Genomic DNA, 115343 nt, shown 5'->3' on the forward strand with positions numbered 1-115343 from the left:
CTCCCATACTAAGCGTGGCTTCTAGTAAAAATAGCGTTTATGAGTTAAAACATATCACGCGTGCTGAAATAACGTCAACGATTACCTCTTGCCTTCTCCGAAAACTGGAAAAGAAATGGTCAAACGCGTTATAATGGTAGTCATGTTGAAACGGAAAGGAGATTTTATGAAGTTTACCGTTCAATCAACTGCACTTTTTCTTCTCTTTTTTATTTGTTTAAGCGGCTGTTCTGATAACGCCGAGCAGTCAAAAAAGCCGGCCGGCTATTTAGTTCAAGGGCGCATTTTAGAAGTGAAACAGGATGAAATTCTTATTGCAAACGTCATTCCCCGAGATACTGCGCTTGACTATACAACAAAAGAAATACTTGGTTCTAGCGATGTACAGCCTATTTATGTAAAAGTTTCGGATGATCAAACATACAAAAAAGGACAGCTCGTTAAAGCATGGCTCAAAAAAGACAAAAGCGTTCAGTATTCCATTCCGGCAAAAGGCGAAGCTGTTGAAGTCAACATTTTAAAACAGCCGTAGAAAAGCTCCTGTTACGGGAGCTTTCTTCGTGTCAGCTGACGTCCAGTCCGGTTCATTTTATGCTGTTCAAAATCCCACTTTTCTAAAAAGCGCTTTGCTGATATATAACCAGATTCATATAAAAATTCGATTTCTTCTTCCTTTAAGGCAAAATCCGTTGCCGTAATCACACCGGTTGGAATTTGCACCGTTCGTTCTTTTGTCTCCGCGTTCAAATAACGCAAATCATGAGCTTGCAGCATCGTCGTAAACATACTTTTAAATAAATGGACCGGCGTCGGAATAATAGCGGCTGTATCAATTTCTTCTTTTACAAATCGAAAACCAAACGTCGGGAAACGCGGATGCTCCGTATCAAACAGCCAAATCGGAAAATTGCTTAAAAGCGCTCCATCGACAATGTATGACCTCTTGAATCCTTTGGACTTCCAGATGACGGGACGAAAGAAAAAAGGAATAGACGCACTCATCATCACGGCTTGTGAAATCTTCATATCGCTTGGCTGCATTCCGTAGCGAGGCAAGTCGTCAGGCAGCACAAACATCTGTCCGTTCGAAATGTCCGAGGCAATAATTTTCAGCTTATCTGCCGGCAAATCCGCAAACGTTTCAATTCCTTTTTCACGCAGCAGACCATACACCCATTTTTCCAAATAATCATTTTTATAAAAACCTAAATGAACCATCAGTTCAATCAAGTTTCCAATCAGAGGAATTCGGTTAATGATCGTTTTCCCGCGAAACTTAGCATAGTCCATGTTTTGAAGCTCCCTGCGAATTTCACCGCTTTTATAGCCGCTCGCTAAAAGTGCCGCAATTAACGCTCCCGCTGACGTACCTGCTAGACGCTGCCATTCTACATTGCTTTCTTCCATCGCTTCAATCGCACCCGTGAATGCAATTCCTCGAACGCCTCCCCCTTCAAATACAGCATCTGCTTTCACATTTTCCCCTCCAATACCACTCTCTACTTTTTATATACCCTTTTTGTATATTCAAGGTTTCATTACTCCATGCCTTTTATTTTTCAAGCTAAAAGAACGTTTCATTTTCCATTAACATAAGGATATAACAACTAAAACTCTACAAAATAATGACAATATCGTTAATAAGTAATCTTTAAACTCCATTAAATGCTCATTTTTTGTTACTATAGTATATAAGATGAAAACTTAAACTAATTTGACATGTGGATATGTAAAAAGGAGCTAGTTATCAATGAGTGTACCCAACAAATTACGCGACAACGCAATGGTGATGTTAAAAGAGACAAGCCGAACATTTTTTATTCCAATTAGCCACTTGCCGGCAGAATTGCAGGATGCAGTAGGATCTGCTTACTTATGTATGAGGGCAATTGATGAAATTGAAGATCACCCTGAGCTAGAAGCCGGTGTAAAAAGCCGCTTGCTTTACGCCATTAGTGACCTGTTAAAAAAGTCTTTTAGCGAAGACGAATACATGGCATTAGTAGGTCCTTATCAAGCTGATTTACCTGACGTAACGCTTCAGCTCGGCAACTGGATTGCGCTTTGTCCGACTGGAGTTGCAGATCAAGTATTAGATGCAACTTCTATTATGGCCAAAGGAATGGCCGATTGGGTAGAAAAAGACTGGCATATTCAAAATGAAGCGGATTTAGATGACTATACGTTCTACGTAGCTGGTCTAGTAGGTGTGATGCTTAATGACATTTGGAAATGGTATGACGGCACGGAAACAGACAAAGAATTAGCTATTGCGTTTGGACGCGGCTTGCAGTCTGTGAATATCCTGCGTAATACCTCGGAAGATTCAGAGCGTGGAGTCAGCTTCTTTCCTAACAATTGGAGCAGAGAAGATATGTTTGCCTACGCTCGCCGCAATCTTTCACTAGGAAAGAAATATTTAGAAGATGTCAAATCGCTTCCAATCCTTCATTTCTGTAAAATTCCGTTAGCGCTTGCTGATGGAACATTAAACGCCTTGATGAAAGGAAAAGAAAAAATGACGCGTGACGATGTAAATAAAACGGTAAATGAAGTTGTGGATATGTAAAAACAAAAGCACGGAGCCCCTGGGTTCCGTGCTTTTTATATCTCTACCTGCAGACTTTCATATAAAGCGACTATTTCTTCTTGAATAATTGGGTAGTGTTTCAGGGTCGGAACACTTGAAAGCTTTGGCGCTCGTTTTTGCTCAGCTGCTGCAGCTAGCTGAGCAAATGTTTCCTTAAGCTCTCGTTTCTCCGTTTCTGACAGCTCATATCCTTCAAACGACGCAAGAAGCATATAACCTAACTGCTGTGTAGCGACAACCGCAGGCCACAACCCTTCCAGCTTGACGGCCGTTTTAGAATATTCTCCAATCACATTATCGTACAGCGCCCGAAGATTAACGAGTTCCCCTTGAAGCTTATTTCTTTCTCGTTTAATTCTTTCTTCATCTTGTTCGGTGCTTAGCATTTCTAAAAACTGTCCTTCTTTTCGTATCACATCTCCAAGCAAATATGGCAAACGAAGTGAAGAAGCTCGTTTGAAAATTAATACCGTGCCGACCACTCCAATAACAGAACCAATGACAATATCAATCACTCGAGCAGACGTAAAGTAGCTAATCGCTTTATCCGGATGACCGCTTTCAGCAATTAAAAGAGCATTTGGTGTGATAAAGAGCGTGCCGAGCGCGTAGTTTTTGACAATTACAATTTCAATCGTCGACTGAAGCACAAAGACAATGAGCGCAATGACGATTCCCGTTGGTTCAAGCATCAGAATCCCCGTTCCAATTAAAATACCTAAAATGGTTCCGACAGAGCGCTGAATACCTCGCTGAACCGTTGCACGAACGGTTGCTCCAAGCATCACTCCCGCGCACGTAAGCGGAATCCAGTAAGACCTTGGAATATTTGTCGTGTAGGCAACAGCTGCGGCGATGATCATAATAATTCCGTAGCGCAAAGCGTTTTTAAGCACATACGAACGTTTGTGAAAAGCAGCTTTTAACCGTGCTTTTACGCTACCTTGTGAAAATTGAATATACTCTGTTTCTTTTAATTCCTTCATTTGAAGAACGTCGTTTACATCTAATAATAATGTGCGCAGCTCTTCTTTGATGGACAGCTCTTCAATTTCTTCTCGAACGTCTCGAATTTTTTTATGTTTTTTTAACGTGGCCATTTCGGATGCGAACGTTTCAATCACTGCCTGTGCTTTTTTAGAAACAGCTGGATTAAAATCGTTCGCAGCGGCCATCACAAAGATAAACAGCCCTTCGGCTTTTTGATTTAATAAAAACAGACGATGCGCAAACGATGATTTTTTTCGATTAATTTTCGCTTGTTTCATCGCTGTTTCCGCTGCCCGAAGCTCGACAACCGTTTTATGCTGCTCGGCGTGAAACGATTCCGTACCAAGAGACCCGACAAATGAAGCTAGCTGCCTGTACGCTTTCGCCACAGCGGCAGTTTCAGGTCCGCGCGGGTTAATAAGCCAGCCGCTCATGCTAATACACCAAGATAGTATCCCTCCTAAAAAAACGAGTCCTGCGTGCAAAAAAACAGCCTGCAAATTCGACGCTGGAATGCTCGTGCTCACAGCAAATGAAAGGACAAAAAACATGGCAGAAGGTCCTGGAATTTTTAACGCTCCGAAAACATAAACCGATACAGCTCCAATAACACCAAATAAAATGGTTTTCATCCAAGCTACGTCAGCAAATAACGAGCCGAGTGTAAAGCACAGCGTAATGCCCAGCAAAGCTAAAAATAACTTAACGCCGCGCTGCGCGTAAGGCTCATCTTTTGTATACAAATATGTAAAGCCGCCAATGCTTGCAATGAGTCCGTACTGCAAATGATCACACAAAATTCCTATCAAAATCGGCAGGCTTGAAGACAAGCCTGAGCTGATTCCTCTTACCCACGGAGAAGAAGCGTGATTAAAGCGAAAAGCAGCTTTGATTCCCGGCGCTTGTGGAGAAGCCTCAATTTTATGATGAATTTCAGTATGATTATATGTTGGTGACTTTTTGTCATCACTCACCTTGACCTCCTCCTTTCTCTCCATATATCTTTCCTGTTCTTAAAACGAGATAAACCTAAAAAACCGCTGTTCCTATCCGTATTGTGTTTAGGAACAGCGGTTTTTATCCTTATGAGCAGCGTACAGTAAAAACAAAAAGCAGATGAAACGAATGTCTCATCTGCTTTTTACTAACAGCTCTACTGCTTCTTTTACTAAGTTTTCGGTATTCTCGCCTTTTTCAATGCTTTCTCTTACGCATTGTTCAAGATTGGTGCTGACAATAACACCCATCGTGCGATCAATTGCGCTTCTGGCTGCTGAGAGCTGTGTCACAATGTCACGGCAGTCTTTTCCTTGTTCCATCATATTTAAGACACCTTTTAACTGACCTTCAATTCGTTTTAAACGATTTTTAACTTGCTTATCATATTCCATCATACTACTACCTCCGCTCATGCATGATTGCGTTTCTTGCTTTTAAGCTGTACGCAAGAAGTAAATGTATACACAACTTTATACCTGTTAGGGTATGATGTCAAGTAAAGAAAGTTTAACATAAATGTTAATACTTGTTTACACCTTATTTATTGTCCTGTAATCTAAACTTAGCAATCTGAGAGTATAGTTAAGCTGTATAAACGACTTACACTGGAGGTTTGAGATGGCTACATACGGGAAAAAATTAATGGCAAGTCTATTCATTATCATGGCATGTATTTTAGGGTTTATGGGACATGCGGCTTTTTTAGCTCCTGAAAAAACGGAAGCTGAAGTAAACTATGATGCGACGCTTTATTTTCCGTTAGACCGATATCCTGAAACGGGTGATCATATTCGTGACGCGATTGCCGCTGGGCACTCTTCCGTTTGCACAATTGATCGCGACGGTGCTGAAGCGAACCGGGAAGAATCGCTGAAAGGATATCCAACATAAACAGGTTATGACAGTGATGAATGGCCAATGGCTATGTGCGAAGAAGGCGGAGCAGGAGCTGATATTCGCTATATTTCACCTTCTGATAACCGCGGAGCCGGCTCATGGGTTGGAAATCAGTTAGAACAGTACCCAGATGGTACACGCGTACAATTTATCGTTCAATAATAGCTGAACAAGTTTTACTTTGAAGAGGTGAAATCATGAAAACAAAATGGAAAGAACAAGAGCTAACCATGTCTTATCACCAGTTTACGCTATTTCAAAAAGGACAGCCAAAGCCCCATCACGACTGGAGTGATGAAGATATTCAAAAAGGATATGTCGCAGACGATAAAGCTATTTCGTTTGAAGCCGTATCGAACACAAAAGCCATTATTGAAGTGTGGATAAACGAAACTCCAGACGCATCACGGGCTGAAAAGACCACTCGCCTTCCTTTTCACGTCGAAAGCGAGGGGATTGAAATCAAAAGCGTCCTATCTGAAACCTTAAGCTATGACATTCCAAAAGGATATTATTACGTTACATGCCTGACTATTCCTCTTCAAGAAAAAACAAACTCAGGCCTTTATTTAGTGAAGTATTTGCTGCATTTTGAAAGTCAATAAAAAGAAGGAAGCCTACTGTAAGCAGTTCAAGTAGTATAATCATAATTACACAGTAAGTAACTCATAAAAAGAGACTGAACCAAACGTATTTTAAGTGAAGGAAGTCCGAACGATGAATCGTTCGGACTTTTTCATTGAGTTAATTGCGTTATGTTCCAGCCTCTTTTTGCGCAAGATGCTAAAATATCCATCCGTTAAAAACCATACCTAAATTAATAATAAAATGAAAAACTATGGCTGGGTATATGCTTTTCGTCTTTAAAACGACAAATGCATAGAAAAGTCCACCAAAAGAAAAAAGTAAACTCATGATTAAAGGAATTCCTATTGATATGTGCAAAAGACCAAATCCAATACTCGTAATGAAAACAGCATAAAAAGTGGAAAGATTACTTTTTCAATAAGATAACATAATCCCTCTCCAAAGCAATTCTTCTAAAATAGTGTTTATAACGGAGAATACTATACCGTATATGACGAATGATTTTGTATAGCTTATATCTTCAACGAACAGTAACGGTACAAAGATTGTAGCCGAACCAATTAGACCAAACATTAAAAAGTACGATAGCTTAATCGAATGATATGGCATCACTATGAGTTTCTGCCAGTCTGGTAATGATGCAAAAAGAAATACCTTTTGTTTGGACAACAAAATGGAAAGCAATAGTCCACCTATGATAAACAAAAGTAAACTTCTGTTTATCATAATTTTCATCTTTTTAGATAGATCCCATTCAGTAATATAATTGCTTCCTATTTGAAACATACATGTCCCTACTAAAAAGAATAGAAACAGAGAAAGCGTTGCACGATATTTAGAGGTTAAAGCATAGATAAAAAGCAAGCCAATGATGGGCAACATTCCCGCAGCAAATAACTTATAAGAAAAATAAACTTATTATAAGGATGAGTAATACATTTATTCGTAAATATTGAATATAAAACTCCTCATTTCACTGTTCTTCTGATTCGCTTTATGGTAGCTGGACTTTGACCAAACAATTTTTATTTAAGCAATGAAAATAAACTGAATCCATCTATAAAAATAAAAAATAGAGGGTAAAACCTTTGCGATTTCACCCTCTATTTTCCGTACTACTATTTCAGACACTCAAGACACTGACCGTTCTCTGTTTATTTACCGTAGTATTCATAAGTTTCTTTATTTGATATAAACGGGCTGATTTCACCAAGTGAGAACAAGTGCAGCTCATGCATCGCTCTTGTGCATGCTGTATAAAATAAATTTCGCTCGTATTCATCTTGGTAACATTCACTCGATGCATTGTAAATGATGACGGCATCAAATTCAATTCCTTTTGCTAAGTAAGCTGGCAGAACAAGCATGCCTTTTTCAAATGAACTTGTTTCTTTTGTCAGCAGCCTTGCAGACATCGCTTCAGGCAGCGCTTGGAATGCCTGACGACTTTCCTCAGCTGTTTTGGCAATAACAGCAATCGTTTTATAGTTTTGCTGCTTCAATTCATTAATTTTGTGTATAATTGCCTCATGCAGCTTTTGCACGTCGCCTGTAGCCGTCACTGTCGGTTTCGCTCCGTCTCGATTAAACGGCTCGATTAAATGGCCATTTGCCACCATATCCCTTGAAAACTCGACAATTTGGCGTGTTGATCGGTAGCTTCTCGTAAGAGTCAGCGTTTCTGCTTCTTTCTCTTCGTACAGTTCGCTTGAAAGAATGGTCGGTGCGTTCATAGCGTGCGCATAGATCGCTTGATTCAAGTCTCCAAGCAGCGTCATTCTGGCATGCGGAAACAGCTCTTTTAAAAACGCCAGCTGAAACGGTGAATAGTCCTGTGCTTCATCAATAAACAAATAGCGAATGACAGGATTAGCTTTGCGCCCTTCAATTTGATCTTTTATATATAAGTAAGGCGTTACGTCTCCATAAGACAGCTTCATGTTCATGATTCTGTGCACCGTGTTTTTAGCAGTGTCTTCCCATCCCTCTACGTGGGAAAAAAGGTGATTTCTTTCAAACAGCTGCATATAGATACGGCGAATGTCGATAAATTTAAGCTGCTTGATGGCTTGCTTAATAAATTTCATTTTCTTAGCTACAACAGCTTTGGCTAAATACGCTTGTTCCCGGTCGAAATCATCAAATGAGCTTTCCGTATAGCCTTCCTTTTTCTGCAGGTGCTGATAGGCCTCCACGTAATCTTCTTTTTCTAAAAGCTGAATTTCTTCTTGAACCCAATCTTTTTTGCGCTCAAGTTTTTCAAGCTGATTAATGAGTTTAAGCGCCCATTCCGCTACGAGCTGCATCCTGTTAGGTATGGAGATTCCCGTATCAAGTGAATAGAAATAAGACAGCAAACGCCGAGCGGATAAAACAATTTCGCCGCGGAACTTAATGTTTTTAAAAATGATGTCTTTAGTAGAAAGTTCTTCGATATACGCATCTACCTGTTTTTTAAATTCACGGCTTGCCTTGTAGCGAATTTCCTGCATTTTTTGCTTTTTTGCCGCAGCATCTTTTTCCGTTAGCAAATATTCGATTTGAACGAACAAGTCCTCCACTTCAAACTCGTTTCCTAACCGGCCATCGGCATATTGCTGAAACGTTGTTTGTTTCATATTGTCTTCTCCAAGCTCCGGAAGAACGGTTGAGACGTAGCTGTTAAAAAGCGGATTTGGTGAAAACAGCATCATGTTTTCTGCAGTCAGCTGCTTTCGATGATGATAGAGAAGATAAGCCACGCGCTGAAGAGCCGCAGACGTTTTACCGCTCCCTGCTACCCCTTGAACGATCAGCACTTTATTTTTTTCATTTCGAATAATTTGGTTTTGTTCTTTTTGAATTGTCGCTACAATACTTTTCATTTGACTGCTTGCATTATGTCCGAGCACTTCTTGAAGCAGCTCGTCTCGAATGGTAATTCCTGTATCAAACATGCTTTTAATTACGCTATTTTCGATAATAAACTGACGCTTTAGCTTCATCTCGCCTTTAATCGCTTCACCTGGCGTTTCGTACTGCGCTTTTCCCGGTGAATAATCATAATAAAGACTCGAAATAGGCGCACGCCAATCATAAATTAAAAACTCTTCATCTTTTTGATCCATTAAAGAGCCCACGCCCACATAAATAGCTTCCGCTTCTTTTTCACCATTTTCTATAAAATCAAAACGTCCAAAATAAGGGGATTGCGTTAGTTTTTTTAATGTTTTTAATTGATCATACGCTTGTCTATGGGTAATTTCACGTTCAGCTAAAAGTTCTGCCTGCTGCTTAATACTCGTAAATGTCTCAATCACGTCATCCGGCTCATCCATATTAACCGTGACATCGTCCCAAAACGTGCTTCGCAAATCGACAATTTCGCCTTTTACGTTTCCTACGCTTTTTCCTATTTTTTCAGCTTTTTGGCTGATTTCTTCTACTACCCAATCAACTCGCTGCTGTTCTTCTGTTAAATTTTTGTCTTTCACTTATCCACACCCCTTACACACGTTACCCGATAACAAAACTTGTTACCGGGTAAAAGCGATCATTGTTTATTTTTTCAGAGCCTACATACTTCCATACTGAGCTCGTAAATCCCTGCTATGTAACCATATTATGTCTTAATTTCCACTGTTAGTATACTGAAAAATAATGAACTCCACAACAAAAAGGGCTGAGATAGTCTCAAGCCCCTTATCTTTATAAGTCGTTCTTCTACTTATTAGCTATTGCTGTTTCCAAAAAGTTAGTAGATGAATGATGGCTGACACCACTTCTACTCCTTGAAACGCCAGTAAACCTGCTGCTGCCGCTGTAAATAATCCGACTACGGCTTCTTTAAAAATGAATGGCATTGATACCAGCTCCTTTACTTATTTAAAATAAGTAGATTTGTTATCATTCTACTCTTTTTTTCAGAATTTTCAATACCTTTTTATTATCAAAATAAAATAAAAACGCTTTCACTTTATAAAAATAAAGTGAAAGCGTTTTTTAAGCTTCCTTTTCCAATGCGTTCAGCGCAAGCGCATATGCTAATCCTTTTCCTTTTTGCACGACATGCTGCACTTTTCCCATATTGCACGCTTCTTGAGCACTAACAGTCATGCCGTTTGTTAATTTGAGCTGCACAGATTCTTCTGCAATTCGTACGTCGCATGCTAAAGCTAACTCATACCCTCCGCCAAACGTAAAGTTTGTAAGAAGCGCAATCGTTTGTTTGGAGCTGCATGAAATACGCTGAAAAATCGCTCGAGCTGCTACTGCATGAATTGGCTGATAAAGCCTTCCTGTTTCTTCACGTAGGAAAGAGGTTGTTCTATGATCTCCGTTCATTTTATAGTACTCTCCCATAAATACAATAGATCCAACCGAAGCATCGTGCTGCAGCTCATTCATCGTTTCTTGAAGCTCATACATGACTTCACTGTTCAAACGATTGAGCATCGACTGATTCATTCGTACAACCGCCACATGGTTTCTTTTTTCTACTTTGATAAATCTTTTCATCATTCCTCCGCCCTTTCCCCTGTCGTCCTTTATGAATAAAGCGCTTTCAAAATACATCGCTTTTTAATAGAAACGTTATTTTCATAGTTTTATCATACAACAAACTCATAATTATTTCCATTACTTTTTTAATTTTCCGTCAATAATTCCATGAATCATTTCCATGTTTTTATCAAATAAGACGTGCTATAGTATAAACAGCACAAATGCAGCTGAACTCACTGATAAAAGGAGTAATCACTATGAAATACGACTTAACAAAATGGGAGCCTCACGGCTATTCTTGCCCTGTGGAAGCAGCCGTTGATGTAGTCGGAGGCAAATGGAAAAGCGTCATTTTGTATCAATTATCCAAGGAACGCCGGCGCTTTAATGAACTGCGCAGACTCATTCCCGGCGTGACGCAGCGAATGCTCACGCTGCAGCTTCGCGAACTCGAGCGCGACGGAATTATTCACCGCGAAGTCTATAAACAAGTTCCGCCTAAAGTAGAATATTATTTAACACCCTTTGGAGAAACGCTCATCCCTATTATCGAGCTGATGTTTAAATGGGGATATGATTATACGGATAAAATTGCTGAAGCGAGAATTCAAGCAGAAAAAGAGTAAAAAGCACGCAAAGCGTGCTTTTTTTATACATGTTTACGAATCAATAATTCTTTTAACCCGTACACAAACGTGCTTTCAATCGGCTTTAACTCAAATGACGGGCTCCAGTCCATCTGCGGATAGCGGTCAATCAGCTCAGCCAGCATAATTTTTGCTTCTATTCGAGCAAGCGGTGCTCCTAAGCAAAAATGAATGCCTCTTCCAAATGCCATGTGCACATTTGGCTTTCGATCGATTTTAAATACATCCGGGTCTTCAAAGTACTGAGCGTCTCGATGCGCAGATCCCATCCATGGAACGACGTGTTCGCCCGCTTTTAGTTTCTGACCGGCAAGAGTCACATCTTCTTTTACGATTCGGTGAAGAGCCTGAACGGGTGAACGATAGCGAAGAACTTCTTCAATCGCAGAAGGCAAAAGTTCTTTCTCTCGTTTGAGTTGTTCAAAAGAAGCTTTATCTTCCATTAAACAATAAATCGTATTTGAAATTAAATTTGTGGTTGTTTCGTTTCCTGCAATCAGCAACAAAATAGAAAAACCAACAATTTCTTCATCCGTTAGCTGTTTCCCTTCTTCTTTTGCCTGAAGAAGCACGGAGATAATATCATCTCCTGGACGCGTGCGTTTTTCTTCAATGATTCGATAAAAGTAAGTTTCTAGCTCATCATTTGCTTTCATTTTCTCTTGCTGCAGTTTTTCGAGCGTTTCACGTTCGTTATTAGAGGGACCGGCTACGATAATATCCGACCAATCTTTAAACTGACGCTGATCTTCTATCGGCACGCCTAAAATATCGGCAATTACCATAACCGGAAGCGGATAGGACAGATGCTCGACTATATCAATATCTTCAAGATGCTCAACTTCTTGTAATAATTCAGCTGTAATACGCGCAATTTTAGGCTCCCATGCTTTCATCGCTTTAGGCGTAAAAGCTTTATTAACAAGCGCTCTCATTTCAGCATGCTTAGGCGGATCAATATTAATTAGGCTTGTTCCTAGAGCAGTTTGTCTTTGGTTTTGTGGAGGTCTTCGATCAGAAGAAAAGATATTCTTTTGTTCTAGCACTTCTTTGACCCCGTCATAGTGAAAAACATCCCATACCTGCCTTTCTTCATCCCATTGCACAGGCGCGCTGTTTCTCATCTCTTCATACCATGAAAAAGGATTAAAGCGCTCTTCTTTTGTTTGAATCGTATTCACTTGACGGACGATTCCGTTTTCTCTTTCGGTTTTCATGTTAAAACCTCCCCGTATCGTTCAAATAGAATGACTGTGTAGTCATCTATGACCAAATAGTACCATATATACGAATTTTCTTAAAAATGATAGCTGTATATTTTAATAAAAATGAATCCATAGAAGGATATATTTTACAAAAAAGGGTAGGCGCATAGCGCCTACCTTTTTAAGAATAATGTTCTTCTGGTTTTTGTAATCGGTTGTCTAACGCGTACGCTCCGCTTCCTGCTAGAATCATATGAAGTGAAACGACAAAAAGGGCAACCTCAAGCTCATAGCCGCCTGTAAAACCAGCACCGCTTTTCGCTGTAAAAATAGCGCCAATCATCACAATCGCAAACAAGACACCGATTAAACGCGTTTGAAATCCAAGAATCATAGCGGCTCCCCCTACGAATTCAATAACCGCAACCGCATAAGCGAAAAACGCCGGAATGCCCATGCTGTGGAAAAAACCGACCGTATTATCAATACCACTTTGGAATTTGCCAAGACCATGAATAAAAAACGTTAGCCCTAACATAAGACGAAGTAAAAACGTTCCAAGCTGATAGCTTTTCATTTCTTTTCCTCCTTTTTTACTTTTGTCTGCACATGTAACAATTTTAGTTACAACTGTGAACAAATTCAAGGGGTTAGAACAGAAAAACAAGATATCAGCAAATTTTCTTATCTCATTTTAAACGTTTTTTTGGAAGTAAGGCAATACTCCCTGCTCAGTCACGCTGAAGATAAGAGAGAAAAGCAAAAATATGATCGTGAATAATGAGTTCTGCCGTAGGAGAATGGTTCTTTAATGGTAGGTGCTCAGAATATCGAAACCGATTGAATTTATTTACGTCAACATGGTGAACGGCCTGCACATGAAAACCTTCTATTATTGCTTTTACTTGAGCAAAAGGCGGCATCACAAGAGATTCGGCTCCAATTTTTTGCAGGCACTCTCTGCTTATGGCATGAGGAACAGCTGTCATCGAGCTCATTAATAAATCTTTTCTTCCTACCGTCTCATTTAACACGTACTTCCACCCCTGCACAACATGCGTGAGCTTCGCTTCATCTTCACATACGTTTAAAGCTATATCAACACCGCTCGCTACCGCTGAAGCAAACGGATACAACTCTTGAGCTGAAAGAACAAAATCCCCGTCTATAAAGAGGAGAATATCTCCTGTTGCTGCAAGTGCCCCCGCAGCTCTTCCGCAGTCATGCCCTAACCGCTCATCGTAGACGATAGTTTTGACGCCCTGTTCTTTGGCGTACTTCTCTGACTGATCCGTAGAGCCGTTAATCACAACAATAATTTCCAACGGTTCAAGTTTTCTTACTTCTGCAATTACTTGTTTGATTGTTTGTTCTTCGTTGCAGACCGGAATAATAACAGACAGCTGTTTCCCTCCATAAAAAGAAGATAATTTCCCCCAGCCGTGCTCTACAACTGGAATGGGCTGCGAAAGCATATCCACTCGCCTTTTACGATTTGACGACAGCGTATAGTATGTTTGAAGAAGCTGCTGATAAGATTGAATTCGCTCTTTTCTGCGCAGCGGGCGATCAAACGGGCGAAAGCTTCCCTTTCCCTCTGTCTCAATCGTAATATGCGTGCTTACACGATACTGTGTTAAAAACGTCACAAATAAAGAAAGAGGCGGCATCTCCCAGTAGTTCTTTAATACGCTTAGCAGCACGCCGTAAGGTGCTTTTAAATAAGCGTTGGCACGATGAGGCTTTCCGAGTGCATGATGCAGGACCGTACTCCACGTCAGTTCACTGCGATTAAAAGTATTCATCTTTGTTTTTCCCCACTTGTTTAGCACAACATCACTATGTCCAAATAACAGCGCCTGCACAAAACGTTCAATCTCAGAAGCCGAAAGAATAATATCTCCATCTACAAATAAGACGGCATCTCCTTTGGCGACTTTGGCTCCTTCCATTCTTGCTTCATGGGGAGAAAGGCGTTTTTCCACTACTTTTACCATGCACCCTTCTTCTTTTGCTATTTTTACTGAAGCATCGGTACAGCCATTTGCGATTACAATAATCTCAAGCACATCCACTTTCTTAATTTGTTTAAGCACGGTCTTTAGCGTGTCTTCTTCATTGTAAACAGGCAGCACGACAGAAAGAGTTTTCATTAATATCACCCCTAAAAAAAGAACCACTGAATAACTCAGCGGCTTCATTCATTTAAAATACCTCTTGTATCTACAACTTTTTTTGCATTTTTTACGATTGACCAATCCACCTGACTATGGTCAGTTAATACCAGTACAACATCGCTTTTTTCGATTTCCTCTTTTGTGAGCGGGACAGAAAAGTACATTTGCTTATTAAAGACGGCAGAGTCAATATATGGGTCATGATACGTTAATTCATACCCTTTTTCTAAAAGACCTTCACAAACGGTTAGCGCTGGCGATTCACGTATGTCATTTACGTCTTTTTTATACGCAACGCCCACCACGAACACGCGCTTTTCATTTGCGTCAAGCTGCTTTTCAACTCGCTTAATCACTTTATTTGGCATTTCTTCATTAATATGATGAGCCGCTTCAATAAGTTCGCTCGTTAATCCATTTTGCTTTAGTTTCCATAAGAAATAAAGCGGATCAACAGGTATGCAGTGCCCCCCTATTCCGGGACCTGGATAATAAGGAGTAAACCCAAACGGCTTGGTAGATGCCGCTTGTAAGACCTCATAAAAATCTATTCCTAATTCCTCACACAGTTCGTTTGTTTCATTCACCAACGAAATATTGACCAGGCGCTGAATGTTTTCAAACAGCTTGCACATTTCCGCTACTTTCGGAGAAGAAACAGGTACAACCTGCTGGAAAATACTTTCGTAAAATATCTGTATATGATGAAGGCATTCTTTGCTGTAGCCGCTGATCACTTTTGGAATATGCTCAATGTCATACGACTTGTTTGCCGGATCAACTCGCTCTGGAGAATAAGCTAAATAAAAATCTATTCCAGCTTGCAAGTTAGAATCTTTCAAAATAGGTAAAACAATTTCTTCAAGCGTACCTGGGTAGGTAGAGCTTTCATAAATAATCGTTTGTCCTTTTACCATGTATTCTTTTAAGAAAGTAGATGCGCTAATAACTGGTCCTAAATCTGGATTGTGCGTTTCTGTAATTGGGGTTGGCACGGTCACCACTACATAATCGCAGGCTTGAAATGCCAAAATAGCTTTTTTTAATTCATATGCTTGAAAATTTTTCTCGTTTTGAATCACATCATTACTTACGTCTGGAATATAGCTTTTCCCTTGTCTTAGCGCTTCAATTTTCCCCTTGTCAATATCAAGTCCAATCACGGTGTAGTTTTTCTTAGCAAACAAAAGAGCAAGCGGCAGTCCCACATACCCTAGACCAATAACAGCAACTTTTTTATTCATTGTTCAACACCTCAAACAAAAGATCATGTCTTCGTATGTCCGGAAGAAATTCGCCTCTTTCACTGGTTTGGCTGATATAGTACGCCATGGCCTCTACATAATCCCCTAAAATTCGCTGAGTGGATGCTGCTAGACCTTGGACTTTCATATGCTCTTTTCGAATCCGGTTCGTTCGCGCCACATCTACAAAATGAACAGGCTGAACCGTAAAGCCGTATATGATACTTTTTAATTGAAATAAAGGGGGAATAATAAGAGAATCATAGCCCACTTTCTCCATTACATCTCGTTTAATTGCATGCGGAATCGCCGTCGTTGTATTAATCGTTAAATCAGGACGTTTGCAAACAAGATTAAGAAAATATTTCGCAGCACTTACCGAGTGAATAGGATGCACTTCGTCAAGCAGACATTCTAAATTATTAAGCGCTACATCAATTCCTTGATCAGCAGCTTCTAAATACGGACGTAAATTTTCCGCAGAAATAACAATATCTCCATCTATGAACAAGCAAACTTCACCGCTGCTGTACATCGCACCAATTGCTCGAGGTACATTGTGCCCAAGGCGCTGCTTGTAATGAAGAACAGTAGCTCCGGCTTCAATCGCTCGTTTGACCGTTACTTCATCGGCTCCGTTGGCAACCACAATGATTTCCTCTACTCCGGCTTTTCTTACTTCTTTAATCACATTTGCAATCGTCTCTTTTTCTTCACCTGCTGGAATAACAGCACTGTACTTAACTCCTGTTTTCCGTTTTACATTCGGTGTATAAGCGGAAACAACTTCTCGGTTTCGATCACCATCTGTGAGCCCGCCTCTTATTCCTTTTTCTTCGATAAGATGAGCTAACGCTTTAATATGATCTCCAATAATATAGTTAGTGGAAATAGGGAAAGGAGAATTGGTAGGAATGGTTTTGTGGGTAGTTCTAATCTTATTGGTATAAATAACGTCTGAAGAACACGGTGCAACGATTGACATTCCTTTTAAAAGAGCAATCGTATGAGCAAGAGGCGGGTGAGCTAAGTTCTCGTATCCAATTTTAGCTGCTGATGTTTTCTTGATAGCATGGGGAATAGCTGTTAATGCTTGAATGGATAAATCTTCACGCTGCAAGCATAAGTTCAGCATGTATTTCGCAACGGAAACCGGATGCGGACGCACTTTCCGCTTCATAATCCATGAAAGGTTGTTCAACGCTATATCATGACCGGTTTCTATAGCCTTCGTATATTTCATCAGCTCCTCATGAGGAACCGCTATATCTCCGTCCAAAAAAAGCAAAATATCTCCTTTTGCTTTTTTAGCCCCAATGGCCCTTCCAATATTAATACCAAGAGCTTCTTCATAATAAACAACGCGGCATCCTGCACCCTCGGCGATTTCCTTTGTTGTATCACTGGATCCATTTACGACGACAATAATCTCAAACGGCTTCATTTTTTGAACTTCTTTAATGACAGGTAACAAAGAATCAGCTTCGTTACAGGCTGGAATAATCACTGATACTTTCAAACTCACTCAACTCCGCTGAAAATTCGAACATACGTAATGGATACTAATGGAATGGTTACATCTGCAGGCTCGCCATATGAGCTTGATGTACGTACAACAGCCGCTGCGTCCGTAACAGCAAGCAGTGTTCCATTAATAACGTCAATAGCTGTGATGATTTGCACAAATGAACCTACATTTTCTCGTAATGCATCTTGAAACATATTTTTTTCCTCCTTTCGTTTAAGCGCTTTGAATAGTCACAATGCTTGTAAATGGCAGTAATACCGTTGACGTTGGAGACTCTACTAATTCCAAATAATCATCTCCCACAAACGTGACCACACCTTCAAGTGGACCAGCTGTCGTTTCAATCACAACTTCCTGTCCGATATACTGCTCGGCAATTTCTTTAAAAGGTGATTCTTGAGATTCTTTAATAATACTGATCACATATTCTCTAAACGTGTCAGAATAAACAACATCTTCTACTGCTTTTTTTGTGTTTTCCTGAATAAATTCAGCAAATCGATTTGAAAACAAAAGGTGTTTTATCTTTTCCACATAGCGACGGTAACAACAAAAAAACATAAATTTTGTTCCTCCTTTTTATACTGTTATCCCTTCAAATTACCTACAACAATTGACGTAACCTGAGAGATTACTTTATCAATATATACAAGCTGTATCATAAAGGTGACAGAACTTTTATCATATTTCCATACAAATACGCACATGACTAGCCCGTTTTGCATATGATTACTTTCTACTTCCTCCTAGCTACTGAAACCCAAACAAAAAAAGACAAAGCTCCTAAGCTTTGTCTTTTTTTATCTATTAAATGATGAATCAGTTAGCTGCAATACTCTTTGCTCCTATATAGCGCTCTTGCCAATAGCTTGAATTTTTATCGCTAATTGTAACGCCTTTAGAAGACGATGCGTTAATAAACTTTCCGTCTCCAAGATAAATGCCTGCATGAGAGGGGCCTTCTTTGTATGTTTCAAAGAAAACAAGATCTCCTACCTGCGGTTCACTTACATTTTCACCTGCTTTATAGATATCTTCAACCGTTCTTGGAATATCAACGCCTACGCTTTCTTTATATACATACTGAAGATATCCGCTGCAGTCAAATCCTGAAGGTGTAGTGCCGCCCCATTTGTACGGCGTGCCCATTAAGGATTTTGCTTTGCTGATTACTTTATCCGTATTCACTTCTGATTCGCCTTCTACAACGCCGCCTTTACCTAATGCATTGTATGTATTCTCTCCAACAATTCCATCTGCTTCTAGATTATGTTTCTCTTGAAAAGCTATAACCGCTTTTTTTGTTTCATAATTAAAATAACGCGATACTTCGCCTTTTAAAAATCCTTTATCTTTTAACACCGTTTTAACTTGTTCAACATCATCATTTGTCATCCCTTGTTTTAAAACCGTGTCGCCAAACGCAGCATGTCCCATTGCCGGACTTGCAAATAAAGCTCCTCCTACAAGAAGCGCCGATAGCATTTTTTTCATTTCGTTTCCTCCCCGAATCATGTTTTAAGCACCGTACAACCATACCATCTGCGGATAACAATTCAATTAATAGAAGATAACAATTTGATAACAATCTTCTTAAACAGCCTCAACTCTTGGATGTAAAACGCCGAAATATAAAAAGAAGAGAAAAACAACTATTCTAGCAAATAAAGGTGATAAACATGAATTGGTTTAAACGAAACAAAGCGCACGCCGAAGCCGTGGCTATCGAATCCATCACTGTAAAGCTTCATGTATCGGACCCCGTGATAAAAAAGCAGATTAACATGATTTCCTTAACAGCAGAGGATCTCGAACGGATTGCCAGATTTCAAGTTCACGCGCTGAATGCTATCGAAGAGATCGTGAATGATTTTTACAAAGCTATTGGCGAACAGGCCCATTTGGTTGCGATTATCGAAAAGCACAGCAGCGTCCATGCATTAAAACAAACGTTAAAACAACATATCTTAGAAATGTTTGATGGACAAATAGACGATGCTTTTGTGGTCAAACGTCAAAAAATTTCCAAGATGCACGTTAAAATTGGACTTGAGCCAAACTGGTATTTGTGTGCATTTCAAAATTTATTTACGTCACTTCTTTCAGTATGTGAACGTTCGATGGAATCAAAAGAAGAATGTCTGGCTTTTATTGCAAGTATGACAAAGCTTATTAGTCTAGAGCAGCAAATTGTGTTAAAAGCCTATGAGCTTGAATATGACGAGCAGCGCGCTGGACTTCAGACTCAAAAAGAGAAAATTCAGCTTGAAATCTCTCGTACATCCTCTATCCTTTCTTCGCTATCTGAAGAAACGAAGAAATTTATGAATCAAATGCACAATCAGTCCTCTGACGTCGTTTCTTATGCAAACAAAAGCTCTGAACTAGCAGAAGTCATTGAGAAGGAATCCGTTACGAGTCAAGCAAAATTAAAACAAGAACAAAACATGCTGGGAAGCATACAAAAAAATACGTCGCTCATTCAAAACAAAATGAAAACGCTCGAACATACATCACAGCAAATTCATCAAATCGTTTCGATTGTTACTTCTATTGCTGAGCAAACAAATTTATTAGCATTAAACGCTTCGATTGAGTCTGCTCGAGCGGGCGAGCATGGAAAAGGATTTGCAGTAGTGGCACAGGAAGTACGGAAGCTTGCAGAAGAAACGAAGAAATCTATTGCTAATATTTCCACTTTTATCGGAGACATTCAAAAACAAATCGAAAGCGTCTCGACGTTAGGCGGAGAAGTCGCTACATTAACAAAAGATACGGCTGACAATATGAACAACATTACTTCTTTTTTCACGAACGTTCTTAGCATAACAACCGAGAACAAACAGCAAACCGTTCTAACAAAAAAAGAGCTTGAAAAAATAGCGGATGTAATGAAGCAGCTGTCTCTGCGAATTGAGAAGATGGCACATTCCTCAGAAGAACTTGAACGGTTAACTGAAAAAAGTTGATATGCAAAAAAGCCTTCTCAGCTTGCACAAGAAGGCTTTTTTATTTTTTCAAGCTAGCAGCGGGCTCTTGAGAAGAACGTTCGATAAACTGGACAAAATCCTCTCCGTATATGCTTCGAATCAGAGCCGTCAGCTCAACAAAGTCAGGCAGCTCTCCGTAAACATCTCGCAGCGGCATCGCTCCTTGAAACAAAGGGTTTTCAAGAGGGTTATAATCCTCGAGCGTTTTTAAAAACATCTTTTTTCCTTCTTCTGTGAGCTGTACGTATGTATTCCGCTTATCTTTCTCATTTTTAGAAAGGGTAAGATAGCCCCGCAAGTGCAATTTTTTTGCAAAGTTAAAAGCTGTGGATAAATGCATGACGCCTAGCTTTGAAATGTCAGTCATCGATGCAATTTCCAGCTGATAAGCAATCCCCAAAATGTGATGCTCATTAATGCTCAGATCGTACGGCTTAACCCACTGCTCCCAATCCTTTTCAGTAGACTTCCAAAGAGCTTTGCTTACTTGCATCACAAGCTGATTAAACAGCATAGCATCTTTAATTGTATCTTGATTTAACGTGCGTTTCACCTCTTCACTTCCTCTCTAGAAATGCAACCGTTCACATCATTTTCCCCTAAGACTTTATAAACAAAAAGAATGAAAATATATACAAAATATTATACATGATTGCTTATATATTTCAACTTATTTTGCATAAAAATAAATTTAAACGTTTCTTTATGTAAAAAAACAGGCGTAAACGTTCAGCGTTCACGCCTGTTTTTTAATGAATATACCGTCTACCAACCAGAAGGTTTGAAATAACGTCCGTTAGAATTTCAAACTCAATGTTTCCCATATATCCTGGGGCGACTTTGTATTTATCAAATACAATTCTAAGCTTGTGATCTTTTGTAATACAGAAGCTTTGATTTTCAGCAATCTCTTTAAAAGGATCCATATCTTCTTCAGTCAGCCAGTAGATTTTGCCTTCTTCATGTTTCATTTGATCTTTCATTTGCTGTTTAATATTTTCACTAATGACCTTTATATAGCTTTTATCCAAATAAGTGATTTTTATACAATTTTCAACAACTTGAGCAAAGCGTAAGACAAAAAACAACAAAAACTATTGGTAGAATGGCTTTTAGAAAAAGAAAACGGAGAGTGAAACATATGAAAATCATCTGGATATCAGTTTTGCTTTTAGGATGTTTGATGGGGGTTTCTATCGGTATGGATATGATGCAAAGGTTTTTAGTTTTTCCATGGCTTTGCAAAATGGCTACATTCCGTTTCGTGTGATGGAGTTCGCTGAATTATTTGTACTTTTCCTCCTTTTATTCTGTTTTGTAGCTGAAGTACCTATCACTCATTTAAAGTAAAAAAAGCACAACAGCGTCAAAGATAAAACAACATAAAAAACACATATTTCTCCTTTTTACCACCTATTCTCCTTTCCATTTAAATGTTATAATTTTCATAATTGGAATAACTTTTACACGCCTTTCTACATGGAAAGCTGTACGCTTAAACTACAAAATAAACATTGACTTTGAACTAAAAGGTGAAGAAATGATGAAAAAAAAATTAGCCGTTATTAGTACAGCTTGCTTACTTATTCTTGCAAGTGATCCCATCCCTTCTTATGCTACTCCCGATTCCCCGGATTCCTCTTCCGACGTTTTGGACCAGTCAACAGACCTGGATACAACTGAAGATGTAAAAGCTATTTTTGACTCTCTCTATCAAGAAGGCTATTCGCTTGGAGAAGAAGATGGATACGCACAGAAAAAATTCGAACAGTTTGATCAAACAACAGGACTGGACAAATCTTCTGAAGAATTCACGTGGTTCATGATGGGGTATACGGTAGGATATAAAAAAGGACAGCAGCAAAAAGAGGAAGAACTCAAGACTGAACAAGAAAATGAAATAGCTGCCGGCGAAGAGGAAGGCTATCAGCAAGGCGTCCTTGATTACAAACATGCTACTATTCAATCAGAAATCGCCCCTTTCCCTTCTAAGTCATCCGACTGGAATAAAGGTTATGTTCAAGGCTACAAAAAAGCTATTTCTTTAATGGACTTATCTGTTAAAGCAAAAAAAGAAGGCTATGACCAAGGTCTTGAAAATGACTCAATGAGTGTTCCGAGCATGTATGATGATGAGGATGTCACACGTCAGGCTTTTACAGAAGGCTTTGAAACCGCTCAAGCCGAAGTGCTGAAGCAGCAAAAAAAGCAGTTTGAAAAGCAGGGCTACGTACAAGGTTATCACGACCTTTCATTAGAAGTACCTGCAGAAGCAGAAGGCGAATTGCAAACAGTCTTTGAGCAAGGATATGAAAAAGGACAGAAACAAAAACAAAAAGACGTAAAAGCAGACGGATACGACTCAGCTTTTACTTATCAGACCTATAGAGCGCCTAAAAGTCTTCAGGACAAGCCTCAACTAGAAAAATGGTACAAAGCAGGTTTTTATTCGAATAAAGATGTGAAATCTTTACAGCAAAAAGCTTATAAAGACGGCTGGAAACTCGGAAAAGAAATGAGCGTTCCGAAAAAATACAAGCAAAATAAAGCTGCGGTGGCGATGTACAAGAAATATTTTGAACAAGGCCAAAAAAAGCAGGATAAAACCGTAAGTCATATCCTGCTCGGCAGCGGTATTGTTCTTACACTGGTTGCCCTTATCACGCTATGGAGACTTCGCCGCCGTAAAAATGAAGAGACAACACTAGATAGCTAAAGACGAGTACATAAAAACCCGGAAAATCGTGATTTTCCGGGTTTTTATGTTAAATAATCATTCGTTTATTTTCCGCAAGCTGAACTTCTTGCTCTTGTTTTGACTGATTTTGTTTTCGAATTTTCAAATAATAATAAACATAGCAGCCTATAAAGAAAATACCTCCGCAGTATAACGCCATTCGCTGCTCGGGATCAAACGCAAGACTGATCATAACGATACAGTTCGTAATAAGCGCTACGATAGGAAGAACCGGATAAAGAGGTGTTCTAAATTTCAGATCTTCTACTTTTCCACCTTTAGCCACGTAAGCACGACGAAACGCAAGCAGTGAAGCTGTAATCGCAATCCAGCCAATTTGAGCGCCAAGTCCAGCGAGTGAAATCAACCATACAAAAACGGTTTTAGCTGCCACTACGCTTGAAAGCAGCGAAAAACATGAAATTACAAGCGTAATTAATAGTGCATTAAACGGAACTCCTCTTTTGTTAACTTTTCCAAGCGCAGGACTTGCCATTCCTTCTCTTGAAAGAGAATAAAGCATACGTGTAGCCGCGTAAAATCCAGAGTTTGCGACTGAAAGAAGAGCTGTTAAAATGATAAAGTTCATAATATCCGCCGCGTAAGGTACACCTACACTGTCTAACACAACAACAAACGGACTTTCTACGACGCCTGCTTTTTCACGAGGAATCATGCTTGCTAGGACAAACACGGATAAGACGAAAAAGAAAAGCGTACGCCAAACCGTTTGCTTGATCGCTTTTGGAATTGTTTTTTCCGGATTTTCACTTTCTCCTGCCGCAATTCCAATCAATTCTGTTCCTTGAAACGAAAAGTTCACCGTAATCATTGTAATCAGCAAAGCCGTTACGCCATTTGGAAACAGCCCTTCGGCAAAGAAGTTTGATAGAAGCGGTGCTTCCTGTCCGCTTTTCATATCAATGAGTCCAAACATTGCCGCTCCACCTACAACAATAAACATAATGATGGCGAAAATTTTAACGCTTGAAAACCAAAATTCTGTTTCACCAAATGCTTTAGCTGAAAGTGCATTTAGTGAAAAAATTAACGCTCCAAAAATGGCGCACCATAACCAAACGGGCGAGTCTGGGAACCATCTTTGCATTAATTGTCCGGCAGCTAAGAACTCAAGTGCCACCGTTACTGCCCATCCTAGCCAGTACAGCCATCCAATCGCAAAACCGGTTGCAGGGCCGATAAATTTAGTGGAGTACGTTTGAAACGATCCTGCAACTGGCATAGCAACGGATAATTCTCCAAGACACAGCATCGTTAGATACATAATGATCCCTCCTACTAAGTAGGAAATCATTGCTCCCATCGGACCTGCTTCATTGATGGTATAACCTGAACCAAGGAAAAAACCGGTACCAATACATCCTCCTAGTGATATCATAAAAAGATGCCTTGTTTTCATCGTTCTTTTTAATTCTCCTGGCTGTCCCTGTGGAATATTCATCCCATTTCCTCCCTTTGCTGCATAAAAAATGAAATCGCTTTCATTTTTTTAGGTTTATTTTGTTTTTATAGCCGCTTACTAGGTAGCTCTTCATGACTGAAGTCCATTGATGCCGGATGATTTTCAAATGGCGCCAGCCCCGTAGCGAGGATGGCAGCCGCTTAGTTCTGCATGACCGCTTATTAGATCATAACAGGTTTTCTTCTACACGATACCTATAAGTAGCTCTTTCTTATAAAAGCTTATCGCCAAACAATGAACTCATTAACGCAACCGCTACTTCTGCAGTTTTGTTATGCTGATCTAAAATGGGGTTCACTTCTACAAATTCAGCGGATGTCACCATGTCTGCTTCCGCTAGCATTTCCATTGCTAAATGACTTTCTCGGTAACTGATGCCGCCTTTTACAGGTGTACCTACGCCTGGTGCATCATCCGGATCTAAGCCGTCTAAGTCCAGCGACAGGTGCACGCCGTCTGTACCGCTTAAATAATCAATCGTTTCTTTCATCACTTGCGTCATACCTAAACGATCAATTTCATGCATGGTATACACTTTAATTCCTTTTTCTTTAATTAACTCTTTTTCACCATCATCCAATGAGCGTGCACCGATAATAACTAGATTTTCAGGTTTAATTTTTGGAGTATACCCTCCAATATTTAAAAGTACAGGATGTCCAATACCAAGGCTCACCGCTAACGGCATGCCGTGAATATTGCCTGATGGAGATGTTTCAGCGGTGTTTAAATCACCATGAGCATCATACCAAATAACGCCTAAATTTTCTGAACCTTTTGCGACTCCTGCAAGCGTTCCAATCGCAATGCTGTGGTCTCCGCCTAATATTAACGGAAAGCGGTCTTGCTCTCTCACTTCTTCAACTCTTGCAGCAAGCTGTTCATTTCCGCTGGCTACAGCCGCTAAGTTTTTCAAATTCGTATTTTTATCTACGTCTGCCCGCTCTTTAATTTCTACTTTAATATCGCCTTCATCGTGTACGGTATAGCCAAGAGATTCTAAGCGTGTATTCATGCCTGCATAGCGGATCGCGCTCGGCCCCATGTCTACACCCCTTCTTGTTTGTCCGTAATCCATGGGTACACCGATAATTGAAATGTCTTTTTTCATTTTCTATACCTCCGTTGCATTTTATTCTGTGTGAAGTAAACATAGGTGGTTATTTAACTATGTATTTTTTTCATTAATACAGCCCCTCATCTATTTCTTATGCAAAAATGATGCCAACTTTGTTTGTAGCATTCTATCAGTCTTTTTATCACGGGTTTTCTTACATATGCCAAAAAAACTGTCGATTTCTACAACTTTTTGGCAAATCATGCAAACTTTTTTGTCATTTGGTTTAAAATCGCCAATTTTATTTGCTTTCATAAAAAAAGAGGTGGCGACATAACAAAATCCATTCAATCTAAAGATGAACAAATGGGATAAAGGAGCTAGTATGAATCGCTCGTTACACCACTGTTGATTTCCGTGCAAGGCTTCGCTTTCCGCGGGAGTCTTCGCCTTGCTCTCTAATCAACAGCTAGAAGCAACTACATAGACGAAAACTATGGTCACCATAGCAATAAAAAAATCCGAACGAGTAGGATTCTCCCTCAAGAATCCCAATTCCTCGTTCGGGTCTTCATTCAACTAAACTACTTTTTTCCCATCCTATTTTTTAATTTGTAATAACGTCTCCGTCTTCATCATCGCCGGTATCGTCTTCACCAGGATCTTTTTCTAATGAGACCACTTTCTTTTCTTCATCCCATTTCACTTTGTAGCCAAGTGATTTTGCTACTTTGATAACTGATAAATAAGAGTGATGATTTGGTTTATACAGCTTTAAGTCACTCGAATCAATGACGCCTAAGCCTAACAGCAGGCGGTCGGACTGAACGTAAGGCTTTCCATCAATCAGCTTCACTTGCTTATCAGTAAATGGATAAACGGCACGGTTGACTTCAACTGTAAACTCTCCTTTTTTCTCTTCTTTAATTGGTTTTGGCTGTTTGGATACATATTTAATTGCGTCTACTCCTAATACCGTGCCTTGGCGCGTATTATCAGCGCCTCCGTACATTTTTCCCGTTTCATAGTCATAGATAACCGCTTGAACGTTTCCAATATGCTCAGGCTTTTCTTCAAACGCATGTCCTTTGGCCATCATTTCAAGAATCGTATCTTGGCTAAAGCCAGGTTCCCATCTTACGGTTGGATAGCCGCCTGAATAAATACGAGGTGTTAAAATCGCTTTTTGAATCGGCATCTTATGGTCAATAACATTCATAATCGTTTCTGCTACAGACGCAATAATGGTTGGGCCTCCCGGTGAACCAATTGCCATGAACGGCTTTCCGTCTTTTAACAGCATCGTTGGAGACATGCTGCTTCGAGGACGTTTTTTAGGCTCAACCTGGTTCACGCCTCCCGGAGTGGCATCAAAATCCGTCATTTCATTATTGAGCATAAACCCGTAGTCAGGAACCATAATTCCTGAGCCAAAAACTTGTTCAATGGTAGTCGTGTAAGAAACCATGTTTCCCCATTTGTCTACAACAGAGAAATGAGTCGTTTGACCGATTGGATTTTCTTCCTTTACCGTTGCTTTATTTGGATTTTCTTTTCCTTCATATTTCCAAGGGTCTCCTTCTTTGACATTAGGCGTTGCTTTGTTTGGATTAATTAATTTACGACGTTCTTTAATATAATCTTCATTTAACAGTCCTTTTTTCGGCACTTCGTAAAAGTCTTCATCTGCCATATACGCCGCGCGGTCCGCGAAAGCTAAGTGCATCACTTCCGTTAAATACTGCAAATACTGAGGCGTATTGGAACCCATTTTTTCTACATCATAACCTTCCATTAGCTTTAAAATCTGCTGCACGGTTAATCCGCCGGAGCTAGGAGGAGCCGCACTAACCACATCGTAGCCTCGGTAAGTTGTTTTGACCGGCTCACGTTCTTTTACAACGTAATTTTTCAAATCATCCATGGTCATACTTCCATCGCGTTTTTGAACTTCTTTAACAAGCGCTTTTCCAATTTCTCCTTTATAAAGAGCGTCTGATCCTTCTTTTTGAATAAGCTTTAATGTTTTAGCAAGATCCGGCTGAACAAGCTTATCTCCTTCTTTTAACGGCTTGCCATTCGGCACGAATACATTACCGGCCGTTTGGTATCTTTCAAGCTTGTCCACATTTTCATCAATGTACTGAGCCATCGACCAATTTACTTTGATTCCTTGTTCTGCTTGAGTAATAGCTGGTTTAATAACACCTGATAAGTCCATTGTTCCATAATCTTTAAGTGCTGTTTCTACTCCTTTTAGCGTACCAGGGACTCCAACTGCTTTTCCTGTTATGTGACGCTTACTGAAAGGGATGACTTTTCCTTTTGAATCTAAAAACAGCTTAGGCGTGACATCAGCTGGTGCCATTTCACGGCTGTCTAGCATCGTAATTTTATCTTTCTTTTTTTCATAAATCATCATAAAGCCGCCGCCGCCGATACCTGACATCATCGGTTCCACAACGTTTAGAGATAATTGAATGGCAGCTGCTGCATCTACAGCGTTTCCGCCTTCAGCTAAAACTTTCCTTCCCGCTTCAGCAGCCAGCGGGTGAGATGCCGCTACAATTCCTTGTGTAGCACCTCGTTTCATTGAATGGTCGACACCCGGAACTTCAGCAGCAGCTGGTGTGACAACTAAACTTAAACTAAATAATGCAATAACCAACATCTTCATAACCTTCATCTGGGTCTCCTCCTTCAAATACATTATTTCACATCGTCTGAAACGATGGATTTCACAAAGAATAAATTGGTTTATTATGATATTTTTTACATATTTGTATAAATAAAAAGCAAAGTAAATCAGACCTTTGCTTTTTTAGTTAGTCGCATGTTTAACTTTTCTCTCTATCCACTTACAATTATCTATATTTTCTAACAATTTATCCATAGGCTGATAGTTTCTTACTATTTTTGGAATTATGTAGACTGAACGCTCTAATAATGTAGAAAATCTAGCAGTTAAGAAGTCGTTGGACTTATATGCACTTCTTAAAATTGTTATAAATATTCTTATTGTTATATAAAAAACAATTCTTTATGAAAATCAGCATATGTTTCCTAAAAACCAAAAATAAAACAGGACTTTTGATTCGCCGTCCTGTTTGCAACATGTTTTCGACTTTTTTAATATCCGCGTGAGTAGGATTGATTTCCCGGGCATAGGCGATTGTTCTTTCGCTTTTTCCATTTCTTTTAATTGAATATAGGTTTTGGCGAGTTCGAGCGGCAGCATAATCCCTTCAAAACCAAGATCTTGCGCCTGCTGCAAATAAGACAGCGATTTTTCGTAATTCCCTCCAAACATAAGCGGAGTTTCCCGGTATTTTATTCCTCGAACGAAGTGCGCCAAGCTTGAAGATGGATTCAATGTTAATGCCTGATGAAGAGCTCGGTCCATTTCTAAATTCAATACCATTTTTTCAAAAATAATTGATTCTTCGATTTGCTTTGCTAAACAAACCGCTAAGTAACAGTACAAATCAGATGCTTGAGGTTTTTTCTTCATTTCTTGTTGAATTTCGCGTTTGATCTCTTTCCACTTTCCCTCTTCTAGCTGATTCATGACGTATTCTACATGTATTCCCACCACTTTGCCCTCCTTTTCCTCTTTATCATAAAGGATTTCTGCACAAATGAAAAAAGTAAGTGTTCTTCATTCTTCTCAAAAGATCGTTACCGTTAAAAAATAGGCAAATTTCTCAATCACTTAACCCAATTAGTACATAGGATATAGAGACTTTTATTAAAGGAGGTTACACATATGGGTGCAAAAGGCGGTTTTGGTTTTTCATTTATCGTTGTTTTATTTATTCTATTAGTAATCGTAGGGTGCTCTTGCTACTACTAATTTCTAGAGGGGATGAACATCATTCATGCTCTTATTTCAAAAAAAAACCATGCTTTCGCATGGCTACATACCGATTAGATGAATGAGTAGAGGAACTCATTGTTCGGCAATATTGAAGAAATTTTTGGTTTTCACTTCCGCCTAGTATGCCCTTCTTGACGGGGGCTATGCGCAAATAAAGTTAACGTTTAAAAGCGGAAGCCAGACGCACCTACAATAACTAGTAAAACAAATAACACAACGATTAACGCAAAATTTTGTTTTCCCACGTAACATCCCTCACTTCCTGTTATCTGCTTTTAGTGTATGCAACAGCTTGGCAAAATGTTTAGGACAGGGGTGCGGATTTTTTTAACGAGAAAAACCTTCAAATTTCGCCAAAAAAAGTGAATCATATTTTTGTTTCTTTCGTTATATATAGTAAGAGATTTTTTACTATAAAAAAGGGGGGCCTTTAATGCGCCGACATTCCAAATTGCCCATTGTTCTTGTCTTTGCCTTCTTTTTATTCATCGCAACTGTTTTGTGCGTAACCTCTTATATGTCTTGAACGTATAAATAATATAAAAAAATCGCCTCATCGAAGGCGATTTTTCTACCCTAGCATTATATCTTCGTTTGGATAACGAACGGCTTCGCGCTTTTGCTTAGATAATGAAAACGCCAGTGTTAATGGCCCCACTTTCCCTAAAAACATGATAAAGATAATAATCACGCGTCCAAAGCACGAAAGTTCAGGAGTTGCTCCCATCGATAAACCTACTGTTCCAAACGCAGAAACAACTTCAAACATAATTTTTACAAACGGCAGGTTTTCCGAAATATTTAACAGGAAAATGGCCCCAAACACAAACATAATTGAAATCATCGTGATGGCTAGTGCCTTAAACACGTGAAGAGGAAGAAGCCGTCTCTTTAACAGCACAATATCTTCCCGGCTTCGTAAAAATGCCCATACGGAAAAAATAATCACCACAAACGTCGTGAGTTTGATACCGCCTCCTGTTGAAGCACTTCCTGCACCAATAAACATTAACATAACCATTAAAAATATAGTGGAATCATGCAAACTTCCTATATCGATACTATTAAAACCTGCTGTACGTGTCGTTACAGCTTGAAAATAAGATGCCCACACTTTGTCTCCTAATGACAAACTTCCGAGCGTATGTGGATTGCTGTACTCCAAGAAAAAAATAAAAAGCATGGCAACCCCGTTAATCGCAAACGTGCTGATAATCATAATTTTCGAATGCAGCGTTAGCTTTTTATAGGATTTTTTCACCCACATATCTGCAAGGACGGTAAACCCTAATCCACCGATAATGAACAGAAAAGAAATCGTTATGTTAATAATGGGATCTCCTACATACTGAACCAGGCTGTCAGATAATAGTCCGAACCCTGCGTTATTAAAAGCCGAAATCGAATGAAACAAGCTAAAGAACAGCCCCTTAGACCATCCGAACTCCGGAACCCAGCGTATCGCTAGAAAGATAAGTGCAATAAACTCAATTAAAAATGAAAAGATAAACAGCCTTTTAACTAGCAGGACAACTCCGCCGATGCTCGTTTGATTTAATGCCTGCTGAACGAGCATACGCTCTTTAAATCCAATTTTTTTACCTAGCATCATAAAAATCAACACGGCAAATGACATAATGCCAAGACCGCCTATTTGAATTAACAGCATAATAATCGTTTGACCAATGACGGTAAAACGCGTACCTGTATCTACGACGGCTAAGCCGGTCACTGTCATAGCGGAAGTAGATGTAAAAAGGGCGTCTACCCACCGGATTGGCTCAGTAGTAGAAAAAGGCATCATCAATAGAAGAGCACCAATAATAATTCCTCCGCCAAAAATAGAGACAAGTAGCTGCGGAGGGGTGAGTTTAATGATTTGTTTTTTCATGAGTTAAACTCCTTCTTCTTCAAAACGGTTCAAATCGCGATTATGTCCAATCACAATAAGCATGTCCCCTTGTTCAATTATTTCATGGGCGGTAGGCGAAATAACCATTTCCCCGTCTTTTCGCTGAAAGCCGATAATATTACAGCCATACTTGGCACGAATGTTTAAATCAAACAGCGTTTTATTATGAAGCTTTTTGGAGGCGACAATTTCGACAATACTATAATCCTTTGACAGTTCAATGTAATCAATGATTTTTTCTGACACCACGTGATGAGCAATACGCTTAGCAATATCGCGCTCAGGGTGAATGACTTTGTCCGCTCCTATTTTCTCCAGCACTTTTTGATGATACATATTCACTGCTTTTACCCATACTTGCTTAACGCCCATATCTTTTAAAAGCATCGTTGCGAGCACGCTCGCTTCGATATCATCCCCAAACGAAATAAGAGCATGATCAACATTGCGAATACCTAGCCCCTTTAAGCTAGCTTCATCAATTGCATTTGCCTGCACAACATATGTAGCTGAGTTGCTAAATTTATTTACTACCTCCTGATTGCGGTCAATAGCGAGCACATCCACATCCAGATTAGCAAACTCTTCAACCAAACTGCCTCCAAAACGACCTAATCCTAATACAGCAAACTGTTTTTTCATAATGTATTTATTCCTTTCTTCAACTGCTGTGTGTTCTCTTAGCTTATACTTTTTCTAAAAAATTACATCTTTTTCTTAAAAAAAGCGCAAAAAAACACAGGAAGGCTCCTGTGTTTTTTCACACTCTTCCCCCTCAAAACGCTTGCGAAGTTAGCTGTCGGGTTCGGGTTTTAAGAGTAACCCTACCTTTTTAAGGATTCACCCCGGAGCACAATATGTGCGTAAATAATGGGTCCTCCGCTCCGTAATGGATTAAGCGATTTTTATTCAAATGTCTATAATCTATTTTTTAGAATAATCGATTCAATTCATGATACGTTTCACTTCACGAAAGCTATCTTACTCCTGTGGATTTTGTCTGTCAAGATATTTTTAGCGAAGACTTCACTTGCCCTGCAAGCTGCAAAAATCATACAAATCTAAACTGACAATCATTTTGTGAAATTGATCAAATAAATTAATAACAGCCAAAAGCTCTAACAGCTGCGTATCACTGTAAAATTTCTTTAATTGATCCATATCAGCATCGGTCAACTCCCTTGGACGTACCCGGTATACATCAATAAATCGAAACAGCAGTCGGTCTTTTTCTTCAAGCTCTTTTTCTCTTAACACTTTTTGATTAAGCGTCTCATCGCCTACATATGACATGCTCATACATGTCTCACAGCCGTTAACGCCTGCTAGATAAAGCCTAATTTTTTCCTTGGTCTCTCTCTCTACTATATCGCTGTTCCAAAGCATGTCGTAAAGCTCATCGTACAATCTTTTTACATGCGGAATTAAATTCAATGCTTTTTCAAAATTTGTTCCCTCTTCGTTTTCTAACAAAACTCTTGCCATTTTTTACTCACTCCTTTTTAATTATTATAGTAAGAAAAATGAAAATTTTAGATTACATATAAAACATCTTATCTACTATTACTAATCAAATGAAACGTTAATGAGAAAGAAGGTTTTCAATTGAAAATTGATGAAATTGATTTATCGATTTTGCAGGCGCTGCAGCAAAACAGCCGCCTTTCCTTACGAGAGCTAGGAAAACAAATTAATTTGTCCCCTCCTTCGGTGGCAGAGCGAGTACGCCAGCTAGAGAGCTTTGGTGTTATAAAAGGGTATACGATTGATATTGATTATGAAAAGCTGCATTTGCCCGTGTCGTGTTTTATTGAAGTAACTATGAAAAACGGAGATCACGAGCGTTTTAAACGATTTATTTCTCAGTATCCCTACGCTTTATTCTGTGAACGCATCGCCGGGCAAGCCTGCTTTATTACAAAGCTTCAGCTTCCTCACCTGCACGTACTCGAACAATTTATTAACGAAATTACACCTTATGCCAAAACGATTTCACACATCGCCCTTTCTCACGTGGAGATGGCTCCTGCATTATTGAGTCATTTAAAAGATGAAAAGTGATTGAAACCTAACGAAAGCGGTCCAATCGAAAAGCGAACAATGGGATCAATAAGCCCGTATGAATCACTTTTGACACCGCTGTTGATTTCCGTGCCAGGCTTCACTTTTCGCGCAGGAGTCTTCATCTTGCCCTTCAATCAACAGCTAGAAGTTTACGCTCACCTACTAATAAAAAAGATCCGAACGCGTTCGGATCTCCTTCAACAAAGACACTTGTGTCACGGTCTCTTTTATTCAAGAACACAAAAAATAACCCTCCAAAGCTGGAGGGTATAAATTTTCCGAATAATGAAAGTTTTACAACTTTATTTTATCAGGTGCCGACATTTCTGTCTACTTAAAAATGTAAAAGAGCTCTCTATTAATAGAAAGCTCTTTTACCTGCTTGTTTTTTGAAAACAATCAATCTATATAAAAGGGAACTACCTAAGGTTGAAAGTCACGTGAAACCTTGGCAGTTGATCCTGAATATACCGGTTGATATGATTCAAAACAAGTTCTTTCATCATTTCTTCTTTGACTTCTGATTCCGTTTTTTTATCTTTTTGTTTTAAAATAAGAATATAATAGACTTTACCCATTTTAATGGGCTCACTACTCTCTCCGATGTGCTGTTTTTTTAAAACATCTATAAAAAAGGGAGATAAAATTGAAAGCTTTAGATTATCAGCATTCTCTATTTTGCTGATTTTCTGGACATCAGCATATTTTTTTTGAACGTCTTGAAGCGATGTTCCCTTTTGCAGTTCAGCCGCAGCGGCAGCGGCATCATGTAAAGTGGAAAAAGCCAGCTGCGTAAAAGATACTCGCGTTAGATCGTTTTCAATACGTTTATAGTAAGCAGTTAGTTCATCAGACGTAATTTGTTTACGGAAATATTCTTCTAATTTAAACTGATTCGTTAGCTGGTTGGTTACATCACTGGAACGAATATTTAACACTTCATAACCTTGTTTTCTTGTATTCTCGTCATATGAGCGTTTAATTTGCTTCCACATATCCTCGACTTGTTTTTGTACTTTATCGCTTGTCTTTAGATGCGAAATTAAGATTTTTTGCATAACAAGCTGCCGCAATAACTCTTTGCGGTAGCTTGTATCATTTAGCAGAGCATCTGGATTTAAGAACCCTTCAACGGCTAAAAAACGGTTGAATTCAGCTCCTGTAACCTTGCCTCCCTCATACGCTGCCAGTTCTTTGGTAGAAGATAGCTGGCTAATTTCTACAGAAGGAAACATCGTATTTGAATGTTTCCCTCCGCAGCCGGTTAAAAACCCGAACGCTGTTAATACTGCTAGCAGCAGCTTTAACGGTGTTGAACTCATCCATTGTTATCCTGCTGCTCTGAAAGCTTCAGAGAAATGGTTTGTTTTTTTCCATTTCGATACACGTCTAATTTTACCGTGTCTCCTACTTTACGTTTTGTGTATAGATATTGACGTAAATCACTGGATGTTTTGACTTCATTTCCATCGATGGCAACAATCACGTCTTTTGATTGTAAACCTGCATCAGAAGCAGAAGAGAACGGTTCAACCGTCGTTACGACAACTCCTTCAGACGTATCGCTGGTTAGGCCTAGCTGGTTTTGTTTTGTTGCAGCTGAAAGCTGACCTACATCTTGAAGACCTACCCCCATATATGGACGCGTTATTTTTCCGTTTTTCATCAGCTGTTCAATCGTCGGCTGCACTTCATCACTTGGAAGAGCAAAGCCGATGCCTTCTACATTGTCTTCTGAAATTTTCATACTGTTGATACCGACTACTTTACCGGAAGAATTGATCAAGGCACCGCCGCTGTTTCCTGGATTAATCGCCGCATCCGTTTGAATTGCATCTACGTTCCAACTTTCTGAAATAGGGACAGAGCGTTTTGCTGCGCTCACGATACCTTGTGTGACCGTACGAGAAAATTGTTCACCAAGAGGATTTCCGATTGCAAGCACCGTTTCACCCGCTACTAAATCCGATGATTTCCCGAACTTCGCCACTTGTTCAACATTTTTGTCAGACATCTCAAGCACCGCTAAATCCGTTAGCGCATCAGCTCCGACAATTTTAGCTTTTTCTTTTTGTCCGTTTGAAAGTGACACTTCTACTTCGCTTGCGCCGTCAATAACGTGGTTATTGGTCACAACGTATGCTTTTCCATTTTCTTTTTTGAAAATAACACCGGAACCCGTTCCTGCTTCTTGCGTTTGGGTATCTCCAGAAAATGGATTTGTTTGCTGTTGAATATTGTTCACGCCTACAACAGCTGCTGATACTTTATTTACAACTGAAACAAGATCTGACTGATTCACGGTTGTGCTTACTGTTCGAGGCGTTGTGCTCGTTGTCGTTGCTGTTTGAGTCTGCGTTGTTTGATTCGCTGTTTGCGTATCAGCTGAATCCATTAACCCCAGCTGCGGAGCGCCGTATAGCACAATTCCTCCCCCTAGTACTGCTCCGGCGATAGAAGATGCAATCACTGGAAATAAGCGTCTTCCTGGAGGCTGTGATGATGACGCAGGCTGATACTGTTCGTAGCGCTGCTGGCGGTTTTCATATTCTTCTTTTCGTTCTTGCTCTCTTTCATAATCACGTGGATCCATGAAAAACACTCCTTTTAACGTAGCAAATTTTATGTTATCTATACTATAAAATAAAAGTTTGGGATAAGTATCAAAACAATGTGTGAAATTGTGAAAAATTTCTTTATAACAGCAAACACGTAGTATAATAGCGGGTACATAGACCTTTAAAGAAACGCGCATAGATGGCGCAATATGCGTTATTTACCTTAATTTTCATATATTCAGAGGAAGGTGTCAAATTTGAGCTTTACACTATATTTAGTAGAGGATGAACAAAATTTAAACGAAGTTTTAACCCTTTACCTTCAAAAAGAAGGCTGGGAAGTTCGCTCATTTTTTAACGGCACGGACGCCAAAGAAATGATTGCAACTCCTCCGCACCTGTGGATTTTAGATATTATGCTGCCTGACATTGACGGGTATCAGCTCATTCGCGAAATCAAGCAGCAAACGCCACATGTGCCTGTTATTTTCATCTCAGCCCGCGATGCCGATATTGACCGGGTTCTTGGGCTTGAAATGGGCAGCGACGACTATTTATCAAAGCCTTTTTTGCCTCGTGAACTAGTTATTCGAGCAAACAAACTGCTAAACCGCGTATATGGTTCCAATCAAAAGAAAACCGATACCATTACGCTGACTCCTTATGAAATCGATTTACATACCCGTACAGTCAGTGAAAATGGAAAGCCGATTGATTTAACGTCTAAAGAATTTGATTTTCTTGTCACTATCTCAAAAGACCTTGGACAGGCTTTTTCACGGGAGCAGCTGCTGAATCTCATTTGGGGAGAAGATTATTTCGGCACAGACCGAGTGGTGGATGATTTAGTAAGGCGCGTGCGTAAAAAAATGCCGCAAGCGCGAATTGAAACGATTTACGGATACGGATACCGGATGATGAAAGCATGAAAAACAAGTCGCTTGCATTTCAAATTTGGCTCGTCATCTCCGGTATTTTACTGCTTATTTCAATTTTGCTCGCTATTTTATTCCCAACGACGCTCAGGCAGTTCTTCACGAATGAAATTTATACCACTATTGAAAATGAACAGCATATTTTAAAAGAATACGGCCTGCCAAGCCGCTCAGGTGAATACTACTTTAGCAATGAAGACAGTGAACCAACACTTGGCAATCGAACCGTGGATCATATTTTATTGCCTGAACATGCGGATATCTCTTATTTTTCATCACGGGTGTTGCCTCAAGACTTTTTGAGAAAAGCACAGGAAGATGCAATCAGTCAGCGAAAAATCGTCGCTCGCTATGAAAAAGATCTCGGCAACCGGACGCTTTTTTATGTGATTCGAAAAGTAAGCGTAAACGGACAGCCTGCTTTTTTGCTTTCATTTTCGTGGGATACGTATCGCAACGCGCTTACTTCTACTCTTTTTAAACAGCTGCTTCTCGTAATTTCAATTGTATTTCTATTCAGCTGGCTTCCATCTATTTGGCTATCAAGATATTTAAGCAAGCCGCTTGTATCGCTTGAAAAAGATGTAAAAAAAATTGCCGAACAAAATTGGCATGAGCCCGTTACAGTCAACCGTTCCGATGAAATTGGCAAGCTAGGCGCCTCCATCGAGCAAATGCGCAAAAGGCTCGTATCTAAAGATGAAGCACAGCAAACGCTGCTTCAAAATATTTCACACGATTTAAAAACACCGGTTATGGTTATTCAAAGCTACGCTCAGTCGATTCAAGACGGCATTTATCCAAAAGGTGATTTATCTCAAACGGTAAAAGTTATTGAAGATGAATCCAAAAATCTTGAGAAAAAAATCCGCGATTTGCTTTACTTAACCAAGCTTGACTATATGTCCACTCATCAGCTTGCACAGGATGACTTTGATTTTACTACTCTTCTTCATGAAGTAGTGGATCGCTTGCGGTGGAGGCGCCCTGAAATACAGTGGGAATTTGACGACGTAAACGCAACGATTAAAGGAGACAAAGAGCTGTGGACAAAAGTTCTTGAAAATGTACTCGACAATCAGCTGCGCTATGCCGAGACGAAGGTTTCACTTTCACTTGCTAAGTACCAAACGAACGTTCAATGTACAATCAGCAACGATGGTCCGCCGATTGATCAAAGCGTACTTCAACACTTGTTTGAACCGTTTAAAAAAGGAGCAAACGGTGAATTCGGTATTGGCTTAAGTATCGTAAAGCGTATTGTTACGATGCACGATGGAGCCATTACGGCTGAAAACACAGACACCGGAGTGACGTTTTCGATTACTATTCCTATATAAACTAAAAAAGCAAGGGAGTCAAACCCCTTGCTTTTTTATGAAAAAATTGATGTATAGGCATAAAGAGCCGGTGAACCTCCTGAGTGAATAAACACCACATTTTCATCTTTTTCAAAATAACCTTTTCGAATTAAATCAATTAGACCAGCCATCGCTTTTCCCGTATACACAGGATCCAATAAAATCCCTTCCGTACTGGCCACAAGTTTGACCGCTTCCACCATCTCTTCTGTCGGAACAGCATACCCTGGACCTACGTATTCATCCATACACACAACCTCTTCTTTTTTAAAAGGCGTTTTACTATGTAAATGATCATAAAGTTCACTCGTCAGCTTGGCAACTTTCATTTCTTGTTCTTCTTTAGCACGACTGACATTCATTCCAATAACAGACACGTCACTTTGAAGGCCTTGAAAGCCTGCCACTAATCCTGCGTGCATGCCTCCGCTACCGCTTGTGCAAACCACGTGGCTAAGCTTTATTTGCTGCTCATAGCTTTGCATAAGCAGCTCTTGTGCACAGGCAGCGTATCCGGTTGCACCGATAACATTCGAACCTCCTACTGGAATTAAATACGGTTTATGACCTTTTTCAATTAGCTCTCGCTCTACTTTTTTCATTTCCGCTGTCAAATCAGAACCTTCAGAGACAAACCGCATGTCATGAGCGCCTAATAAATGATAAAGAAAATAGTTTCCTGTGGGCTGATCGCTTGCTTTATTTTCACCTTCTTCCAATACGAGCACGCATTTCATTTGTTCTTTTACAGCCGCAGCGAGCGTCAAACGACAGTGATTGGATTGTATCGAACCGCACGTTACAAGCACGTCTGCTCCTTGCGTCTTTGCATCAGCTACTAAATATTCAAGTTTACGCGTCTTATTTCCGCCCCCTGTCAGTCCAAGCATATCATCGCGCTTCATATAAATTGAAGGTCCATTTAACTGCTGAGATAAAACCGATAGCTTTTCTAAAGGTGTAGGGGAATCCGTATATTTTCTTCTAGAAAATTGAGTTAAGTTCATGCTCTCATCCTCTCTTTCATATTTGTTCTATTTTACCATATAGAAGCTTTTGAAGAGCTTTTTACGAAAGGGTTTTCTATAACTTGTATACATAAGAACAAGTAGTCAACATACATTAAACCATATAAACAGTTTGAAGGAGTGTTTTCAATGAGTGAAAAAGCAGTACTTTGCAGCGTCTCACGAGTAGTCAAATCACAGCACATTTTTCCAAATGACCTAAACAATCACCACACCCTTTTTGGGGGGAAAATTGTCGCTGACATGGACATGACGGCTTCTCTTTCAGCAGCTAAACATTCCCGAAAGTCGTGTGTTACGGCTTCCATTGATCACGTTGACTTTATCGAACCCGTCACCGAAGAAGATTTTATTTCATATGAAGCATTCGTTGTTGTCACAGGAAAAAGCTCCATGATTATTTTTGTTAAAGTGATTGCCGAAAATTTGTTAACGGGCATTAAGCGCATTGCAGCTACTTCTTTTCTCACCTTTGTTGCATTAGAAAACGGGAAACCTGCCCCCGTTCCTCAAGTTATTGCTCAAACTGAAGAAGAAAAAAGTCTTCAAAAAGTGGCTCTTGAACGAAAAGAGTCCAAAAAAACGCAGGTTGAGCACAGCAAAGCGATTGCGAGCATTTTATCTAAATCTTTGCGCAGCAGTAATTAAGCTCTTCATCTAAAAAGCAGCTGTCTGCTTTTTAGACGAAGTTCTTTTAGTTTTCACATTGTTATTTAATGTAATATGCGATATATTGGATTTATGAAAAATAACATTCAACCTCTCAAACGACTTTCTTTAAGAGAAGAAGTCTATCAAACACTTAAACACAATATTGTCATGCTTGAATTTCAGCCGGAACAAAAGCTTCAGGATAAAGAACTGGCTGAGCAATTTGGAGTTAGCCGCACTCCTGTTCGAGAAGCATTAAAAAGACTTGAAGATGAAGGCCTTGTCCAAACGACACCTGGCTCTTCTACAAAAGTGGCTCCATTAAACCTTGAGGAGGCAAAACAATCTTTTATTGTCGTCGCAGCTCTTCATGCACTTGCTGCTAAGCTGGCTTGTACTTCGTTACAAGAAGAAGATATGGGCGAACTAATCAAACACAATCAATCTCTAGAACATGCAATCAAAACAAGAAATGTCCTTAAAGCGATCGAAGCGGATGAAGCATTTCATTCCGTCTTTTTAAAACGGGCGAACAATATAGAGCTAGAACGTGTTGTAAAACAAACAAGCGCCAAAATTCAGCGTCTGGAAATCGCTCGCTTTTCTTCTCTTGCTAGCCTTGCTTCGGTTGATCAGCACAAAGAAATCATAAACGCTTGCGGTCAAAAAGATGCCGCACTGACATCGCAGCTTGTCGAAACGAACTGGCTGACACTAGGTGAAGCGCTGACAAGTGAGGAGGAATCCAAGTGAAGCCTCTTTTATTAGGCATTGCTGCATCATTCTTTTTTGCTTTTACATTCGTTTTAAATCGAGCGATGGATTTATCCGGAGGCAGCTGGGCGTGGAGCGCGTCGCTGCGCTATTTTTTTATGGTACCTCTTTTGCTTGTGCTCGTTTATTTTTGGGGTGGTATTAAACCTGTGGTAGCAGAAATAAAAATCCAGCCGCAAAAATGGCTGCTCTGGAGCACGGTTGGATTTGGCTTTTTTTACGCTCCTCTTTGTTTTGCTTCAGCCTACGGTCCCGGCTGGCTTATTGCAGGCACTTGGCAAATCACAATTTTATCGGGGTCTCTTCTAGCTCCTTTGTTTTACAAGGAAGGAAAGAAGCGACGAGGGATTCCTTTCAAGCAGCTAGGTTTTTCGTTTATTATTTTAATAGGAGTTGTGCTCATGCAGCTTGAGCATGCGACTGAACTGTCGGCCGCTACTGCCTTGCTTTGTACCATTCCCATTTTGATTGCCTCTTTTGCGTATCCGCTTGGCAACCGTAAAATGATGGAGGTGTCGTCACTTAATACGTTTCAGCGTGTGCTTGGAATGACGCTTTCAAGCCTGCCGTTTTGGATTATTCTTTCTGTCTATGCCTACGTGACCGATGGACTACCAAAAACAACTCAGATTTATCAAAGCAGTTTAGTTGCTTTACTTTCGGGAGTATGTGCAACGGTCTTATTTTTTGCAGCAACCGACCTTGTTAAAAAAGATTCTCAAAAGTTAGGTGCAGTTGAAGCTACACAATCGATGGAAGTTTTATTTGCCCTGCTAGGAGAGGTCTTCCTTCTATCAAGTCCTTTGCCATCGATTCTTTCTTGGGTTGGAATGGGAGTTATCATAGCAGGCATGGTGCTTCACAGCTACCAAACGAGTCATAAAAAAGCTATACCGCAAAAAGAATTGACCTACTAATCAATAACAAAAAAGAGCGTCTCAGTCGGCGCTCTTTTTGTTTATACAACAGATCTTCTTTCTAAATTGAAGACATTCACCTGCTCAGCATCAAAGCGGCTTAGCAACGAATCTACTCCGTACTCAAGTGCAAAAGCACGTTCATTTTCTGAAATCGGAACGGCCTGCAGGAACGTTACTTTTTTATCAGTTAGTTCAATGGTTGAAAAATTATCCCATAAAAACGGCGGAATCAGCAAAATGTGCTGCATATGAAAGCTGTCATCAAGGACTGCAATAACGTCTTTATAAATAGCTCCTGGGAAGATGGACACATGAGATTTCATCATATGGAAAATACAGTTTGCTAAAATAGCAGAATAAATACCGAATTCCTCATGACAAGCCCCAACGATTTCAATTCGAAGTGGGATTCCTCCAACTGTATAGCCTGTCGGACATTGATGTCCACCGAGCGTCGCATACGCGGTTACGTCTTGACGCGGATGATTTTCACACGCCACAACGTGAATACCATGCTTTTTTCTTTCATCTGAATAATCTTCAATTCGATCCTTTTGACCAAATACATCTATTGCTTTATGTATAATTAATTCTTCATCTTTTGTAAAATTACTCATAAAAAACCTCCTTGCTTGCGACCTTAAAAAGCTCCCTACTGTACAGCATATACTACTGCACTCGCTTGCGATATAGTTTTTAGAAAATGTGATAGAAATGTTATCGTTTCGTAACATACTATGAAATTGTATCAAGAAGCAAACAAGAAACCTTAACCAATTTTTTCTTTTCTCATAAAAAATAGAGCCTGCACCATGGCAGCCTCTATTTTTTTATGACATTATTATGAAATAATTTGTAATTCTTTTGGGTACTTCGTTAACGTTTCGTATCCATCTTTTGTGATGATTACATCATCTTCGATACGCACGCCTCCGAGTCCTGGAATATAGATACCCGGTTCAATTGTATATACCATGCCTTCTTGAAGCACATCATCATTGTTGCGGCTCATTGAAGGAAACTCATGCACGCTGATACCAAGACCATGACCAAGACGATGCAAGAAATACTCTCCATACCCTGCTTCTGTAATAATATTGCGTGCTACCATGTCCAAGTCGCCAATGCGAGTGCCGGGCTTGGAAGCTTCAAGAGCTGCCTGCTCGGCGCGCTGTACCGTTTCATAGATTTCTTTTTGCTTATCATTAATAGACTTGTAAGCGACTGTACGCGTAATATCTGAACAGTATCCGTCTAGCACTACACCTAAATCGAACAGAACCATATCTCCTGGCTTTAACGTGCGAAGACCTGGGTTTCCGTGCGCTTCTCCCGTTTTTTCACCAAATAAAACCATCGTTGAAAACGACATCTCACGAATTCCTTTTCGCTTTAGCTCGTATTCAATTTTAGCCAGAACATCCATTTCCGTAACGCCTTCTTTTAAAGCAGCTACGCCTACTTCTACACCAAAATCAGCTAAGGCAGCTGCCTTTTGCAGAATCTCAACTTCACGCTCATCTTTAATTAAACGCAGCTGATTTAATTTCTCTTCTGCTCCGACTAGCTCAGCATTTGGATATAAGCTAAGCAGTTCTTCGGCTCTCGCATACAGCAGCTGCTCTTTCTCTACAGCAACCTTTTTCACATCTATTACGTTTCGTTTATGTAAAGCTTCTTTAATAAGTTCCCAAGGATTTTGATGGTCTTCATATCCAATCACATCAAACTTCCAGCCGGCTTCTTTTGCTTGTCCCACTTCCATTGACGGACAAACAAGCATCGGCTCCGCTTCGTTAAACACAAATAAGCCAAGCAAACGCTCATGCGGATCCGTGTGAAATCCAGTTAAATAAAATACGTTTTCGGTTGACGAAATAAAGGCCGTTTCTACATTCTTTTCTTCCAGCCACGATACGACTTTTTGCAAACGTGCTTCCATTAAAAAAACCCCTTTCATTGTGCAATATTACTATTATAACATAGTTATTTAGCAATATTGTACAATGAATAGAGGTTAAGACAAAGCCGCGTGAAGAGTAGTAAGCTGCTCTTTAATCGCTTTTCGCTGAATACTTACTTTCATCAGCCAGCCATTTTCTCCGTATCTATAAATAAATTCGTACGTACCTTTAGGAAAATATTCTTTTACCAGCATGTCTCGGTTTTCAACAAATCCCGGATCGCCAATAAAATAGGTACCTTCTTCAAGCGGAAGCTCATGAACTTTTTTTTCTAGCTGCTTCTCTTCGTCTTCGTCATCATCTATAACAATGTGCAGACCGCCTTCATCACGCACAACATCAAATTCACCGTTTTGTTCAAGCTCAAGCACCGGCACCACTTGTCCATTTACCGTTAGCAGCTGCTTCGTTCCTTCAAGGACCTGGGACCAGTGATCATCGTATAAAGTAGAAGAATAAAAAATATAGCCCTGAGATTTATATAATAAAAGCAGCTGTTCAAAATGATTTTTCACTTGTTCTTTATCAAACAGAATAACAAAATGCTTTCGATAGAAAAAACTTGTAAAAGGCAGAATAGACGATTGATTAAGCTCTTTAATTATTTCAGCACTATCTTTACCTGAAATAATAGCTCCGGTCAATTCCCCCGCGCCATAAGGTTTCCAATGACTTAACGCCGCTTCTGGAATCAGCACAAGGTTCGAAGATGACACATATATACTCATTCGCTTCACTCCTTTTTTCTACATTTAGACCTATATTTGACTCTCCGCACACAGAGACTTTCCTCTTATTCCATTTCTAAAAGACAGAACTTTTTCCCTAACTATGATAGATTATAACAAATATCCTCGAAAAAAATAACCTTTATTTCCTCTTTCTTCTATTTGTACCCTTCTCTTATTTTAGCGTCTTCGCAGATTTACTAGTGAACGTACTTGCTAATCTAATTCCTTAGTGTTAATTTTATTATGTCGTTTTATAATTTTTTGCATAATTGGTTTCAAACAAAAAAGTATTAATATTTTTGAATGCGATGGTGAGACATTTGGAAGAACGTACAGAACGTAAACAACATAAAAGAAAAAAGCAAAGAAAAAAGAAACGCTTTAGAAAGCTACTTCTTTTCTTTCTCATTCTTGTAATCGCCGCTGGTGCGTATGTGTATTATCAATACCAACAAGGGTTAGCAGAAGCAGACGGAGCTTTTGGGAAAGATGGACAGTTTGATTTTAATGGTGCAAGTGCCAATTTAGATAGCATGAATGTGCTGCTTCTTGGAATTGACTCTCGAGGTGAAGAACATTCGCGTGCCGATACAATCATGATTGCTCATTATGATAAAGACAGCAATCAGCCTAAAATTGTTTCTTTGATGCGTGATTCATATGTGGATATTCCCGGACATGGCAAAAACAAATTAAATTCAGCCTATGCATTTGGCGGGCCCGAATTAATGCGTAAGACAATTAAAGAAAATTTCGGCGTAGATGTAAACTATTATGCCGTTGTTGATTTTAAAGGTTTTTCTAAAGTTGCCGATACCATTGCCCCTGAGGGAATTACGGTTACCGTGCCACACGAAATGTCATCAGGAATTGGCATGACACTAAAACCTGGAAAACAAACTCTTCACGGAGATAAATTACTAGGATATGTGCGATTCCGACACGATAGCCAAAGTGATTTCGGGCGCGTGAAGCGTCAACAAGAAGTTATCGGTAAATTAATGGATGAAGCTCTTCAAGTAAAGACGCTGGCGAAAGCTCCTAAACTATGGGGAGTCATTGATCCATATGTGGATACAAATATTCCGCCAAAAACATTTATTGTGATAGGAAAAGATTTTTTAGTTGGAAATCAGCCAGATTTAAAATCTCTTCGTTTACCGGTTGAAGGTTCCTATTCAAATGAACGAGTATCCGGTATTGGTGCTGTTTTAAGTATAGATCTTGAAGAAAACAAACAAGCATTACAATCATTTTTAAATTAGGAAAAGGTGTCCATTAGCGGACACCTTTTTTTATACTATTCAAAAAAACTTCTCTTTTTCCTTCCTATCCTTCAAAAAATTTTCAGCTTCGACAAAAAATGAAGCTATTTTCCTGGAAACAGCTGTTTCTTTAGAGTTCTATTTTTTCTACTGCATGCGTATATGAAATAAGAAGCACTTCTTTTTTATTTTTTAGTCAAGGAGATGAAAGTATGAAATTATATGGTTTTCAATCTGAAGAAGAGCGTTCCTTTCTTCATTCTACCTATAAAATAAACCCATTGCTTTCTCATACTGGAGATGTCAAAATCAGCTTTTTATCTTTTCAAGAAAATGATTATACGCCTCGTCAAGAAGCTACGATTCCACAGCTTCTCTTAGTCGTTCACGGGGAAGGCTGGGTAGCTGGGGATAACGGACTAAAAATTTATATTAAACAAGGTGAATCCGCATTTTGGAGAGCCGGGGAATTCTTTGAAGTCGGGAGTCTAACTGCTATGACGGGATTACTAATTGAAGGATTAGATATCGCTCCTCAAAAGCTGCTTACTTCTTTTTCACGAACAAATGTAAATTAAAAAGCCGCGTTGACGCGGCTTTTTTTTATTGTCTTAATAATTGAGCGTAGCTTTCAGCACTATCTTGAATGACTTTGTCGCTCAGCTCACCGCCTGCTCCTTGAAATAAAAATGGCGTTTGAAACTTCATGCCTGTTAAATTTGCCGTAGCTTGAAATGGAAGAAGCAGATGATTCATTGGATAACGGTTGTAGCCGCCTTCTTGATAAGCTTCTGCAGGGCCTCCTGTGGAAGTAGCCACGATAAACTCTTTTCCGTGAAGTTTAGTACCTTTGCTGCCATAAGCCCATCCGTATGTTAATACCACATCTTGCCACTCTTTTAACAGTGCGGGTGAACTGTACCAGTAAAATGGAAATTGAAACACAATACGATCGAATTGAACAGCTAACTCCTGCTCTTTTTCTACATCAATTTTGAAATCGGGATAGTTTGCGTATAAATCATGAACGTACACATCCTCCTCTTCTTTCACTCGCTCTGCCCACGCTTTATTAATACGAGAAGATGCTAAGTTTGGATGCGCTAAAATAACCAGTGTTTTCATTTTGATACTCTCCTTCTGATGTCTGTGCTTGCTTTTTTCTTTTCTATTTTTTACTCTTGCCTCTCACGGCTTGTTCAGTCATTCTTTCCTTTTCCTTCAGGAAATCCGAGGTAGTTTACACTTATAAACTACCAGTATTATCGCTCTGCTTCAATAAAATTGACTTTGCTTTTATCACCTTTAATTTTTTCATGTACCCAAAACGGCAGATAAAGGACAAGAAAGCTAAGAATCATGATTCCTTCAATCCATACTAAATACCAAGGATGAGGTCCAAGAACATCCAGCAAGGAAGCGTGCTCTGGCTTTTTCATCATATATAAATAATTCGCCCCAAGTAAACGATTCATGGCATAGATAAAACCTCCGTACAGATTAACAAATACTACGCTTACCCATAAAGAACGAAACGTCGGCTCATATCTGCAGATAGCAATTAGCATACAGCAAGCAAGTACCACACCGCCATGCGATACATAAAACTGCACATAGCGAAACTGGGCATACGCATAGCCGCCAAGGTCTGGGGTAATCATCGCTTGAACAGAGCTGCTGATTCCTGCGAAGTACACAAAATAAAAAAGAAACCTGCTTTTGGTTATCAGCATAACAGCAGCCAACAGCACGACTATATCACTGAGCTGAAGAGGCAAGGAAGTTTCAGCAGACCACTGATGACATCCGATTTCCCAAGCCTGGTAGGCCGTTTCTGAAGCAATTAGAACGAGCGAAAGCAAAACGAACACAAACCTCTTTTTTCGCAGCTGCTTTCGACACAAGAAAATAAATGCTCCTATGATCACCATAATGGCTAAAGTTACAAGATGGTGCGCTGAAAAAAACTGAAAGGAATGTTGTACAGGATCACACGTAAAAAATCTATTCACACCGGCGCCTCCCTTATATCAGAAAACAAATTCGGTACCTTTAGCTTGTTCATAAGACTCTACTTTCATTAACGCTTATCTCACAGTAAAAGAGATTGAGACATAAAGAAATTACGCCAATCTGAAGACGAACAAATGGCATAAATGACCGGGTATGGATCGTTTGTTACACCAGGAGTCTTCGCCTTGCCCTCCAATCAACTGCTAGAAGCAACTAAAATGAAAAGATCCGAACGATTCATCGTTCGGATCTTCTTTCAACTAACATACTTTTGTCCTAGCTTTTTTCTTCGTTTTTACTCTTTAATTAATTCTTTTTTCACTAAGAATTGATGAGCGACTTCTTCAGCCGTTTTGCCTTTTGCATTTACTTGATAGTTCATTTCACGCATTTCTCCGTCACTAATTTTACCGCCCAATTGATTTAAGATTTTTTTCAGTTCAGGGTGTTCTTTTAGCGTATCTTCACGAAGCACAGGCGCTCCTTGATACGGAGGGAAGAACTGCTGATCGTCTTTTAAGACTTTCAAACCAAACTGTTTGATTTCAGGATCCGTTGCGTAAGCATCAAGCATATTAATATCGCCTTTTTCTACAGCACGATAGCGAAGCTTCGGCTCCATCGTTTTAATATTCGGGAAGGTAAGACCGTATTCTTTTTGAATGCCTACATAGCCGTCTTCACGATCTTTAAACTCAAGCGTAAATCCTGCTTTTACTTTATCTGTTGCATTTGCCAAATCTGAAATGGTCGTTAGATTATTTTCTTTGGCAAATTTCTTTGTTACGGTCAATGTGTACGTATTATTAAACTTCATTGGATCTAAATAAACAAGGCCGAATTTCTTTTGAAATCCTTCTTTTGCCTGCTTGTACACCTTTGTTTCATCTTTGCTGTCCGGCTGTTCCTTTAGATGCGTCACAATGGCTGTGCCCGTATATTCAGGGTATAAATCAATTTCCTTGTTACGCAGAGCCTCAAATACAAATACCGTTTTCCCAAGCGACGAACGAAGATTTACTTTCATATCGGTTTGATCTTCAATTAATTCTTTGTACATATCAATTAAAATATCTTGTTCTGCGCCAATTTTCCCTCCGATAACAAGGTCTGATTTTGTTGCGCTCATCGCTGCAAACGGAGAAACAAGAATGAGTATTAATACGATGATCATAATAAACGAGCGTTTTTTGGACCCTTTTTTAGCTGAGTGTTCAATCGTTCGCAGAATTCCATCAAAAATAAGCGCTAATAATGCTGCTGGAATGGCTCCTAATAAAATTAAACTATTATCACTTCGATCAATACCAAGCAAAATTAAGCTTCCGAGTCCGCCCGCTCCGATAAGAGCCACAATTGTCGCTGTACCAATAATGAGTACCATTGCTGTACGAATTCCGGCCATAATGACAGGAAGTGCTAGAGGAAGTTCTACTTTGATTAATCGTCTCCACGAGTTCATCCCCATGGCTTTGGATGCTTCAATTAAAGACGGGTCCACTTCTTTAATTCCGGTATATGTATTTCGTACAATAGGAAGAAGCGAATATAAAAACAGTGCAATAACCGCGGGAAAGGTTCCAATTCCGACAAGAGGAATTAGTAATCCTAATAAAGCGAGTGAAGGAATGGTTTGCAGTACGGCTGTTACGCCAATGATCGGTTCAGCAATGCGGTCATGTCTCGTTAAGTACAGTCCGAGCGGCACTGAAATTAATACGGCGATAACAAGAGCCAGTACTGAAATTTGAATGTGTTCAAGAAGAGCTTGAAACAGTGCATCTCCTCGTTGATCTAATAATGTGCTTAGTGCATTCATTACAGCGTTCCCCCTTCTTTCGTTTTATCAGAAAGAAACGCTAATAGAGTTTTGCGCGTTACAACGCCAATGCGTTTGCTCCCTTTTTTCACGGCTATTGCTTCGTGGTCGTAAAGGGCGTCCATTGCCTGCTGAACAGTGGCGGTTGAAGCTAGCTCTTCAGTAGGCTCTACGTCTGGCTGTTCGCTTTCTTTGACAAACATATCCAATGTCTCAAATAAAGCATTTCCTTGATTTCCAATAAATATTTTTACAAATTCATTTTTAGGCCTTTGAATGAATTCCTCCGGGGTTCCAACTTGAACAATTTCCCCATCTTTCATTAGGCAGATACGATCTCCAAGCGTCATCGCTTCGCTCATATCGTGCGTAACAAATACAAATGTTTTTTTGATTTTTTCTTTTAAGCTAATAACATCTTGCTGAAGCTGTTCGCGGCTTAACGGATCGAGGGCACTAAAGGGTTCGTCCATTAAAATAACGGGGGGATCGGCTGCGAGGGCACGTGCTACACCTACACGTTGCTGCTGGCCACCTGAGAGCTCAGACGGCTTTCGGTTTCGATACTGCTTTGGGTCTAGTCCCACCAAGGTAAGCAGCTCATCAATGCGCGTTTTGATTTTGTTTTTCTTCCAATGTTTCATCTCGGGTACAATGGCTATATTTTCAGCAATGGTCATATGGGGGAAAAGCGCAATCTGCTGCAGGACATAACCGATGTTCCAGCGTAGCTCATGTATGTTGTGGTCCGATACGAGCTTATCTTTTATGTATAGTTCTCCTTCGGTAATATCATGAAGACGGTTAATCATTTTTAAGGTGGTTGTTTTACCACACCCACTCGGACCAATTAAAACAAAAAACTCTCCTTCTTTAATTTCTAGATTAATATTTTTCACGGCGGTCGTACCGTCTGGATATTGCTTTGACACATTCTTAAACGTAATCAAATTATCGTTCACACTCCCTGTTGAAATTTAACCCCTAGTTCCGTGTACCCAATACTTAGAGGCAATAAACATTCTTTTAAGAATATTTCTAAATATGATTCATAAGACATAGTTGAAAAGATACACATGTTTTCTCACACCTTCCTAATAAGGCTATCAAACTGTTAAATTTTTCACAAGGCGGGGAAGAATAATTCGGAGAATAATTTTAAAGCCAACACAAATAAAAAACCTTCTTTCAACAAGAAAGAAGGTTTTTTTCGTATGCTAGCGACAGGGATCGAACCTGCGACCTCTTGCTTACCATGCAAGTGCTCTACCTACTGAGCTACACCAGCGTCTTGGAAAATTATATCACGTTTAAATTGATTTAGGAAGCGCTTTTTAAAAATTTTTTTATTGGTATATTCTCTAATTTGCGTCTTCTGAAATTCGCACTTTCTACAAAGTTCCATATTTTGTGTTAGAATTCCTCACACAAATTGTGTGAATTTTCTTTTTTTATATTACCCTTAGTAAAAGAGCTTACAAAAGAAAGGAAGAAAATAGATGGAACAACAACCAACCATGACCAAATCAAAAACGGCAACTCCCTACCCAAGAGACTGTACGTTTAGCCTAGAAGATTGGACGACGCTCGCCAAGTATTGGTACCCCGTCGCACGGTGCAGTGATGTAACAGAAAAACCAATGTCCGTAAAATTACTAGATGTAAATCTAGTTCTATACCGTACCACACACAAAGTTGTAGCGGCTCGTGATTTATGCGTTCACCGAGGCACACCGCTTAGCATGGGCTGGGTCGAAGATGATGAAATTATCTGTCCTTACCACGGCTTCCGCTATGCAACGGACGGTGCATGCACGTCGATTCCAGCTCATCCCGACGCCAATATTTCCCCCCGCCTGTGTATGGCCGTCTATCCAGTTATTGAACGATTTGGATTAGTTTGGACTTCCCTGACCGGTGAACAAGATAATTTGCCGTACTTCGATGCTTGGGAGGACCCTGACTTTCAGCAAATTGTTTGTCCGAGCTTTGATATTATGGGATCAGCTGGTCGCCAAATGGAAGGGTTTTTAGACGTAGCTCATTTTGCTTGGGTTCACACAGATACGTTTGGCGATCGAAACAATGCCTTTGTGCCTAAATATAAAGTAAGCGACACAGATTATGGGCTTCATGTAGAATATACGAGCACGGTGAGCAATTATTCCAAAGAACAGCAGCATTTAAATCCACCTGATTTTAAATGGCTTCGCGTCTTTGATGTTTATCCGCCGTTTACAGCTACGCTAAAAGTATACTTCCCAGAAGGCGCAGAGCTGTGGATTATGAATGCAGTCTCTCCTATTTCAGCCCGCGAAACACGTTTATTCGCGCCAATCGCTCGAAACTTTGAGAAAGATTCTCCCGTTGAAGGTGTGTATGACTTTAACCTTCGCGTCTTTGACGAAGACCGTGAAATGGTTGAAAACCAAAAGCCTGAAGACTTGCCTTTAGACCTGCAGATGGAAGCGCATATTATGGCTGATCAAACGTCCATCGGCTATCGGAAATTATTAAAGAAAATGGGCTTAAGCTTTAGATATACAAGCTGAAAAAATCCCCGCTGTCTCAGCGGGGATTTCTTTTTTATTTAGCAAACTGCTCGCGTCCTGCTTTTTCCTTTATCACTTCATCTTCACTTGCCGGCGTTGCGCGTTTCATAAACAATGAAAGAATTAAGGCAACCACCACTAGTACTACTGAGATGGCAAACGCATCGTTAATCCCTTGTACCATTGCCTGCATCCCAATCTGTTCTTTCATTTGAGCTGCCCCGGCCGCGGTTGCATTAGCTGCTCCTGCTCCGCTCATTGCATCTTGAGCGAGCTCTTTTGCATGTGTAGCTGTACGGTTTGACATCACCGTTACTAAAAGAGCCGAACCAATAGCTCCCGATACTTGTTGAAGCGTGTTATTCATCGCAGTGCCATGCGGATTAAAGCGCTGCGGCAGCTGATTTAATCCGTTTGTCATAACCGGCATCATCACCATAGACATTCCGAACATGCGAAGCGTGTAAAGCGTAATGAGCGTTGTATACGTCGTATCAAGCTCTAAGTTACTGAAGAAATACGTCGTAACGGCTGTAATAGTTAGACCCGTTACAGCCAGTGCACGCGCTCCGAATTTATCAAATAATTTTCCGGTAATCGGTGACATCACACCCATTAGCAGCGCACCCGGAAGCATTAGTAATCCTGAATGAAGCGGAGAAATGCCTCGTACCGTTTGAACATAAATTGGCATTAGCAGCATGGCTGAGAATAATGCCATTGTGATCACCATTGAAATCGTTGATGATAAAGCAAACATTGGATATTTAAAAATGCGGAATTCAAGCATAGGGGTTTTAAGCTTGAACTGACGCGTAATAAATAAAATCAGAGCCACAGCTCCTACGATAATGGTGCCGTATACTTCCACAGAATCCCAGCCTTTATCCCCTGCTGAGCTAAATCCGTATAGAAGTCCTCCAAATCCAATTGTAGATAACAAAAGAGATAAAAAATCCAAATTGATTTCCACTTTTTCTTTTTTGTCTTTTAATAGGAAGAAAGCGCCTATTAATACAATTGCAGCGATTGGCGTAACAAGGTGGAACAGCATTCTCCACTCATAGTGTTCAATTAGCCACCCTGATAAGGTAGGACCAATTGCCGGAGCAAAAATCATAACTAAGCCGAAAATCCCCATCGCAGCTCCGCGTTTTTCTAATGGAAAACTTGTGAGCAATACGTTCATTAAAAGCGGCATCATAATGGCTGCGCCTGATGCTTGAATAATACGAGCGGTTAACAAGACCGAAAATACGGGCGAAGCACCGGCAAGTATCGTTCCTGCTGTAAATAAACACATCGCCGTTAAAAACAATCCTCTGACGGAATAGCGCTGAATTAAAAAAGCAGTAGTTGGAATCATAATACCATTCACTAACATATAACCAGTAGAAAGCCACTGGACAGTTGACGTTGTCACATCTAAGTCTTTCATAATAGACGGCAGCGCCACGTTTAATAACGTTTCATTCAACAATGAGATAAAAGCGCCAATTAACAAAATAGCAATTATGCCATAAGGCGGCTTTTCCATTTGATTTATCGATTGACTCATTATTGTACCTCCTTATACTTTAAGTTCATTTTTTTAGACACATGTTCTACATAGAGTATATTATACTGTGAGTTCAATTTATGCAAGCGAAAAATCTTGCGTTCATGTCCTTTATTTTATCGACTTTTTTAGTCCTACAATCCTTTTATATCAATATATTGTCGTGATATCGTCCATTTTTTGAAAAGAACATTTGTGTAAACGCTTTAAATCATGTATCATAAAGTTGGACCATGAGTCTAATTTTATATTTAGGTGATAATAATGAATAACCGAAAACAGCAAGTTGTAAAAAATGCACACCATCTCTTCGTTGAAAAAGGATTTCAAGCTACATCTATTCAAGACATCATTGATTATAGCGGCATTTCAAAAGGAACATTCTACAACTATTTTTCTTCAAAAAATGAATTATTAATCGCTGTTTTTACCTGGCTTCATACAACAATTGAACAAGAGCGAAATCAGCTGCTGGTTGGTAAAAGCCTGACCGATGTAAATGTATTTGTTAAACAGATTGATGCACAGATGAAAAACCATCATAAACATAAATTTTTCACATTACTTGAAGAAGTATTTGTTTCCAATGATCCTGATTTAAAAGCATACATAAAAAAAACCCAGTTTATTGAAGTAAACTGGGTTTACAAGCGGTTTATTGATTTATTTGGACAAGAAAAGAAACCGTACCTGCTAGATTGTGCAATTATGTTTCTTGGCATGCTTCATCGCAACTTTCACTATAATTTTATGGTTAATGGCACAAATACTGACCCGCATGAGATCATAAGCTACAGTGTCAAGCGCCTGCTTTCTCTTGTAGACGAAGTAGCAAATTCAGGAGACATTTTGCTCGATCCGCAAACGATTAAAGAATGGCTTCCATCTTGCCCGAATACTAAAAATCAAATAGAACAGGACATTTCTGCAGCACTTATCGATTTAAAAAAACAGGTTCACAAACAATTTACTGATGAATTCGAACGTCAAAAATGCACAGAGCTTATTAGTTTTATTGAAGAAGAGCTGTTTAAACAATCAAATCCCCGCAAGTTTGTTGTTGATAGTGCTCTTCATTCGTTACAGCAGCTGTCTGTCAACAAAAGTAAGACAGCGCTAGAGGATTTACAGACGATGATCGATCAGTATGTGAGTGAACTTCATTAAAAACAAATTAAACCATAACGAAATCAATACAATCTAAAAACGAACAAATGGGATACATGAGCTGAACCGCTTGTTCCACCGCTGTTGATTTCCATGCAAGGCTTCACTTTCCGCGGGGCGGAACAGCTGAGCCTTCGCCTTGCCCTCCAATCAACCGCTAGAAGCGACTAAATAGATGAAACCTACATTTACTCTGCCAATGAAAAAATCCGAATGCGATTGATTCTCCGTCGAGAATCAATCGCATTCGGATCTTCCTTCAACTAAATAACTTTTGTCCCGGCCTCTTTATTCACAAAGTGGAAATTGAAGTGAAAAGCACGTTTCTTTTCCTTTTATGCTAGACACACTCACTTTCCCCTTCATATAATGAATAATGCTGAAAGATACCATCGTTCCAAGCCCCGTACCTTTTTCTTTTGTTGTAAAATACGGTTCTCCTAACCGGTTGATTTGTTCTTGCGTCATACCGCAGCCTGTATCGATAATATCCACAATAACAGCTCCGCCTTCTTTTGTTGCTTTAACGGTTAACGTGCCTCCATTTTGCATGGCTTCAATACTATTTTTAAATAAATTGATTAGGCACTGCTGAAGCTTTCTTCTTTCTCCCATTACGAAGAACTTCACTTCTTCATCAAATGTAAATTCAATCGCGACTCCATTCATATTGGCAAGAGGCGTCATAATATGGGTGACGTGATGAATCTCTTCTGAAATATTCATTTTTTCATTTCGTTCTGGTGCAGAATTGGCAAACAGCAAGTAATCATCAATGATTTCTTTTGCGCGGTCTAGTTCATTAATCGCAATTGAAATGTAGCGTTTTTTAGCAGGTTCTTTTTCATCTTCTTGCAGCATTTGCATAAACCCTCTGCTTGCCGTTAGAGGATTCCGCACCTCATGAGAGATGCTGGCGGCTAAATGACTGACAATTTCTAGTTTTTCTGCTTTCATCAGGCGCTGCAGCACTAATAAATTTGCCCGTATCGCTTCCCACAGTATGGTAATTACAAACATGCCTGCTACATCTAAAATCGCAAATTGAACCCACACGCTAATAGGAATGCTTGTTACGTGTAAGACGAAAATAGATACAAGCATAGCTAATAAAGAACCGACTACACTAAGACAGGTGCTCACGATAATTCTATTTTTTAATGAGAAATGTAAAAAGTATTTTGTTATGAAAGATAAAGGAATGGATAAAATCGGAAGAGCAATTAGTGTTGATAAAAACCCTACATCGTACCCGCCAATTAGCAAGCGCAGCAGTAAAATAAAGACAAAAAGCAAGCTTCCTAACGGCCAGCCTCCATATAACGTTCCTAAAATATAAGGAATTCTTCGTAGATCCATTCGATAGTCATCCGGGACATAAGCTCCGTTAACGGGAAACAAAAGGCAAAAGGTAATGGCTAAAATCGGAAATACCGCGATATAACGATCTTTCCACCAATGAATTTTTTTAGCATACTTGATTAAATAAAACATCTGCACTAAAAACAGCGCCAATAAAATAAATAAAAAATTAATTAACAAATCTTTCGTGACAAAACTCATGCATTCACCGGTCTTTCAAATGAGATAAAAATAAACTCTTTTATTGCATTTACATTTGTAACACAAATTAGAGCGTAATCATAGATAAATAAACGTATTCTATTTACTTTTTTATAACTTCCTATGACTTTATCGTCCGTTCCCTAAAATAGTGAAGGCTAAGAAAACCCTTTCAACTTCAATGAAAATATTCAGAATTTTATTTACATATGAGTTACAATGATCTATAATCAGATCAATGTACTTGGTTTTGAGAGTAGGAGGACGAAATATGGAACTATCAATTACCTTAATGGGATTATTCGTTGGAACCCTTGTAGGCTTAACGGGGGTTGGAGGTGCCGCTTTATTAACACCTTTACTGATTGTACTCGGCATTAACCCTTCCATTGCCGTAGGAACAGATCTTGTCTACAATTCTATCACAAAATTATTCGGAGTCGCTCAGCACTACAAACAGCGAACCATTAACTTTAAATTAGCAAAATATTTAGCCTTCGGAAGTATTCCGAGCGCTGTGCTGGCTATTGTCACACTTCATGCATTTCCATCTTTTCACGAGCATCAAGAAACGATTATTAAGCATGCTCTCGGGTACGTCATGACGCTGGTTGCCATTTCAATTATCTTTCGCGTCTTTTTTGATAAATTAATTCGCCCAAATCGGTTTCAGGAAATGGACTTAAATCAGAAAAAAGGATTAACAATTGGAATTGGCGTAGTCTTTGGATTCATTGTCGGACTAACATCGATTGGTTCGGGCTCATTATTTGCGATTGCGATGCTGTACTTATTTAAGCTAAAAACATCTGAGCTGGTTGGAACTGATATTGCACATGCGTTTCTTCTCGTTACGGTGGCTGGTATTTTAAATGCAAGCTTCGGAAGCGTGGATTACATGTTGACTGCTAACCTATTAACTGGATCTATTCCAGGTGTGTTAATCGGAAGCCGTTTATCAACGAAAGTGCCTTCAAGACCGCTTCAAGCCATTATGGCAACCATCATTCTAATTAGCGGAATTAAATTAATTTAACAAATAAAAGCACATGCCTTTGCATGTGCTTTTTATTAGTTTTTTTAAAGATCTGCATTAAAAATAATAATGTTTTAAACCACTTCCCTTCCCTTCTTATACACTTCAACTAATATTTTTATTGAATTTTAGTCAAAGAGACCAATGACACCTCAAACAACCTTACGTTAAAATGTAAAAAAACATAACATCTATTGTGATATCTAAAAAATTGTACGAGGAAGGGAGAACACATGACACAAACAGCGGCAAAAAGTAAGAAAAAACCTTTTTACAAAGGTCTTTTCTTTCAAATTATGATGGCAATTGTACTTGGCATAGCCGTAGGATATCTGTGGCCAAGCTTTGGAAATGCTGTGAAACCGATTGGAGACGGTTTTATTAAGCTCATCAAAATGCTGATTGCTCCTCTTATTTTTGGAGTAGTCGTTGTTGGAATTGCCAAGGTTGGAAACATTAAAACAGTTGGGCGTATCGGTGGAAAAACCATTCTTTACTTCGAAATTGTCACAACATTCGCTCTATTAATCGGTCTATTAGTAGCAAACGTAATGAATCCCGGCACCGGTATGAATGTTGATCCTTCAAGCCTAAACACAAGCCAAGTGGACGCGAAGACTAACGGCTCCGAACTTCCGAGTGAAGGTGATTTTTTTCTTAATATGATTCCAGACAGCGCAGTTGGTGCTTTTTCAAGCAACTCCATGCTTCAAGTGCTTTTAATTTCTTGTTTGTTTGGCCTCGCGCTTGTACATATAGGAGGAAAAACAGCCGAGACCCTTTTAAATGTATTGGAGAAAGTAAATGATGTATTGTTTAAAATTATGGGATACATTATGAAATTAACGGCTCTTGCCACGTTTAGTGCCATGGCATTTGCAGTTAGTCAGTACGGTCTTGGAACACTTGCTGCATTCGGAAAGCTATTTATCGCTATGACAATTGCTTGTCTAGCATTTGTTCTTGTTTTAGCTGTTATTTTACGAATCTATTTAAAATTAAGTTTGTGGAAAGTCATTCTATATATACGAGAAGAAATTATGCTTGCATTTGCTACGGGTTCCACTGAAGCCGTTATGCCGCAGCTCATGGATAAATTCGAACAAGCAGGATGCAACAAAGCAGTCGTTGGTCTTGTGGTGCCTACTGGCTATTCGTTTAATCTAGACGGTGCTTCTATCTACTTGTCTCTTGCCCTCGTCTTTTTAGCACAAGCAACGGGCGTGGATTTGAGCCTCACTGATCAGCTTTTAATGCTTGGTGTTCTTCTTCTTACGTCTAAAGGAATGGCTGGTATTCCAGGATCGGCTTTTGTTGCTCTCTCTGCTACCGCAGCAGCAACCGGATCCATTCCGGTAGCAGCCGTTGCTCTCATGCTCGCTCCTGATCGCTTTATGGGTAATTACCGGACTACAGTTAATATTATTGGTTATGCGGTAGCTGCTTTTATTATCGCACGATGGGAAAATTTATTAGATCTACAAAAAGCAAATGATGTGCTGGACGGAAAAATTGCGTATCAGCCCAAAAATGCTGAAATTTTTCTCCCAGAGAGTATTCCAGCAGCCAATGAAAAAGCATTTTAATAAAAAAATTTCCTGGCCGAGACAAGTCTATTTTGCTTGTTTTTCGGGCAGGAATTTAATTGTTACATAAAAGGCCTTTTGCTGAAACTTATTTTCTTCGAGTATTTTATATACCATTTGTTTAATAGTTTCTTGCGTTTTGGCATCAGATGAAACGGAAGGCTCCATATACACATCCAGCTCTACTCTGTCTTTTGAGTAAAGGGAAGAATTCACGCCCCTTGATTCATAGCCCGCTTCAGTTAAACCGCTGCTGATTTTATGCCAAATATCCAGTTTGTCCATTTGTTTAATAACAGGCTTTGCTTCTTCGTACACTTGTGCTTGCTGAGTCTTGGAAACTTCTTCTTTTTTAGTAAAAACTGCATATCCTGAACCTACTACTAAAAACGTCATAATAGCAAATGCTCGCATCCTTTTCATTCTCTCACCTCATTTAGAGATATAGATTATAAATATGCGAATAATTGCTGCAGTATGACGGCTTGTATCTCTACTTCTTTCCCACTATACTCAGCAGTCGTTTAGAACCAGCTTCTGCTTCTTCTATCATACTGTCAAAAAGCTCTTGGACCGTTGGGATACTATCAATCAGTCCAACGACTTGGCCTGCCCATCCATAGCCTTCATCGATTTTATTTTCATAAATATACCGGCAGTTTGCCCCTCCGCTAATGACGTCTTTTAACTCTTCGTACCTCTCTCCTTGCTGCTCACGCTCAATAATGTCAAGAGTGTAGTGGGACTTCAATACGCGTCCAGGTGCTCCGAACGAACGTTTAATAACCACAGTATCGGTTTCTTTTGCTTCTACAATAGCTTGTTTATACGCATCGTGGGCATCTACACATTCTTTTGTCGCGATAAACCGTGTTCCCATTTCAATTCCTTCAGCACCTAATGATAACGCTGCCAATAATCCTTGTCCGTTTCCAATCCCTCCGCTTGCCAGGACCGGAATTGACACAGCCGCAGCTACTCGAGGAATTAATACCATTGTGCCGAGATCCTCACGTCCGATATGTCCTCCTGCTTCTTGCCCCACTGCCATGACAGCATCTGCTCCTAACTTCTCAGCTTTTTGAGCTTGACGCACGTTGGCTACCAGCACGAGCGTTTTAATTCCTGTTCCTTTTAATCTCTCAAAAATAGGTGCGGGATTTGCTCCTGTTATGGAAACAACCGGAACACTTTCTTCTACTGCTACGTCGAGAAGTTCTTTATAAGAACCTTCTGTTTGACCTCCAACAGCAAAATTAACGCCAAAAGGACGTTCAGTTAAAGAACGTACTCTCTTAATTTCAGCTCGAAGTTTCTCAGGTGTTCGGAGCGTCATAGCTGTAATTTGTCCAAGCCCTCCTGCATTTGAGACAGCAGCAGCAAGTTCTGCGTACGCTAAATATGCCAGACCTCCTTGTACAATTGGATATTGAATCCCTAATAAATCTGTTACCCGTGTTTTCATCTATGTATCCCCTCTCCTTTAATTTTCTTATTTATGAATACTTATTCATAATCATAACAAGAAAATAACGGATTTCCTACGAAAAAATTCCAACATTTCTGTTTGCTTCAACTTTTGATAGGGTACACATTTTGTAATGATTATTAATTGAAGGTCAAGGAGGAAGACAGGTATGACAAAAAAGCACCCTGGAAATGAAAAAAGCAAGCAAGAACAGCTCGAGCAGTTTAAAACAGATGATCGAAACCAAGCGCTCACAACCAATCAAGGGTTAAAGCTTTCTGAAGATGAATTTTCTTTAAAAGCGGGTGAACGTGGTCCAACCCTTATGGAAGACTTTCATTTCCGTGAAAAAATGACGCATTTTGACCACGAGCGCATTCCTGAACGCATCGTTCATGCACGCGGCTTCGCTGCTCACGGAGAATTTGAACTGTATGACTCTCTCGGCGAATATACAAAAGCTAAATTTTTACAGAATCCGTCTGTAAAAACACCTGTATTTGTCCGTTTCTCTACTGTAGCAGGTTCTAAAGGTTCAGCTGAAACGGTGCGCGACGCCCGTGGTTTTGCAACAAAATTTTATACAGAAGAAGGAAACTATGACTTAGTTGGAAATAACATTCCCGTGTTCTTTATCCAAGATGCGATTAAATTTCCGGATTTAATTCACGCTGTTAAGCCTGAGCCACACAACGAAATGCCGCAGGCGGCTTCAGCACACGATACGTTTTGGGATTTTGTCGCCAATAACCAAGAGTCTGCTCACATGGTCATGTGGTCAATGTCAGACCGCGCAATTCCTCGCAGCTTGCGTATGATGGAAGGCTTCGGCGTACATACTTTTCGCTTAGTTAATGCAGAAGGAAAAGCTCATTTTGTCAAATTCCACTGGAAGCCTGTGCTCGGAACGCACTCCCTTGTTTGGGACGAAGCTCAAACAATTTCTGGGAAAGACCCTGATTTTCATCGCCGCGATTTATGGGAATCGATTGAAAACGGAGACTATCCTGAATATGAGCTAGGCCTTCAAATCATAGCTGAGGAAGATGAATTTAAGTTCGACTTTGACATTCTCGATCCAACTAAGCTTTGGCCAGAAGAAGACATTCCCGTCAAATTGGTTGGAAAAATGACCTTAAATCGAAATGTAGACAACGTATTTGCTGAAACGGAACAAGTCGCATTCCATCCGGGACATGTGGTACCGGGAATTGATTTTTCTAACGATCCTCTCTTACAAGGAAGATTGTTTTCGTACACGGATACCCAGCTTATTCGTCTTGGGGGTCCGAATTTTCACGAACTTCCAATCAACCGTCCAGTATGCCCGTTTCATAACAATCAACGAGACGGTTACGGACGTCAAACGATTAACAAAGGGCCTGTCAGCTATCACAGAAACTCTCTTGCAGCCAATACGCCGGCTCCTGTCTCAGAGTCAGAGGGCGGTTATGCTCACTATCAAGAAAAAGTGGAAGGAAGAAAAGTTCGAAGCCGAAGCGAAAGTTTTAAAGACCACTTTTCACAGGCAACGCTATTTTGGAATAGCATGAGCGACACTGAAAAAGAGCATATTATCAGTGCTTTTAGCTTTGAGCTTGGAAAAGTGAAAAGCAAGTCTGTTCAGCAGCAGGTCGTTGATATGTTTGCCAACGTCAGTACAGTGCTAGCTAAACAAGTAGCACAAGCGATTGGTGCAACGCCTCCATCAGGAGAAGACGCGCCAGTGACTAAGTCATCTACGGCTCTTAGTCAGGAACAGACGATTAAAAAGCCGAATACGCGTAAAGTAGCTGTCATTGTAGCTAATGACTTTAGCAGTGAGCTACCACAAGTGTTAAACAGTTTAAAACAACAAGGCATTCAGCCTGAAATTGTAAGCACAACCCTCCAAAACGTAAAAGGAACAGACGGGTCAGAACTTGAAGTACAGCACACGTTCTTAACAAGTGATTCTGTTTTATTCGATGCGGTTTATGTTGTCGGAAGTGCGTCGGCTGATGAGAAGTTTCGTAAAGAAGCACTGACTTTTGCTCAAGAAGCATTCGAGCATTTTAAACCAATTGGCGCGACGGATGAAGGTGTTAAGTGGCTAAAAGCTGCTGGCTTAGATAGTAGTCCCGGTGTCGTAACTGGAGAAACTACACGCTTTACAGATGAATTTATTGAAGCTATTTCAGCTCACCGCCACTGGAATCGTCACGTTATATAAATACAAAAGCCTTTGAAATCAATGATTTCAAAGGCTTTTTTTATTAAACTGATTTTCTAAATGCCATAACGTGCAAATCTTTTACCGGATAAAAATCGTTATCAGGAAAGCGAACGTAACCTCTTTTAGTGTACAGCTTAATGGCATGTTCCATTGAATGATCTGTATGTAAACCTAAATAAGAACACCCTAGCTCTCGAGATTTTTTTTCACACGCTTCAAGAAGCGCATTGGCGACTCCTTTTCGGCGATGAGACGGAGCAACTGCCAGCAGACGAATTTCAGCCCATGGAAATGGCTTTAACAATCCTCCGTATACATCAGTATTCGGAGGATAGAACAAAACGCTTCCTGCCATTTCTCCATCGATTTCAGCTACAATGCACTCAAATTTCTTTTCTTCACTCAGGGTATGTAAAATTCCCTTTCGATATCTTTTCCAGTGTGCTTCTGATTTTACAGCTGCATATTGCTCATAAGCAGCAAGCGTCACTGTTTCAATAGATGATGTTTCTTCTTCTCTAGCTTTTCGAACGATCAATTTTTTCTCCTCCATTTACCTTCTTCGTTAGTTCTTATTGTCTATGGTGAACCATGTTTATGCAACACATTTGCATTTTAAAACCGCTTCCTTTGCATATATTTAATCTGTTCATTATGGTTTCTGAAGCGGTCTTTGTGCTGAAACTCTGCTTGTCTTCATATACATATAAAGAGATTCATAGACAAGGATGAGACAGTATGTATAAAAAATTGATTGCAATTGGAATTGGCAGTGTGTTTGTTAGTATCGGAATTAACGTTTTTATTCTTCCACTTCAGCTTGTAACAGGAGGCATTACGGGAATTAGCTTAATCATTAATTATTTACTTGACTATAAAGTAGGTGTGATGATTTTTTGCTTAAACTTGCCGATTTACCTTCTCGCCCTAGGTTTTAACCGCTCTTATTTTTTAAATGCTATCTATGGCATGGTTCTCTCAGCCGTTATGATTGATTTGCTGTTTCCGCTTCACGGGATCTTTCACATTCCCATTATCTTAAGCGCTTGCCTTGGAGGTGTTTTTAACGGAATCGGAACCGGCATCATGCTCCGGCAGCACGCAAGTCAAGGCGGGGTCGACTTATTTTCTCTGATACTTGCGAAATGGTTATCTTTAAACCCCGGCATCATCATTTTAGTGATTGATGCATCTATTATTATTTCAGGTATTTTACTGCTTCAAAACGATACAGCTATTTATTCATTATTCATTGTTGTATGCTCCGGTATAGTGACCAGTTTAATTACGTCATTCAAACGCATCATCGTCTATGTATAAGGAAAAAGCCTCGAGACATGCGTCTCGAGGCTTTTCTTTATTTGTCATTTAAGAATTCTTGCAGCGCTTCTTTATTTTTATCTAAATCAATATCAAGCACCATACCAACACCGCTATACGTTTTGTTTTCAAATGATCCGTCTAACGGCAGTCGCAGGCTTTGAACATCTTTCATGTTTCCTGTTACCACATCTTTAGCTAGAAGCATCATGCTTTTTGTATCTAAATTTGTATCGATGTAAGGATCCATTACGCCGAGAAGCTTCGGTATTTTAAACACGCTGTTTAGGCTTGCTACTTCATCTTTAAGCTTTAAAACAACTTCTTGCTGGCGCTGAACGCGTCCAAAATCACTCATGTTATCATGGCGAAAACGTACGTAGCCAAGCAGTTGTTCACCGTGTAAAACTTGGGTACCTTTGTGAAGCGTCATACCAATTCCCGAAGACATATCGTGAGGCACGGTTACTTCAATGCCATCCGGTGCAATCGTATCTACAATTTTTGAAAACCCTTCGAAGTCTACAACTGCATAATAGTTAATATCGATATCAAAATTTTGTTTGATCGTTTGACGGAGCAGCTCAGGACCTCCGAACGCGTAAGCAGCATTCAGTTTTTGCTTGCCGTGTCCTGGAATATCTACATACATATCCCTCATAAGGGAAACAATTTTCGGGTGTTTGCTTTTAGAATCGTAGTGAGCAATTAAAATAGAGTCTGTACGAGAATGCTTTTCTCCGCGCGAATCACTTCCTAACAGCAGCATATTTACTTCTCCGTTATTTGGGAGACTGCCTTGAAACTGTTCGAATGTCGTGCCGTCATCCGCAAATTTACCATCGCTTGCCAACGATAGCCCTTGCTTATATTGGAAATAGCTGTATATGCCTCCAACGATAATAAAAAGGAACAACAAAGCAAAGAACACTCTGCCCCATCGAACCCTTCTTCTTCTTTTGCGTCTTGTTCGCTCCACGTTTCTGTCACCAGCTTTCTTTTTCAATGAAGTTTTCATAAAACAAGCAAGTAGCTAAGCTTTTAAAAAGCTCCTCTACTTGCTTGTTTGGATTGTATGGTGTGAAAGCTTACATTACTTTTTTGTTTCTTGGTCTTTTCCATACATGTATTTTGATGGATCGACCGGTTTAAAATCATCTAATTTATTAAATCGTAATAAATCACCGTATAACACTTTATCAGAAAGTTCTAGCTCTCTTCCAACTTTCTTTTTATAAGCTTTCGCTTCGTCTGTTGCTGTGATTCTTTCTCCCGTGTTTGTATCGTAATACTTGCCGTCAATTGACGTGTATTTCGGAGAAACATAATCACCGTTTCTAAATGCTACTACCTGATCATGGTCTTTTGATAATAAATCTGTACCGAATTGAACATACTCTTTACTATCAATTCCCACTAAGTGAAGAAGAGTAGGCACTACGTCAATTTCACCGCCGTACGTATGGTTCACTCCACCTTTTACACCTGGTACGTGAAGGAAGAACGGTACGCGTTGAAGCTGAGCGTTTTTATATGGCGTAATTTTCTCGCCAAGAACTTTTTCCATTGCTTTGTTATGATTTTCAGAAATACCGTAGTGGTCACCATAAATCATAATAACTGAGTTGTCATATAAGCCTGAAGCTTTTAGCTCTGTAAAGAATTCTTGCAGTGATTCATCCAAATAACGAGCCGTTTGGAAATAACGGTCTACCGTTCCATCTCCTGTGTTTGCCGGCTCAATGCTAGCATCGCCTTTATCAAGGACAAATGGGAAATGGTTTGTTAATGTAATCATATGTGCATAGAACGGCTGTTTTAATGACTGTAGCATTGGCATAGATTCTTTGAAGAATGGCTTATCTTTTAATCCATAGTTTACTTTGTTATCACCAGTCATATTGTAATAACTTGCGTCAAAGAATTTATCCACACCGAACTGCTTATAAATTTCATTACGGTTCCAGAACGTTTTATAGTCTCCGTGTAAAACGGCACTTGTATAGCCGCCCTTTTGATCTAAGATCGCTGGTGCTGCTTGGTACGTGTTGCGGCCTTTTAAGCTAAATGCTGATCCTTGAGGCAAGCCATATAATGACGTATCCATCATAAGCTCTGCATCAGCTGTTTTACCTTGTCCTGTTTGATGGAAGAAGTTATCAAAATACATAAATTCATTTCCATTGGCTAATGAGTTTAAAAACGGCGTTACTTCTTGCCCGTTTAACTTATAGTTAATCAGGAATGACTGAAATGATTCTAGATGAATTTTAATAATGTTTTTTCCTTTTGCTTTACCGGCATACTCAATATTTGGAGCTGCATAGTGACTTGTACTGAAGTTTTTCACTGTTGTTAAGTCATCACTGCTTGCGAATGCTCGCTGCTTTGAGTTTTTGAACGTTTGAACTGCATCATACACCGTGTAGTTGTATGCTCCTAAATATTTCACTAGGTAGTTACGATCAAAAGTTCTTGTTAATAATTCAGGGCGATCTTTTTCAGCATAGTGCAAGTTAATTGCAAAAGCGATAGCTCCTGCCGCTAATACCATGAACGTATAGCGGAATTTAAGGCGTACTTTTGGCCATTCGATTTTTCTAACAAACAATAGCGCAATCAGTAAAATGATATCTACAAAGTAAAAAATATCGTGAGCTTTTACTAAATCAGCGATACTGCCTCCTAAATGACCCGCATTGCTTGTTTGCGTTAAAGTAGGCAATGTCACAAAGTCATTGAAGAATCGATAATATAAAATATTGCTGTACAAAATGACCGTCATGATTGTACTAAGGATAAGCGTCCAAACGATGGCTCTTTTTCCTTTTGCAAACAATGCTAACCCTAAAAAGATCAAAGTTGAACTAATCGGATTAATAAACAATAACGTTTTTTGCATTGAGTCACTTATATCTAAGTTGAACTCCACTTTGTAAGACATGTAAGACTTGATCCACATGAATAAAACCGCTATAAAAAAGTAAAACAACGGCTTTGAAAATAGTTTTTTCATTTTCAAATTCCTTTCACTAAAAAGTAGAGATTTCATGTCCAGCTAACCTTAGGAAAGTCCCATACATTAAATCGTAACGGTTACGTCCTGCAAAAGATTACCTGAAAATGATTCAATTTGTCAAACAATATCATCTTCATCTCTTTTTTTAGTCATCTACAAAATTTACATTTTAACTTGTAATCTCTTATTTTTTTATCGTGATGCTAATATTACACAATTGTTAATTTGTAAATTTCGTTCTCCCTATATTGCATACATATTAATTTACCACATTTCTGCTCTGCAATAAAAGTATTTTTATTTTATTGATCATAATATTCCACTTACTGAATGAAAAGGTACTATTGTACTGGACGGTATTCTTCGCTTACTGTTAGGACTAGTAAAATTAGACTTATCTATGCTCAGTCTTTATCTTCATCAACAGCTATGCGGTCTCCTTGTGCAAAGGGCTGTGAAATAACAAGAAACTCAATCTCTTCGCTCGAACGATTCATCATTTGATGAAGAATAGACGGAAGCACTTCTATTCCTTCATGTGCTTTTACATCATAAATAATTCCGTCTACTTCTAGAGCAGCTGTTCCTTTTAGCACAAAGAAAAATTGCTGTGCTCTCGTGTGATAATGCCTTACCTCTTTCGTATGAGGAGGCATGCGCTCAAGAATAATACTCACGTCTTTATTTTTCACTAGGTGCCACCCATCGCATTTTCCTCCCCACACGTAGTGTTCTGCGTTTTGCTTACTGACTTTCATGACTAGCTCCCCTTTTTTTAATAAATGAACACCTGCAGATTAAATAGAAATTCTATGTGATCTTTTTAATCTTGCTATTGGAAATATTTTTTTCAGATGAAGGTTTTGGCTTCAAAGTAAAAAGCATTCCTAAAAAGATCAAAACAATGCCTGCAAACTGAAAAAGCGTCGGGCGAAATCCCGTGAATGCTGTGTCTAATAAAATAGCAACGGCTGGATCTAAAAATACCAGAACTGAAATCACCTGAGTTTTTAAGTAGCGCAGGCTGTCGAAAAACAAATAATAAACTAAACCAGTATGTACAAAGCCCGTTACTAAAATCGCTGTCCAATTGGCCGTTGTTAGAAAATGAAAATCATTGAAATGAACAAACGGCAATAATAAAAAAATCCCTAAAAAAGTCTGAAGAAATGTAACAGCGTAAGCACTCGTATGAATAATTCCTTTGCCAAGCAGCGTCGTGCATGCATAAAACAAAGCGGCTAAAAGCGCCCACAGTATTCCTGACGACATGAAGCCACCAATCGTAAGTTCCTTTACCCCAATAATCAGAAGTGTTCCCACAAAACAAATGAAGATAGACATAACGCCAAGAACCGTTAATTTCTCCTTAAAGATAAAGCTTCCCAGAAGCAATACTAAAACGGGCGCAAGATGATAAATAGAAATAGCCACCGTAACGGACATCATTTCAAATGCTTTAAATAGAAACACCCAGTTAAACACAAGAAATATTCCGCACAGTAAAATCTGCTTTATTTCCTTGGCATTCCATTTTTCTCTTTTATATTCACCCGTTACAAACCAGCACATTCCGAGAAAAAGCGTTGCACAAATACAGCGAACAAATACTAAATCAAAAGAAGGCAGTCCAGTTTTTGTGGAGAAAAAGCCAATTGAACCAAAAATACTCATTGAAACCATCATTTTTACCATTGGGCCTGCTTTCATTTTTCCACCTCACTTTCAGAAAACTATTACTATTCAAACATAAAGAAGTCCATTTGTAAATTAATGGCTCAAAAGCGTTATTTCATAAAAAAGCGCAAAGACACGGGATCAGTCCCATCGTCTTTGCGCTTTTCTGTCTTTCTTTTAATCTTCAACCGGGAACCAGCCTGGCGTATTAATAACGGCTTGCCACAGCGGGTCAGGAATCACAAGCTTTTCCTGATCTTTTTTGCTTAACGTTGTAACAATTTCATTTTCGCGGCCTTCTTTGACTTTTTGAACCCAGTCTGGATCCATAATTAATTCACGGCCAATCGCAAGCAGTGGAATACCCGTTTCAAGAGCTGCTGCTGCTTCGTCTGCTGTATGAATAGAACCTACGCCCATCACAGGCACGCGACTTCCTACTCGCTCTTGAATAATTTCAATCCGTGAACGAGTATCTTCCACGCCTCGGCGCGGTTTTGACCAGAATTCCATTAGCGATACGTGAAGGTAATCAAGGTCTTTTTCTGCTAGTGCATCAACTAACTTCAACGTATCAGCCATTGTAATTCCAGGCGTTTCAGGCTCTTCTGGCGAGAAGCGATAGCCTACTAAAAATGGCTCTTTTGCATGTTTAGAAACGGCTTGCTTTACTTCGTCTACAATTGCTAGCGGGAATGTTAAGCGTTTTTCTACGCTGCCACCCCATTTATCTTCGCGACGATTAGAATGCGGAGAAAAGAACTGCTGAATTAAATAGTTATTTGCTCCGTGGATTTCAACTCCGTCAAATCCTGCTTCAATGGCACGGCGCGTCATCTCACCAAAATCATGAATAATGCCTTCGATTTCTTCATTTGTTAACTCTCGAGGCACCGGTGCTCCTTCTTGTTCTGCAGCAACAGCACTTGCGCTAACAACCTCTCCATTTGGAACAAGCTCAGGCGGACACATGCGGCCTCCGTGGAAAATTTGAAGAACTGCTTTTGCTCCTTGATCTTTAATTGCTGTTGCTAAACGGCGCAGGCTAGGAATCATTTCATCGCTGTCTGCAGCAAACTCTCCATGAAATCCTTTGCCGTTCGGCGTTCCGTATGTACATGCTGTAATGACCATGCTAACACCGTTTGAACGTCGTACATAGTAGTCTACTTCTGCATTTGATACTGTTCCATCTTCATTTGATGAAAAATTTGTCATAGGCGCAAGAATAACGCGGTTATTTAATTTGATGCCATTTGAAAAAGTAAATGGCTGTAAAAGCGGCTCATACTTTTTATTTGTCATTTTATTTCCCTCCAAAAATGATACGGTCAAAAATATTGGCATATTATAGGTAGAAACTGTTTTCCTTCCTATAATATGTGTCATTTAAAACTGTAACTTTAAAATATACTGTGATTTTAATCTGTACAGTTTTACCTGTCAAAGAATAAGACTTTCTCATATAAAATAGGCACTCATGTATTGAGTGCCTTTTTATCATTGCGAAAGAGGTTCCTGATTATACATCAATGCTTTCACTTTTACATATTGAGCTTCTAGCTCTTGAAGTGTCAGTTCGTATAGGTGCCGATTTCCTTTTTTATAAATACCAAAATTCAATAGCGCATTAATAAACCAATTTTTCTTATGTTCCGTTTCAGGCTGTGTGTGTTGTTTCACCATTTCCACCACCTAAGTTTATATCATATTAATTTTGCAAAGCATTTGCTTTTACATAAATGATTTTACTTCTGTACGATGAAAAAACAGTGAAATAGATAGCTTTTTTATTTAAATTTCTGCAGCCGGACCCGTCGTGTTTTTGCGTCTTTTTACTCCCGTTAATATTTTTTCAATATAACAAATAACAATAATAAAAACCGACATAATAGCAAAATAAGTACCGATTACAACAAAAGGATTCGGACTTTCAAAACCGCCTTCTTTTCCTTTCATTCCTCTTTCCAGACCTCCGCCATCGTGATCAAAGTTCGGACGTTCGTGACCAGCAGATGCCGTCGCAGAAGATTTGTTCTCGCTAAATGAATGGCGATCAAAATCCGGCTTCCCACCGCCTTTTTGCGGCATATCTGAGGAACTTAAATTCAGTACTCTCTCTACTCCTCCAAACTTTCCAAGAAAACCGGTCTCATTTATTTCGTATATGCCAACGACTAACAGTGCAACGGTTGCGAGCTTAGCTACTATGCTCAAGCTTTTCTTTGACTTTTTGAATTTCGTCATATTTTTACATACATTTATAACCCATTGCCAATGAAGACCTATGTGAGCGGCTACTAAAATTAACACTAAAAATGATACCGAAATATGCGAAACCTTAAACCACTGTTCATTCCCAACATTAATATTTGGAAATACTACTCTTGAAATAAAAATACCGCTTATCATAATAAATGACATCGTAATCAACAGCATGATATTTAAAAAGTAACCGAACTTTGTTCTGCGCGGAAGCTTGCGGTCAAATAATTTAACCGTAACTTTCTTTACCCACTGCCAGTTTAGTAGCACGTGGGTAAAAAAGGCGACGGCAATCGCTAGCCCCGCAATTTCATGAAACGTTAATCCTCCCAATACTTGTTTGTTAAAAAATAAAACAAACGTAACGGCCATTAAAAGATCCAGTCCAAACCGGACGTACATCATCTTTTTCACTCTATTCATTCTCCTCACCTATGTATTTGTCAAAACAATCTCTTTTTCATATTTCTTAATGTAAGCAGAGTTGGTGAAAATTAGGTGAAACGACTGATTTTTTTACCAAAATAACCAGTCCTGAGTTCTATAAAAAACAAAGTTCAATCATTTTTACTTTTTAGAAAATAGCTGTTGACAAAGAAAAAAGAAGCACGTATAGTAATGGTTATTCATCAAGAACTTTCAGATTTTAATCAAAAACACAGCGATTGGGAGTAGTAGAAGCTTATTATTCGGTCAAGAGAGCTACGGGTTGGTGCAACGTAGTCCAATAATACTTTGAACTCGCCCAGGAGTGGTAATTCAGAAAGAATGCAGAAGTATTCTCTAAGTTTTAACGTCTAACCTTCGTTATCAGGTTTTAAGCAGGGTTCTTTAAGAGCCAACAAGAGTGGTACCGCGGTCAGCTAAAGCTTATCGTCTCTTCTCTCATTTGATAATGAGGTAGGAGACGATAAGCTTTTTTTATTTTATAAAAAAGTGGAGGGAAAAGTCATGAAGAAGGACAACCAAGGTTTGCAGCGAACAATGACTTCACGTCACATTATGATGATGGCGCTAGGTGGAGCAATTGGCGCTGGTTTATTTAAAGGAAGCAGCTCAGCTATTGATATGGCAGGACCATCAGTTATCATTGCTTATTTAATTGGCGGAATTATTTTACTATTTATTATGCAAGGTCTTGCTGAAATGGCGGTTCGAAACAGTGACGCACGAACATTTCGTGATTTAGTTCAATCGATTTTAGGAAGCTACCCCGCTTATTTTTTAGACTGGATTTACTGGAAAATGTGGGTGTTAAACATTGCAGCTGAAGCCGTTGTAGCAGCTATTTTTATTCAGTACTGGCTTCCTGATTATCCAATTTGGATGCTTGCTTTAGGCGTATCCGTTATTGTCACAGTTATTAACTTGCTTTCGGTTAAAGCATTTGCTGAAACAGAATACTGGTTAGCATTAATTAAAATTACGGTCATTGTGATCTTTATCATCGCTGGACTTCTGTTACTATTTGTATCATTTGGTCACCATACCGCAGCGGGTTTTTCGAACTTGAGCGATCACGGCGGTTTCTTCCCTAAAGGACCAACTGGGTTAATTACAGCGATGCTAGTTGTCATCTACTCTTACGGTGGAACTGAAATCATCGGGGTAACTCTAGCTGAAACAAAAAACCCTGAAAAAGTAGTACCTAAAGCCGTGCGCAGCACATTAACGCGCATCATTGCTTTTTATCTGTTCCCGTTTTTTATCATCGTGAGCTTGATTCCTTGGAATGAAGTGAACGGCGTTTCTCAAAGTCCTTTTGTAATGGTATTTAAAATGATTGGAATTCCCGGAGCAGATCATATTATGAATGCCGTGATCTTGTTAGCCGTTATTTCTTCAATGAACTCAGGACTTTACGGCTCATCACGTATTTTGTATACGCAAGCAGTAGACGGTCGAGTGCCGAAGGTATTTTCGAAACTTTCTGTTAACAAAGTTCCTGTCTATGCAATCTTAATGTGTACATCATCCCTTTATGTGGGCGTGTTGATTTCCTTATTTGCAGGAAGTAAAACATTTGATTATTTGATGGGCTCCTTAGGATATACCGTGTTGTTTATTTGGTTGATTATTGCGATCGCACACTTAAAGTCCCGCAAAGTTCAGCCTGAAGCATCGAGCAGCTACTCTGTTAAATGGTTTCCTTATACGACGTGGGCTGCCCTAATTGCACTAAGCGCTATTTTAATTGGTGTTATCTGCACAACCTCCGTTGTTATTACGACTATTACACTAGCTATCTATTTATTTATTACAGCTACGTATATCTTTAAAGGCCGCTTTTATCAATCATCAGCAGTCAAGCACGCTAAATAAAAAAACGCCTCCTTTGAGTCATCAGAGGAGGCGTTTTTTTATTTAAAATGATAAGTACCAATAGCCAAGTGCAAAGCCGATATAGCTACCAATAATATAGCCAAGCGTTCCTACTACCAGGATAGGACCAACCAAGCTTCCCCATCCTTTAGCAATCGCCATTGCACTTGCTGTCGTAGGTCCCCCTACCGTTGCATTGCTCGCCAGTAAAATATGCTCTAAATCAATTTTAAATACTTTTCCTAAAATCAGTCCCACTATTAAATTACTCAGTCCCACAATGAGCACAAATAGAATCAAAAGAGGTGCTTTTTCAACAATTAATGGGATGGACGCCGGTACTCCAATGACAACGAAGAAAATATAAATGAAGTATGTGCCGATTTCTTGGCTCCCGCTAATATTTTTAAAATAAGAAGGAAACAGATAAATGACAAGAAACGTAAGTGTGGAAAGCAATAAGTATTTTTCGCTCAAAATAGTATGTAATAACGTTTGAACTACCGAAATATTTGGACCGGTTGGAATGATTGTTCCAAACCATTCGGCTAATTTAAATGACGCAACCACTAGAAAAAATGATGTACCAATTGAAGCCGCCACGTCTTTTAACGAAATTTCTTTTTTTGTCCAATATTTTTCTGCAAGCGTATGGCGATCATTTTCTCCATATTGCCCAGCCTCTACTTCTTGAATATGAGGCGTCTTAAAATGTTTTCTAAAAAACTTCATAGAAGGAACAAACATATACACGGCAAACAGTAAAGCCATAACCATATTATCAGCAACCACCGTCGCCGAAACCATTTGACTTGATGGTTCAAATTTGGCCGTAACGGTAGCAAAGTTAACCCCTCCGCCTACATAAGAAGCGCCGATAGCAGCTGCAATTTTTGCTAGTTCAGGAATATAATCTTTTAATAACAAGAAGCCCGCCGTGCTCCCTATGACCGTTCCTACTGCACAGATTAAGAAAATAAAAAGCAGTTTTCGGCTTTCTTGAAATAATTCTTTCATATTGACTTGAAATAACAATAATGGAATGGCAAGAGGTACTAGATACGCCCAAACCGCATCATAAACCGGAGACTCTGTTGGAATGATTTTTAAATTTGAAAGGATAAGCGCTCCTGCTAGCGCAACAATAGCTCCTGACAGAAAAGAAGCCCACTTATACTTTTGTTCGAGAAAAATACTAACAGAAGCCCAAATTGCTAGAATTCCCCATAGTGCCCACGTATCATCAGCTTGAATAATAGTAAAAATCACAAGCTACTCCTTTCTTTCTCTTTATAAGAAATAGAATTTTCAGAAAATACACCTTTAAATTTTATCAAAATATGCCAAATTCCGTCAATCCATAAAAAAAGCTTTCCACTCTAAAAGTGAAAAGCTTTTTTCTATTTACGAATCAAAACCGGAATCTGCTGCTGAATCTGCTGTAAAGGAGCGCTTGTTTTTTCTGTTAACGAACGCAAAATGCCGCCTTCGATCATACAGTTAATCACAACTGCGAGCTCTCCTGCCTGCTTCTCTTGAAATCCGCTCTCTATCATTTTTTCTCTAAAAAGTTTTTCCCAATCTTGAAACGCTGCGTAGCAGACTTCCCGCAGCGGTTCATTAATAAGCGCCGTTTCTCCAGCCAGCAGTCCAACAGGCATGCCAGCAATACTTTCTTCGTGTTCAAACTGCTTGGATAATTCTTCAATAAAATACTGAATAGCCTGCGCTGCGTCAGAAGATTTATTTAAACTTTCTTTAATTTGAACTTGAACGTATTTATTCGTATATTGAACAGCGTGAATCGCCAGTTCTTCTTTCCCTTTTGGAAAATAATAATAAAGAGACCCTTTTGGCGACCCGCTCTCTTTAATAATTTGATTTAATCCTGTTGCATGATAGCCTTGCAGCTGAAAAAGCCGCGATGCTGTTTCTAAAATCTTATCGCGTGCATTTGCTTTCTTCACAAAACGATGCCTCCCCTATATAATAAGTGGTTTCTATAACACTACTTATCATATAAGGAAATGAATTTTTTGTCAAAATAAAGTGAATATTTTACCATTTAAAGTTTCTTTTTCTCATTTCTTATGACCTAATAATTGTTTTTCTTACTTCTTCCGCTAACGGTTGAAGAGGCGTAATAATACGGTCGCTTACCTCTGCCGCCGCTTCTACCATCGAGAGCTGCGCCACTGAAACAACAGCGTCATGCTCTTTTATTAGCTCATGTAAGACATGTTTCACCTTCTGTTTATACTTCTCTAGGTTTCCTGTCATTACTAGTTCAAAAGCACCTTCTATCAAAACAGGGCGAACATTTATCTTTACATTTTGATAAAATGCAAATTCGTCTAGACGCTTCATTGTTCCTTCTACGGTTTCCGGATTTGTAAACACGATAAGCTGCGGTTCTTCTATTTCACATATTTGGTGAAAATAAGGCTCATCGATTTTAATAATTGGAATATCGCTTGTAAATGCTTCTGGTAAAAGAGCAATGTAATTCGTACACGTAAGTAAAATGGCATCCGCTGAACATTCTTCCATCCACTTTAACTGCTTTTCTACTTCTGCAGCTGCTGACTCCGCTGCAAACTTAGGGTCGGTTGTTACCCGATGTACAAGTCCAGGGTCTACGAAATGCATACAGTTCGCAAACGGTAGCGCTTTTTCTATATAAGAGATGTTCGAATGATGAGCGTGCAGGCAAGCAATTTTCTTCATCGTTTTCCTCCTGTATGATGGTCTTTGAAATACTGAATTAAAAATCCCTGGAACTTTTTCGCAACAGGAGTTAAATATTTATCTTTGTTCCACGCAATTCCAATTACCCTTGAAGCTGTGTCTTCTTTGAGCTTTATTTTTTTAATGCCTCGCAAGTCCACTCCCTTTATTTCAGGAAGCAAGGCAACCCCTAAATGAGCCGCCACAAAACCAATCACCGTCAAAAATTCTTCTCCTTCAAACGTAATATTTGGGACAATCTCGGCTTCTTCAAACAGCTGATCAAAAATTGTTCGGCTTCCGTATCCTTTTTTTAACGCGATAAACGATTCATGAGCCAACTCTGAAATCGAAAGCACTTGTTTTGAGGCAAACGAATGCGTATCAGGGACATACGCGTACAGCTCGTCTTTCCATAAATATTCCCACTGAATTCCTGCCCTAGATTCCGTTACGGAAGACATACAAAAATCAATTTCCCCCGTTTGAAGCTGATCGAGCATGATGTTCGTGGCGTTCTCAAAAATTTGAAATTGAACGTTCGGATACTCTTGTAAAAAAGCATGAACTAGTTTTGGGACGGAGGAAGCGCCTAATGATTTTAAAAAAGCAAACGAAATACTGCCGCGATGAGGGTGGATCAAATCTGAAAGCTCACGTTTAGCTTCTTCCATTTCGTTTAATACTTTAGCCGTTCGTTCGTAAAAAAGCCGTCCGTATCGATTTAAAATAACTTGCCTTCCTTTTCGTTCAAATAGCGGCACGCCAAGCTCTGATTCTAATTTAGAAATTGAGCGGCTGAGCGTAGGCTGCGCGATTGATAATTTTTCCGCTGCCTTTGTGAAATGTTCCGTTTGAGCTACAACATTAAAATATTCGAGCTGCTGCCATTCCATTTTTTCACATCCTTTACTTATTACATAATACTATCAATTTCATATAAATTATACATTGGACGTCATAAAAAATTCATGTTTAAATGAAGAACGTAGCACTTGCTAAAAATGTTATGTGTCTGCATAGAATAAGTGTTGAAAGAAGGAATTAGTTTATGGATGTTTCAATTGTTTTAACAATGTTAGCCGTCGGACTGATCTTAGGATTTGTTGGAGCAGGCGGATCAGGTTTTATTATTTCAATTTTAACGCTGCTGTACGGCGTATCTGTTCACGTTGCACTCGCAACGGCTCTTACCGCAATGATTTTCTCTTCTTTATCTGGCGCAGTCAGTCATTACCGCGAAGGTAACGTATCTTTAAAATCCGGTATCTCTGTTGGTATCCTCGGTGCATTAGGCGCTTGGATTGGGTCTAACCTTTCATCCTTTATCCCAGAAGGCGAGCTAAAATGGCTAACAGCCGGTATGCTTTTATTATCTGGCGTTTTACTTTGGCTGCGAATGTTTTTATTTTCCCGTCAGCAAAAAGAACGTACGATTCCAACAGGAGCTAAATTTGTCGTCTACTCTTTACTAATCGGCTTAATCACAGGCGCTCTGTCAGGAATGTTTGGAATTGGATCAACTCCATTTATCCAGCTTGGCCTTATGATGGTGTTAGGCTTGTCTATTCGTCAGTCGGCCGGAACGACAATGCTCGTTATTATTCCGATTGCCATCGGCGGAGGAATGGGCTATTATCAGCAGGGCTTTTTAGATATTCCGCTGTTGATCCAAGTAGTAGTCGGCACAATGGTCGGTTCATATATTGGAGCAAAGTTTACAAATCGCGTACCTGCTCCCGTATTAAAAACATCCCTTGTAGCGCTGCCTATTTGCTCCAGCTTCCTCCTTGTTATATAAGAAAAAAGCTTGAACTCTTGTTCAAGCTTTTTTTATGTCCATCTCATAAACAAACTGCTTTCCTTGGCTTCCAAAAATATGCCGGCCTGTATCGATAAAGCCGCTTCTTTTGTACAGCTGCTGCGCGGTCGTGTTTTTATAGTTCACGCCTAGCACCACTTCATTTTTAGTCGGAAAGTGATGGTTAATAAAAGAAGGAAGAAGTTTCAATGACTTTTTGCCAACTCCCTTTCCTTGATAATCAGGATGAATGGAATACGACCGTATTAAAAGCGCGCCGGAGCTCTCGGTATATTCTTTAACGGCTTCCCCTGCGTCGAGCACGAAAAAGCCGGCTAGTTTGTTTTCTGCCAAAATTAAAACAGGCGCTCTGTCCTTTTCCTGCTCACAATTAGCTAAGGCTTCAGCGGGAAGTGCCGTATAAATAAGCTGCTCTTCAGGTAGCGTATAGCTATGTATAGACGAGTCGTAGGCTTCACTATAACACGCTAGCGCTACGTTTTTTGTCTTCTCCATTTTCTGCTGTACTCCTTTTCTTTTTTCATAGTATATCACTCAAAAAAAAAAGCCGCATAAAGCGGCTTGCCCTTTATCTAGCGTCGGATACAACGGTAAAGCGTTCGTTTACATGCTCTCCTCGCTCAATTTCATCAATGACTGCAATGGCGTAATCAGCATAGCTGACATGGCTGTTTCCTTCTGAGTTTAAAATAACATGATCTTTCCCTGTTTTATAAGCATCCGTTCGTTTTCCTGAAGGATTAAAAAATGCTGCTGGGCTAATAAACGTCCAATTAATATCGCTTGTACTTTCTAAGTCTTTTAAATTTTGAGCTTGGCTGTCAGCTGTCGCTTTATACTCTTTTGGAAAATCAGGCGTATCTGCTAGACGCGTCGTTTTCTCTTCATCGACAAACAAACTTCCTGCTCCTCCTACAACAAGAAGACGAACGTCCGGAGCTTGTTTAAATACATGGATTAACGATTGCCCCGCTTCTACATGCAGATGTTCTTTTCCTTCAGGAGCTCCAAACGCATTCACTACTGCGTCGAAACCTTCAATATCGTTTGCCGTAATATCAAAGATGTCTTTTTCCAATGTACGAACATCCTTTTCTTCTACTTTGCCCGCATCACGTACAATTGCTGTTACGTCATGCCCGCGATTTAAAGCCTCTTTCACGATAAAACTTCCTGCTTTTCCTGTAGCACCTACCACTCCAATTTTCATTTTATAACCTCCAGTAAAATTCTCTATACTTAGTAGTAGCCTCTTTTTGCTCTGCTAAAACACGACAAAACGGTTTAATCAAGATAGAGAACAAATAAAGAGACTGGAGCAAAAGTATTTTAGTTGAAGGAAGATCCGAACGTAGGTTTTATATATGTAGGTACTTCTAGCGGTTGATTGGAGGGCAAGGCGAAGACTCCTGCGGGAAAAGCGGAACAGGTGAGACCCCGCAGGAGCGCAAGCGACGAGGAGGCTCACCGGCCGCCCGCGGAAAGCCTTGCACGGAAATCAACTGCGATGTACTAAACGATCCATACTGCCCCCTTTATCCATTTGTTCGACTTTAGACTAATTTAGTTATGCCTTAATCTCTTTGACAAAAAATAAATAAATAAATAAATAAGTGCTTATTCAATTTCAATAAATAACACGTGAGCCATAGAATGAATTGATTTAATCAATTCTACTTTATTCCCTTTCTTTTTTGCTTTTCCTTTTATTTCAACAAAATAGAGCAGTTCACCTTGATGATGATCTCGGTGAATTTCATAGGATGAAATCATAATATTTTCCCTTTCAATCTTATCAAGGAGCTCATAAATATCCTCTTGATTCGCTGCACGAAACTTAATTAAAATGGAATGAGTAGAAAAAGATGTAAACATCACGTTCAATATTTCTAAGCCAATCAGCACCAATATAGTTGCACTAATGCCGACTGTATACATACCCGCCCCAATGGTTAAACCAATTCCCGACGTTGCCCATACGCCTGCGGCTGTTGTGAGCCCTCTAATATGCTGCTTTTGGATAATAATCATACCTGCTCCTAAAAAACCAATACCGCTTACTACTTGTGCTGCAACCCGGCTCGGATCAAGGGCCATATGATCTTGATGAAGCACATCTGAAAAGCCATATTTCGAAATTAGCATAATCAGCGTGCTACCGACAGCAACTAAAAAATGAGTTCGCAAGCCCGCTTCTTTTGCTCTAAATTCTCTTTCTAATCCAACCAAAGCTCCTAACAGACCTGATAGGGCTAGACGACTAATAAAAGCTGCGGTCATTTTTCCCCCCCCTCCTTTCCCTTCATCTTCATTTTTTCATAAACGCACCTATTAACTATTTCTATTTTTGTTATAATTTACTATAACTAATTTTTGAAGTGGAGGCTAATCAAAGTGGATAAAATTATCGATTATTACAGCAGATTTGATGAGTGGGGAAGATTAGAACGCGAGCCTATTGAGTTTCAAGTAAACTGGCATTTTATCAAAAAACACCTTCCTCCCAGCGGACATATTTTAGATAACGGTGCTGGACCTGGAAGATATGCCTTAAAACTAGCAGAAAACGGCTACGAATTAACTCTAACTGATTTGACGCCTCATTTAGTTCAAACAGCTAAGGAAAAGGCTTTAGAACGGCAAGTATACAATGCATTTCGTGATTTTCACGTGGCAGATGCTCGAAACCTTCAATGTTGCCTGGATGAACAATTTCATGCAGCACTGATGCTTGGACCAATGTATCATTTGCAGAAGAAACAAGATCGCATTCAAGCTGTCCGAGAGCTGTATCGAGTCACAAAGCCAGGCGGAACTGTCTTTATTTCGTTTATGCCCCGTGTTCAGCACGTCATTTCTTCTTTAACATCCCCGGAGAGTTTAAGACCAAACAACACGGCAAAAGCGCTTCATGATTTCTATGAATCTGGCTGTTTTGATCATGCCGAAGAAGGACGATTTACTCACGTTTATTACACTAAAATTGAGGATATTATTCCTTTTTTAGCGAACCATGGATTCCAATGTGTTGAGCTAATTGCCTCTAACGTTGCTTCGTCAGTTAATTCAAAGGAGTGGACGTACTGGCAGGAAACTTCTTCTGAAGAAATGAACAGCATCGTTCAGCTCCTTATTCAACAAGCATCAAGTTCTTATCACCTTGGACTGTCTTCTCATTTACTCTATATCGGGCGAAAACACTAATAATCACCTCTATTTACCATAGGATAAATAGAGGTGATTATTAATGAACCGTTTATTCAAATGGAGTACGAGCACTTTGCTATGTTTGATGTACTGCTTTTTGATTCCCCTTCCCTCTTATGCAAGCGGTGACTCTTACTCTTCCTATGCAGAACTGCAGCAGCACGAAATTCTTCACCAAGACTACGACATTCGCTACGAGCAGCGCTTTAGCTACCTATCCATTATCGCCATTCACGGCGGCGGAATTGAACCGGGTACATCAGAAGTCGCCAAAGAACTCGCCGACCGTTTTTCCGCTTCTTACTATTTATTTGAAGGCATCAAGTCCACTAACAACGGAGTTCTGCACATAACCTCAGAAAACTTTGACGAACCGATTGCTAGAGGAATGGCTCAGCAAAGTATGTCCGTTTTGACGATTCACGGCTACAGCGGGAGTCAGCCTATCGTATATGTAGGCGGAAAAAATCAGCTTTATAAAGAGCTGGTGAAGCAAGCGCTACGCAAAAATGACTTTACAGTCCGTGACGCTCCTTCTGACATTTCCGGAACAAGCGAACAAAATATTGCAAATGATAATTTGCTAAAAGCTGGAGTACAGCTTGAACTGACGGCCGAACTAAGGAAATCATTTTTCGCAAACCATGACTGGTCGAGAAACAACCGCATGAATATAACGCCGCTTTTTCATACATTTGTCACTTCCTTACAAGAAGCATCTTCTTCCTATCAAACTTTCCTTTACTTTCAAGTTCACTAACTGATCAACTCTTGCCTGTTCCTTGATTTCCAGACAAAAAAGCCAGCGCAGTCTGTATAATCAAACGCGCTGGTTCTTATCTATTTCTCTCGCTAAAATAGACCGTTTAAAGTCTTTTTGTTTAAAGAACTCTTTAATTTCACTTCTTAGTGGACGAACCAAGCTTTAAACAGCGAATCTATGCCCCTTTTTATCTCTTCTTCAGACAGTCCCGCAAATCCAAGCAATACATATGGCGTCTGGTTTTCATTAGCAGTATGATAATAAATAGACGTTGGATAAATCGTTACCTCTTGCTTGGCAGCTGCTTCAATTAGTTTCTGTTCACTCATACCGTTTTTTACTTTAAGAAGAATATGCAAGCCAGAATGTTCTCCAATAACATCTACACGTTCTCCCATAATAGTAGTTAAGCACTCTAGCAGCAGCGCTTGTTTCTTGCGGTATGCTGTTCTCATTTTATTCAAGTGACGTTCCCAATGCCCTTCTTTCATAAACAGAAAAAGCGTATGCTGATGAAGTCTTGAAACAGGCTGTTTAAAAAGGCCACAGTGCTTCACATAGCTTGTAAGAAGCCGGTGTGGCAGCACGGCATAACTTATTCGAAGAGAAGGCATCAACGACTTTGAAAACGTTCCCGTATAAATAACGCGATCGTCTTGATCTAATCCTTGAAGCGCCGGAATCGGTTTTCCTTTATAGCGAAATTCCCCGTCATAGTCATCTTCTATAATATAGCCATTCGTTTCTGCCGCCCACTCTAGTAGTTCAAGTCTTCTTGCAATCGGCATGACCATACCAATAGGAAATTGGTGAGACGGCGTAATGTACACCGCATTCGCTCCGCTTTGTTTCAGTTCCTTCACTTTCAAGCCAGAATCATCAAGAGAAATAGGGAGCACCGGCATACCTTGCTTTTGAAAAACGTGCCTCGTTCGGTGAAAACCTGGATTTTCGAATCCAATTATTTTTTCTTTCCCCAAGGTGACAGAAAGCAGCCACATGAGGTACTGTGTACCTGCACCTATTACAATTTGCTCCGCTGTGCAGCGCACTCCTCTTGAGTGGTAAAGGTACGCTGCAATTTCTTGGCGAAGAAGCAGTTCACCCTGCGGATGTCCGCTGTAAAAAAGCTGGCTTTCACCATGATAAATAGCTTGCACCGTTAGCTTTTTCCACGTATTATACGGAAATTTTTCCACATCTATCTTTCCGTGGCTAAAATCAATAGCAGTCGATTTCCGTTCTTCTTGCGGTAAAGAGACATAGGCGGGAGGCTGTTTTTGAAGCACGACTTCATTCTTTATCTCTTTTACAAATGCTCCTTTCCTGGCTAGTATCTCGATATAGCCTTCAGCTTCTAACTGTACATAAGCCGCTTCAACCGTATTTTGGCTAATGCTTAAATGAAGAGCTAACTTTCGTTTAGAAGGCAGTTTTTCATGAGGCGGAATGGTACCTTTTTGAATTTGTTTCTTTATGTAAGTATAAAGCTGCATGTACAAGGGATCTGCTTTTCTTTTATCAAGCAAAGGCATTAACTCTAACATGGTGTTCGTTCCTTTCTAACTGATACTATTAAAATTACTGTTTCTGACACTTACTCTCCATTCAGTTTCTTTATACACTGGACTATATCTTATCCCTCAAGGAGATGACACAATGACCATTATTTATAAAACCAATGCTTCAATCCGTGCAGAACAAGCCGCTGAAGTGTTTGTACATTCAGGTATTAAACGTCCTGCACAAGATCTTGATCGGATTCAAAGAATGCTTGATCACGCTTCTCTTACTATTACCGCTTGGAACAACAGCGAACTCATTGGCATAGCCAGAGCGTTAACAGATTTTAGCTACTGCTGCTATTTATCGGATTTAGCTGTTGTAAAAGATTATCAAAATCAAGGAATCGGTACACAGCTCATCAAACACGTTCAATCAGAAATCGGCGAAGAAACCGCACTGATTTTACTTTCCGCTCCTTCTGCTATGAACTACTATCCAAAAGTCGGATTTCATCAAATTGATAATGGGTTTAAAATTGGGAGAATTCGATAGGTAAAAAAGGCAAAAAACTTCCTTCCCTACTAAACTATTATTATTTTACATCTTTTCAATATGATGGTACAATATTCAAAGATTAAGGCTATGATACTTCTTCCTTCTCATCCAACTCTTAGAATTTAGAGGTGTCCCTTTCCTTAATCCATTAACTTAACTATACATATATTTAAAGTCAGGAAGCACAGCGCCTGGCTTTTTCTGTGCAAATCATACATGGTGGTGTTTGAATGAAAAACGATATTTTTTTAAGAAGACAGTCTAAAATAATTATAAAGCAAGGATCAGATATATTAGCCCCTGCTTATGTAGCTTCCATGTTAAAAAACATTGAAGCATTAGGATTTACAGCTTCAGCTTCTTTAATTGATCGGTTACTCACTCTTTCGTTCTACGAATTTATGTCTTTTTATGAGCAGCTTCTCTTATCTTTAAAAAGACTTGTTGGCGCTCATGTCAAATATAAACCGATGTATCCTAACTTTCCAAACGAAGTCATGCAAGCGTCCGAAGCAGAACTATACATAAATGCCGTAGTTCACTATCTGACTGGGATTTTACCAACCAGTGAAAAACAAGACGTTGTTCCACTGTTAGATACTACAGATTTGCGGATTATTGACCTCGGAACGGATGAAGAATTCGGCCTTATGATGCGTCAATTAATTGGTGCCAATACCTCATTATCGCAAACAGATCAAGCAGATATCGAATGGTCTCTTGTCAATTTACATGCATTAGACCTACTTCCAGAAGTCATTCCTCAAAAAGAAAATGCTGCATTTGTTAGCTCAGTTTTAATTAAAACAAAAAAACTACCTATTGATGTCTTGTCTTCTTATTTTAAAACAGCAACAGACGTTTTACGTTTGGCAACCGCTTTATCTGATGGCGATATTAGCCTTTCATCACCCACTTTATTTAAGAAGTTTAGTCGTTTTGAACGTCGGAGCTTGTTGCAGCTGCTAGAAAGCACTCCAAACGTAGAAGAAGATATGTTTCGTTATAAAGTAAAGTGGATTCGTTTAGGTGAAATTTTACATCCTGGGGAATACAAACATCGATTTCCTCACGCTGCTAAAGGATTTGATGCTGTTCGAAATCATAAAAAACCATTGACCTTCTATAGTAAAGTAGAGAAAGCACTCGAGCAACAAGACGTCTCAAAAGCAGTTTCACTTTTAGAAAAACGTCCAGGTGACTTTGCTAGACGAATTGACCATTTACTGCGCTTGTCTACTGGGGAACAAGAAGCAGCTTCTATTATTACAGCATTTGCAACGGTCGCTCATCATGTCTCTACGCCAGTACTGCTTCAGCTCTATTCTCATATGAAGCATCGACATCATAAACAAGATATGCGCGTAGTGTTTCCGAAAGGGAATGTGTCCAAAGTAATGGCGCTTGATAATCCCTTACCTTCTCTTCGTAAGGATCTTTGTGAAGGTGTAATAAATGCATGCAAAGCTGCTTTACATGACCGTTTTGCCAAGCTACCACCTCTTGGAAATGTATGGGTTGATGAACGTTTGCATGAACAAACTATACCATTTACACAGCGTTCAAGCAGCAAAGCGTTAAAAACGATTAGTAGGGGAAGTAAATTAACAATACCTGAAGGCGACACGCTTCGTTTTTTCATTTGGTGGAAAGAAGGCTTTGTAAATGGTGAACACACCGGTAGTGTAGATATTGATTTATCTGCCGGAATTTACGATGAAAACTGGCTGTATAAAGAGTATATTTCCTATACAAACTTATCTTCAAAAAGCTTCAAAGCTTTCCACAGCGGAGATATTACATCTGCCCCTAAGGGAGCATGTGAATTTATTGACTTGCATATCCCTACTGTTCTAAAAAAAGGCGGCCGTTATGTATTAATGAACGTTTATTCATTTTCCATTCAACCTTTTGTTATGCTTCCCGAATGCTTTGGAGGATGGATGATCAGACAGCACGTAGAGTCCGGCGAGATATTCGAACCTTCTACCGTACAAAATAAAGTAGATCTTGCTAGTGATTCCACTATCTCCATCCCTTTAATTTTTGATTTACAAGAGCGGAAATTAATCTGGACGGATATTTCGCTGCATCATCATGTTGAATTTGAAAATAATCTTGAACAAAACAATGGATCTGTCTCTCTTATGGGAAAAGCCATGACAAAGCTGTTGAAGCCAACGCTTTATGATCTTTTTTCATTTCACGCACAAGCTAGAGGAATACTTGTCCATGACAAACAAAAAGCTGACACTATTTATTCGCTTGATGAAGGTATTACTCCTTATGATATTGAAACAATTATTGAAACCTACCTAAACTAATTATTTATAGGAAATTAAGAACAAATAAAATAAAAGAAAAGACCTCTTTCCAAGAAAGAGGTCTTTTCTTTTATTTCACTAGCTTTTGCTCAGCTGCAGCTGAACCTTGACTTCGTTTATGAAATCCTTTTGCGTAGTACGCGATAATAAGACCGATAAACCATAATGGTCCGATGACAACTGCAATTCTTGTATCTGGATTATATGCCATCAGAACCACCACCAGCGCTAGGAACGCAAGTGACACATAAGATGTTAACGGAAATAAAGGCATTTTATATTTCAGCTTTGCCTCTTCACCTTTTTTTAACGTTTTGCGATACTTAATTTGAGAAAGTAAAATAATTCCCCATGTCCAAATCGCACCGAATGTTGCAATGCTTGTTACCCACGTAAATACTTTGGCAGGCACAATGTAGTTTAACGCTACTCCGACTAATAGCGCACCCGCTGATGCTAAAACAGCTTTTCCCGGTACGCCGCCTTTTGTAAGCTGGCCGTATCCTTTTGGTGCTTCTCCGTGCTCTGCTAAGTTAAACAGCATACGGCCTGTACTAAAAATACCGCTGTTACAAGAAGAAAGAGCTGCTGTTAGCACGACAAAGTTAATGATACCAGCCGCCGCTGGAATGCCGATTTTTTCAAATGTTAATACAAACGGGCTTCCCTGTGAACCAATTTCTTGCCACGGATAAATCGACATAATGACAAATAACGCACCGACGTAGAAAATCAGAATACGCCAAAAGACAGAATCAATCGCTCTTGCTAGAGATTTTTCGGGATTTTTCACTTCTCCCGCGGTAACGCCGATCATTTCAATTCCTAAATACGCAAACATGACCATTTGCAGCGACAGCAAAATACCTTTGAATCCGTTCGGGAACAGTCCACCATTGTCCCACAAGTTTTTGATACCAGTCGCAACGCCGCCGTTGCCGATTCCAAACACAATCATTAATAATCCAACGGCAATCATTAATACAATCGCTAAAATTTTAATAAGTGCAAACCAAAATTCCAGTTCACCATATGCCTTAACAGCTAAGAAGTTAACCGTTGTCATGATGACAAGCGCCGATAAAGCCCAAATCCAGTTTGGTACATCCGGATACCAATACCCCATATAAATACCAACGGCTGTAATTTCAGCCATACATGTTACAACCCATAAAAACCAGTAGTTCCAACCTGTTAAATAACCAGCAAGCGGCCCTAAGTAGTCGCGTGCGTACTTGCTGAATGAACCTGCAACAGGTTTTTGAATCGCCATTTCTCCAAGTGCTCTCATAATAAAAAACATAATCATTCCGCTAAATCCGTACGCCAATAATATTCCTGGTCCTGCTAATTTAATAGCAGATGCAGATCCAAGAAACAGTCCTACCCCTATGGCTGCTCCTAAGGACATCAGCGTCACATGTCTTTCTTCTAACCCGCGTTTCAATTCTTTCCCCTGAGTTTTCCCCTGCATAAACGTCTCCCCTTTTTCCAATCTGTCAAAACGAGATGAACACAGCCTTTTTTGTTAGCGCTTTCATATAAGTTTGTGCTAAAAGACAGCTAGGCTGTATATTTGTATTCTATCACCTTTCTCTCACTTTTCTTTTGTCGAAAAACAAAAAAATTATCTTATCATTTTGTTTAAACGCACAATTAGACATAGGCCCTGCTTTTTTAATATGTATTTATTATTGCACTTAAGTAATAGTATTTTTTAAAAATAGAAAAACGCCGACTCAACTCCGTCAGCGCATCGTTCATTTTATGCTTTTTTATAAAAACTAGCATTTATCTCGCGGGTTCAAAAGTTTTACAGCCAGGTTCTTCCATTCCAGAAACATGGTGACTACTTTCAGGACTCACAACGTAAATGGACTCTGCACTGCATTTATTTCCGGATTTCCAATACATGCACTCATTCACTTCACATAATACACCTTGGGCCACGGTTATCCCTCCTTTTCTTGTCTTATCTATTTACTACCCGAAATATAGCACTTCTAACATTTTCACGTAAAAAAAACCGCTTGTTTATCAAGCAGATTTTTTTATTGCGTGTGTTCAACATACTGTTTTTTAGCTAAATATAACTCACGGCTCAGCGTGATCCGTCTTTCTCTCAAGCGGCTTAATTTAGCCTGAAATTGTTCGTTAGTTGGTTCTTCTTGAATCAAGCGATACGTAAAAGAAATATCTTCATTTAACTGTTTAAAATCTTCCCATATCTCTTGAACGAGTGCAGATTGTTTGTCTTCAAATGAGCGATTTTGCCTCGTTTTTAGGACCGCTAAAATTTCATGCTGCCACGTTTCGTCTTTTATTTCTTTGGCTAATAAGTATAGATCTAAATAATCATCAGTGCTTAACGCTGTTTGTCTATTGTTCAATGTCCTCACCTTTTCTATACGAAATGTTTCTTCCTAAGAAGAGGATTTCATCATAGAAAAAGATTCCTCTTCTTATCTGTCAGAGCTAGGCTATGCTGGAATTAGCACCATTCAATAATTGTGGTTGCTGAGGCTTCAAAGGGCCAGTCCCTCCACCTCTCTAGATAAGAATATTCCGTTTTTAAATTATTTCTGACTATTCTAATATGTTTTATAAGTTACGTCAATAGCTTTTCAATAAAAAGAAAAAAGAAGTAAAATATGGTATGCTTTCATAAAGGATGGTGAGCACATGAAACGATATCTGTTATCTGCTTTTTTGGGAAGCTTGCTGCTGCTTCTTACTATTGCTTTTTCATCTACTTTCCATATTGCAATTGTCAAAACAACGGGAAGCATTGGAGGGATTATTTTAGCAGCGGCAGCTTTGATTATGAACGCGCTTGAAGATCCCCCCTCCTCAGACAATATAGGTGGAGGAGCCGTTGAAGTACTAGATAAAGGCTCTGTTTGGGCTACTTATTTACTTTTACTTTCATTACCAAACCTCATCGCATGTATAACATCTTATGTTTTATGGACTCGCTGACATTCACTAACGTTACGGACATTTTACCACCTGCAGGCTCATTGATATTTGTTTATCTACAAATCCAAGTTCACGATACACATGCTGTGCAAAATTCCCAGCATGAACGCTGAGTCTGATTTCACGGTACCCTTTGATAGACAATTCATCAATTGCTTTTTGCATTAACGGCTTGGCTAGACCTTGCCCGCGGTATTCTGGTACAACATATAATTCGTAAATAAAGCCAATTTCTTCTTTTGAAAAGAAGTCGGCAGATGGGCCGACAAGAACCCAGCCTGCGAGTTTATTTTCTTGTCTCGAAACTAAATAATAACAGCCTTTTTCAAGGGCACTACCAACTAGTTCATTTACGCGTTCAGTTGACGGATGAAACTGCTTCATTGTTCCTTCAAACAGCGCACCAGCAGATTTCGTTCGAATTTCCTGTAATTCTTCTTCAGTAGCTTTTACAATCATTACGATCTCTCCTTTCGTGTTCGTTTTCCACATGCAGAGATAAATTCCTGCAAAAAAAGTCTTCGCCTAAGCGAAGACTTTTATTTAAATTCAAATTGCTCTTGATGATTACCTTGTTCGTCCGTCCAGTTGATCATGATGTCTAAACCTGCCGCTTTTCCAGGAACAGCAAAATTCGCATAGCGAAAACGCTGACCGCTTTTGCTTAAGTTAGACCTTTCAATAGGAGAAAACAAGCTGTATTTCGCCTTATTTTTTCCTTCGTGTCGAAAAGCTTGGACCTGCACGCGCTCTACGTCTTTTCCAATGTTTTCAACGGTTAATCCATATGTATGATAGACGTTATTTTTCCACTTTAGCTGATTATCTCCCGTCATGCTCGCTTTTGTCAGTTCAACCGACCATTGTTCAGATGATTTCTTCATTGGAAGCTTCTCAATCGAAAGAGCGCTGACATGAATGGCTGCAAAAGCAAGCCAAACAAAACAAAAAGTGCTGACTGTATAAAATAGTCTTTTCATAGATTTTGATCTCCTTAGAAATTTTAGTAGTAGCATTTCCTGTTAACTTAAAAATTATGATAAACGCTTTAACAAAAAAAGCCTCTCCATTTAGGAGAAGCTTCTTAAATTAATGCATAAGCAAATCTTTGTGTTTGTCTAATGAGTGTTTTGTATATAAATCTCTTTCAATCGCATATTTAGGACGCTGTTTCACTTCGTTGAAAATTTTGCCAATGTATTCTCCGACAAGACCCATTCCCATTAGCTGCAGGCCGCCTACAAGCCAAATTGATAAAATAAGAGACGTCCAGCCGATTTGCGTATGATCTAAATATTTTTGAATCAGCGCATAAATACCAAACGCAATACTAAAGAGAAAAGAAGCTCCTCCAAGCAGCGTTAATAAGCGTATCGGCGCTACGCTAAAAGATGTAATCCCATCAAATGCAAAAGCAAGCATTTTCTTTAACGGATATTTTGATTCGCCCGCCATCCGTTCTTTTCGGTCATATGTGACTTCCGTGGAGCGAAATCCTACTAATGGTACAAGGCCTCGTAAAAAAACGTTTCCTTCTTTATATTTCATGAGTTCGCCAAGAGCACGTTTGCTCATGAGACGAAAATCAGCGTGATTTTGAACGAGCTGAATTCCTAGCTTATTCATAAAACGGTAAAACCCTACTGCCGTGGTTCGTTTAAAAAATGTATCGGTTTCTCTGCTGTCTCGAACACCATATACGACTTCATACCCGAGCCAATATTTCTCCACAAAAGTACGAATGACGCTGATATCATCTTGCAAATCTGCGTCAATGGAAATGACGCAGTCAGATTGCTTATGGGCTGCTTCTAGTCCTGCGAGCAAAGCATTTTGATGTCCTACATTTCGCGCTAGCTTTAACCCTTTTACAAACAAATTGCTGCAGCTTTCTTTTTCAATAAGCGACCACGTGCTGTCTTTGCTCCCATCGTCTACAAATAAAATGGTACTTTCACTTGATACAAAACGTTCATTTATCAGTTCTTTTACTACAGTAGTTAATTGAAAAGATGTTTCTGTGAATACTTCTTCTTCGTTGTAACATGGAACAACAATCGTTAAAATAGGTCTGTTCATGTTATTGCCCCCTTACTTTGCTTCATATACATACACTTTCCAAGCGGACTGTTTATCGGTAAACGCTTTTAAAAAGTGCAAACCGTCGCTTTCAGCATTTTCGATTGGCACGGCTGAAAAGATATAGCGACCGCCCATTTTTTTAAATTGGCTGATATTAAGCTGCAAATGACGGATTTTTTTCGTTGAGTCTTTTCGGTAATCATATTTTTTCCCTAGCTTGCTAACAAACACATAGCAGCGGTTGCCCCAGTGATCATAGTAGCTTTCTAACTTTTTATTTTTATCAAGCTCTTTGGCAATGATTTTACGAAACTCATGTTTATACGTTAACGGATAGAAGTTGTTATACGTATCTAGCGTATAAAAGCCGTTATACTGAGCAATTGATGGATGAAGCCCAATGCTTGCTACCCGATAAGATGATTTAGGTTTCCCTATATATCGGCTGATTTCATCGAATTGATGGACAGCATAAAATTCTTTGACTGACGGCTCGTGATTGTAGCGATAATAAAGCTCAGGGTTCGCTATAAATAACACAAGCAGCTGTAAAACCAAACACACCCACACAAACTTTTTCCACGCTTTGCCCCGTTTCCATAAAACATAGCCGCCAACTGCAAACATCAAATAAATAATGAGCGGGCGTAAAAAATGAAATCTAGCAAAGTTAAACGTATTTAAAAGCTGAAATTTTTCTTTTAGCGGCTCCCATCCTTTATAAAACCAAAACGCATACCAAATCGACAGTAGGAGATTAAGAACAAATAACTGCAAAAACGTTTTTTCAAGCTTTCCTTTCTGATTGCGAGCGACAATCCACAGTACAATAAAAGAAAGCGGTAAAATGACAAAGGTATGAAGCGTCATTACATGTGTATGCCCAAGCGTATAGTTCTTCAAAGCAAGGCGAATGGAATGTCCGAAACTTAGAGTAGAGCTTAAAAATTCATTTCGACTCGTCGGGGCCTCCGGAAATAAAAGAGAATCAACAAGCCGGTATTCAATGAGCAGAAAGACAGCGGTCATCGCTGCAATACTGCTTAAAAAAGGCATATTCCACGCTCGTTTTTTTACTGCATCTCTTAGCCATAGCAGCCCCATCGCTGCTAAAAAGAAGAAAAATCCTAGCACAAAACTCGCGTAAAATGGAAGCAGCAAAAGTGTAAGCCATTCCTTCCACGTTCCTTCGCGGTTTCGAATGGTTAAAAACGCCCACAGCGCCAGCGGCTGTCCTAATGTACTCAGCATGCCCGAAGGCCAAAATGGCGTAAGTGCAAAAGCAAGTGATACAAGCACTCGAATCGCATAAGCATCCTCGCTTTTAATAAAATGCTTTTTTAATAATAAATACATTCCAATTAAAGCAAATACGCGCGTGATCGTTTGGCTGAGGCTGTACGCAAGCATGGTAGGAAACAAACCATACAGCCACTGAATACCGCTAAATTCTGTTCCAAACGCATTCCTCGGCAATCCGTTAATAATTTGAGGTAATACGGCATGACTGGAGCCAAACAGCTCTCCGCTTCGATGCAGAACTTTATACCACGTAATATTTGAGTCTAAATTATCGTGCACGCGTATATGTGAATTTTCCCCGAGCAAAAACATAGGAGATACATACGCAAGCAGCAAAAGGAAAGCGATAATAAGCAATGTTTTTTCTTTATTCATAGCTGTTTCTTTCTTCATCTGTTAACACCTATTTCCATTTCATAATTGCTAGAAGCTAATCGTGTATGACGACTGCTTCTTTTTTTGCATTAAATACAAAGTATTTTTGACCCGTATAATTTAAAAGCGTATACAGACCTGTTCCAATTAATATACCGACGTCTTTTTTGAACGGACGCACAGCAGCAGGAAGTTGGTGCAATAACCAGCTGGAGAACTGCAGTCCAATATAGTAAGACAAGCCGTAGCAAACGCCAATAACCAAAATAAAACGCAGTATGCTTGTAGATAAATGAACTCCGCTTTTAAACGTAAATATTCGATTTAATACGTAGCTAACGACTGCCCCCGCTGCGTTGCCCAAAAACGTTGCTGCCCAGTAATGATGAAAAATATGAAGCAGCACATACATAATGGAGAGACCTACTCCTGTATTGACCATCCCTACTACTAAAAAACGTACAAAAGATCCTTTCATACAAACTCCTTTTGATTTTGATACTTTCATTAAAATTACATATTATTACTTTAAATACAGTTTCAGTGTAGCAACTCCACTTAAAAATCTAATGAAAATAACATTAAAAACAGATGAAAAAAAGCTAAAAGAATCAATAAAAATCAGGATTCTTTTAGCTATTTAGTAGAGCCTTCAATGATTAATTTTTGGTCGCTTTGATTGTCAAACGCATCCACTGCCGCTACTTCTATTTGATACGCAGTATGAGGCTGCAAACCTGATAACGGGAGACTTAAAACATCTGGAACAGGATCGCTGTAATATTGAGAAAATGCATTATATGTTTTGACCACTTCTCCAGTTTCTTTATTTTTGACGGTAATGCGATAAGAATGAACCATCAGATTATCCACCGCTTGCGTAAACTGTATATAAAGCTGATTCGATGAAGCTTTTTCTTGTATAACAGAAATAGTAGAGCTTGGAAGAAAAATCGGTTTTACTAAATCTCGTTCATTCGTGTAGTGAAATTTTTTTGTATTTGCAGGTATGTCAATTTCCCACGCTTCTCCCGTCCACTTATTTGCGTGAAAATCCCGCCTTTTAACGACTACTTTTCGATTATAAACCTCTACAAGAAGACCTTGACTCACGTCTCGGTAGCCAGGAGGAAGTTCACCTTGTAAATATCCAGCACCAGGCCATATATACCGAACAGAAGACGTTGCAAGAGATGTAAAATCTCTTTGAAAAATAGTACGAGGATCGTCTAACGGATGGTGGGTATGACCAGAAAATGTAATGACTTGCGGATAAGGTTTTAACGTATTGTAAAGAAGCTGTTCATTCACTTCTATCCCCCATCTGTTTTTCCCGTACAGTGTATTGTTAATAGGCTGATGAATAAAGACAAAAATCGGTTTTTTAGGATCGTCTCGCTTTGCTATCTTCAACTGTTCAGCAAGCCAGTTAATTTGTTTGCCTGAATAATCACCGGCGGTCAGACGGCTTTCTGTTCCAAGCATGATAAAATGATATCCTTTTATCACTTGATGAAAATAAAGAGCTTTCATTTTAGTTTTAGATAAAAAACGCTGCTGCGCTTGCTGATTAGTTACGCTGTCCCGGTATTCATGATTACCAATCGTAAAAAGAGATACGGCCTGCGGCTGTTTATTTTGATTATAAATAGAAAAAAAGCGGTCGTATTCTTTTAACGCGCCGGTATCAGCCAAATCTCCTACTACTACAAAGGCATCTTGTTTCGGTGCCTGTTCATTTAATTGCGTTAATGCATGTTGAAAAGTACGCAAATCAAGCGTTCCTGTTTCCTTAATATGAACATCACTAATCACAGGAAAAACTAGCTTTGGTTCGATGTATCCGCTTCGTCCGCTCTTCTCTTCGGCTCGTACGTTTAAGGTAATACCGCATATAAGAACACTTATTAATACTAAAGCGAGCCAGTCTTTTTTCAGCGTTTCCATAAAACCGCCGAGCATGATGCTTCCTCCTTTCTTCACTGCTGCGTCTCAGTCATTTTCTCTACGTGTATGAGCTTTTATTTTATGTAATTTCAAAATATCTAATCGTATAGTTTCAATATTTCTTTTCGTGTTTGCACACACTATGTTCACAATCAATTCATTACACTTTTCCTAGTCATAATGGTATGATTTTCGTATATTACAGACTAATTGTTGAAAATGTAGGAGTGAATACTTTGAAAACGGTCGCTGTTATTGGAGGAGGAATTACGGGCTTAACCACTCTGTACTATTTGCAGAAACTAAAACGAGAACGTAATCTCCCGCTTAAATTATTATTACTAGAGAAACATGCCCATTTAGGAGGAAAAATCAATACGCGTGAAGCTGGGGAATTTATCATGGAAATAGGGGCGGATTCTATTGTAGCTCGAAAAGAAAACGTTATGCCTCTGCTAGAAGAGCTGTACTTAACAAACGATTTAGTATATAACGAAACGGGCAAATCGTTTATTTACTCTGCTAATGAGCTGCTTCCAATTCCTGAAGATACCATGTTCGGTATTCCAACAAGCGTGGAATCTCTTTTTAAAAGCGAGCTGATTTCTTCAAAAGCTAAAATTACAGCTTTAAAAGACTTAATCACTAAAAATACAACGTTTACGAAAGACAGCTCAATTGGACTCTTTTTAAAACATTTTTTAGGAGAAGAGCTAGTAGAAAAGCAAATTGCACCTATTTTATCCGGCGTCTACTCTGGGGATTTAGACAAACTCACTATTTCTTCGACTCTCCCGTATCTGCTCGACTACAAAAACACGTACGGCAGCATCATCAAAGGAATGGGAGCCAATGAAAAAAAATTTAAAACGGCAGGAAATAAAAAATTCATTTCGTTTAAACAAGGTTTATCAACGATTATTCACCGCTTAGAAGAAGAGCTTTCTGATGTAACGATTTTAAAAGATACGCCAACCACCAGCATAAAACGGGACGGTGAGCGCTACCAAATCAGTACGCCGGGGCAAGCCCATTCAGCGGATTACGTGGTGTTAGCTACACCGCACACGGCTGCTAAGCACCTGTTGAACGATCCCGAATTAAACGAAGACTTTGAGCAGTTAAAAGATTCTTCTCTCATTAGCGTGTACATCGGCTATGACGTTCCAGACGAATGCCTTCCCGCTGAAGGCACCGGGTTTATTGCATCTCAATCAAGCAACTTAATCGCCAATGCCTGCACGTGGACGAGCAAAAAATGGGCTCACACTTCTAAGCGAGAGAATTTGTTAGTTCGCCTGTTTTATAAAAGCACGAGTCACCACTTTGACAGCCTGCGGACGATGTCAAAAGAAGAGCTGCTAGCAGTGGCGCAAAAGGACATTGAAAACAGCTTAGGAATCAAAGAGCAGCCTATTGAAAGCGACGTAACCAATTGGGATAAATTGATGCCTACCTATCACCTTAAACACGGTGAACTCGTACGCAGCTTGACTCAAAAATTGCACGACAAGCACCCCGCTATTACATTAGCCGGCTGTTCTTACTATGGAGTAGGCATTGCAGCGTGTATAACAAACGGCAAACAAACGGCTGAAGCTATCTTTCAACAGTTGACTTAAATAAGGTTTGAAAACAATAAAAGGCCTGAAAATAAATATATTATTTTCAGGCCTTTTATTACCTTTTCGTTAGCATATAAAGCTACTTTCCTTACTATTAACAACTCTTTTATCGCTTTTCTTTTTGCAAAGCAGCAGTAGCAAACAATACAAGATAGCGCTCGTCTGAAGTTAATCTAAGCCAATGTTTCACTTTATATCTCACAGGTTTCCGCTCCCTTCTTTCAAGGTTTTATATGAAAAGACTTTATATAAAGATTCAATAACGATAAGAAATGATGCTTGATATGTATTTTATTCCCACGCCCGCTTGTTTACAAACTTTTTTAAACGTAAGACTCTTCGTTTATTTCCCTGAAAATAACACCGTTTTCGCCATTATCATCTTACTATTTGAGAAAAAAGTGTACATTTCTTTCCTATTTTGACGAACATTGCGATAAATAAAAGCTGCCATTTGCGGCAGCTTTTATTTTAAAGGACTAATCTAATTATATTGCCTGATGGATCTTTTGTGATGAAGTCTTGTTTTTCTTTAGACACAGCTGCTCCACTTTCACGAAGCTGATTTATTGCTTGCTCCCTTGCTTCTTCAGCTGGAAAAACAAGTGTAAATGACTCTAAACCAGCGCTGCTTTCAAGAGGACTAGGCGCTCCAATTCCATTCCAAACGTTTAATCCGATGTGATGATGATAGCGCCCAGTTGAAATGAACAATGCTTGATTATGGTAATTGCTCACAACCTCAAAACCTAATCCATTTCGATAAAAGTTTTCCGTTTGCCCTAATTCAGAAACGTGAAGGTGAATATGTCCCATTAAGGTAGCTGAAGGTAATCCTGTCCATGGTTTACCGTTTCCTTCAGCTAATATCGCTTCCGCATCTAAAGGTTTTGTAGCCATTACTACTTCACTGTCATTCCATTCCCATGTACTTGACGGACGATCTCGATAAATCTCTATGCCGTTTCCATCTGGATCTGCCAAGTACAGCGCTTCGCTCACTAGATGATCAGACGCCCCTTGAAGCGGATAACCGCTATTTAACAAATGCTGCAGTATACTTCCTAAATCAGAACGAGTTGGCAACAATAGTGCAAAATGATATAAGCCTGTTGTACGAGGCTGTTTTGCTGTAACGTTTTCCGGCTGTTCAATCGATAACAGCGCCGTGCGTCCATCAGCTGTTAACAGAGCTTTGTTCTCTTTTCTCCCTAAAAGTTTAAACCCGATTATTTGCTGATAAAAAGCAAGTGAACGCTCTAAATTTTCTACTTTTAAATTTACTTTCCCAACAAATACATGAGGTGCACGGTGAAAGTTCATGATTATTTCTCCTTTTAATTTTAAATATATCATTTTTTAATTAACTTACTTTATGTAACTTATTATATTTTTATAACTCTATTTCGTCAAGTTATTTATTTTACTATCATAACTTAAAGCTTATAGCACTGCACAACCAATTGAATAAGCCCGCCTGCTCATAACCTAGTATGAACAGGCGGGCTTATTTATCTTTAGGCATAAACTATCAAAACATTTCTCTGCTTTTGCGTTTGACATTTCCATTAACAAAATACTGTATTCTCTCTTTTTGCTCATTTGTTGGCTTTTTATACGTTTCACATTCAAACTGAAAACATGCTTTTTCTAAATCGACTTCATTTCCTACAATTTCTCCAACCGCACTCAATTGGTTTAAATCTCGCCAAAGTTCCTCAGGAGTTTCAGGATCAAAATGAGATGAGAGATAATACTGCGCATCATATTTTTTAAGCTCTCTCTGAATCCGCTCAAAGTCTTCTTTATCATAACTCCAGTCACCGCTATAAAAATCTGGGCATAGACAATCACCTAAAAACAGGACTTTTTCTTGGGGTATGTAGACAATGGACGAGTCCTGCGCGTGTACTCCTCCAATATGCTGAATGCAACAAGTGATTCCACCTAGGTCAACTTCCATATGATGATGAAACGTTACGTCCGGCTCCTGTAAAATTAACGTCTCTCGACTCGGCATTTCTTTCTTTATCATATCCCGGCAAAATTCGATTTCCTCCCCCTCCTGAACGCGTTTATCCAAGGAATCATCGTCCCAGCGCAGTGTCTTTAAATAGGCCAGCTTTTTCTTTGTTAAATGATGGCTGATTGTATACTTATTCATTGCATGAATGCCGAATGTATGATCCCAGTGCCAATGCGTAATAGCTACTCCTTTGATTGGAGGGACGCCCATTTTTTCCACTTCTTCTAAAAATAATGATGCATGTGCAGGGGAATTCCCGGCATCTACGATGAAACTATACTTCTCCCCGCATATAAGCCCGAGCACCGGCCGATCCGTTTCTTCAGAATGAGGAAAGTAATAAACGTAATCCGTTAGTTTTTTCAGCATATTTACACCCGCTTTATGTAGTTTAATAAAAGCCTCTTTACCAAATGGTAAATAATGATAAATAAACTGTATCATACTCGATGCTGCTTGCCTATCCAATTAGCTGATATTGGGCTTTTCTTGAGGAGCCATGACTTTTTCCGGCTCTGCTGCTTTGTACTTTAAGAAGATCATCACACTAATCATCACAATCATTCCTCCCACTAGCTGAGAAACAGTTGTCATTTCTCCAAGCAAGAAATAAGCGAGAATGATGGCACCAATTGGCTCTCCTAAAATAGCCATTGAAATCGTTGTAGCACCTACGTACTTTAACAGCCAGTTAAATAAGGCATGACCAAAAATATTAGGAATAAGCGCTAAAAGCAAAAAGATCCACCAATCTTTTGTGTCATACTGAGTCAACGATACGTTTGTACAAATATTGTAGACAAATAGAACCAGGCCACCGATTAAAAAAACGGCGAAGCTATAGATGATTGAAGGCATTTTCCTGCATAATTCTTGTCCCGCCAGCATATGAACAGAAACAGCTACTGTACCTAAAATAGAAAGTAAGTCTCCGTAAAGAGCCGTTTTGGATACTCCGATATCTCCCGATGCGATAATCACCGAGCCGCTAACAGCAATTAAAATGCTGATGATTCCTACTTTGCTTGTTTTTTCTTTAAATAAAAAATAAGCTCCTATCACTACGAAGACAGGCTCAAGCGCGGTCAAAATCATAGCACTAGCAACTGTTGTATGGGAAAAAGACTCCATCCAAAACAGAAAGTGAAGCCCTAAAAACACGCCTGATACAGCTAGCATTAGCCATTCTTTTATCGTGCTGTTTTTAAAAAGAATTTTCATTTTCCTCCATGGTAAAAACGGTAAAAATAAAAGGACCGTAAACAGCAGTCTATACATTCCTAAAATAGAAGCAGGCGCCTCCGACCATTTAATTAAAATAGAAGAAAAAGAAACGGCTAATACACCGATTAAAAGAACGACAGGAGGCGGTAAAGAAAGAGTTGATTTATTCATGCCATTACTCCTTTTAGAATCTCTTTTTTCATATTTACTACGGGAATATCCACTCCGTCTCTATGTACGATTTCTTTTTCCTCTATGTAAAAGCCGATTGATTCATACAAAGCTATATTACGAGAAACACTCATTCTCACCTTGCATGATAAACTTTCCTTGCCACACTCTTTGGCGTACGTTTCTAACCATTGAATAAGCTGTTTAGCCATTCCTTTTCCTTGAAAAGCAGGAATAACAGACAGGCGGTAAAAATATAAGCTTGTTTCTTCTAGCTTAAAACGCGCCATCGCTACCGGCTTATTTTCGACGTATAAAATGACAGCTTCTTTTCCGTGCTTTAACGATTGCATAATAGATTCTATCGTTTCATCAAGAGCACTGGACGGTGGGACAGAATCGCGATATACGGAGAAGGCTTGAAGCATAAGATCGTGAACTGTAGCAGCGTCCTCCGGCTGTGCTAAACAGTACTTCATAAATTTTACCCTCTTTCTATAAAAATTAAGTATATCGAATTATTATACAACACCACCTATTTTTTTCCTACATCTTTTATTGATTTTTATTAGGAGAAATAACCTCTTTTTATGCTTTTATGCCTTCTTAACTTTACTCCATTAATCTATTAATTCATTAACACACACTCTTGATAACATTTTGTCGAAATGGTTAAAATTCTGTTGGGAGGGAATCATCATGACATTTTCTTGGCTTATACCTTACATAGCCGTGTCACTTATCATTGTCTTAATACCAGGACAAGACATGATTTTTGTAATGACACAAAGTATTGCTTCAGGCGTCAAAGCAGGCATCAAAACCGTATTGGGATCTATTACGGGAACATTTGTACATACTCTTTTAGCCGCAGTGGGGCTATCTATTATCTTTCAAAAATCAATTATAGCCTTTACGATTCTAAAGGTTGTAGGCGTTCTGTACCTGCTGTTTTTAGCATACCAATCGTTTCGCGAAAAAAGCGGTCCGTTGGAATTAACAGAAAACGTTCAGCAGCACCATCACTTTAGAAAAGGATTCGTTAGCAACTTAACCAATCCAAAAGTAGCTATTTTCTTCATCACGTTCTTACCGCAGTTTGTTAATTCGTCTCTTGGACATGTAAGTTTGCAGATGATTTTGTTCGGTATCATCTTTATCGCCGAAACGCTCATCATCTTTTCACTTATCGCGCTATTTGCTTCTGGCCTTGGGAAAAAAGTCAAAAAAAGCCGTATCTTTCAGCACACATTAAAATATGTAAAAGGAACGGTTTTTGGCGTACTTGGCCTAAAACTTTTATTTTCTAGCAACAATTAAGTAAAACAAAATGAACTTTCTTTCATCCCTGCTGTTATCGCCTTTTCATACCCGCTTCATTTGTCATATCACCCTATTTTTCCATGTGAGGTTAGTTGACAAAAGACCAAAATTATTATTTTATATATATATAAGGTTCAGATTTAGCAACAAGATTCGACAAGGATAATGAAGAAAAACAGCGGGGAAATAGGGAGATCTATCTAAATAGAGGGAAAATTCTATAAATTCAAGTTTTTTATTATTATTCTACTATAATCCATGAAGAGGTGAAACTATGCAAGAAGTAGTTCAAGGTTTTGTTAGTTCAATTAACGAATTTCTTTGGTCCTACTTACTGATTGCGATGCTGATTGCATTTGGTTTGTTTTTTACATTCAGGTCAAAGTTTTTACAAATTCGGTTATTAAGAGAAATGATTCGTGTATTAAAAGAAGGTGCGGATAGCTCTTCTAAAGACGGAATTTCGCCATTCCAAGCGTTCTGTATCAGTATGGCAGCCCGCGTTGGTACGGGGAACATTACAGGTATTGCGATTGCGATCGCTTTAGGGGGACCTGGTGCTGTATTTTGGATGTGGGTGCTTGCCGTTATTGGCTCAGCTTCAGCATTTATCGAAAGTACGTTAGCACAAATATACAAAGTAAAAGACAAAGACGGCGGCTTCCGAGGCGGACCGGCTTACTATATGGAAAAAGGGTTAAAAAAGCGCTGGATGGGCGGACTGTTTGCTGTCTTAATCACTTTATCATTCGGCTTAATTTTTAATGCTGTACAATCGAATACGATTACCCTTGCGTTTGAAAATGCATTCGGAACAAATCGTTTAGTGTTAGGCATTATTATGACAGTAGCTTTCGCTGCCATTATTTTTGGCGGAGTTAAGCGTATTGCAAAAATGTCAGAATACATTGTTGTAGTACTAGCTGTTGCCTACATTGCAGTAGCACTCTTCATTATTATTATGAACATTCAAGAGATGCCTTCTCTTATTGCGTTAATCGTTAAAAATGCATTTGGTTTCGATCAAATTGCCGGCGGTTCTCTTGGAGCAGCTCTTATGCAAGGAATTAAACGCGGATTATTCTCAAACGAAGCTGGTATGGGTAGTGCGCCAAATGCAGCCGCAGCTGCAACAACAAGCCACCCGGTAAAACAAGGATTAATTCAAGCATTTGGTGTATTAACAGATACGCTTATTATTTGCAGCAGTACTGCCTTTATCATTTTGCTTTCAGGTACTTATACAAATAAAAATTTAAGCGGTATTGAGTTAACACAAGCTGCTTTAAGCACTCACATTGGTTCTTGGGCAACAGGTGCTCTTGCAATTATGATTTTCCTATTTGCTTTTAGTACATTAATTGGTAACTACTACTACGGAGAAACAAATATTGAGTTCTTGAACAAAAATAAAGCTTGGCTGATGACTTATCGTGTTGCTGTTCTTGTAATGATTGTATTCGGTTCTATTTCTCAAATTCAGCTTGTATGGGACTTAGCAGACCTGTTTATGGGCTTTATGGTAGTAGTCAACTTAATCGCCATTCTCTTGCTCTCGAAAGTGGCCTTTGCTGCACTCAAAGATTATCTTGCCCAAAAGAAAGCTGGAAAAGACCCTGTCTTCTATCAAGACAGCATTTCTGGACTTGATAATATTGATGCATGGGATCAGTCGAAAGATAAATCTAGCTCGAAAGAAGCGATTTAACAAAAAAAGCCGTGAATATTCACGGCTTTTTTTATTGCGCATATTTACTTCTTTTTCTTCCTTCTAATGAAGCAGCCTGAGCCTCACTAAATACCTATAGTACACGTAAATCACGCTGTAAGGAATCCAGTAGGAAAAAAATGTCCAGCCGAGATTCCATCCGTTTCCGTATATAACTCTTTCCATATGCACATATGTTTCTTCTAAAAAGGTTGTAAACAGCGCAATAAGAAAAATAAAAAAATGAGGCTTTCCAATTCGCTGGATTAAAAAAATCATATAGCTGGCCAATACAGGATAGACGCCTAAGTTAAAAGGCAGCGCTTCTAATGCTTCATTTTCTAAAGAAGTGCGGAGCTTCCAAAAGCCATAATAGCTCCCTAATTCATTAATAACGATTGCTAAAATACAAAAAGCAGTTCCTACTAAAGGCAGTAAACGACGATTTTTAGGATGTAAATAGAGTGTGCCAAAAACCCAAGGTAAAACAAACGCCAGCGCTATATTGATAAGCAAAAATATCCGACCTTTTTCTTTCAAGTATGCCACACCGTTCCTTTTTCTAATCATCTCCATCTCGTTATCTTGAACGCAGCAAGCGTACAAGCACCTTATCTCTCCTCATTAAAACAGAGTGCTTACTTTATGATTACTGTGGTTCATCCCTTACTTCTTCCATTTATTTTAATGAAACAAATTCAGCGTCTTTTTTCTGGTAATAGTTTTGAACTAAACGCCCTGATAAAGCAGCTAATACCTGCTGAAATAACATCCCCAACACAACCGGTACAGCAACGGGAGCTGGAAAATAAGATACAGCTAATACGGCTCCGGCGCTAATATTTCTCATGCCTCCGCAAAACGTAAGCGTCACAACTTTTGCTCGGTCCCATCTTAGCCATTTGCCAATCATCCAGCTGAAGAAATAACCAGCTGAACTCATTAAAAAGACGATCACGATAATAAACAGCAGCTTTTTATCAATATGTTTTAAATAAGGTGCAATCACTCCCCCGTTTATCATAACCATCACACTTAACCCTATTTTCGACACAGGTGCCAGCTTTGGTCCTAATGTCTGCTTAATTGTTCCTTTTGTATATTGATTTAAGCACATGCCTAACAAAGATGGAAGGACAATCATAAAACATAAATCTTTGACTAGCTTTAGCGCTTCCAAATGCACGGTGTCTCCAACCACCCATAAAAGCGTATAAGGAACGATAAGCGGTGCCAAAAGAGTATCAATTAAAATAATGGATAGCGCAAGAGGAATGCTTCCTTTGTAAATCGAGACCCATATAAAACTAGTCACTCCTGTGGGAATAATCGCTGCTAGCAAAAGACCCGTGCTTGTAAATACATCATGTGGAAAAATCACTTGGCCAACGCTCCAAGCCCACGCTGGCATAAAAATATGTAAAACAAACAGGGCCATAATGATTGGAAATGGACGGTGTATCGTAGCATTTAACTGGTGAAAGTTTGAATTCAAACTTCCGGCAAACGTCATTAATGCAAAAAGCCATGGAATTAAGAAGGTATACTGACTTAATGACGAATCGATAAGAACTCCTATGAGCAAGCTGACAGGCGTAATAAACGGCATCAATTTTTCTAGCATTCTATTTAATTGACTTAACAAAGCTTCTCCCTCCAACGAACGTTTTAAATAAATAATAAGATAAATTAACGTTTATAATATCACCTATTTATTATACAACTTATTTTCAGACTATTGTCTGTCTCTTTTACTAAAAAGAGATATATTCATAATTATCACTTAAATAGATTTACAGGTATTTTTGTGCTATTTTAATAGGGAAGAAGCTTTTAAAAAGCATGAATTTAGGGTAAAGAACACTCTACATAGAAATGCTTTCAATCGACGGATATAAATGGACTGTAGCACAGTTTTGTTAATTAGGAGGATTGTATGGATTTTTTGAAGTCTCTGTCATCGTTAGATGATTGGAAAAAAATCGTGATTGCGATTGGGATCTTTTTGATCTTTTTAATTCTTCGCAAGCTTTTCACGACTTATTTGTTTAAGTTTATTATTGGTTTTGTCAAAAATAAAAAAATCAATTTAATTACGAGCGTTTTAGAAGCTTTTGAAAAGCCGCTTCGCTGGATTTTTGTCATTATTGGTTTCAAGCTTGCTCTTCCCTATCTTCCCTTTGATGTTTTAACAGCCGACACGGAAAGACATTTAGTTCGTTCAGCTTCTGTTGGCCTTGCAGGATGGGGCTTGTATAATTTAGCTGCTTCTACCAATTTATTTTTTGCAACATTTGCCAAAAATTTTGATATCCAAGTGGATCGAATCATTATTCCTTTTATTGAAAAGTTCATCCGCATCGTTGTTGTTATGCTTTCTATCTCCATCATCGCAGAAGAATGGGGTTTTAACGTAAACGGCTTTGTAGCGGGTCTTGGCTTAGGTGGTCTTGCTTTTGCCCTAGCCGCAAAAGACACCGTTAGTAATTTATTCGGTGGAATTGTAATTATTACCGAAAAGCCTTTTACCATTGGAGATTGGATTAAAACACCGAGTGTTGAAGGCGTTGTAGAAGATATTACGTTTCGAAGCACCAAAATTCGAACGTTCGCTCAAGCAGTCGTAACGGTTCCAAATGCTACTCTTTCTAATGAACCTATTATTAACTGGGCTAAAATGGGGAAACGTCAAATTGCCTTTCATTTAAACTTGAATTATAATACACCAAAAGAAAAGTTAGAAACCGTAGTGGCAAGAATTAAAAAGATGCTGACTGAGCACGAAGAAATTCACAATGAAACGATTCTTGTTAACTTTGACGGTTTCTATGAATCTAGTCTAAATATCTATCTGTATTTCTTTACAAATACAACCGTTTTTGCTGATTATCTAGATGTAAAAGAAAATATAAATTTCGAAATTATGGACATTCTTGAAGAAGAAGGCGTAGAATTTGCTTTCCCTACGCGCACACTCATCGTTGAGCAGGATGGAAAGCTTTCTGGCAATCCAAAAGAATTTCTAGAAAGTGCTCGAAGCTAAAAAAAAGCTGACTTAGTAGTCAGCTTTTTTTCCTTTCTTTTTTAGTTTGAAATGAACATTTGAGTCCAGTAATGGCCGTAGCTTCCGCCTTTAGCGTAACCTACTCCGATTTCCGTAAATTGACTCGATAGTATGTTTTTACGGTGACCTTCGCTATTCATCCATGCGTTAACCACTTCTTTTGGAGTTGCTTGTCCAGCAGCGATATTTTCACCTGCTGTACTGTATGTAATGCCAAAGTTTTTCATCATGTCGAACGGACTTCCATATGTAGGCGATGTATGACTGAAATAATTTTTATCAATCATATCCTGCGATTTATAGCGAGCAACGCGAGCTACTTCCCAATTAGACTTTAAAGGCTTAAGTCCTACTTTAGCACGTTCTTGATTCACTAGCTGAACCACTTGCTCTTCGTATGAACTTCCTACTTTATCGGTTGGAATAGTAATTTTCTGTCCCGGATAGATCGAATTAGGATTTTTAATAGCAGAATTCGCTTCAATCAGCTCGGAAACGCCAACCTGATATTTTACTGCTATTTTCCACATCGTATCTCCCGATTGAACGGTATGTACAGTTGCTGCTTGCGCAGTGTTATTAAGACCAAAAGCTAGAGTGACAGACAACAGTGTTACTAATAAAAGTTTTGATAGAGTTTTCATACTTTTATTAAAGCAAATTGATTTCAAGATTCATAGCGGTAATATTATCCCTTAGTTCCATCATATGACTTTGTCATCTTCCCCGCACACTTTTCTATAACAAAAAGACGCACTGCTCTTTCGCAATGCGCCTTCTTATTATGAAGATAAAGCCTGTGACTGGTTCATGTCCGACACATTAACCGCTTCATCTGTGCTTTGATGCACCTGACGTTTTTTGATCACATCAATATATTGAATGTGATGGCCTTCCATTTTCGTAACGGTAAAGTCATACTGATCAAAGGTAAGTCGTTCTCCTTGCTTGACGTCATATTTCTCCGTCAAGACCCAGCCTCCAATTGTATCAACATCCGTATCATCAATTGTTGTGCCAAGCAGCTCGTTAAGCTCACTTACCAATAATTTTCCATCTACAATATAATGATCGGGTTTGACTTTCTGAATTAATGGAAGTTCATCCGCATCAAATTCATCACGAATTTCACCGACAATTTCCTCTAAAATATCCTCTACTGTTACAATCCCTGCAGTTCCACCGTATTCATCAATTAAAATAGCCATATGGATGCGTTCACGCTGCATCTTAAGCAATAAATCATGAATAGGAATCGATTCAATTACTTCAATAACAGGACGGATATACTGTTTTAAATCTATTTTTTCCTTGCTGTTGTTCATGACAATCTCGGTTAAAATCTCTTTCATATTGACCATTCCAATAATATGGTCTTTATCTCCATCGATGACCGGATAGCGGGTAAACCGCTCTTCTTGGACCATCTCAAGGATGTATTCGACCGTATCTTCCTGGTCAATCGAAACGACTTCCGTACGCGGCACCATAATCTCCTTGGCAACGCGATCATCAAAGTCAAAAATTTTACTTACATATTTAAACTCCGATTGATTGATTTCACCGCTTTTATAGCTTTCTGATAACAAGATGCGAAGCTCTTCTTCACTGTGTGCAAGCTCATTTTCTGAAGCAGGCTTTAGACCAAATAACCCTGTTATTAAACGAGAAGAACTGTTTAATAGCCAAATGAAAGGATAGGTTACTTTATAAAAGAGTATAAGCGGACGAACAAATAATAAAGTGACTTTCTCTGCTTTTTGAATTGCAAATGTTTTCGGAGCAAGCTCTCCGACCACAACGTTTATAAATGTAACAACCGCAAAAGAAATCGCAACAGATAGTACTTTTGTTAAAGCTCCGCTTATCCCTAGTTGATCAAGTAATGGTGAGAGGAGATGCGAAAGTGTAGGCTCTCCTAACCAACCAATTCCCAGCGCAGTAATCGTAATACCAAGCTGACACGCAGATAAGTATTCATCTAAATTTGAAATAACTTGCTTCGCAGCTTTTGCATTGCTGCTCCCTTCTGCTATAAGCTGATCCACTTTGGAACTCCTCACGCGAATAATCGCAAACTCGGTAGCAACGAAAAAAGCAGTTAATGCAATCAGTACCGCTAGTAAAATCAAGTTAAATATGTCCAATCAAGTTCCTTAGCTCGTTTAAAAACGAGTAAGGACTCACCTCCTAAAAAATAAAAAATTTGGATAAAGAACTCTATCCCTGTACTGATCACTTGGAAAAGTGCATATAAGGAGGAATCACATGATAAATGTATAAACATTTTTATATGGAGCAAAACTGCCAGTCTTTCTTCCTTATCTCACGTTTCACCCGTTAATGTAGCAGGTCATTCTTTATTCAGCTGTTCTAGATGTGAAGCAATGGCTCACATCGCTTCATTTCATGATGTTGCTTCAGCGCTGATTCTCTCTTCCATTCATTTATAAAAAATTTAGTAGTTTACAATCTTTATAAAGTTAAAGTCTGTTAACGTCTTAAAAGAGCGATTATGTGATAAAGAGCGATATGCGTGAAGCAAATGTAGGTTTATATAATACTGTATTGTACGCTTTGACACTGGTGCATATAATGCTACTTCGCCAACGTGGTACACTGCCCCATCCAATCACCTCTATTTCCGTATATCTAAAAAGAATAAGGAATAATTATCCTATTTCTTTTTAAACTTATTGACTTTATTTTAAATGTTAAAAACTTTGCAGTCAAACGTTTTAGTTAGTCTCCTGCCCTTGCTATTTACTGGTGCGGCAATTTTTAGCAGGTAAATAAAAGCTTGCTGCTACACAAAAAAAACCAAGGACAAAACAGATAATGGGGAGTTTCATACCTATCGCTTCAGCATAATAAGTGAGACTCCTTCCGTAAATAGGGACAAGATTCATTTCAAAAATCAAAGTCAAAACAGCTGTCACTTTGAGTGCAATACCAACAACGAAGAGACAAACTCTCAAGCCTACACTCATATGCAAAAACATCCCTTCTATCCATTAGCGAATGGATGATGTACTACACCATATGATACATCCCTACACTTTATCACTAAATGCTAAAAAAGCGCTATGTCCATACATAGACGCTTATAAATTTGCGACCACTTGTCCAATGGAATCATAGATAACCAAATCAAACAAATAATCGTAGTGCGTAGGTTCTTTATTAATCATCACCATGTTTGTATGATTGTACCGGCTTACAAGCAGCGGAATCTGATTAATCGGTGCTACTTCAAGCGATGAACCAAGCACGATGAATAAATCAGATGACAGCGCTGCTGTAACTGCTTCATCGAACTGATGAATGGCATCTCCAAAGAGAACAACATTTGGCTTTAAAAGGCGCTCACACGCTGTACATTGTGGGAGAGCTGACTGATTTAAATACGCTAAGTCATACTCTTTTTTACAGCTCGGACAATGAGCTCTCTTAATGGACCCATGAATTTCAAAAACGTTCGTGCTTCCTGCATCTTGATGCAAGCCATCAATATTTTGCGTAATCACATGCACGGTTTTGGCTTCTTCTAGTTCAGCAATAAAGCGATGGCCCGTATTTGCTTTATACTGATGCAGCATTTTAATATGAAAAATTTCTTTAAACAGCGGCCAAAATTCATGAGGATACTGTTCATAAAAGTCAGCAGCTACTATGTCCACAAAGCTTTTGTTTTGGCGATATAAGCCGTTTTGAGAGCGAAAGTCAGGTATGCCCGACTCTGTGCTCATTCCTGCTCCCGTAAAAAAACAAATGTGTTTAGCATCATCAATGAGCTGTTTTAATTCTTTGTACTGTTTTAACATTGCATTTCTCTCCTATTTAACAATTAGCACAGGAATCGTTACTTGCTGGGCAATCTTAGAACTTACGCTTCCAAGCAGCATGCCTTTTACAGGATTTAACCCTCTGCTTCCTATTACTACAAGGTCAAATGAATTTTGATTAGCAAATTGAATCACTGTTTTAGCCGCGTCTCCATGCATAAACGTAATCTCATACTCCACGTTTCCTTGCTTTAAAATTTCATCTGTTGTATGTATCCGACTTTCCCGTTCCTCGTCGCGGCTAAGTGATTTTAATCTTGAATCACCCTCTACTGCATAAATAACTTGAATAAAACTGTTTTCCGTCAGCTGAGCCAGCTGGACGGCTTTTTCTGTTGCTTTAGCTGCATGCTCTGAGCCATCTGAGGCAAGTAAAATTCGTTTAAACATCATGCTTCCTCTCCTCTTTTGTAAAATGGTCTTCTCTCTTTACTATATCACTCGCTGTTCAAATGTAATCATTTTTTTGATTATTTCTATAATTTTTAAAATTATTTGTCTACTTTTATGATAAACTGAAAGAAAACTTATACAGAGGGGATGGAACCATGTTTGGTTTTGAATTAATTTGCACTTTCTGCAAAGGACTCGGAAAGCTAGCCGTTATTCCTGGTATCGGTTACATGAAAACATGCAAACACTGCGAAGGGACAGGGATGCAATCAAAAAAAGACGAAACTCCTTCAATATAAGAAGTTTCGCCTCAGCAACACTGTGATTAGATTGAAAGCTCTTTAGATAAACGGTACATATCAGCATTGATATGGTGAGGTTCACCTAAAATTTCCATAATATCATAATCTACAATTTCATTTTTACGGATACCGATTGCACGACCGCCTTTACCTTCTAGCAGAAGCTCGACTGCACGACCGCCGAAACGGCTTCCTAGCACACGATCTTGAGCAGTTGGGGAACCACCGCGCTGAATGTGTCCTAATACTGTTACACGCGTTTCAATACCTGCAGCTTCATGAAGCTGCTTCGCTACTTCGTTACCATTGGCTACGCCTTCAGCTACTACGATAATGCTGTGCTTTTTACCGCGCTCTTGTCCTTTTCTCAAACGATCAACCATTTCTTGGAACTCATCTTTTGCTTCTGGGATAAGGATTGTTTCCGCACCGCCAGCAAGACCTGACCAAAGAGCAATGTCTCCTGCATTACGACCCATAACTTCAATAATAAACGTACGTTCATGAGAAGTCGCCGTATCACGGATTTTATCAATTGCATCGATAACCGTATGAAGAGCCGTATCAAATCCTAATGTAAAATCTGTTCCTGGAATGTCGTTATCAATTGTTCCTGGGATACCGATACAAGGGAAACCAAGCTCTGTTAGTTTTACAGCTCCCATATATGATCCGTCTCCACCAATAACTACTAAGCCTTCAATACCGTGCTTCTTAAGGTTTTCAATACCTTTTAAACGCCCTTCTTCTGTTTTGAATTCTGGACATCTTGCAGAATAAAGCATAGTTCCGCCGCGTTGAATGATGTCACCAACATCTCCAACTTCTAGCTTTTTAATATTTCCTTCTATTAACCCTTGATATCCTTGATAGATACCGTAAACTTCCATACCTTCATGAATTGCTTTACGCACAACAGCACGAACCGCAGGATTCATACCTGGAGAATCTCCGCCGCTTGTTAATACACCTATTCTTTTCATTACTTTCACCTCATCAAAGTCACATACATGACTACTATATTATAGTTCTACATTTTACCCGAGTTCGAACTTTTTGTGTAGTAATTCACAACATATTTCTTTGTTAAATTTTAAATGTACATACTTTTTCATATCTTTTAGTTATTTACCGTCAAATATTCAAAGTTTTTCTAGCAATATTGCACATCTAAAGAACCCTTTTAGTTACAGCTTTTATAAGACTATATTCACCTTTATATTTCATTTTTTTCATATATGTAATGAAATTGTAACGTAGATCCCTGTCGAAAGATGATATGATGAATTTACTCAAATCAGGAAAAATTTTCAGGGGGTACTAGTTTTATGAAAAAATTAATAGCAGCTCTTACGCTTGCTGGCGTTATTGTTTCTACTAGCCCGATTGTCAGCCAAGCGGCTCTAGGCGACCAAACGCTTCGCCAAGGCATGAATCACCAAGATGTTAAACAACTACAACAAACGTTGAAAAATAAAGGTTATTTTAAAGGGAATACAACTACATACTTTGGGACTGTTACAACTTCTGCTGTAAAATCATTTCAGCGCAAAAATGGAATAGCAGCAGATGGTATTGTTGGAAAAGGAACGTATGCTAAACTAGGCGTTTCAGCAAAGGGCAAATCGCCTTCTAGCTCAGCGCGCTATAACCCTAACGCAGTGATTAACAAAGGAAAACAGTATATGGGCGTTCGATATCGCTGGGGCGGAACAACGCCAAGCGGCTTTGACTGCAGCGGTTTTATTGGCTATGCGTTCAAACACGGCGGCGGGGTTCAGCTTCCTCGAACAGTAGCTCAAATTTATCAAAAAGGAACGCGCGTCTCAAGTCCAAAAGCTGGAGATATTGTGTTCTTCCAAACCTATACAAAAGGGCCTTCTCATGCAGGAATTTATTTAGGAAATAACCAGTTTCTTCACTGCTCTTCATCTAAAGGTGTGAGCATCTCTTCTCTGAAAGAAAGCTATTGGAGCAAACGCTATTTAGGTGCTAAAAGAATGTAGTTTCTATAAAAAGAGCAAGCTGTGCGATTTTGATGCGGCTTGCTCTTTTTATGCATGTAAAAGATTTGGTATAGTAGAAGCAGCACATTACATTGCAAAACCAAGCGTGTAGATGAATACTGTAAAGGAAGTTGAATAAATGCACACCCTTTTAATTGACATGGATTCTGTCATTTGTGATCTTATGACGGATTGGCATAACCAATATAACAAAGATTATTGCGACAGCTTATCGGTTGAAAAGTTAAAATGCTGGGAATCAGAAAAGTATGTAAAGCCGGAATGCGGCACAAAAATTTATGACTACCTCGATCAGCCGGGGCTTTTTTTACATTTAAAACCTCTGCCTCATGCTGTTGAGGTTCTCAAACGACTTTATGAAAGGTTTTCCATTTTAATTGTCACAAGCAGCCGTACCTATGCTTATACAGAAAAAGAGCAGTGGGTTGAAAAACACCTTCCGTTTATCGGAAAGTACAATATCGTGTTTACACACCAAAAAGATAAAATATACGGAGACTTGCTATTTGATGATGCACCGCATAATTTGAAGGCTTTTCAAGCTACAGGTCGCCATGCTGTTGCCATGAGCTACCCGTATAACGAAGAAGTAAATGTCCCTCGCGTGGACGATTGGCTTCAGTTTGAACAGTACGTAAATACTTATTTTAACGAATGTTGAGCTAAAAAAAACACGTGGACTTTGTCATCAGAGAATGAATGCAGTGCGTTTGTTAGCACAGCTATAAGCATAAAAAAACCGCCTTTTGGGCGGTTTTTGACGGATAGCCTCCTAGGGGTTATCCGCTTTTTATTTAAAAAAGATAAAGTTTTTAGTACTTATCAGCTGATGAGAAAAAGTCCATAATGGCATGGATAATTTCAACGGACTGAAAAGAAAACAATGATATGGCTGTTAATGAAAAGAAACCAATCATGGCCATACGTACAAGTAACATAGACTAATCGCCTCCCTGTTTTGAACTAAATGAACGCACCCAAAACAATTCGCTATCTGTCTTTGTTTGTACGACGTTTTCGCCAAGCAAAGGCAGCTCATTCACTGCGTGTAACATTGACAATGAATCTTCATCTTTATCTTAAAGACTAAGCGTATAGTTAGTATATCAAATGAAGCTTTTTCTTCAAGGCTATACTACCGGTAAAAAAGGAAATAGTATGAAACGATGCGTTTTATCTTTATTTCATATAATTCAGTTTCCTAATATTTATTATATTAAACCTTTTAAGAAAATTGCTACTATTATATCTTTTTTTATAAAAAAGATACTGAGACATAGCTACATACAGTAAACCTGCGTTCACCATCACAATAAAAAATCCGAACGATTCATCGTTCGGATCCTCCTTCAACTGAAATACTTTTGTTCCGGCCTTCCCCATTTTATCGACACGTACTGTAATACTCATTGACAATGTCTAAAATGGTTGGGTATTCTTCCACCCATGTAAAATTTGTTTTTTCATTTTCTTTTTTTACTGTTTCTTGTTCTGCACCTATCTTTTCCATTGTTCAATCTCTCCCTTTAACTGTTATATAACATTTATATTAAATTAACTTTGTTTTATAACAATTTTCAGAAAAAAGTTGGACAATGACGTATGAAAAAAAGTTATTGTGGGGATAAAATTTTTACATAATACGTACGAGTCCTAGGTCCATCAAACTCGCAAAAATAAACTCCTTGCCACGTTCCTAGCAGCAGTTGCCCATCGTGAACGATTATATGCTGTGAGGAGCCGACCGTGCTCGCTTTGAGATGCGCCGCCGTATTTCCTTCCATATGAAGATCTAACTTATGTTCCCAAGGATATACTTCATCGAAGCGCCGGATCATATCGGTTTTTACATCCGGATCCGCATTTTCATTAATTGTTATACCAGCGGTTGTATGAGGACAGTAAACAACTACAGCCCCTTCTTTTAATCCTTCTGTTCTTAGTACTGCCTGCACCTGACTCGTAACGTCAATCATTTCGTCACGCTTATTCGTTTTTAACGTAAATGAATGTAGCATACCATCACCTCTTTTCTTTACCATAACATATCTTTTCTATTCTTCCACATTTTTCGCATAACTCGTTTTTACATCGTAAACACTAAGCTCATTAATACAACAGGCGGTGAGTTTATTTATGCTCGATTCAAAATTTCAGCCCAATGCAGACTACACCGTTCAAACGTTTCTAGATTTGGTGGGTCAAAATACAGATGTTGGTTCCAAAAAATTATGGCTGTCTCCCACAAAATATATATGCATTATTTATCTCCAAGGATTAGTCGACGGAGAAAAACTTGATAATCTTACTCAGCATGTTGTTGAGACAAAAGCAAAAAGTGAAACGCAAACACTCGATGACATCGATTCGTTTATTTCTGTCATTAAAGACAAAGAAGTTTATACCTACAAGCAAGCGATCTCGTGTTTTTTTAAAGGTCAGCCCTTGCTGTTTATTAGCGAAAGCACCACGGCATACTCATTAAATATGTCTATGACGAAACAGCGCTCTTTAAGTGAACCTACAACAGAAAAAGTAGTGCGTGGCCCTAAAATTGCTCTTATCGAAAACTTAGATGAAAACCTTGGTCTTTTAAGGCAGCGTTCTACCGAAGAAGAAATGGTTATTGAAGACATTTATATTGGAAATGCAAAGGAACATCGAACCAGTATCGTTTTTCATAATAAACACTGTCAAACTCACATCGTGAATCAAGTCCGAGAGAAATTATTAGACATTCCTTTAGATAACATTCAAGACTCAGGAATGATTGAAGAATTTTTAGAAGAAGCACCTTACTCACCGTTCCCTC

General features: G+C 39.2%; 118 protein-coding genes, 1 tRNA gene, 3 pseudogenes, 2 riboswitches and 1 other annotated feature (1 of these 125 running past the window's edge). Of the genes and pseudogenes, 40 read left to right on the forward strand and 82 right to left on the reverse strand.

What is annotated here, in order from left to right:
- The first annotated feature begins 166 nt into the window (after positions 1-166).
- Entirely contained in the window at positions 167-532 is a 366-nt protein-coding gene (locus tag ACN6NE_RS03940) for a DUF3221 domain-containing protein (RefSeq protein WP_129704101.1), read from the forward strand.
- 11 nt (positions 533-543) lie between these two features.
- Here ACN6NE_RS03940 and ACN6NE_RS03945 read toward each other — a convergent pair whose 3' ends face one another.
- A complete protein-coding gene (locus tag ACN6NE_RS03945; protein WP_474324630.1) occupies positions 544-1476 on the reverse strand; it encodes a patatin-like phospholipase family protein in 933 nt (310 codons plus the stop codon).
- A 274-nt stretch (positions 1477-1750) separates the two neighbouring features.
- On the opposite strand from ACN6NE_RS03945, the gene ACN6NE_RS03950 reads away from it, so the two are divergent.
- Positions 1751-2569 (forward strand): squalene/phytoene synthase family protein, encoded by an 819-nt coding sequence (locus tag ACN6NE_RS03950; protein WP_129704103.1) that lies wholly within the window; start codon positions 1751-1753, stop codon positions 2567-2569.
- A gap of 35 nt (positions 2570-2604) precedes the next feature.
- Here ACN6NE_RS03950 and ACN6NE_RS03955 read toward each other — a convergent pair whose 3' ends face one another.
- Both ACN6NE_RS03955 and ACN6NE_RS03960 read right to left on the reverse strand, forming a co-directional pair.
- Entirely contained in the window at positions 2605-4554 is a 1950-nt protein-coding gene (locus tag ACN6NE_RS03955) for an FUSC family protein (RefSeq protein WP_474324632.1), read from the reverse strand.
- A 156-nt stretch (positions 4555-4710) separates the two neighbouring features.
- The gene (locus ACN6NE_RS03960) at positions 4711-4971 is read right to left on the reverse strand and encodes a metal-sensitive transcriptional regulator (protein WP_013058561.1); all 261 of its coding nucleotides are present in this window, start codon (positions 4969-4971) and stop codon (positions 4711-4713) included.
- Positions 4972-5263: 292 nt separating this feature from the next.
- Between ACN6NE_RS03960 and ACN6NE_RS03965 the strand changes: the two are divergent.
- Positions 5264-5638, forward strand: a pseudogene (locus ACN6NE_RS03965) (NucA/NucB deoxyribonuclease domain-containing protein).
- A 35-nt stretch (positions 5639-5673) separates the two neighbouring features.
- The gene (gene comJ / locus ACN6NE_RS03970; protein WP_474324633.1) at positions 5674-6081 is read left to right on the forward strand and encodes a competence protein ComJ; all 408 of its coding nucleotides are present in this window, start codon (positions 5674-5676) and stop codon (positions 6079-6081) included.
- Positions 6082-6259: 178 nt separating this feature from the next.
- Here comJ and ACN6NE_RS03975 read toward each other — a convergent pair.
- The 5 genes and pseudogenes from ACN6NE_RS03975 to ACN6NE_RS03995 all read right to left on the reverse strand — a co-directional run.
- Positions 6260-6454, reverse strand: a pseudogene (locus ACN6NE_RS03975) (CPBP family glutamic-type intramembrane protease); the annotation flags it as partial.
- Between the two features lie 24 nt (positions 6455-6478).
- The gene (locus tag ACN6NE_RS03980) at positions 6479-6850 is read right to left on the reverse strand and encodes a hypothetical protein (RefSeq protein ID WP_474324634.1); all 372 of its coding nucleotides are present in this window, start codon (positions 6848-6850) and stop codon (positions 6479-6481) included.
- A 368-nt stretch (positions 6851-7218) separates the two neighbouring features.
- On the reverse strand, positions 7219-9537 hold the full coding sequence (gene helD / locus ACN6NE_RS03985) for an RNA polymerase recycling motor HelD (protein ID WP_129704113.1): 2319 nt from the start codon (positions 9535-9537) through the stop codon (positions 7219-7221).
- Between the two features lie 240 nt (positions 9538-9777).
- On the reverse strand, positions 9778-9906 hold the full coding sequence (locus ACN6NE_RS03990; RefSeq protein WP_276319764.1) for a hypothetical protein: 129 nt from the start codon (positions 9904-9906) through the stop codon (positions 9778-9780).
- A 139-nt stretch (positions 9907-10045) separates the two neighbouring features.
- Positions 10046-10564: an enoyl-CoA hydratase/isomerase family protein gene (locus tag ACN6NE_RS03995; RefSeq protein WP_474324636.1), complete on the reverse strand. Its 519-nt coding sequence runs from the start codon at positions 10562-10564 to the stop codon at positions 10046-10048.
- Between the two features lie 239 nt (positions 10565-10803).
- Between ACN6NE_RS03995 and ACN6NE_RS04000 the strand changes: the two genes are divergently transcribed.
- On the forward strand, positions 10804-11172 hold the full coding sequence (locus tag ACN6NE_RS04000; protein WP_060747183.1) for a winged helix-turn-helix transcriptional regulator: 369 nt from the start codon (positions 10804-10806) through the stop codon (positions 11170-11172).
- 23 nt (positions 11173-11195) lie between these two features.
- Here ACN6NE_RS04000 and ACN6NE_RS04005 read toward each other — a convergent pair whose 3' ends face one another.
- The 8 genes from ACN6NE_RS04005 to ACN6NE_RS04040 all read right to left on the reverse strand — a co-directional run bounded on the left by ACN6NE_RS04005 (position 11196) and on the right by ACN6NE_RS04040 (position 18841).
- A complete protein-coding gene (locus ACN6NE_RS04005) occupies positions 11196-12410 on the reverse strand; it encodes a cytochrome P450 (protein WP_474324638.1) in 1215 nt (404 codons plus the stop codon).
- Positions 12411-12579: 169 nt separating this feature from the next.
- Entirely contained in the window at positions 12580-12975 is a 396-nt protein-coding gene (locus ACN6NE_RS04010; RefSeq protein ID WP_013058570.1) for a DoxX family protein, read from the reverse strand.
- Between the two features lie 154 nt (positions 12976-13129).
- Complete coding sequence (locus ACN6NE_RS04015; protein ID WP_474324640.1) at positions 13130-14551, reverse strand: glycosyltransferase family 2 protein; 1422 nt, start codon at positions 14549-14551, stop codon at positions 13130-13132.
- A 44-nt stretch (positions 14552-14595) separates the two neighbouring features.
- Positions 14596-15819: a nucleotide sugar dehydrogenase gene (locus tag ACN6NE_RS04020; protein WP_474324641.1), complete on the reverse strand. Its 1224-nt coding sequence runs from the start codon at positions 15817-15819 to the stop codon at positions 14596-14598.
- Positions 15812-17338 carry a glycosyltransferase family 2 protein gene (locus tag ACN6NE_RS04025; RefSeq protein WP_129704121.1) on the reverse strand — a complete coding sequence of 509 codons (1527 nt, stop codon included), beginning with the start codon at positions 17336-17338 and terminating at the stop codon, positions 15812-15814. The genes ACN6NE_RS04020 and ACN6NE_RS04025 overlap by 8 nt, the downstream gene beginning before the upstream one ends.
- A 2-nt stretch (positions 17339-17340) precedes the next feature.
- Positions 17341-17541, reverse strand: coding sequence for a hypothetical protein (locus tag ACN6NE_RS04030; protein ID WP_029323776.1), 201 nt, complete (start codon positions 17539-17541; stop codon positions 17341-17343).
- A gap of 19 nt (positions 17542-17560) precedes the next feature.
- The gene (locus tag ACN6NE_RS04035; protein ID WP_029323778.1) at positions 17561-17908 is read right to left on the reverse strand and encodes a DUF2642 domain-containing protein; all 348 of its coding nucleotides are present in this window, start codon (positions 17906-17908) and stop codon (positions 17561-17563) included.
- 258 nt (positions 17909-18166) lie between these two features.
- The gene (locus ACN6NE_RS04040; protein WP_474324643.1) at positions 18167-18841 is read right to left on the reverse strand and encodes a C40 family peptidase; all 675 of its coding nucleotides are present in this window, start codon (positions 18839-18841) and stop codon (positions 18167-18169) included.
- A gap of 185 nt (positions 18842-19026) precedes the next feature.
- Here ACN6NE_RS04040 and ACN6NE_RS04045 point away from each other — a divergent pair, with 185 nt between their 5' ends.
- Positions 19027-20316 carry a protoglobin domain-containing protein gene (locus ACN6NE_RS04045; protein WP_474324645.1) on the forward strand — a complete coding sequence of 430 codons (1290 nt, stop codon included), beginning with the start codon at positions 19027-19029 and terminating at the stop codon, positions 20314-20316.
- 40 nt (positions 20317-20356) lie between these two features.
- On the opposite strand, the gene ACN6NE_RS04050 is transcribed toward ACN6NE_RS04045, so the two are convergent.
- Positions 20357-20890: an HTH-type transcriptional regulator Hpr gene (locus tag ACN6NE_RS04050; protein WP_013084563.1), complete on the reverse strand. Its 534-nt coding sequence runs from the start codon at positions 20888-20890 to the stop codon at positions 20357-20359.
- 196 nt (positions 20891-21086) lie between these two features.
- Positions 21087-21365, reverse strand: a pseudogene (locus ACN6NE_RS04055) (RsiV family protein); the annotation flags it as partial.
- A 113-nt stretch (positions 21366-21478) separates the two neighbouring features.
- Between ACN6NE_RS04055 and ACN6NE_RS04060 the strand changes: the two are divergent.
- From ACN6NE_RS04060 to ACN6NE_RS04070, 3 genes are all read left to right on the forward strand, one after another.
- On the forward strand, positions 21479-21607 hold the full coding sequence (locus tag ACN6NE_RS04060; RefSeq protein WP_474324647.1) for a YczF family membrane protein: 129 nt from the start codon (positions 21479-21481) through the stop codon (positions 21605-21607).
- Positions 21607-21687, forward strand: a complete 81-nt coding sequence (locus ACN6NE_RS04065) for a hypothetical protein (protein WP_474325205.1) — start codon at positions 21607-21609, stop codon at positions 21685-21687. Before ACN6NE_RS04060 ends, ACN6NE_RS04065 begins: the two co-directional genes overlap by 1 nt.
- A 190-nt stretch (positions 21688-21877) precedes the next feature.
- Positions 21878-23053: a hypothetical protein gene (locus ACN6NE_RS04070; RefSeq protein WP_474324648.1), complete on the forward strand. Its 1176-nt coding sequence runs from the start codon at positions 21878-21880 to the stop codon at positions 23051-23053.
- 49 nt (positions 23054-23102) lie between these two features.
- Here ACN6NE_RS04070 and ACN6NE_RS04075 read toward each other — a convergent pair whose 3' ends face one another.
- The 4 genes from ACN6NE_RS04075 to ACN6NE_RS04090 all read right to left on the reverse strand — a co-directional run bounded on the left by ACN6NE_RS04075 (position 23103) and on the right by ACN6NE_RS04090 (position 29206).
- Positions 23103-24536 (reverse strand): amino acid permease, encoded by a 1434-nt coding sequence (locus tag ACN6NE_RS04075; RefSeq protein WP_043978423.1) that lies wholly within the window; start codon positions 24534-24536, stop codon positions 23103-23105.
- 232 nt (positions 24537-24768) lie between these two features.
- Positions 24769-25668, reverse strand: a complete 900-nt coding sequence (rocF, locus tag ACN6NE_RS04080; RefSeq protein ID WP_129704135.1) for an arginase — start codon at positions 25666-25668, stop codon at positions 24769-24771.
- 553 nt (positions 25669-26221) lie between these two features.
- Positions 26222-28300, reverse strand: a complete 2079-nt coding sequence (gene ggt / locus ACN6NE_RS04085) for a gamma-glutamyltransferase (RefSeq protein WP_474324650.1) — start codon at positions 28298-28300, stop codon at positions 26222-26224.
- 363 nt (positions 28301-28663) lie between these two features.
- Positions 28664-29206, reverse strand: coding sequence for a tetratricopeptide repeat protein (locus ACN6NE_RS04090; RefSeq protein WP_474324652.1), 543 nt, complete (start codon positions 29204-29206; stop codon positions 28664-28666).
- A gap of 174 nt (positions 29207-29380) precedes the next feature.
- Here ACN6NE_RS04090 and ACN6NE_RS04095 point away from each other — a divergent pair, with 174 nt between their 5' ends.
- On the forward strand, positions 29381-29467 hold the full coding sequence (locus tag ACN6NE_RS04095) for a YjcZ family sporulation protein (RefSeq protein WP_016765201.1): 87 nt from the start codon (positions 29381-29383) through the stop codon (positions 29465-29467).
- Between the two features lie 188 nt (positions 29468-29655).
- Here the strand turns inward: ACN6NE_RS04095 and ACN6NE_RS04100 are convergent, their stop codons facing one another.
- From ACN6NE_RS04100 to ACN6NE_RS04115, 4 genes are all read right to left on the reverse strand, one after another.
- A complete protein-coding gene (locus ACN6NE_RS04100) occupies positions 29656-29736 on the reverse strand; it encodes a YjcZ family sporulation protein (RefSeq protein ID WP_016765202.1) in 81 nt (26 codons plus the stop codon).
- 326 nt (positions 29737-30062) lie between these two features.
- Positions 30063-31382, reverse strand: a complete 1320-nt coding sequence (locus tag ACN6NE_RS04105; RefSeq protein ID WP_474324654.1) for a TrkH family potassium uptake protein — start codon at positions 31380-31382, stop codon at positions 30063-30065.
- Between the two features lie 3 nt (positions 31383-31385).
- The gene (locus ACN6NE_RS04110; RefSeq protein WP_013058591.1) at positions 31386-32045 is read right to left on the reverse strand and encodes a potassium channel family protein; all 660 of its coding nucleotides are present in this window, start codon (positions 32043-32045) and stop codon (positions 31386-31388) included.
- Positions 32046-32169: 124 nt separating this feature from the next.
- A riboswitch (cyclic di-AMP (ydaO/yuaA leader) is annotated at positions 32170-32314 on the reverse strand.
- A gap of 115 nt (positions 32315-32429) precedes the next feature.
- Positions 32430-32888: a carboxymuconolactone decarboxylase family protein gene (locus tag ACN6NE_RS04115; protein ID WP_129704141.1), complete on the reverse strand. Its 459-nt coding sequence runs from the start codon at positions 32886-32888 to the stop codon at positions 32430-32432.
- Between the two features lie 120 nt (positions 32889-33008).
- On the opposite strand from ACN6NE_RS04115, the gene ACN6NE_RS04120 reads away from it, so the two are divergent.
- Positions 33009-33464, forward strand: a complete 456-nt coding sequence (locus tag ACN6NE_RS04120; RefSeq protein WP_057242902.1) for an Lrp/AsnC family transcriptional regulator — start codon at positions 33009-33011, stop codon at positions 33462-33464.
- On the opposite strand, the gene ACN6NE_RS04125 is transcribed toward ACN6NE_RS04120, so the two are convergent.
- The 3 genes from ACN6NE_RS04125 to ACN6NE_RS04135 all read right to left on the reverse strand — a co-directional run bounded on the left by ACN6NE_RS04125 (position 33443) and on the right by ACN6NE_RS04135 (position 36060).
- Positions 33443-33589 (reverse strand): hypothetical protein, encoded by a 147-nt coding sequence (locus ACN6NE_RS04125; protein ID WP_165351666.1) that lies wholly within the window; start codon positions 33587-33589, stop codon positions 33443-33445. The genes ACN6NE_RS04120 and ACN6NE_RS04125 overlap by 22 nt on opposite strands.
- Positions 33590-33886: 297 nt before the next feature.
- On the reverse strand, positions 33887-34789 hold the full coding sequence (locus ACN6NE_RS04130) for a peptidyl-prolyl cis-trans isomerase (protein ID WP_474324656.1): 903 nt from the start codon (positions 34787-34789) through the stop codon (positions 33887-33889).
- On the reverse strand, positions 34786-36060 hold the full coding sequence (locus ACN6NE_RS04135) for a S1C family serine protease (protein WP_474324658.1): 1275 nt from the start codon (positions 36058-36060) through the stop codon (positions 34786-34788). The genes ACN6NE_RS04130 and ACN6NE_RS04135 overlap by 4 nt, the downstream gene beginning before the upstream one ends.
- 222 nt (positions 36061-36282) lie before the next feature.
- On the opposite strand from ACN6NE_RS04135, the gene ACN6NE_RS04140 reads away from it, so the two are divergent.
- Both ACN6NE_RS04140 and ACN6NE_RS04145 read left to right on the forward strand, forming a co-directional pair.
- Complete coding sequence (locus ACN6NE_RS04140; protein WP_129704149.1) at positions 36283-36954, forward strand: response regulator transcription factor; 672 nt, start codon at positions 36283-36285, stop codon at positions 36952-36954.
- Positions 36951-38300, forward strand: coding sequence for a sensor histidine kinase (locus ACN6NE_RS04145; RefSeq protein WP_129704151.1), 1350 nt, complete (start codon positions 36951-36953; stop codon positions 38298-38300). Before ACN6NE_RS04140 ends, ACN6NE_RS04145 begins: the two co-directional genes overlap by 4 nt.
- A 35-nt stretch (positions 38301-38335) precedes the next feature.
- Here ACN6NE_RS04145 and cuyA read toward each other — a convergent pair whose 3' ends face one another.
- Positions 38336-39328 carry a D-cysteate sulfo-lyase gene (cuyA, locus tag ACN6NE_RS04150; protein WP_474324660.1) on the reverse strand — a complete coding sequence of 331 codons (993 nt, stop codon included), beginning with the start codon at positions 39326-39328 and terminating at the stop codon, positions 38336-38338.
- A 150-nt stretch (positions 39329-39478) separates the two neighbouring features.
- On the opposite strand from cuyA, the gene ACN6NE_RS04155 reads away from it, so the two are divergent.
- The 3 genes from ACN6NE_RS04155 (at position 39479) to ACN6NE_RS04165 (ending at position 41691) form a co-directional block, all read left to right on the forward strand.
- Positions 39479-39997, forward strand: a complete 519-nt coding sequence (locus ACN6NE_RS04155) for an acyl-CoA thioesterase (protein WP_013058600.1) — start codon at positions 39479-39481, stop codon at positions 39995-39997.
- A 75-nt stretch (positions 39998-40072) separates the two neighbouring features.
- A complete protein-coding gene (locus ACN6NE_RS04160) occupies positions 40073-40753 on the forward strand; it encodes a GntR family transcriptional regulator (protein ID WP_043978395.1) in 681 nt (226 codons plus the stop codon).
- Positions 40750-41691, forward strand: coding sequence for a DMT family transporter (locus ACN6NE_RS04165; RefSeq protein WP_474324662.1), 942 nt, complete (start codon positions 40750-40752; stop codon positions 41689-41691). Before ACN6NE_RS04160 ends, ACN6NE_RS04165 begins: the two co-directional genes overlap by 4 nt.
- A gap of 41 nt (positions 41692-41732) precedes the next feature.
- Here ACN6NE_RS04165 and ACN6NE_RS04170 read toward each other — a convergent pair whose 3' ends face one another.
- The 3 genes from ACN6NE_RS04170 to ACN6NE_RS04180 form a co-directional block, all read right to left on the reverse strand.
- A complete protein-coding gene (locus ACN6NE_RS04170) occupies positions 41733-42311 on the reverse strand; it encodes a suppressor of fused domain protein (RefSeq protein WP_474324665.1) in 579 nt (192 codons plus the stop codon).
- A 224-nt stretch (positions 42312-42535) separates the two neighbouring features.
- Complete coding sequence (locus tag ACN6NE_RS04175) at positions 42536-43636, reverse strand: M24 family metallopeptidase (RefSeq protein ID WP_057234083.1); 1101 nt, start codon at positions 43634-43636, stop codon at positions 42536-42538.
- Between the two features lie 75 nt (positions 43637-43711).
- Positions 43712-44386, reverse strand: a complete 675-nt coding sequence (locus ACN6NE_RS04180; protein ID WP_053487663.1) for a hypothetical protein — start codon at positions 44384-44386, stop codon at positions 43712-43714.
- 536 nt (positions 44387-44922) lie between these two features.
- On the opposite strand from ACN6NE_RS04180, the gene ACN6NE_RS04185 reads away from it, so the two are divergent.
- Both ACN6NE_RS04185 and ACN6NE_RS04190 read left to right on the forward strand, forming a co-directional pair.
- A complete protein-coding gene (locus tag ACN6NE_RS04185; protein ID WP_372586484.1) occupies positions 44923-45654 on the forward strand; it encodes an LCP family protein in 732 nt (243 codons plus the stop codon).
- A gap of 212 nt (positions 45655-45866) precedes the next feature.
- Positions 45867-46232, forward strand: a complete 366-nt coding sequence (locus ACN6NE_RS04190) for a cupin (RefSeq protein ID WP_129704163.1) — start codon at positions 45867-45869, stop codon at positions 46230-46232.
- A 25-nt stretch (positions 46233-46257) separates the two neighbouring features.
- Here ACN6NE_RS04190 and ACN6NE_RS04195 read toward each other — a convergent pair whose 3' ends face one another.
- The 5 genes from ACN6NE_RS04195 to ACN6NE_RS04215 all read right to left on the reverse strand — a co-directional run bounded on the left by ACN6NE_RS04195 (position 46258) and on the right by ACN6NE_RS04215 (position 50774).
- A complete protein-coding gene (locus ACN6NE_RS04195; RefSeq protein ID WP_129704165.1) occupies positions 46258-46779 on the reverse strand; it encodes an NAD(P)H-dependent oxidoreductase in 522 nt (173 codons plus the stop codon).
- Between the two features lie 137 nt (positions 46780-46916).
- Positions 46917-47666 (reverse strand): YwaF family protein, encoded by a 750-nt coding sequence (locus ACN6NE_RS04200; protein ID WP_129704167.1) that lies wholly within the window; start codon positions 47664-47666, stop codon positions 46917-46919.
- A gap of 296 nt (positions 47667-47962) precedes the next feature.
- Positions 47963-49486: an ABC transporter permease/substrate-binding protein gene (locus ACN6NE_RS04205; protein ID WP_474324667.1), complete on the reverse strand. Its 1524-nt coding sequence runs from the start codon at positions 49484-49486 to the stop codon at positions 47963-47965.
- Positions 49486-50436 carry an ABC transporter ATP-binding protein gene (locus ACN6NE_RS04210; protein ID WP_129704171.1) on the reverse strand — a complete coding sequence of 317 codons (951 nt, stop codon included), beginning with the start codon at positions 50434-50436 and terminating at the stop codon, positions 49486-49488. The genes ACN6NE_RS04205 and ACN6NE_RS04210 overlap by 1 nt, the downstream gene beginning before the upstream one ends.
- Positions 50437-50701: 265 nt before the next feature.
- Positions 50702-50774, reverse strand: a tRNA-Thr gene (locus ACN6NE_RS04215).
- 211 nt (positions 50775-50985) lie between these two features.
- On the opposite strand from ACN6NE_RS04215, the gene ACN6NE_RS04220 reads away from it, so the two are divergent.
- The gene (locus ACN6NE_RS04220) at positions 50986-52038 is read left to right on the forward strand and encodes a Rieske 2Fe-2S domain-containing protein (protein WP_474324669.1); all 1053 of its coding nucleotides are present in this window, start codon (positions 50986-50988) and stop codon (positions 52036-52038) included.
- A 34-nt stretch (positions 52039-52072) separates the two neighbouring features.
- Here the strand turns inward: ACN6NE_RS04220 and ACN6NE_RS04225 are convergent, their stop codons facing one another.
- Complete coding sequence (locus ACN6NE_RS04225; protein ID WP_129704176.1) at positions 52073-53596, reverse strand: DHA2 family efflux MFS transporter permease subunit; 1524 nt, start codon at positions 53594-53596, stop codon at positions 52073-52075.
- A gap of 264 nt (positions 53597-53860) precedes the next feature.
- Between ACN6NE_RS04225 and ACN6NE_RS04230 the strand changes: the two genes are divergently transcribed.
- Positions 53861-54763, forward strand: coding sequence for a TetR/AcrR family transcriptional regulator (locus ACN6NE_RS04230; RefSeq protein WP_474324673.1), 903 nt, complete (start codon positions 53861-53863; stop codon positions 54761-54763).
- A 288-nt stretch (positions 54764-55051) separates the two neighbouring features.
- Here the strand turns inward: ACN6NE_RS04230 and ACN6NE_RS04235 are convergent, their stop codons facing one another.
- Positions 55052-56326, reverse strand: coding sequence for an ATP-binding protein (locus ACN6NE_RS04235; RefSeq protein ID WP_474324675.1), 1275 nt, complete (start codon positions 56324-56326; stop codon positions 55052-55054).
- Positions 56327-56597: 271 nt separating this feature from the next.
- On the opposite strand from ACN6NE_RS04235, the gene ACN6NE_RS04240 reads away from it, so the two are divergent.
- Both ACN6NE_RS04240 and ACN6NE_RS04245 read left to right on the forward strand, forming a co-directional pair.
- Positions 56598-57362: a sulfite exporter TauE/SafE family protein gene (locus ACN6NE_RS04240; protein ID WP_025750122.1), complete on the forward strand. Its 765-nt coding sequence runs from the start codon at positions 56598-56600 to the stop codon at positions 57360-57362.
- Positions 57363-57595: 233 nt separating this feature from the next.
- On the forward strand, positions 57596-58948 hold the full coding sequence (locus ACN6NE_RS04245; RefSeq protein WP_129704182.1) for a cation:dicarboxylate symporter family transporter: 1353 nt from the start codon (positions 57596-57598) through the stop codon (positions 58946-58948).
- A 27-nt stretch (positions 58949-58975) separates the two neighbouring features.
- Here the strand turns inward: ACN6NE_RS04245 and ACN6NE_RS04250 are convergent, their stop codons facing one another.
- Together ACN6NE_RS04250 and ACN6NE_RS04255 are read right to left on the reverse strand one after the other, a co-directional pair.
- Positions 58976-59371, reverse strand: coding sequence for a hypothetical protein (locus ACN6NE_RS04250; RefSeq protein ID WP_129704184.1), 396 nt, complete (start codon positions 59369-59371; stop codon positions 58976-58978).
- A 70-nt stretch (positions 59372-59441) separates the two neighbouring features.
- Positions 59442-60413 (reverse strand): NAD(P)H-dependent flavin oxidoreductase, encoded by a 972-nt coding sequence (locus ACN6NE_RS04255; protein WP_129704186.1) that lies wholly within the window; start codon positions 60411-60413, stop codon positions 59442-59444.
- A 172-nt stretch (positions 60414-60585) separates the two neighbouring features.
- Here ACN6NE_RS04255 and ACN6NE_RS04260 point away from each other — a divergent pair, with 172 nt between their 5' ends.
- On the forward strand, positions 60586-62628 hold the full coding sequence (locus ACN6NE_RS04260; protein ID WP_474324677.1) for a catalase: 2043 nt from the start codon (positions 60586-60588) through the stop codon (positions 62626-62628).
- 43 nt (positions 62629-62671) lie between these two features.
- Here the strand turns inward: ACN6NE_RS04260 and ACN6NE_RS04265 are convergent, their stop codons facing one another.
- Entirely contained in the window at positions 62672-63169 is a 498-nt protein-coding gene (locus tag ACN6NE_RS04265) for a GNAT family N-acetyltransferase (RefSeq protein WP_013058629.1), read from the reverse strand.
- Positions 63170-63369: 200 nt separating this feature from the next.
- Here ACN6NE_RS04265 and ACN6NE_RS04270 point away from each other — a divergent pair, with 200 nt between their 5' ends.
- Positions 63370-63951 carry a YitT family protein gene (locus ACN6NE_RS04270; RefSeq protein WP_129704190.1) on the forward strand — a complete coding sequence of 194 codons (582 nt, stop codon included), beginning with the start codon at positions 63370-63372 and terminating at the stop codon, positions 63949-63951.
- 37 nt (positions 63952-63988) lie between these two features.
- On the opposite strand, the gene ACN6NE_RS04275 is transcribed toward ACN6NE_RS04270, so the two are convergent.
- From ACN6NE_RS04275 to ACN6NE_RS04305, 7 genes are all read right to left on the reverse strand, one after another.
- Positions 63989-64957: an LCP family protein gene (locus ACN6NE_RS04275; RefSeq protein WP_129704192.1), complete on the reverse strand. Its 969-nt coding sequence runs from the start codon at positions 64955-64957 to the stop codon at positions 63989-63991.
- Positions 64958-65044: 87 nt separating this feature from the next.
- Positions 65045-66967: a lipoteichoic acid synthase gene (gene ltaS, locus ACN6NE_RS04280; protein ID WP_474324679.1), complete on the reverse strand. Its 1923-nt coding sequence runs from the start codon at positions 66965-66967 to the stop codon at positions 65045-65047.
- A gap of 407 nt (positions 66968-67374) precedes the next feature.
- Positions 67375-67728 (reverse strand): cupin domain-containing protein, encoded by a 354-nt coding sequence (locus ACN6NE_RS04285; protein ID WP_474324681.1) that lies wholly within the window; start codon positions 67726-67728, stop codon positions 67375-67377.
- Positions 67729-67780: 52 nt separating this feature from the next.
- Positions 67781-68680: a DMT family transporter gene (locus ACN6NE_RS04290; protein ID WP_129704196.1), complete on the reverse strand. Its 900-nt coding sequence runs from the start codon at positions 68678-68680 to the stop codon at positions 67781-67783.
- A gap of 144 nt (positions 68681-68824) precedes the next feature.
- A complete protein-coding gene (locus ACN6NE_RS04295; RefSeq protein WP_129704198.1) occupies positions 68825-69952 on the reverse strand; it encodes an NADH-dependent flavin oxidoreductase in 1128 nt (375 codons plus the stop codon).
- A 195-nt stretch (positions 69953-70147) separates the two neighbouring features.
- On the reverse strand, positions 70148-70333 hold the full coding sequence (locus ACN6NE_RS04300; protein ID WP_129704201.1) for a Fur-regulated basic protein FbpA: 186 nt from the start codon (positions 70331-70333) through the stop codon (positions 70148-70150).
- Between the two features lie 108 nt (positions 70334-70441).
- Positions 70442-71335: a DUF4405 domain-containing protein gene (locus tag ACN6NE_RS04305; protein ID WP_474324683.1), complete on the reverse strand. Its 894-nt coding sequence runs from the start codon at positions 71333-71335 to the stop codon at positions 70442-70444.
- 229 nt (positions 71336-71564) lie between these two features.
- Positions 71565-71796, forward strand: a binding site (T-box leader).
- 67 nt (positions 71797-71863) lie between these two features.
- Between ACN6NE_RS04305 and ACN6NE_RS04310 the strand changes: the two genes are divergently transcribed.
- Positions 71864-73234, forward strand: a complete 1371-nt coding sequence (locus ACN6NE_RS04310) for an amino acid permease (RefSeq protein WP_377542150.1) — start codon at positions 71864-71866, stop codon at positions 73232-73234.
- 42 nt (positions 73235-73276) lie between these two features.
- On the opposite strand, the gene ACN6NE_RS04315 is transcribed toward ACN6NE_RS04310, so the two are convergent.
- From ACN6NE_RS04315 to ACN6NE_RS04330, 4 genes are all read right to left on the reverse strand, one after another.
- Positions 73277-74503, reverse strand: a complete 1227-nt coding sequence (locus ACN6NE_RS04315; protein ID WP_474324685.1) for a DUF819 family protein — start codon at positions 74501-74503, stop codon at positions 73277-73279.
- Between the two features lie 131 nt (positions 74504-74634).
- Entirely contained in the window at positions 74635-75201 is a 567-nt protein-coding gene (locus ACN6NE_RS04320) for a TetR/AcrR family transcriptional regulator (RefSeq protein WP_129704207.1), read from the reverse strand.
- 121 nt (positions 75202-75322) lie between these two features.
- The gene (locus ACN6NE_RS04325) at positions 75323-75961 is read right to left on the reverse strand and encodes a hypothetical protein (RefSeq protein ID WP_474324687.1); all 639 of its coding nucleotides are present in this window, start codon (positions 75959-75961) and stop codon (positions 75323-75325) included.
- Positions 75958-76857 carry a LysR family transcriptional regulator gene (locus tag ACN6NE_RS04330; RefSeq protein ID WP_474324689.1) on the reverse strand — a complete coding sequence of 300 codons (900 nt, stop codon included), beginning with the start codon at positions 76855-76857 and terminating at the stop codon, positions 75958-75960. The genes ACN6NE_RS04325 and ACN6NE_RS04330 overlap by 4 nt, the downstream gene beginning before the upstream one ends.
- Positions 76858-77012: 155 nt before the next feature.
- On the opposite strand from ACN6NE_RS04330, the gene ACN6NE_RS04335 reads away from it, so the two are divergent.
- Complete coding sequence (locus ACN6NE_RS04335) at positions 77013-77762, forward strand: sulfite exporter TauE/SafE family protein (protein ID WP_014458620.1); 750 nt, start codon at positions 77013-77015, stop codon at positions 77760-77762.
- Between the two features lie 21 nt (positions 77763-77783).
- Here the strand turns inward: ACN6NE_RS04335 and ACN6NE_RS04340 are convergent, their stop codons facing one another.
- Both ACN6NE_RS04340 and ACN6NE_RS04345 read right to left on the reverse strand, forming a co-directional pair.
- Entirely contained in the window at positions 77784-78278 is a 495-nt protein-coding gene (locus tag ACN6NE_RS04340; RefSeq protein WP_129704213.1) for a GNAT family N-acetyltransferase, read from the reverse strand.
- Between the two features lie 73 nt (positions 78279-78351).
- Entirely contained in the window at positions 78352-78993 is a 642-nt protein-coding gene (locus ACN6NE_RS04345) for an NAD(P)-dependent oxidoreductase (protein WP_057234027.1), read from the reverse strand.
- Positions 78994-79166: 173 nt separating this feature from the next.
- On the opposite strand from ACN6NE_RS04345, the gene ACN6NE_RS04350 reads away from it, so the two are divergent.
- Positions 79167-79340, forward strand: a complete 174-nt coding sequence (locus tag ACN6NE_RS04350; protein WP_474324691.1) for a hypothetical protein — start codon at positions 79167-79169, stop codon at positions 79338-79340.
- A gap of 60 nt (positions 79341-79400) precedes the next feature.
- Here the strand turns inward: ACN6NE_RS04350 and ACN6NE_RS04355 are convergent, their stop codons facing one another.
- The gene (locus tag ACN6NE_RS04355) at positions 79401-80063 is read right to left on the reverse strand and encodes an MgtC/SapB family protein (protein WP_474324692.1); all 663 of its coding nucleotides are present in this window, start codon (positions 80061-80063) and stop codon (positions 79401-79403) included.
- Positions 80064-80177: 114 nt separating this feature from the next.
- Here ACN6NE_RS04355 and ACN6NE_RS04360 point away from each other — a divergent pair, with 114 nt between their 5' ends.
- The gene (locus tag ACN6NE_RS04360; protein ID WP_129704217.1) at positions 80178-80987 is read left to right on the forward strand and encodes a class I SAM-dependent methyltransferase; all 810 of its coding nucleotides are present in this window, start codon (positions 80178-80180) and stop codon (positions 80985-80987) included.
- Positions 80988-81030: 43 nt separating this feature from the next.
- Positions 81031-81750: a poly-gamma-glutamate hydrolase family protein gene (locus ACN6NE_RS04365; protein WP_129704219.1), complete on the forward strand. Its 720-nt coding sequence runs from the start codon at positions 81031-81033 to the stop codon at positions 81748-81750.
- A gap of 146 nt (positions 81751-81896) precedes the next feature.
- On the opposite strand, the gene pdxR is transcribed toward ACN6NE_RS04365, so the two are convergent.
- Positions 81897-83300 (reverse strand): MocR-like pyridoxine biosynthesis transcription factor PdxR, encoded by a 1404-nt coding sequence (pdxR, locus tag ACN6NE_RS04370; protein ID WP_474324695.1) that lies wholly within the window; start codon positions 83298-83300, stop codon positions 81897-81899.
- A gap of 112 nt (positions 83301-83412) precedes the next feature.
- Between pdxR and ACN6NE_RS04375 the strand changes: the two genes are divergently transcribed.
- Together ACN6NE_RS04375 and ACN6NE_RS04380 are read left to right on the forward strand one after the other, a co-directional pair.
- Complete coding sequence (locus ACN6NE_RS04375; protein ID WP_129704223.1) at positions 83413-83811, forward strand: GNAT family N-acetyltransferase; 399 nt, start codon at positions 83413-83415, stop codon at positions 83809-83811.
- A 233-nt stretch (positions 83812-84044) separates the two neighbouring features.
- Positions 84045-86138 carry a TerD family protein gene (locus tag ACN6NE_RS04380; RefSeq protein ID WP_474324697.1) on the forward strand — a complete coding sequence of 698 codons (2094 nt, stop codon included), beginning with the start codon at positions 84045-84047 and terminating at the stop codon, positions 86136-86138.
- A gap of 70 nt (positions 86139-86208) precedes the next feature.
- Here ACN6NE_RS04380 and alaP read toward each other — a convergent pair whose 3' ends face one another.
- From alaP to ACN6NE_RS04395, 3 genes are all read right to left on the reverse strand, one after another.
- Complete coding sequence (gene alaP / locus ACN6NE_RS04385) at positions 86209-87612, reverse strand: alanine permease AlaP (protein ID WP_164796294.1); 1404 nt, start codon at positions 87610-87612, stop codon at positions 86209-86211.
- 317 nt (positions 87613-87929) lie between these two features.
- Positions 87930-88088, reverse strand: coding sequence for a DUF1540 domain-containing protein (locus tag ACN6NE_RS04390; protein WP_474324699.1), 159 nt, complete (start codon positions 88086-88088; stop codon positions 87930-87932).
- Positions 88089-88189: 101 nt separating this feature from the next.
- On the reverse strand, positions 88190-88528 hold the full coding sequence (locus ACN6NE_RS04395; protein WP_474324701.1) for a hypothetical protein: 339 nt from the start codon (positions 88526-88528) through the stop codon (positions 88190-88192).
- Positions 88529-88597: 69 nt separating this feature from the next.
- A riboswitch (SAM riboswitch) is annotated at positions 88598-88699 on the reverse strand.
- A 121-nt stretch (positions 88700-88820) separates the two neighbouring features.
- Between ACN6NE_RS04395 and ACN6NE_RS04400 the strand changes: the two genes are divergently transcribed.
- The gene (locus tag ACN6NE_RS04400; protein ID WP_129704231.1) at positions 88821-89117 is read left to right on the forward strand and encodes a hypothetical protein; all 297 of its coding nucleotides are present in this window, start codon (positions 88821-88823) and stop codon (positions 89115-89117) included.
- A gap of 12 nt (positions 89118-89129) precedes the next feature.
- Here ACN6NE_RS04400 and ACN6NE_RS04405 read toward each other — a convergent pair whose 3' ends face one another.
- From ACN6NE_RS04405 to ACN6NE_RS04430, 6 genes are all read right to left on the reverse strand, one after another.
- Entirely contained in the window at positions 89130-89576 is a 447-nt protein-coding gene (locus tag ACN6NE_RS04405; protein ID WP_129704233.1) for a GNAT family N-acetyltransferase, read from the reverse strand.
- Between the two features lie 80 nt (positions 89577-89656).
- On the reverse strand, positions 89657-90097 hold the full coding sequence (locus ACN6NE_RS04410) for a hypothetical protein (RefSeq protein ID WP_129704234.1): 441 nt from the start codon (positions 90095-90097) through the stop codon (positions 89657-89659).
- A 109-nt stretch (positions 90098-90206) separates the two neighbouring features.
- Positions 90207-91196 carry a glycosyltransferase family 2 protein gene (locus ACN6NE_RS04415; protein ID WP_474324704.1) on the reverse strand — a complete coding sequence of 330 codons (990 nt, stop codon included), beginning with the start codon at positions 91194-91196 and terminating at the stop codon, positions 90207-90209.
- Between the two features lie 12 nt (positions 91197-91208).
- Complete coding sequence (locus tag ACN6NE_RS04420) at positions 91209-92894, reverse strand: DUF6044 family protein (RefSeq protein ID WP_474324706.1); 1686 nt, start codon at positions 92892-92894, stop codon at positions 91209-91211.
- Between the two features lie 37 nt (positions 92895-92931).
- Positions 92932-93354, reverse strand: coding sequence for a GtrA family protein (locus ACN6NE_RS04425; RefSeq protein WP_474324707.1), 423 nt, complete (start codon positions 93352-93354; stop codon positions 92932-92934).
- Positions 93355-93512: 158 nt separating this feature from the next.
- On the reverse strand, positions 93513-94838 hold the full coding sequence (locus ACN6NE_RS04430; protein WP_474324709.1) for a metallophosphoesterase: 1326 nt from the start codon (positions 94836-94838) through the stop codon (positions 93513-93515).
- Between the two features lie 221 nt (positions 94839-95059).
- Here ACN6NE_RS04430 and ACN6NE_RS04435 point away from each other — a divergent pair, with 221 nt between their 5' ends.
- The gene (locus ACN6NE_RS04435; protein WP_474324710.1) at positions 95060-96445 is read left to right on the forward strand and encodes a protoporphyrinogen oxidase; all 1386 of its coding nucleotides are present in this window, start codon (positions 95060-95062) and stop codon (positions 96443-96445) included.
- Positions 96446-96919: 474 nt separating this feature from the next.
- On the opposite strand, the gene ACN6NE_RS04440 is transcribed toward ACN6NE_RS04435, so the two are convergent.
- The 4 genes from ACN6NE_RS04440 to ACN6NE_RS04455 form a co-directional block, all read right to left on the reverse strand.
- The gene (locus ACN6NE_RS04440) at positions 96920-97771 is read right to left on the reverse strand and encodes a VOC family protein (RefSeq protein WP_474324711.1); all 852 of its coding nucleotides are present in this window, start codon (positions 97769-97771) and stop codon (positions 96920-96922) included.
- Positions 97772-97979: 208 nt separating this feature from the next.
- The gene (locus tag ACN6NE_RS04445; protein ID WP_474324712.1) at positions 97980-98918 is read right to left on the reverse strand and encodes an MBL fold metallo-hydrolase; all 939 of its coding nucleotides are present in this window, start codon (positions 98916-98918) and stop codon (positions 97980-97982) included.
- A 24-nt stretch (positions 98919-98942) separates the two neighbouring features.
- Positions 98943-99869: a DMT family transporter gene (locus tag ACN6NE_RS04450; protein WP_129704250.1), complete on the reverse strand. Its 927-nt coding sequence runs from the start codon at positions 99867-99869 to the stop codon at positions 98943-98945.
- Complete coding sequence (locus tag ACN6NE_RS04455) at positions 99866-100348, reverse strand: GNAT family N-acetyltransferase (protein ID WP_129704252.1); 483 nt, start codon at positions 100346-100348, stop codon at positions 99866-99868. Before ACN6NE_RS04455 ends, ACN6NE_RS04450 begins: the two co-directional genes overlap by 4 nt.
- A gap of 220 nt (positions 100349-100568) precedes the next feature.
- On the opposite strand from ACN6NE_RS04455, the gene ACN6NE_RS04460 reads away from it, so the two are divergent.
- Together ACN6NE_RS04460 and ACN6NE_RS04465 are read left to right on the forward strand one after the other, a co-directional pair.
- Positions 100569-101189 (forward strand): LysE family translocator, encoded by a 621-nt coding sequence (locus ACN6NE_RS04460; RefSeq protein ID WP_013058667.1) that lies wholly within the window; start codon positions 100569-100571, stop codon positions 101187-101189.
- 277 nt (positions 101190-101466) lie between these two features.
- Entirely contained in the window at positions 101467-102900 is a 1434-nt protein-coding gene (locus ACN6NE_RS04465) for an alanine/glycine:cation symporter family protein (protein ID WP_129704254.1), read from the forward strand.
- Between the two features lie 63 nt (positions 102901-102963).
- Here ACN6NE_RS04465 and ACN6NE_RS04470 read toward each other — a convergent pair whose 3' ends face one another.
- Both ACN6NE_RS04470 and ACN6NE_RS04475 read right to left on the reverse strand, forming a co-directional pair.
- Positions 102964-103416, reverse strand: a complete 453-nt coding sequence (locus tag ACN6NE_RS04470) for a CBO0543 family protein (protein WP_129704256.1) — start codon at positions 103414-103416, stop codon at positions 102964-102966.
- Positions 103417-103579: 163 nt separating this feature from the next.
- A complete protein-coding gene (locus ACN6NE_RS04475; RefSeq protein WP_474324713.1) occupies positions 103580-104545 on the reverse strand; it encodes a bile acid:sodium symporter family protein in 966 nt (321 codons plus the stop codon).
- A 291-nt stretch (positions 104546-104836) separates the two neighbouring features.
- On the opposite strand from ACN6NE_RS04475, the gene ACN6NE_RS04480 reads away from it, so the two are divergent.
- A complete protein-coding gene (locus ACN6NE_RS04480; RefSeq protein ID WP_129704260.1) occupies positions 104837-105943 on the forward strand; it encodes a mechanosensitive ion channel family protein in 1107 nt (368 codons plus the stop codon).
- A gap of 41 nt (positions 105944-105984) precedes the next feature.
- Here ACN6NE_RS04480 and safA read toward each other — a convergent pair whose 3' ends face one another.
- From safA to ACN6NE_RS04505, 5 genes are all read right to left on the reverse strand, one after another.
- Complete coding sequence (safA, locus tag ACN6NE_RS04485) at positions 105985-106608, reverse strand: SafA/ExsA family spore coat assembly protein (RefSeq protein WP_129704262.1); 624 nt, start codon at positions 106606-106608, stop codon at positions 105985-105987.
- A 138-nt stretch (positions 106609-106746) separates the two neighbouring features.
- Complete coding sequence (locus tag ACN6NE_RS04490) at positions 106747-108111, reverse strand: hemolysin family protein (RefSeq protein WP_205654842.1); 1365 nt, start codon at positions 108109-108111, stop codon at positions 106747-106749.
- Between the two features lie 612 nt (positions 108112-108723).
- On the reverse strand, positions 108724-108954 hold the full coding sequence (locus ACN6NE_RS04495; RefSeq protein WP_129704264.1) for a YuzI family membrane protein: 231 nt from the start codon (positions 108952-108954) through the stop codon (positions 108724-108726).
- A gap of 114 nt (positions 108955-109068) precedes the next feature.
- Positions 109069-109788, reverse strand: coding sequence for an NAD-dependent protein deacylase (locus tag ACN6NE_RS04500; RefSeq protein ID WP_129704266.1), 720 nt, complete (start codon positions 109786-109788; stop codon positions 109069-109071).
- Between the two features lie 12 nt (positions 109789-109800).
- A complete protein-coding gene (locus ACN6NE_RS04505; protein WP_240702435.1) occupies positions 109801-110202 on the reverse strand; it encodes a universal stress protein in 402 nt (133 codons plus the stop codon).
- 155 nt (positions 110203-110357) lie between these two features.
- Between ACN6NE_RS04505 and ACN6NE_RS04510 the strand changes: the two genes are divergently transcribed.
- Positions 110358-110501 carry a hypothetical protein gene (locus ACN6NE_RS04510; protein WP_013058677.1) on the forward strand — a complete coding sequence of 48 codons (144 nt, stop codon included), beginning with the start codon at positions 110358-110360 and terminating at the stop codon, positions 110499-110501.
- Between the two features lie 26 nt (positions 110502-110527).
- On the opposite strand, the gene pfkA is transcribed toward ACN6NE_RS04510, so the two are convergent.
- The gene (pfkA, locus tag ACN6NE_RS04515; RefSeq protein WP_013058678.1) at positions 110528-111487 is read right to left on the reverse strand and encodes a 6-phosphofructokinase; all 960 of its coding nucleotides are present in this window, start codon (positions 111485-111487) and stop codon (positions 110528-110530) included.
- A gap of 345 nt (positions 111488-111832) precedes the next feature.
- Here pfkA and ACN6NE_RS04520 point away from each other — a divergent pair, with 345 nt between their 5' ends.
- Both ACN6NE_RS04520 and ACN6NE_RS04525 read left to right on the forward strand, forming a co-directional pair.
- Positions 111833-112510, forward strand: a complete 678-nt coding sequence (locus ACN6NE_RS04520; protein WP_129704268.1) for a C40 family peptidase — start codon at positions 111833-111835, stop codon at positions 112508-112510.
- A gap of 139 nt (positions 112511-112649) precedes the next feature.
- Positions 112650-113192, forward strand: coding sequence for a 5' nucleotidase, NT5C type (locus ACN6NE_RS04525; RefSeq protein WP_057242965.1), 543 nt, complete (start codon positions 112650-112652; stop codon positions 113190-113192).
- 151 nt (positions 113193-113343) lie between these two features.
- Here the strand turns inward: ACN6NE_RS04525 and ACN6NE_RS04530 are convergent, their stop codons facing one another.
- The 3 genes from ACN6NE_RS04530 to ACN6NE_RS04540 all read right to left on the reverse strand — a co-directional run bounded on the left by ACN6NE_RS04530 (position 113344) and on the right by ACN6NE_RS04540 (position 114549).
- On the reverse strand, positions 113344-113469 hold the full coding sequence (locus ACN6NE_RS04530) for a hypothetical protein (RefSeq protein WP_013058681.1): 126 nt from the start codon (positions 113467-113469) through the stop codon (positions 113344-113346).
- A 446-nt stretch (positions 113470-113915) separates the two neighbouring features.
- Positions 113916-114041, reverse strand: a complete 126-nt coding sequence (locus ACN6NE_RS04535) for a hypothetical protein (RefSeq protein ID WP_016765283.1) — start codon at positions 114039-114041, stop codon at positions 113916-113918.
- 103 nt (positions 114042-114144) lie between these two features.
- Entirely contained in the window at positions 114145-114549 is a 405-nt protein-coding gene (locus ACN6NE_RS04540; RefSeq protein ID WP_057242966.1) for a secondary thiamine-phosphate synthase enzyme YjbQ, read from the reverse strand.
- A 118-nt stretch (positions 114550-114667) separates the two neighbouring features.
- Here ACN6NE_RS04540 and ACN6NE_RS04545 point away from each other — a divergent pair, with 118 nt between their 5' ends.
- On the forward strand, positions 114668-115343 hold the 5' end (the start) of the coding sequence (locus ACN6NE_RS04545) for a spore germination protein (protein ID WP_129704270.1). The gene runs 761 nt beyond the window's last position; 676 of the gene's 1437 nt are visible here — the first part of the coding sequence; it begins with the start codon at positions 114668-114670; its stop codon lies off the right edge, out of view.

It is taken from the genome of Priestia sp. 53B2 (assembly GCF_056099005.1).

What these genes read in the sequence shown, in the direction of transcription:
- ACN6NE_RS03940 (WP_129704101.1), top strand. Translation starts at nt 167, where the DNA reads ATGAAGTTTACCGTTCAATCAACTGCACTTTTTCTTCTCTTTTTTATT.
- ACN6NE_RS03950 (WP_129704103.1), top strand. Translation starts at nt 1,751, where the DNA reads ATGAGTGTACCCAACAAATTACGCGACAACGCAATGGTGATGTTAAAA.
- ACN6NE_RS03960 (WP_013058561.1), bottom strand. Translation starts at nt 4,971, where the DNA reads ATGGAATATGATAAGCAAGTTAAAAATCGTTTAAAACGAATTGAAGGT.
- comJ (WP_474324633.1), top strand. Translation starts at nt 5,674, where the DNA reads ATGAAAACAAAATGGAAAGAACAAGAGCTAACCATGTCTTATCACCAG.
- ACN6NE_RS03980 (WP_474324634.1), bottom strand. Translation starts at nt 6,850, where the DNA reads ATGTTTCAAATAGGAAGCAATTATATTACTGAATGGGATCTATCTAAA.
- ACN6NE_RS03990 (WP_276319764.1), bottom strand. Translation starts at nt 9,906, where the DNA reads ATGCCATTCATTTTTAAAGAAGCCGTAGTCGGATTATTTACAGCGGCA.
- ACN6NE_RS03995 (WP_474324636.1), bottom strand. Translation starts at nt 10,564, where the DNA reads ATGATGAAAAGATTTATCAAAGTAGAAAAAAGAAACCATGTGGCGGTT.
- ACN6NE_RS04000 (WP_060747183.1), top strand. Translation starts at nt 10,804, where the DNA reads ATGAAATACGACTTAACAAAATGGGAGCCTCACGGCTATTCTTGCCCT.
- ACN6NE_RS04005 (WP_474324638.1), bottom strand. Translation starts at nt 12,410, where the DNA reads ATGAAAACCGAAAGAGAAAACGGAATCGTCCGTCAAGTGAATACGATT.
- ACN6NE_RS04010 (WP_013058570.1), bottom strand. Translation starts at nt 12,975, where the DNA reads ATGAAAAGCTATCAGCTTGGAACGTTTTTACTTCGTCTTATGTTAGGG.
- ACN6NE_RS04015 (WP_474324640.1), bottom strand. Translation starts at nt 14,551, where the DNA reads ATGAAAACTCTTTCTGTCGTGCTGCCTGTTTACAATGAAGAAGACACG.
- ACN6NE_RS04020 (WP_474324641.1), bottom strand. Translation starts at nt 15,819, where the DNA reads ATGAATAAAAAAGTTGCTGTTATTGGTCTAGGGTATGTGGGACTGCCG.
- ACN6NE_RS04030 (WP_029323776.1), bottom strand. Translation starts at nt 17,541, where the DNA reads ATGTTTCAAGATGCATTACGAGAAAATGTAGGTTCATTTGTGCAAATC.
- ACN6NE_RS04035 (WP_029323778.1), bottom strand. Translation starts at nt 17,908, where the DNA reads ATGTTTTTTTGTTGTTACCGTCGCTATGTGGAAAAGATAAAACACCTT.
- ACN6NE_RS04040 (WP_474324643.1), bottom strand. Translation starts at nt 18,841, where the DNA reads ATGAAAAAAATGCTATCGGCGCTTCTTGTAGGAGGAGCTTTATTTGCA.
- ACN6NE_RS04045 (WP_474324645.1), top strand. Translation starts at nt 19,027, where the DNA reads ATGAATTGGTTTAAACGAAACAAAGCGCACGCCGAAGCCGTGGCTATC.
- ACN6NE_RS04060 (WP_474324647.1), top strand. Translation starts at nt 21,479, where the DNA reads ATGAAAATCATCTGGATATCAGTTTTGCTTTTAGGATGTTTGATGGGG.
- ACN6NE_RS04065 (WP_474325205.1), top strand. Translation starts at nt 21,607, where the DNA reads ATGGAGTTCGCTGAATTATTTGTACTTTTCCTCCTTTTATTCTGTTTT.
- ACN6NE_RS04070 (WP_474324648.1), top strand. Translation starts at nt 21,878, where the DNA reads ATGATGAAAAAAAAATTAGCCGTTATTAGTACAGCTTGCTTACTTATT.
- ACN6NE_RS04075 (WP_043978423.1), bottom strand. Translation starts at nt 24,536, where the DNA reads ATGAATATTCCACAGGGACAGCCAGGAGAATTAAAAAGAACGATGAAA.
- rocF (WP_129704135.1), bottom strand. Translation starts at nt 25,668, where the DNA reads ATGAAAAAAGACATTTCAATTATCGGTGTACCCATGGATTACGGACAA.
- ggt (WP_474324650.1), bottom strand. Translation starts at nt 28,300, where the DNA reads ATGAAGGTTATGAAGATGTTGGTTATTGCATTATTTAGTTTAAGTTTA.
- ACN6NE_RS04095 (WP_016765201.1), top strand. Translation starts at nt 29,381, where the DNA reads ATGGGTGCAAAAGGCGGTTTTGGTTTTTCATTTATCGTTGTTTTATTT.
- ACN6NE_RS04105 (WP_474324654.1), bottom strand. Translation starts at nt 31,382, where the DNA reads ATGAAAAAACAAATCATTAAACTCACCCCTCCGCAGCTACTTGTCTCT.
- ACN6NE_RS04110 (WP_013058591.1), bottom strand. Translation starts at nt 32,045, where the DNA reads ATGAAAAAACAGTTTGCTGTATTAGGATTAGGTCGTTTTGGAGGCAGT.
- ACN6NE_RS04115 (WP_129704141.1), bottom strand. Translation starts at nt 32,888, where the DNA reads ATGGCAAGAGTTTTGTTAGAAAACGAAGAGGGAACAAATTTTGAAAAA.
- ACN6NE_RS04125 (WP_165351666.1), bottom strand. Translation starts at nt 33,589, where the DNA reads ATGAAGACTCCTGCGCGAAAAGTGAAGCCTGGCACGGAAATCAACAGC.
- ACN6NE_RS04130 (WP_474324656.1), bottom strand. Translation starts at nt 34,789, where the DNA reads ATGAGTTCAACACCGTTAAAGCTGCTGCTAGCAGTATTAACAGCGTTC.
- ACN6NE_RS04135 (WP_474324658.1), bottom strand. Translation starts at nt 36,060, where the DNA reads ATGGATCCACGTGATTATGAAAGAGAGCAAGAACGAAAAGAAGAATAT.
- ACN6NE_RS04145 (WP_129704151.1), top strand. Translation starts at nt 36,951, where the DNA reads ATGAAAAACAAGTCGCTTGCATTTCAAATTTGGCTCGTCATCTCCGGT.
- cuyA (WP_474324660.1), bottom strand. Translation starts at nt 39,328, where the DNA reads ATGAACTTAACTCAATTTTCTAGAAGAAAATATACGGATTCCCCTACA.
- ACN6NE_RS04155 (WP_013058600.1), top strand. Translation starts at nt 39,479, where the DNA reads ATGAGTGAAAAAGCAGTACTTTGCAGCGTCTCACGAGTAGTCAAATCA.
- ACN6NE_RS04160 (WP_043978395.1), top strand. Translation starts at nt 40,073, where the DNA reads ATGCGATATATTGGATTTATGAAAAATAACATTCAACCTCTCAAACGA.
- ACN6NE_RS04170 (WP_474324665.1), bottom strand. Translation starts at nt 42,311, where the DNA reads ATGAGTAATTTTACAAAAGATGAAGAATTAATTATACATAAAGCAATA.
- ACN6NE_RS04175 (WP_057234083.1), bottom strand. Translation starts at nt 43,636, where the DNA reads ATGGAAGCACGTTTGCAAAAAGTCGTATCGTGGCTGGAAGAAAAGAAT.
- ACN6NE_RS04180 (WP_053487663.1), bottom strand. Translation starts at nt 44,386, where the DNA reads ATGAGTATATATGTGTCATCTTCGAACCTTGTGCTGATTCCAGAAGCG.
- ACN6NE_RS04185 (WP_372586484.1), top strand. Translation starts at nt 44,923, where the DNA reads ATGAATGTGCTGCTTCTTGGAATTGACTCTCGAGGTGAAGAACATTCG.
- ACN6NE_RS04190 (WP_129704163.1), top strand. Translation starts at nt 45,867, where the DNA reads ATGAAATTATATGGTTTTCAATCTGAAGAAGAGCGTTCCTTTCTTCAT.
- ACN6NE_RS04195 (WP_129704165.1), bottom strand. Translation starts at nt 46,779, where the DNA reads ATGAAAACACTGGTTATTTTAGCGCATCCAAACTTAGCATCTTCTCGT.
- ACN6NE_RS04205 (WP_474324667.1), bottom strand. Translation starts at nt 49,486, where the DNA reads ATGAATGCACTAAGCACATTATTAGATCAACGAGGAGATGCACTGTTT.
- ACN6NE_RS04220 (WP_474324669.1), top strand. Translation starts at nt 50,986, where the DNA reads ATGGAACAACAACCAACCATGACCAAATCAAAAACGGCAACTCCCTAC.
- ACN6NE_RS04225 (WP_129704176.1), bottom strand. Translation starts at nt 53,596, where the DNA reads ATGAGTCAATCGATAAATCAAATGGAAAAGCCGCCTTATGGCATAATT.
- ACN6NE_RS04230 (WP_474324673.1), top strand. Translation starts at nt 53,861, where the DNA reads ATGAATAACCGAAAACAGCAAGTTGTAAAAAATGCACACCATCTCTTC.
- ACN6NE_RS04235 (WP_474324675.1), bottom strand. Translation starts at nt 56,326, where the DNA reads ATGAGTTTTGTCACGAAAGATTTGTTAATTAATTTTTTATTTATTTTA.
- ACN6NE_RS04240 (WP_025750122.1), top strand. Translation starts at nt 56,598, where the DNA reads ATGGAACTATCAATTACCTTAATGGGATTATTCGTTGGAACCCTTGTA.
- ACN6NE_RS04245 (WP_129704182.1), top strand. Translation starts at nt 57,596, where the DNA reads ATGACACAAACAGCGGCAAAAAGTAAGAAAAAACCTTTTTACAAAGGT.
- ACN6NE_RS04250 (WP_129704184.1), bottom strand. Translation starts at nt 59,371, where the DNA reads ATGAAAAGGATGCGAGCATTTGCTATTATGACGTTTTTAGTAGTAGGT.
- ACN6NE_RS04255 (WP_129704186.1), bottom strand. Translation starts at nt 60,413, where the DNA reads ATGAAAACACGGGTAACAGATTTATTAGGGATTCAATATCCAATTGTA.
- ACN6NE_RS04260 (WP_474324677.1), top strand. Translation starts at nt 60,586, where the DNA reads ATGACAAAAAAGCACCCTGGAAATGAAAAAAGCAAGCAAGAACAGCTC.
- ACN6NE_RS04270 (WP_129704190.1), top strand. Translation starts at nt 63,370, where the DNA reads ATGTATAAAAAATTGATTGCAATTGGAATTGGCAGTGTGTTTGTTAGT.
- ltaS (WP_474324679.1), bottom strand. Translation starts at nt 66,967, where the DNA reads ATGAAAAAACTATTTTCAAAGCCGTTGTTTTACTTTTTTATAGCGGTT.
- ACN6NE_RS04285 (WP_474324681.1), bottom strand. Translation starts at nt 67,728, where the DNA reads ATGAAAGTCAGTAAGCAAAACGCAGAACACTACGTGTGGGGAGGAAAA.
- ACN6NE_RS04290 (WP_129704196.1), bottom strand. Translation starts at nt 68,680, where the DNA reads ATGAAAGCAGGCCCAATGGTAAAAATGATGGTTTCAATGAGTATTTTT.
- ACN6NE_RS04295 (WP_129704198.1), bottom strand. Translation starts at nt 69,952, where the DNA reads ATGACAAATAAAAAGTATGAGCCGCTTTTACAGCCATTTACTTTTTCA.
- ACN6NE_RS04300 (WP_129704201.1), bottom strand. Translation starts at nt 70,333, where the DNA reads ATGGTGAAACAACACACACAGCCTGAAACGGAACATAAGAAAAATTGG.
- ACN6NE_RS04305 (WP_474324683.1), bottom strand. Translation starts at nt 71,335, where the DNA reads ATGAATAGAGTGAAAAAGATGATGTACGTCCGGTTTGGACTGGATCTT.
- ACN6NE_RS04310 (WP_377542150.1), top strand. Translation starts at nt 71,864, where the DNA reads ATGAAGAAGGACAACCAAGGTTTGCAGCGAACAATGACTTCACGTCAC.
- ACN6NE_RS04325 (WP_474324687.1), bottom strand. Translation starts at nt 75,961, where the DNA reads ATGAAGAAAATTGCTTGCCTGCACGCTCATCATTCGAACATCTCTTAT.
- ACN6NE_RS04330 (WP_474324689.1), bottom strand. Translation starts at nt 76,857, where the DNA reads ATGGAATGGCAGCAGCTCGAATATTTTAATGTTGTAGCTCAAACGGAA.
- ACN6NE_RS04335 (WP_014458620.1), top strand. Translation starts at nt 77,013, where the DNA reads ATGGATGTTTCAATTGTTTTAACAATGTTAGCCGTCGGACTGATCTTA.
- ACN6NE_RS04340 (WP_129704213.1), bottom strand. Translation starts at nt 78,278, where the DNA reads ATGGAGAAGACAAAAAACGTAGCGCTAGCGTGTTATAGTGAAGCCTAC.
- ACN6NE_RS04345 (WP_057234027.1), bottom strand. Translation starts at nt 78,993, where the DNA reads ATGAAAATTGGAGTGGTAGGTGCTACAGGAAAAGCAGGAAGTTTTATC.
- ACN6NE_RS04355 (WP_474324692.1), bottom strand. Translation starts at nt 80,063, where the DNA reads ATGACCGCAGCTTTTATTAGTCGTCTAGCCCTATCAGGTCTGTTAGGA.
- ACN6NE_RS04365 (WP_129704219.1), top strand. Translation starts at nt 81,031, where the DNA reads ATGAACCGTTTATTCAAATGGAGTACGAGCACTTTGCTATGTTTGATG.
- pdxR (WP_474324695.1), bottom strand. Translation starts at nt 83,300, where the DNA reads ATGTTAGAGTTAATGCCTTTGCTTGATAAAAGAAAAGCAGATCCCTTG.
- ACN6NE_RS04375 (WP_129704223.1), top strand. Translation starts at nt 83,413, where the DNA reads ATGACCATTATTTATAAAACCAATGCTTCAATCCGTGCAGAACAAGCC.
- ACN6NE_RS04380 (WP_474324697.1), top strand. Translation starts at nt 84,045, where the DNA reads ATGAAAAACGATATTTTTTTAAGAAGACAGTCTAAAATAATTATAAAG.
- alaP (WP_164796294.1), bottom strand. Translation starts at nt 87,612, where the DNA reads ATGCAGGGGAAAACTCAGGGGAAAGAATTGAAACGCGGGTTAGAAGAA.
- ACN6NE_RS04400 (WP_129704231.1), top strand. Translation starts at nt 88,821, where the DNA reads ATGAAACGATATCTGTTATCTGCTTTTTTGGGAAGCTTGCTGCTGCTT.
- ACN6NE_RS04405 (WP_129704233.1), bottom strand. Translation starts at nt 89,576, where the DNA reads ATGATTGTAAAAGCTACTGAAGAAGAATTACAGGAAATTCGAACGAAA.
- ACN6NE_RS04410 (WP_129704234.1), bottom strand. Translation starts at nt 90,097, where the DNA reads ATGAAAAGACTATTTTATACAGTCAGCACTTTTTGTTTTGTTTGGCTT.
- ACN6NE_RS04415 (WP_474324704.1), bottom strand. Translation starts at nt 91,196, where the DNA reads ATGAACAGACCTATTTTAACGATTGTTGTTCCATGTTACAACGAAGAA.
- ACN6NE_RS04420 (WP_474324706.1), bottom strand. Translation starts at nt 92,894, where the DNA reads ATGAAGAAAGAAACAGCTATGAATAAAGAAAAAACATTGCTTATTATC.
- ACN6NE_RS04425 (WP_474324707.1), bottom strand. Translation starts at nt 93,354, where the DNA reads ATGAAAGGATCTTTTGTACGTTTTTTAGTAGTAGGGATGGTCAATACA.
- ACN6NE_RS04430 (WP_474324709.1), bottom strand. Translation starts at nt 94,838, where the DNA reads ATGCTCGGCGGTTTTATGGAAACGCTGAAAAAAGACTGGCTCGCTTTA.
- ACN6NE_RS04440 (WP_474324711.1), bottom strand. Translation starts at nt 97,771, where the DNA reads ATGAACTTTCACCGTGCACCTCATGTATTTGTTGGGAAAGTAAATTTA.
- ACN6NE_RS04445 (WP_474324712.1), bottom strand. Translation starts at nt 98,918, where the DNA reads ATGATACAGTTTATTTATCATTATTTACCATTTGGTAAAGAGGCTTTT.
- ACN6NE_RS04450 (WP_129704250.1), bottom strand. Translation starts at nt 99,869, where the DNA reads ATGAATAAATCAACTCTTTCTTTACCGCCTCCTGTCGTTCTTTTAATC.
- ACN6NE_RS04455 (WP_129704252.1), bottom strand. Translation starts at nt 100,348, where the DNA reads ATGAAGTACTGTTTAGCACAGCCGGAGGACGCTGCTACAGTTCACGAT.
- ACN6NE_RS04460 (WP_013058667.1), top strand. Translation starts at nt 100,569, where the DNA reads ATGACATTTTCTTGGCTTATACCTTACATAGCCGTGTCACTTATCATT.
- ACN6NE_RS04465 (WP_129704254.1), top strand. Translation starts at nt 101,467, where the DNA reads ATGCAAGAAGTAGTTCAAGGTTTTGTTAGTTCAATTAACGAATTTCTT.
- ACN6NE_RS04480 (WP_129704260.1), top strand. Translation starts at nt 104,837, where the DNA reads ATGGATTTTTTGAAGTCTCTGTCATCGTTAGATGATTGGAAAAAAATC.
- safA (WP_129704262.1), bottom strand. Translation starts at nt 106,608, where the DNA reads ATGAAAACTCTATCAAAACTTTTATTAGTAACACTGTTGTCTGTCACT.
- ACN6NE_RS04495 (WP_129704264.1), bottom strand. Translation starts at nt 108,954, where the DNA reads ATGAGTGTAGGCTTGAGAGTTTGTCTCTTCGTTGTTGGTATTGCACTC.
- ACN6NE_RS04500 (WP_129704266.1), bottom strand. Translation starts at nt 109,788, where the DNA reads ATGTTAAAACAGTACAAAGAATTAAAACAGCTCATTGATGATGCTAAA.
- ACN6NE_RS04505 (WP_240702435.1), bottom strand. Translation starts at nt 110,202, where the DNA reads ATGATGTTTAAACGAATTTTACTTGCCTCAGATGGCTCAGAGCATGCA.
- ACN6NE_RS04510 (WP_013058677.1), top strand. Translation starts at nt 110,358, where the DNA reads ATGTTTGGTTTTGAATTAATTTGCACTTTCTGCAAAGGACTCGGAAAG.
- pfkA (WP_013058678.1), bottom strand. Translation starts at nt 111,487, where the DNA reads ATGAAAAGAATAGGTGTATTAACAAGCGGCGGAGATTCTCCAGGTATG.
- ACN6NE_RS04520 (WP_129704268.1), top strand. Translation starts at nt 111,833, where the DNA reads ATGAAAAAATTAATAGCAGCTCTTACGCTTGCTGGCGTTATTGTTTCT.
- ACN6NE_RS04525 (WP_057242965.1), top strand. Translation starts at nt 112,650, where the DNA reads ATGCACACCCTTTTAATTGACATGGATTCTGTCATTTGTGATCTTATG.
- ACN6NE_RS04530 (WP_013058681.1), bottom strand. Translation starts at nt 113,469, where the DNA reads ATGTTACTTGTACGTATGGCCATGATTGGTTTCTTTTCATTAACAGCC.
- ACN6NE_RS04535 (WP_016765283.1), bottom strand. Translation starts at nt 114,041, where the DNA reads ATGGAAAAGATAGGTGCAGAACAAGAAACAGTAAAAAAAGAAAATGAA.
- ACN6NE_RS04540 (WP_057242966.1), bottom strand. Translation starts at nt 114,549, where the DNA reads ATGCTACATTCATTTACGTTAAAAACGAATAAGCGTGACGAAATGATT.